This window comes from Rhodococcus sp. DMF-1 (assembly GCF_021441945.1).
In the GTDB taxonomy this organism is placed as follows: domain Bacteria; phylum Actinomycetota; class Actinomycetes; order Mycobacteriales; family Mycobacteriaceae; genus Rhodococcus; species Rhodococcus ruber.
The window spans coordinates 3431493-3546835 of record NZ_CP090442.1 but is presented as its reverse complement, the minus strand read 5'-3'; the positions used below and the strand labels follow the sequence as shown (position 1 = coordinate 3546835).

At 69.3% G+C, this 115343-nt stretch carries 102 protein-coding genes, 1 tRNA gene, 6 pseudogenes and 1 riboswitch (2 of these 110 cut by a window edge); of the genes and pseudogenes, 60 read left to right on the top strand and 49 right to left on the bottom strand.

All coding sequences use genetic code 11. The features are described 5' to 3' along the window. Positions 1-646 carry the 5' portion of a glutamine synthetase family protein gene (locus LZP97_RS16060; RefSeq protein WP_203011104.1) on the bottom strand. It extends 662 nt beyond the left edge of the window, so 646 of the gene's 1308 nt are visible here — the first part of the coding sequence; the start codon lies at positions 644-646; the stop codon falls past the left edge of the window. Positions 647-957: 311 nt separating this feature from the next. Between LZP97_RS16060 and LZP97_RS16055 the strand changes: the two genes are divergently transcribed. Beyond that, a complete protein-coding gene (locus tag LZP97_RS16055; RefSeq protein ID WP_191902491.1) occupies positions 958-2229 on the top strand; it encodes an NADH:flavin oxidoreductase in 1272 nt (423 codons plus the stop codon). Between the two features lie 88 nt (positions 2230-2317). On the opposite strand, the gene LZP97_RS16050 is transcribed toward LZP97_RS16055, so the two are convergent. After that, positions 2318-3334: an agmatine deiminase family protein gene (locus LZP97_RS16050; RefSeq protein ID WP_017679887.1), complete on the bottom strand. Its 1017-nt coding sequence runs from the start codon at positions 3332-3334 to the stop codon at positions 2318-2320. Continuing rightward, positions 3331-4296 carry a nitrilase-related carbon-nitrogen hydrolase gene (locus tag LZP97_RS16045; protein WP_017679888.1) on the bottom strand — a complete coding sequence of 322 codons (966 nt, stop codon included), beginning with the start codon at positions 4294-4296 and terminating at the stop codon, positions 3331-3333. The genes LZP97_RS16050 and LZP97_RS16045 overlap by 4 nt, the downstream gene beginning before the upstream one ends. Positions 4297-4403: 107 nt before the next feature. Here LZP97_RS16045 and LZP97_RS16040 point away from each other — a divergent pair, with 107 nt between their 5' ends. Then, positions 4404-5015 carry a TetR/AcrR family transcriptional regulator C-terminal domain-containing protein gene (locus LZP97_RS16040; RefSeq protein WP_017679889.1) on the top strand — a complete coding sequence of 204 codons (612 nt, stop codon included), beginning with the start codon at positions 4404-4406 and terminating at the stop codon, positions 5013-5015. 35 nt (positions 5016-5050) lie between these two features. Here the strand turns inward: LZP97_RS16040 and LZP97_RS16035 are convergent, their stop codons facing one another. The 4 genes from LZP97_RS16035 to LZP97_RS16020 all read right to left on the bottom strand — a co-directional run bounded on the left by LZP97_RS16035 (position 5051) and on the right by LZP97_RS16020 (position 10720). Further along, positions 5051-6592: an APC family permease gene (locus LZP97_RS16035; RefSeq protein WP_304563469.1), complete on the bottom strand. Its 1542-nt coding sequence runs from the start codon at positions 6590-6592 to the stop codon at positions 5051-5053. Positions 6593-6644: 52 nt separating this feature from the next. Then, positions 6645-7535 carry a universal stress protein gene (locus tag LZP97_RS16030; RefSeq protein ID WP_017679891.1) on the bottom strand — a complete coding sequence of 297 codons (891 nt, stop codon included), beginning with the start codon at positions 7533-7535 and terminating at the stop codon, positions 6645-6647. 78 nt (positions 7536-7613) lie between these two features. Then, entirely contained in the window at positions 7614-9041 is a 1428-nt protein-coding gene (locus tag LZP97_RS16025; protein WP_040270176.1) for a gamma-aminobutyraldehyde dehydrogenase, read from the bottom strand. A 266-nt stretch (positions 9042-9307) separates the two neighbouring features. After that, positions 9308-10720, bottom strand: a complete 1413-nt coding sequence (locus LZP97_RS16020; RefSeq protein ID WP_048773312.1) for a flavin monoamine oxidase family protein — start codon at positions 10718-10720, stop codon at positions 9308-9310. 173 nt (positions 10721-10893) lie between these two features. Here LZP97_RS16020 and LZP97_RS16015 point away from each other — a divergent pair, with 173 nt between their 5' ends. Beyond that, on the top strand, positions 10894-11514 hold the full coding sequence (locus tag LZP97_RS16015) for a TetR family transcriptional regulator (protein WP_234574814.1): 621 nt from the start codon (positions 10894-10896) through the stop codon (positions 11512-11514). An 84-nt stretch (positions 11515-11598) separates the two neighbouring features. Here the strand turns inward: LZP97_RS16015 and LZP97_RS16010 are convergent, their stop codons facing one another. Together LZP97_RS16010 and gabT are read right to left on the bottom strand one after the other, a co-directional pair. Beyond that, the gene (locus tag LZP97_RS16010; RefSeq protein ID WP_234574813.1) at positions 11599-13044 is read right to left on the bottom strand and encodes an NAD-dependent succinate-semialdehyde dehydrogenase; all 1446 of its coding nucleotides are present in this window, start codon (positions 13042-13044) and stop codon (positions 11599-11601) included. Beyond that, a complete protein-coding gene (gene gabT, locus LZP97_RS16005; RefSeq protein ID WP_234574811.1) occupies positions 13041-14429 on the bottom strand; it encodes a 4-aminobutyrate--2-oxoglutarate transaminase in 1389 nt (462 codons plus the stop codon). The genes LZP97_RS16010 and gabT overlap by 4 nt, the downstream gene beginning before the upstream one ends. Before the next feature lie 134 nt (positions 14430-14563). Between gabT and LZP97_RS16000 the strand changes: the two genes are divergently transcribed. From LZP97_RS16000 to LZP97_RS15990, 3 genes are all read left to right on the top strand, one after another. After that, positions 14564-16066, top strand: a complete 1503-nt coding sequence (locus tag LZP97_RS16000) for a PucR family transcriptional regulator (protein ID WP_124258866.1) — start codon at positions 14564-14566, stop codon at positions 16064-16066. Between the two features lie 434 nt (positions 16067-16500). Beyond that, positions 16501-17010 carry a helix-turn-helix domain-containing protein gene (locus tag LZP97_RS15995; RefSeq protein ID WP_108754953.1) on the top strand — a complete coding sequence of 170 codons (510 nt, stop codon included), beginning with the start codon at positions 16501-16503 and terminating at the stop codon, positions 17008-17010. A gap of 155 nt (positions 17011-17165) precedes the next feature. Next, entirely contained in the window at positions 17166-17705 is a 540-nt protein-coding gene (locus LZP97_RS15990) for an RES family NAD+ phosphorylase (RefSeq protein ID WP_326491661.1), read from the top strand. Positions 17706-18033: 328 nt separating this feature from the next. On the opposite strand, the gene LZP97_RS15985 is transcribed toward LZP97_RS15990, so the two are convergent. Beyond that, entirely contained in the window at positions 18034-21069 is a 3036-nt protein-coding gene (locus LZP97_RS15985; protein WP_234574809.1) for an NAD-glutamate dehydrogenase domain-containing protein, read from the bottom strand. A gap of 122 nt (positions 21070-21191) precedes the next feature. After that, entirely contained in the window at positions 21192-22151 is a 960-nt protein-coding gene (locus LZP97_RS15980; protein ID WP_234574807.1) for an intradiol ring-cleavage dioxygenase, read from the bottom strand. A gap of 211 nt (positions 22152-22362) precedes the next feature. Between LZP97_RS15980 and LZP97_RS15975 the strand changes: the two genes are divergently transcribed. After that, entirely contained in the window at positions 22363-22560 is a 198-nt protein-coding gene (locus LZP97_RS15975; RefSeq protein WP_006935226.1) for a DUF4177 domain-containing protein, read from the top strand. A gap of 10 nt (positions 22561-22570) precedes the next feature. On the opposite strand, the gene LZP97_RS15970 is transcribed toward LZP97_RS15975, so the two are convergent. Continuing rightward, entirely contained in the window at positions 22571-23176 is a 606-nt protein-coding gene (locus tag LZP97_RS15970; RefSeq protein ID WP_234574805.1) for a TetR/AcrR family transcriptional regulator, read from the bottom strand. A 189-nt stretch (positions 23177-23365) separates the two neighbouring features. On the opposite strand from LZP97_RS15970, the gene LZP97_RS15965 reads away from it, so the two are divergent. The 7 genes from LZP97_RS15965 (at position 23366) to LZP97_RS15935 (ending at position 32468) form a co-directional block, all read left to right on the top strand. Next, positions 23366-24730: a flavin-containing monooxygenase gene (locus tag LZP97_RS15965; RefSeq protein ID WP_017679903.1), complete on the top strand. Its 1365-nt coding sequence runs from the start codon at positions 23366-23368 to the stop codon at positions 24728-24730. Next, positions 24727-25650: an alpha/beta hydrolase gene (locus tag LZP97_RS15960; RefSeq protein ID WP_064065702.1), complete on the top strand. Its 924-nt coding sequence runs from the start codon at positions 24727-24729 to the stop codon at positions 25648-25650. The genes LZP97_RS15965 and LZP97_RS15960 overlap by 4 nt, the downstream gene beginning before the upstream one ends. Before the next feature lie 4 nt (positions 25651-25654). Then, positions 25655-27253, top strand: coding sequence for a fatty-acid--CoA ligase FadD1 (gene fadD1, locus LZP97_RS15955; RefSeq protein ID WP_064065703.1), 1599 nt, complete (start codon positions 25655-25657; stop codon positions 27251-27253). Positions 27254-27312: 59 nt separating this feature from the next. Next, complete coding sequence (locus LZP97_RS15950) at positions 27313-28746, top strand: aldehyde dehydrogenase family protein (protein ID WP_267966406.1); 1434 nt, start codon at positions 27313-27315, stop codon at positions 28744-28746. 46 nt (positions 28747-28792) lie between these two features. After that, a complete protein-coding gene (locus LZP97_RS15945) occupies positions 28793-29908 on the top strand; it encodes an NDMA-dependent alcohol dehydrogenase (RefSeq protein WP_010596031.1) in 1116 nt (371 codons plus the stop codon). A 19-nt stretch (positions 29909-29927) separates the two neighbouring features. After that, a complete protein-coding gene (locus LZP97_RS15940) occupies positions 29928-30977 on the top strand; it encodes a TIGR03617 family F420-dependent LLM class oxidoreductase (protein ID WP_203011097.1) in 1050 nt (349 codons plus the stop codon). Positions 30978-31088: 111 nt separating this feature from the next. Then, entirely contained in the window at positions 31089-32468 is a 1380-nt protein-coding gene (locus LZP97_RS15935; protein WP_119700064.1) for a hypothetical protein, read from the top strand. Positions 32469-32477: 9 nt separating this feature from the next. Here LZP97_RS15935 and LZP97_RS15930 read toward each other — a convergent pair whose 3' ends face one another. Next, positions 32478-32810, bottom strand: coding sequence for a hypothetical protein (locus LZP97_RS15930; protein ID WP_010596027.1), 333 nt, complete (start codon positions 32808-32810; stop codon positions 32478-32480). A 190-nt stretch (positions 32811-33000) separates the two neighbouring features. Here LZP97_RS15930 and LZP97_RS15925 point away from each other — a divergent pair, with 190 nt between their 5' ends. The 5 genes from LZP97_RS15925 (at position 33001) to LZP97_RS15905 (ending at position 37970) form a co-directional block, all read left to right on the top strand. Beyond that, the gene (locus LZP97_RS15925; protein WP_010596026.1) at positions 33001-33240 is read left to right on the top strand and encodes a hypothetical protein; all 240 of its coding nucleotides are present in this window, start codon (positions 33001-33003) and stop codon (positions 33238-33240) included. 101 nt (positions 33241-33341) lie between these two features. After that, positions 33342-34382: a HoxN/HupN/NixA family nickel/cobalt transporter gene (locus LZP97_RS15920; RefSeq protein WP_010596025.1), complete on the top strand. Its 1041-nt coding sequence runs from the start codon at positions 33342-33344 to the stop codon at positions 34380-34382. Between the two features lie 82 nt (positions 34383-34464). Next, complete coding sequence (locus tag LZP97_RS15915; RefSeq protein ID WP_017679911.1) at positions 34465-35781, top strand: MFS transporter; 1317 nt, start codon at positions 34465-34467, stop codon at positions 35779-35781. After that, a complete protein-coding gene (locus LZP97_RS15910) occupies positions 35774-36439 on the top strand; it encodes an ArsR/SmtB family transcription factor (RefSeq protein ID WP_010596023.1) in 666 nt (221 codons plus the stop codon). The genes LZP97_RS15915 and LZP97_RS15910 overlap by 8 nt, the downstream gene beginning before the upstream one ends. A gap of 118 nt (positions 36440-36557) precedes the next feature. After that, entirely contained in the window at positions 36558-37970 is a 1413-nt protein-coding gene (locus LZP97_RS15905; protein WP_010596022.1) for an alkaline phosphatase PhoX, read from the top strand. Here the strand turns inward: LZP97_RS15905 and LZP97_RS15900 are convergent. From LZP97_RS15900 to LZP97_RS15870, 7 genes are all read right to left on the bottom strand, one after another. Next, complete coding sequence (locus tag LZP97_RS15900) at positions 37917-38378, bottom strand: TIGR03668 family PPOX class F420-dependent oxidoreductase (RefSeq protein WP_040270206.1); 462 nt, start codon at positions 38376-38378, stop codon at positions 37917-37919. The genes LZP97_RS15905 and LZP97_RS15900 overlap by 54 nt on opposite strands. A gap of 28 nt (positions 38379-38406) precedes the next feature. Beyond that, positions 38407-38673, bottom strand: a complete 267-nt coding sequence (locus tag LZP97_RS15895) for a hypothetical protein (protein ID WP_010596020.1) — start codon at positions 38671-38673, stop codon at positions 38407-38409. Between the two features lie 83 nt (positions 38674-38756). Further along, entirely contained in the window at positions 38757-40577 is a 1821-nt protein-coding gene (gene ftsH / locus LZP97_RS15890; protein ID WP_010596019.1) for an ATP-dependent zinc metalloprotease FtsH, read from the bottom strand. Positions 40578-40869: 292 nt separating this feature from the next. Beyond that, positions 40870-41244 (bottom strand): hypothetical protein, encoded by a 375-nt coding sequence (locus LZP97_RS15885; RefSeq protein ID WP_228287096.1) that lies wholly within the window; start codon positions 41242-41244, stop codon positions 40870-40872. Positions 41245-41582: 338 nt separating this feature from the next. Continuing rightward, positions 41583-42950 carry an MFS transporter gene (locus tag LZP97_RS15880; RefSeq protein ID WP_234574801.1) on the bottom strand — a complete coding sequence of 456 codons (1368 nt, stop codon included), beginning with the start codon at positions 42948-42950 and terminating at the stop codon, positions 41583-41585. A gap of 145 nt (positions 42951-43095) precedes the next feature. Then, positions 43096-44148, bottom strand: coding sequence for a 3-keto-5-aminohexanoate cleavage protein (locus LZP97_RS15875; protein WP_234574800.1), 1053 nt, complete (start codon positions 44146-44148; stop codon positions 43096-43098). A 49-nt stretch (positions 44149-44197) separates the two neighbouring features. Next, on the bottom strand, positions 44198-45094 hold the full coding sequence (locus LZP97_RS15870; RefSeq protein WP_234574798.1) for a TauD/TfdA dioxygenase family protein: 897 nt from the start codon (positions 45092-45094) through the stop codon (positions 44198-44200). Positions 45095-45826: 732 nt separating this feature from the next. On the opposite strand from LZP97_RS15870, the gene LZP97_RS15865 reads away from it, so the two are divergent. The 10 genes from LZP97_RS15865 to LZP97_RS27395 all read left to right on the top strand — a co-directional run bounded on the left by LZP97_RS15865 (position 45827) and on the right by LZP97_RS27395 (position 56122). Beyond that, positions 45827-46972 (top strand): acyl-CoA dehydrogenase family protein, encoded by a 1146-nt coding sequence (locus LZP97_RS15865; protein WP_054371221.1) that lies wholly within the window; start codon positions 45827-45829, stop codon positions 46970-46972. A gap of 94 nt (positions 46973-47066) precedes the next feature. Further along, complete coding sequence (locus tag LZP97_RS15860; RefSeq protein ID WP_234574796.1) at positions 47067-48587, top strand: long-chain-fatty-acid--CoA ligase; 1521 nt, start codon at positions 47067-47069, stop codon at positions 48585-48587. After that, positions 48584-50293: a PHA/PHB synthase family protein gene (locus LZP97_RS15855; protein ID WP_234574794.1), complete on the top strand. Its 1710-nt coding sequence runs from the start codon at positions 48584-48586 to the stop codon at positions 50291-50293. Before LZP97_RS15860 ends, LZP97_RS15855 begins: the two co-directional genes overlap by 4 nt. A 20-nt stretch (positions 50294-50313) precedes the next feature. Further along, the gene (locus LZP97_RS15850) at positions 50314-50766 is read left to right on the top strand and encodes a MaoC family dehydratase (protein WP_003934628.1); all 453 of its coding nucleotides are present in this window, start codon (positions 50314-50316) and stop codon (positions 50764-50766) included. After that, entirely contained in the window at positions 50763-51587 is an 825-nt protein-coding gene (locus LZP97_RS15845) for an alpha/beta fold hydrolase (protein ID WP_234574793.1), read from the top strand. Before LZP97_RS15850 ends, LZP97_RS15845 begins: the two co-directional genes overlap by 4 nt. 186 nt (positions 51588-51773) lie before the next feature. After that, on the top strand, positions 51774-52808 hold the full coding sequence (locus LZP97_RS15840) for an AraC family transcriptional regulator (RefSeq protein WP_054371217.1): 1035 nt from the start codon (positions 51774-51776) through the stop codon (positions 52806-52808). A gap of 455 nt (positions 52809-53263) precedes the next feature. After that, complete coding sequence (locus LZP97_RS15835) at positions 53264-54421, top strand: YeiH family protein (protein WP_234574792.1); 1158 nt, start codon at positions 53264-53266, stop codon at positions 54419-54421. Between the two features lie 472 nt (positions 54422-54893). Next, complete coding sequence (locus LZP97_RS27405; RefSeq protein ID WP_326491660.1) at positions 54894-55223, top strand: hypothetical protein; 330 nt, start codon at positions 54894-54896, stop codon at positions 55221-55223. 1 nt (position 55224) lies between these two features. Next, positions 55225-55647: a hypothetical protein gene (locus LZP97_RS27400; RefSeq protein WP_326491659.1), complete on the top strand. Its 423-nt coding sequence runs from the start codon at positions 55225-55227 to the stop codon at positions 55645-55647. Further along, positions 55625-56122, top strand: coding sequence for a hypothetical protein (locus tag LZP97_RS27395; protein ID WP_326491658.1), 498 nt, complete (start codon positions 55625-55627; stop codon positions 56120-56122). Before LZP97_RS27400 ends, LZP97_RS27395 begins: the two co-directional genes overlap by 23 nt. A 432-nt stretch (positions 56123-56554) precedes the next feature. On the opposite strand, the gene LZP97_RS15825 is transcribed toward LZP97_RS27395, so the two are convergent. After that, a complete protein-coding gene (locus tag LZP97_RS15825; protein WP_234574790.1) occupies positions 56555-57106 on the bottom strand; it encodes a cold-shock protein in 552 nt (183 codons plus the stop codon). 211 nt (positions 57107-57317) lie between these two features. Between LZP97_RS15825 and LZP97_RS27290 the strand changes: the two genes are divergently transcribed. From LZP97_RS27290 to LZP97_RS15810, 4 genes are all read left to right on the top strand, one after another. Then, positions 57318-58013 carry a tyrosine-type recombinase/integrase gene (locus LZP97_RS27290; RefSeq protein ID WP_267966264.1) on the top strand — a complete coding sequence of 232 codons (696 nt, stop codon included), beginning with the start codon at positions 57318-57320 and terminating at the stop codon, positions 58011-58013. Then, a complete protein-coding gene (locus LZP97_RS27285; protein ID WP_267966263.1) occupies positions 57992-58387 on the top strand; it encodes a site-specific integrase in 396 nt (131 codons plus the stop codon). The genes LZP97_RS27290 and LZP97_RS27285 overlap by 22 nt, the downstream gene beginning before the upstream one ends. Positions 58388-58569: 182 nt before the next feature. Further along, complete coding sequence (locus tag LZP97_RS15815; RefSeq protein WP_234574789.1) at positions 58570-59238, top strand: hypothetical protein; 669 nt, start codon at positions 58570-58572, stop codon at positions 59236-59238. Positions 59239-59253: 15 nt separating this feature from the next. Further along, positions 59254-60711 (top strand): tyrosine-type recombinase/integrase, encoded by a 1458-nt coding sequence (locus tag LZP97_RS15810; protein ID WP_234574787.1) that lies wholly within the window; start codon positions 59254-59256, stop codon positions 60709-60711. A gap of 50 nt (positions 60712-60761) precedes the next feature. On the opposite strand, the pseudogene LZP97_RS15805 reads toward LZP97_RS15810, so the two are convergent. From LZP97_RS15805 to LZP97_RS15770, 8 genes and pseudogenes are all read right to left on the bottom strand, one after another. Next, positions 60762-61028: pseudogene (locus LZP97_RS15805) on the bottom strand (ISL3 family transposase); the annotation flags it as partial. A 338-nt stretch (positions 61029-61366) separates the two neighbouring features. Then, positions 61367-62167 (bottom strand): transposase family protein, encoded by an 801-nt coding sequence (locus LZP97_RS15800; RefSeq protein WP_442792845.1) that lies wholly within the window; start codon positions 62165-62167, stop codon positions 61367-61369. 32 nt (positions 62168-62199) lie between these two features. Further along, the gene (locus LZP97_RS15795) at positions 62200-62340 is read right to left on the bottom strand and encodes a hypothetical protein (protein WP_234574783.1); all 141 of its coding nucleotides are present in this window, start codon (positions 62338-62340) and stop codon (positions 62200-62202) included. A gap of 4 nt (positions 62341-62344) precedes the next feature. After that, positions 62345-63911 (bottom strand): annotated as a pseudogene (locus LZP97_RS15790) (IS1634 family transposase). A 539-nt stretch (positions 63912-64450) separates the two neighbouring features. Then, complete coding sequence (locus LZP97_RS15785; protein WP_234574781.1) at positions 64451-65020, bottom strand: universal stress protein; 570 nt, start codon at positions 65018-65020, stop codon at positions 64451-64453. 10 nt (positions 65021-65030) lie between these two features. After that, the gene (locus LZP97_RS15780) at positions 65031-65396 is read right to left on the bottom strand and encodes a fluoride efflux transporter FluC (protein WP_234574779.1); all 366 of its coding nucleotides are present in this window, start codon (positions 65394-65396) and stop codon (positions 65031-65033) included. Continuing rightward, positions 65393-65911, bottom strand: coding sequence for a fluoride efflux transporter FluC (locus tag LZP97_RS15775; RefSeq protein ID WP_234574778.1), 519 nt, complete (start codon positions 65909-65911; stop codon positions 65393-65395). The genes LZP97_RS15780 and LZP97_RS15775 overlap by 4 nt, the downstream gene beginning before the upstream one ends. 20 nt (positions 65912-65931) lie before the next feature. After that, a riboswitch (Fluoride riboswitch) is annotated at positions 65932-66019 on the bottom strand. Positions 66020-66264: 245 nt separating this feature from the next. Next, positions 66265-66882: a TetR/AcrR family transcriptional regulator gene (locus tag LZP97_RS15770; RefSeq protein ID WP_003934622.1), complete on the bottom strand. Its 618-nt coding sequence runs from the start codon at positions 66880-66882 to the stop codon at positions 66265-66267. Between the two features lie 90 nt (positions 66883-66972). Between LZP97_RS15770 and LZP97_RS15765 the strand changes: the two genes are divergently transcribed. After that, complete coding sequence (locus LZP97_RS15765; RefSeq protein ID WP_234574776.1) at positions 66973-67794, top strand: oxygenase MpaB family protein; 822 nt, start codon at positions 66973-66975, stop codon at positions 67792-67794. On the opposite strand, the gene LZP97_RS15760 is transcribed toward LZP97_RS15765, so the two are convergent. Further along, complete coding sequence (locus LZP97_RS15760) at positions 67745-69022, bottom strand: esterase/lipase family protein (RefSeq protein WP_234574775.1); 1278 nt, start codon at positions 69020-69022, stop codon at positions 67745-67747. The genes LZP97_RS15765 and LZP97_RS15760 overlap by 50 nt on opposite strands. 218 nt (positions 69023-69240) lie before the next feature. On the opposite strand from LZP97_RS15760, the gene LZP97_RS15755 reads away from it, so the two are divergent. From LZP97_RS15755 to LZP97_RS15735, 5 genes and pseudogenes are all read left to right on the top strand, one after another. Further along, positions 69241-69314: transfer RNA gene (locus LZP97_RS15755), tRNA-Gly, on the top strand. A gap of 137 nt (positions 69315-69451) precedes the next feature. Beyond that, on the top strand, positions 69452-70582 hold the full coding sequence (locus LZP97_RS15750) for a DUF262 domain-containing protein (protein ID WP_234574774.1): 1131 nt from the start codon (positions 69452-69454) through the stop codon (positions 70580-70582). After that, the gene (locus LZP97_RS15745; RefSeq protein WP_267966262.1) at positions 70579-71229 is read left to right on the top strand and encodes an MAE_28990/MAE_18760 family HEPN-like nuclease; all 651 of its coding nucleotides are present in this window, start codon (positions 70579-70581) and stop codon (positions 71227-71229) included. Before LZP97_RS15750 ends, LZP97_RS15745 begins: the two co-directional genes overlap by 4 nt. Before the next feature lie 142 nt (positions 71230-71371). Beyond that, positions 71372-71539: pseudogene (locus LZP97_RS15740) on the top strand (IS1634 family transposase); the annotation flags it as partial. A gap of 201 nt (positions 71540-71740) precedes the next feature. Then, positions 71741-72289, top strand: a pseudogene (locus tag LZP97_RS15735) (IS1634 family transposase); the annotation flags it as partial. Positions 72290-72309: 20 nt separating this feature from the next. Here the strand turns inward: LZP97_RS15735 and LZP97_RS15730 are convergent. Beyond that, positions 72310-73877: pseudogene (locus LZP97_RS15730) on the bottom strand (IS1634 family transposase). A gap of 65 nt (positions 73878-73942) precedes the next feature. Here LZP97_RS15730 and LZP97_RS15725 point away from each other — a divergent pair. The 4 genes and pseudogenes from LZP97_RS15725 to LZP97_RS15705 all read left to right on the top strand — a co-directional run bounded on the left by LZP97_RS15725 (position 73943) and on the right by LZP97_RS15705 (position 79306). After that, a pseudogene (locus LZP97_RS15725) lies at positions 73943-75087 on the top strand (IS1634 family transposase). A 661-nt stretch (positions 75088-75748) separates the two neighbouring features. Continuing rightward, positions 75749-78007 carry an NADP-dependent isocitrate dehydrogenase gene (locus LZP97_RS15715; RefSeq protein ID WP_234574764.1) on the top strand — a complete coding sequence of 753 codons (2259 nt, stop codon included), beginning with the start codon at positions 75749-75751 and terminating at the stop codon, positions 78005-78007. A gap of 547 nt (positions 78008-78554) precedes the next feature. Next, a complete protein-coding gene (locus tag LZP97_RS15710) occupies positions 78555-78857 on the top strand; it encodes a hypothetical protein (protein ID WP_234574763.1) in 303 nt (100 codons plus the stop codon). After that, positions 78857-79306, top strand: a complete 450-nt coding sequence (locus LZP97_RS15705; RefSeq protein WP_234574761.1) for a hypothetical protein — start codon at positions 78857-78859, stop codon at positions 79304-79306. Before LZP97_RS15710 ends, LZP97_RS15705 begins: the two co-directional genes overlap by 1 nt. A gap of 310 nt (positions 79307-79616) precedes the next feature. Here LZP97_RS15705 and LZP97_RS15700 read toward each other — a convergent pair whose 3' ends face one another. Then, positions 79617-81158 (bottom strand): SulP family inorganic anion transporter, encoded by a 1542-nt coding sequence (locus LZP97_RS15700; protein WP_234574759.1) that lies wholly within the window; start codon positions 81156-81158, stop codon positions 79617-79619. Positions 81159-81358: 200 nt separating this feature from the next. Between LZP97_RS15700 and LZP97_RS15695 the strand changes: the two genes are divergently transcribed. After that, positions 81359-81736 carry a MerR family transcriptional regulator gene (locus LZP97_RS15695; RefSeq protein ID WP_234575075.1) on the top strand — a complete coding sequence of 126 codons (378 nt, stop codon included), beginning with the start codon at positions 81359-81361 and terminating at the stop codon, positions 81734-81736. A 52-nt stretch (positions 81737-81788) separates the two neighbouring features. Here the strand turns inward: LZP97_RS15695 and LZP97_RS15690 are convergent, their stop codons facing one another. Further along, the gene (locus LZP97_RS15690; protein ID WP_234574758.1) at positions 81789-82952 is read right to left on the bottom strand and encodes an alpha/beta fold hydrolase; all 1164 of its coding nucleotides are present in this window, start codon (positions 82950-82952) and stop codon (positions 81789-81791) included. A gap of 98 nt (positions 82953-83050) precedes the next feature. Between LZP97_RS15690 and dcd the strand changes: the two genes are divergently transcribed. Beyond that, positions 83051-83641: a dCTP deaminase gene (dcd, locus tag LZP97_RS15685; protein ID WP_003934612.1), complete on the top strand. Its 591-nt coding sequence runs from the start codon at positions 83051-83053 to the stop codon at positions 83639-83641. Between the two features lie 32 nt (positions 83642-83673). Here dcd and LZP97_RS15680 read toward each other — a convergent pair whose 3' ends face one another. After that, complete coding sequence (locus LZP97_RS15680; protein ID WP_003934611.1) at positions 83674-83928, bottom strand: hypothetical protein; 255 nt, start codon at positions 83926-83928, stop codon at positions 83674-83676. Positions 83929-84047: 119 nt separating this feature from the next. Here LZP97_RS15680 and LZP97_RS15675 point away from each other — a divergent pair, with 119 nt between their 5' ends. The 10 genes from LZP97_RS15675 to LZP97_RS15630 all read left to right on the top strand — a co-directional run bounded on the left by LZP97_RS15675 (position 84048) and on the right by LZP97_RS15630 (position 95041). Beyond that, on the top strand, positions 84048-84797 hold the full coding sequence (locus LZP97_RS15675) for a DUF5995 family protein (protein ID WP_234574756.1): 750 nt from the start codon (positions 84048-84050) through the stop codon (positions 84795-84797). Between the two features lie 160 nt (positions 84798-84957). Further along, positions 84958-85983: a patatin-like phospholipase family protein gene (locus LZP97_RS15670; protein WP_234574754.1), complete on the top strand. Its 1026-nt coding sequence runs from the start codon at positions 84958-84960 to the stop codon at positions 85981-85983. A 4-nt stretch (positions 85984-85987) separates the two neighbouring features. Beyond that, positions 85988-86419 carry a PPOX class F420-dependent oxidoreductase gene (locus LZP97_RS15665; RefSeq protein ID WP_054374457.1) on the top strand — a complete coding sequence of 144 codons (432 nt, stop codon included), beginning with the start codon at positions 85988-85990 and terminating at the stop codon, positions 86417-86419. Positions 86420-86439: 20 nt separating this feature from the next. Beyond that, positions 86440-87315, top strand: a complete 876-nt coding sequence (locus LZP97_RS15660; protein ID WP_017679929.1) for an alpha/beta fold hydrolase — start codon at positions 86440-86442, stop codon at positions 87313-87315. Between the two features lie 147 nt (positions 87316-87462). Continuing rightward, positions 87463-89007, top strand: a complete 1545-nt coding sequence (locus tag LZP97_RS15655) for an ABC transporter substrate-binding protein (RefSeq protein ID WP_210063012.1) — start codon at positions 87463-87465, stop codon at positions 89005-89007. Between the two features lie 50 nt (positions 89008-89057). Then, positions 89058-90581: an ABC transporter substrate-binding protein gene (locus tag LZP97_RS15650; RefSeq protein WP_102031481.1), complete on the top strand. Its 1524-nt coding sequence runs from the start codon at positions 89058-89060 to the stop codon at positions 90579-90581. Positions 90582-90619: 38 nt separating this feature from the next. Then, positions 90620-92155 carry an ABC transporter substrate-binding protein gene (locus LZP97_RS15645; protein WP_040270226.1) on the top strand — a complete coding sequence of 512 codons (1536 nt, stop codon included), beginning with the start codon at positions 90620-90622 and terminating at the stop codon, positions 92153-92155. Positions 92156-92208: 53 nt separating this feature from the next. Then, positions 92209-93156, top strand: a complete 948-nt coding sequence (locus LZP97_RS15640; protein WP_026137578.1) for an ABC transporter permease — start codon at positions 92209-92211, stop codon at positions 93154-93156. Next, positions 93153-94058, top strand: a complete 906-nt coding sequence (locus LZP97_RS15635; RefSeq protein WP_017679934.1) for an ABC transporter permease — start codon at positions 93153-93155, stop codon at positions 94056-94058. Before LZP97_RS15640 ends, LZP97_RS15635 begins: the two co-directional genes overlap by 4 nt. Then, positions 94055-95041 (top strand): ABC transporter ATP-binding protein, encoded by a 987-nt coding sequence (locus tag LZP97_RS15630; RefSeq protein WP_210063011.1) that lies wholly within the window; start codon positions 94055-94057, stop codon positions 95039-95041. Before LZP97_RS15635 ends, LZP97_RS15630 begins: the two co-directional genes overlap by 4 nt. A gap of 35 nt (positions 95042-95076) precedes the next feature. Here LZP97_RS15630 and LZP97_RS15625 read toward each other — a convergent pair whose 3' ends face one another. Further along, complete coding sequence (locus LZP97_RS15625; RefSeq protein WP_234574752.1) at positions 95077-96240, bottom strand: RNA-guided endonuclease InsQ/TnpB family protein; 1164 nt, start codon at positions 96238-96240, stop codon at positions 95077-95079. Positions 96241-96377: 137 nt separating this feature from the next. Between LZP97_RS15625 and LZP97_RS15620 the strand changes: the two genes are divergently transcribed. Further along, positions 96378-97367: an ABC transporter ATP-binding protein gene (locus LZP97_RS15620; protein ID WP_040270232.1), complete on the top strand. Its 990-nt coding sequence runs from the start codon at positions 96378-96380 to the stop codon at positions 97365-97367. A 9-nt stretch (positions 97368-97376) separates the two neighbouring features. Here the strand turns inward: LZP97_RS15620 and LZP97_RS15615 are convergent, their stop codons facing one another. The 3 genes from LZP97_RS15615 to LZP97_RS15605 form a co-directional block, all read right to left on the bottom strand. Continuing rightward, on the bottom strand, positions 97377-98435 hold the full coding sequence (locus LZP97_RS15615; protein WP_040270234.1) for a bifunctional alpha/beta hydrolase/OsmC family protein: 1059 nt from the start codon (positions 98433-98435) through the stop codon (positions 97377-97379). Positions 98436-98514: 79 nt separating this feature from the next. Continuing rightward, entirely contained in the window at positions 98515-99345 is an 831-nt protein-coding gene (locus LZP97_RS15610) for an SDR family NAD(P)-dependent oxidoreductase (protein ID WP_210063009.1), read from the bottom strand. Positions 99346-99358: 13 nt separating this feature from the next. Then, positions 99359-99838, bottom strand: a complete 480-nt coding sequence (locus LZP97_RS15605) for a nuclear transport factor 2 family protein (protein WP_210063008.1) — start codon at positions 99836-99838, stop codon at positions 99359-99361. Between the two features lie 171 nt (positions 99839-100009). Here LZP97_RS15605 and LZP97_RS15600 point away from each other — a divergent pair, with 171 nt between their 5' ends. The 3 genes from LZP97_RS15600 (at position 100010) to LZP97_RS15590 (ending at position 102396) form a co-directional block, all read left to right on the top strand. Continuing rightward, complete coding sequence (locus tag LZP97_RS15600) at positions 100010-101266, top strand: lipase family protein (RefSeq protein ID WP_017679941.1); 1257 nt, start codon at positions 100010-100012, stop codon at positions 101264-101266. Between the two features lie 87 nt (positions 101267-101353). Next, a complete protein-coding gene (locus LZP97_RS15595) occupies positions 101354-101839 on the top strand; it encodes a nucleoside deaminase (RefSeq protein ID WP_017679942.1) in 486 nt (161 codons plus the stop codon). Between the two features lie 140 nt (positions 101840-101979). Beyond that, positions 101980-102396 (top strand): hypothetical protein, encoded by a 417-nt coding sequence (locus LZP97_RS15590; protein ID WP_010593415.1) that lies wholly within the window; start codon positions 101980-101982, stop codon positions 102394-102396. 168 nt (positions 102397-102564) lie between these two features. Here the strand turns inward: LZP97_RS15590 and LZP97_RS15585 are convergent, their stop codons facing one another. The 3 genes from LZP97_RS15585 to LZP97_RS15575 form a co-directional block, all read right to left on the bottom strand. Next, positions 102565-103398, bottom strand: a complete 834-nt coding sequence (locus LZP97_RS15585) for an alpha/beta fold hydrolase (RefSeq protein WP_010593414.1) — start codon at positions 103396-103398, stop codon at positions 102565-102567. After that, positions 103395-104516: an extradiol ring-cleavage dioxygenase class III protein subunit B gene (locus LZP97_RS15580; RefSeq protein ID WP_010593413.1), complete on the bottom strand. Its 1122-nt coding sequence runs from the start codon at positions 104514-104516 to the stop codon at positions 103395-103397. The genes LZP97_RS15585 and LZP97_RS15580 overlap by 4 nt, the downstream gene beginning before the upstream one ends. Positions 104517-104609: 93 nt before the next feature. Next, entirely contained in the window at positions 104610-105377 is a 768-nt protein-coding gene (locus tag LZP97_RS15575; RefSeq protein ID WP_064065718.1) for a FadR/GntR family transcriptional regulator, read from the bottom strand. Positions 105378-105635: 258 nt separating this feature from the next. Between LZP97_RS15575 and LZP97_RS15570 the strand changes: the two genes are divergently transcribed. Continuing rightward, complete coding sequence (locus LZP97_RS15570) at positions 105636-106670, top strand: amidohydrolase family protein (protein WP_099528047.1); 1035 nt, start codon at positions 105636-105638, stop codon at positions 106668-106670. A gap of 254 nt (positions 106671-106924) precedes the next feature. On the opposite strand, the gene LZP97_RS15565 is transcribed toward LZP97_RS15570, so the two are convergent. The 8 genes from LZP97_RS15565 to LZP97_RS15530 all read right to left on the bottom strand — a co-directional run. Then, on the bottom strand, positions 106925-108703 hold the full coding sequence (locus tag LZP97_RS15565; protein WP_234574751.1) for an AMP-binding protein: 1779 nt from the start codon (positions 108701-108703) through the stop codon (positions 106925-106927). Positions 108704-108769: 66 nt separating this feature from the next. Beyond that, a complete protein-coding gene (locus LZP97_RS15560) occupies positions 108770-109567 on the bottom strand; it encodes an SDR family NAD(P)-dependent oxidoreductase (RefSeq protein ID WP_010593409.1) in 798 nt (265 codons plus the stop codon). Continuing rightward, positions 109564-110124 (bottom strand): aromatic-ring-hydroxylating dioxygenase subunit beta, encoded by a 561-nt coding sequence (locus tag LZP97_RS15555; RefSeq protein ID WP_010593408.1) that lies wholly within the window; start codon positions 110122-110124, stop codon positions 109564-109566. Before LZP97_RS15555 ends, LZP97_RS15560 begins: the two co-directional genes overlap by 4 nt. Further along, positions 110121-111401 carry an aromatic ring-hydroxylating oxygenase subunit alpha gene (locus tag LZP97_RS15550; protein WP_010593407.1) on the bottom strand — a complete coding sequence of 427 codons (1281 nt, stop codon included), beginning with the start codon at positions 111399-111401 and terminating at the stop codon, positions 110121-110123. Before LZP97_RS15550 ends, LZP97_RS15555 begins: the two co-directional genes overlap by 4 nt. Before the next feature lie 78 nt (positions 111402-111479). Next, a complete protein-coding gene (locus tag LZP97_RS15545) occupies positions 111480-112598 on the bottom strand; it encodes an NDMA-dependent alcohol dehydrogenase (protein WP_064065720.1) in 1119 nt (372 codons plus the stop codon). A gap of 39 nt (positions 112599-112637) precedes the next feature. Next, positions 112638-114113, bottom strand: coding sequence for an aldehyde dehydrogenase (locus LZP97_RS15540; protein ID WP_010593405.1), 1476 nt, complete (start codon positions 114111-114113; stop codon positions 112638-112640). A 77-nt stretch (positions 114114-114190) separates the two neighbouring features. Then, positions 114191-114511 (bottom strand): 2Fe-2S iron-sulfur cluster-binding protein, encoded by a 321-nt coding sequence (locus LZP97_RS15535; protein ID WP_010593404.1) that lies wholly within the window; start codon positions 114509-114511, stop codon positions 114191-114193. A 40-nt stretch (positions 114512-114551) separates the two neighbouring features. Beyond that, positions 114552-115343, bottom strand: partial view of an NAD(P)/FAD-dependent oxidoreductase gene (locus LZP97_RS15530; RefSeq protein ID WP_010593403.1) — the 3' portion only. It continues 447 nt past the right edge of the window; only the last 792 of its 1239 coding nucleotides appear in the window; its start codon lies beyond the right edge, outside the window; it ends in the stop codon at positions 114552-114554.

The window sequence follows — 115343 nt, the reverse complement described above, 5'->3', positions numbered from 1 at the left end:
ACGCGCGCATCCCGTGGGCGCGCGCGGTGCGACCGATCAGGATGCGCGCGAGAACGAGGTCGTCGGCCGAGCCGACCGGGTCGGTGGGGGACAGGGACAGTTCGAACTGCTGCGCGCCCGCCTCGGCGTGGATCTGCTCGATCCCCAGTCCGGCGCCTGCGGCGGCACGCAGCAGGTCGGCGACGAACTCGTCCTGCCCGAGGACGGCGCCGAGTCCGTACGCGGCCCACTCGCCGTGCCCGCCGACGAGCGTGAACTCCACCTCGTGCCCGATCCGGGCCTGCACCCCGATCCCGGCGAGAGCGTCGACGACGCGTTCGAGCACCCCGCGGGTGCACAGCGACGACCGTGTCCCGTTCTGGTCGTACAGGCCGGCAGGAGCCCATCGGATCCCGTCGCCGATACGCCGGAGCCGGTCGCGGTCGATCCGCAGCCGCAGATCACCCGTCACCGACAGCGACGGTGTGAACGCCAGGTGGTCGTCGACGCAGAACACCGCCCAGCTCGGCGACGCCCCCGCACCGACCTCGATGAACCACGAAAGCATGTGCGCGGGAAAAGTTTTGGCGCGCGAGATCCCGGTCGAGTCGACGATCGAACCGACGATCCGATCCGCCGCCCCGGTATCGAGCCGTTCCTCCGTCACAGGAAACCTCCCGCACGCGCCGTGGGCCGTCCCGAGGACACAGTAGAGGGGGGACGGGTCACGGGGGCCGTCTTCGCCGACACCGGACAGCGCCGGCGACGACCGTCGCGGTCGGTGCTCGGAGACGCAGTGGATGTCGCCCCGCGGTGGAAGGGCGGCCCTCTTCGTCGCGCACCGTCGCCGGGGTCCGCCGTCCGGACGAGCGCCGAGCCCGTGCGGTGTCCGCTGAGAGGGACGCTCGTTGACACGGCCACGGCTGCCTGCGGAATGTAAGTGGGGTCACATCCACTCAGTCGGGAGGGCTGCTCGCCATGACCGTTTCGGAAACCTCGACCGGGTCGGCCACCGCGCCCCGGGATCCGTTCGCCCCCGCGACGTTGGGCCCTGTCCGGCTCCGCAACCGCATCGTCAAGGCCGCGACATCGGAGGGGCGTTCACCCGAAGGTCTGGTCACCGACGACCTGATCGACTTCCACCTCGGCTTCGTCCGCGGTGGGGTGGGCATGACGACGGTCGCGTACTGCTGTGTGGCTCCCGAGGGCGCCAGCGCGCCCGGTCAGATACTGATGAACCGGCAGGCGCTTCCCGGCCTGCGGAAGCTGACGGATGCCGTCCACGAGGCCGGTGGCGCAATCTCCGCTCAACTCGGCCACGCCGGTGTGGTGGCCTCGAAGAAGATCACAGGCGTCACCGCGATGGCACCGAGCCGGGTGATCAACCCTTCGTCTTTCGAGTACTGCCGCGAAATCGATCGAGCCGAGATCCAGAAGGTCGTCGATCAATTCGGTGAGGCGTCCGCCGTCGCGGCCGAGGCCGGGTTCGATGCGATCGAACTGCACTTCGGCCATCTGTATCTGCCGAGCTCGTTTCTCAGTCCGCTTCTGAACCGCAGGAAGGACGAGTACGGGGGCAGCATCGACAATCGCTCCCGCTTCGTCCGTGAGATCGCCCACCGGGTGCGGGAGGTGGTCGGCACGCGAGTGGCTGTCACCGCGAAAATGAGCATGGACGACGGGATCCGCGGCAGCATCTGGCTCACCGAGTCCCTTCGCACAGCGCAATTGCTCGACCAGGACCGCAACCTCGATGCGCTCGAGCTGACGCAGGGCTCGTCCTTCTTCAAGCAGATGTACCTGTTCCGCGGCGACGTGCCTGTCGACGAGTTCGCGTCGGTCATGAAGGAACCCTTCAGGACGGGTGTGCGCCTGTTCGGCAAACGGGCGCTGGGTTCGTATCCCTACGAGGATCTGTACATGCTCGAGTCCGCTCGCCAGTTCGTTCCCGTCATGGAGCACACCGCGTTGATCCTCCTGGGCGGGATCAACAACTACGACCACATCACCACCGGAATGCGGGAGGGGTTCGACTTCGTCGCCATGGGGCGCGCGCTGCTGCGGGAGCCGGATCTGATCGAGCGCATCCGCGCGGACCACACGGTGACCGGACGGTGCAACCACAACAACAAGTGCATGTACACCGTCTACGGCCGTACCCACTGTGTGCTCGTCCCCGATGAGCGCCCGGGGAACGTGGCGATCACGGGTCCGACGCCCTTCACCGCGTCCCGTACGGCCGCACGGTAGCGAACCACCGACCCGGCCCGGGAATCTGCTCCGGGCGCTGTTCAACGGACGGGCCGGCGGTGCCGGCGCGGCGGCACCGCCGGACCCGTCACCGCGGTTGGTGCTGGGTGATGCAGTGGATGCCGCCCCCGCGGCGGAAGAGCGGCCGGGCGTCCACTCCCACGACGCGCCGGCCCGGATACGCGGCCGCCAGGATCTCCGCGGCCTCGTCGTCGGCGGGGTCGCCGAAGCGGCAGGCGATCACCCCGCCGTTGACGACGTAGTGGTTGATGTAGCTGTAGTCCACCCAGCCCTCGTCGTCGCGCACCGTGGCCGGGGCCGGCACCCGGACGATGCACCACGGCTCGCCGCGGACGTCGGTCGTGTGCTGCAGCCGGTCGACGATCTGGGCGGTGACGTGGAAGTCCGGGTGGTCCCGGTCGCGCTGGTCGTGGACGAGGACCACACCCGGGGACGCGATCGCGGCGACGATGTCGACGTGCCCGCGGGTGCCGTAGCGTTCCTGGTCCCGCGTCAGCCCGCGCGGCAGCCAGATCGCGCAGGTCGCGCCGAGGGTGCGCCGCAGTTCCGCTTCGACCGCGGCCTTGTCCAGGTGCGGGTTGCGCCCGGGGTCGAGCTGGACGGTCTCGGTGAGCAGGACGGTGCCGAGACCGTCGACCTGGATGCCGCCGCCCTCGTTGACCAGCATCGAGGCGACGCGCTCGACGCCGGCGCGCTCGAGCACGAACGACGCGATCCGGGCGTCGTGGTCCCAGCGGGCCCAGTCCTGGGCGCCCCACCCGTTGAACACCCAGTCGACTCCGCCGCGGCGGCCGTCGTCGTCGAGGACGAAGGTCGGCCCGATGTCGCGCATCCAGGCGTCGTTCAGCGGAGCCTCGATCAGTTCGACGTCGCGGGACAGGTATCGGCGCGCCGCGTCGACCTGGCCGGGATCGGCCACCACCGTGACGGGTTCGAACTCGGCGACGGCATGCGCGACCGCGGCCCACGTGGCGCGGGCCTCGTGGTGCTCCTCCGCGGTGTCGCCCAGCGAGTATCCCTCGGTGGGGAAGGCCATCCACGTGCGCTCGTGCGGTTCGCCCTCCGCGGGCATGCGCCAGCTCATCGCGTGGCCCCGAAGGGGGCGTGCGCATCCACCGGCGCGGTCAGCGAGCCGTAGGTGTCCGGGCGGCGCGTGGTCAGGAACGGGAACAGCGACAACCAGTCCCGGCGCTGCGCGAGGTCGAGATCGGCTACCAGCACGGCGGATTCGTCGCGCGGTGCCTGCACCAGGATGCGGCCGTACGGATCGGAGACGAACGAGGAGCCGTAGAAGGTCACGGCTCCCTCGCAGCCGTACCGGTTCGGCACGATCATGAACGTGCCGTTGGCGATGCCGTTTCCGACGATCACCTGCTGCCACAGCGGACGGGTGTCGAACTCGGGATGGTCGGGTTCGGAACCGATCGCCGTCGGGTAGACGAGGATCTCGGCCCCGGCGAGCGAGTACGCGCGCGCCACCTCCGGGAACCACTCGTCCCAGCAGGTCGGCATGCCGATGCGGGCGCCGTCGAGGCCGTCGGGGGTGTGGACGGGATACGGGTCGGTGGCCGGTCCGCCCCGGAAGTAGGTGTCCTCGTGATATCCGGCGGTCACGGGGATGTGCAGCTTCCGGGTGCGGGCCACCGGCTCGCCGGCCGGGGAGACGAGGACGGCGGTGTTGTAGCCGAGTCCGTCGGAGCCGTCGGCGCGTTCGTAGAGGGAAGCGTGCACGAACACGCCGTGGGCGGAGGCGGCGGCCGCGGCGAAGGCGACGGTCGGGCCGGTCCGCAGGTCTTCGGCGGTCCGGGCGGCGTCGGTGCCGCCGGGTGTGTCGGCCGGGTAGCGGCTGAGGGTGAGTTCGGGCAGGAACACGACGCGTGCGCCCAGGCCGGCGGCGGTGGCGATGCCCTCGGTGAGTTCGGCGCGCAACGCCCGTTCGTCGTCGTGCCAGCGGTGCTGGACCAGTCCGACGCGCAGCGGCGGCCGATCGGGGGTGTCCACTCGGCACAGCGAGTCGGGCGGCGTGGTGGCGGTGATGGTGAGCATGGGGTCCTCGGGAATCGGTCCGGGGGATAAAACGAATGTGATTCGTTAAGTATGGTGGACGAGCGCGTTCCGGGCAAGAGCCCACGACGATTTCGAGGAGTGTCCGTATGCCACGACCGCCCACGCGGCTGCTCTCGCCCGAGATCATCACGGACGCCGCCATCCGGATGGTGGACACCGCGGGCGACTTCACCATGCCCGGACTGGCCGAACGGCTGAAGGTGCGGCCGTCGTCGCTGTACAACCACGTGTCCGGGCGCGCCGAGATCGTCGAGGCCATGCGGGCCCGCATCATGTCCACCATCGCCGTGGGCGCCCCGGCCGGCGACTGGTCCGAGACCGTCGCCGCCCTCGCCCGCGAGTACCGTCGCGCCTACGCCGCGCATCCGCGGCTGATCCCGCTGTTCACCGCGCAGACCGTGCAGTCGCCGGTCGCGTTCGGGCTGTACAACGCTCTGGCACAGGCATTCACCGATGCCGGGTTCACCCCGGCGCAGGTGCTGCATGCCGTCACGACGGTGGACAGCTTCGTTCTCGGCTCGGCGCTCGACCTCGCCGCGCCCGAGGTGGTGTGGGCGAACGTCCCCGAGACCGGGGACGCGATGCGCGCCGCGCTGCAGACCGCGGGCCCCAATCCGCAACGGGCCGATGCCGCCTTCGAATTCGGCCTGCGCGCACTGGTGGCCGGCCTGGTCGCACAGACGCCGGCCGGGCGCTGAGCGGCCCGGCCGGCGGTGATCGGTGCGGTCCGAGGTCAACCGCGGTCGGTGGAGAGCACGTCCGTCTCACCGGTGAGCGCGGCGGTGCTGCGCGTGAGGGTCTCCCCGCGGAAGAACTGCGGGTTGCGGGCCCGCATCACCAGCATCAGGACCGCACCGAGCAGCAGGATCCCGAAGCCGAGGAAGAACACCAGTCCGATGCCGCCGATCTCGGCGCCGCTGCCGTTGTCGGGATTCATGCTCTCGCCCACGGAGATCGCGAAGACGGCGGCGAGCATGATCCCGCCCGAGAGGGGGAAGGCGAAGCGGAACACGGCGTTGCGAGCGCTGGTGAACAGCCGTCCCCGGAAGTACCAGACGCACGCGAACGCGGTGATCCCGTAGTACCAGCAGATCATGATCCCCAGCGCCGCAATGGTGTCGAGCAGGGTCCGTTCCGACAGGAACGTCACGCCGGCGTAGAACACCGCGGTGACGACCCCCGCGACGACCGTCGCGTACGAGGGCACCAGGAAGCGGGGGTGCACCGCCGCCAGCCGGCGCGGGAACGCGCCGTAGGCGCCCATGGCGAGCATCGTCCGCGCCGCGGGCAGGAAGGTGGTCTGCAGGCTCGCCACCGACGAGACGAAGATCGCGAGGAAGAGCAGCAGGCCGCCCCACTGACCCAGGACGGGATCGGCGAGGGCGCCGAAGATGTTCTCGGAGTTGTCGGGATTGCCCAGCCCGAGACCCGTCGTACCGACGCCGGCGTACATCATCGCCGCGACCGACACCAGCAGGTAGGTCAGCAGGATCGTGGCCACGCACAGCAACCCGGCCCGGCCCGGGGTCTTCTTCGGGTCGCGGGACTCCTCCCCGAGGGTCAGGCACGTGTCCCATCCCCAGAACGCGAAGATCGAGCCGGTCACGCCGATCACGAAGGCGCCGAGTGCGAGTCCGTGGAACGGGTCGAACCAGGAGGCGTCGAGCGAGAGCCCGGCGGGCGCGTCGCCCGCGCCGACGTGCACGAGCGCGGCGACCGCGAACGCGAGCAGAAGCACCATCTGGAAGCCGACGAGCGCGTACTGGACGCGCTCGCTGGTGGTGATGCCGCGGCTCGCGATCCACGTCGCGATCGCGATGAACACCAGGGTCGTGCCGACGTTGACGAGCTTGTTCCCGGGCAGATCCGCGAGCGCGGCGTCTCCGGTGATCCGCGCCAGGAACAGGTAGAAGAACTGGACGGCGATCGCGGCCAGGTTGGACAGCACGATGATCGTCGCGATCACCATGCCCCAGCCGCACATCCACCCCACGTACGGGCCGAAGGCTTTCGTCGACCACGTGAACGACGCTCCGCAGTCCGGTGATTCGGAGTTGAGTTCGCGGTAGGCGTACGCGGTGAGGAACATCGGGACGAACCCGGCGATGAAGATCGCCGGCATCTTCAGTCCCACGGCCGCGACGATCAGGCCGATGCTCGCGGTCAGCGTGTAACCCGGCGCGACGGACGAGATGCCCAGGACGGCACCGCCGAAGGTGCCGATCCGGCCGGCGGCCAGGCCCTTCGAGACGACACCGTCGGTGGGTGCGGCCATCGGGGGGACCTCCCGGATCTCGGTGGTGGGAAGCGAATTCGTCATGACGGGTCTACTCACTGTTCTCGAACTCGTGCTTGGGAACGACGATCATGGGCACCGGAACGACCCGCAGCATCTTCGCTGCCGTCGAACCCAGGAAGAGCCGGTGCGGTTGGGCGAGCCGGCTGGAGCCGACCATCACGACGTCGCCGTCGTGCCATTCGAGCTTCGCCACCGCCGATTCGACGGTGTCCCCGTCCGCGACGAGCGACCGGACCGGGTAGTCGCCGGGAAGCTCGGCGCGGGCGGTGTCCAGAAGGGTGCGCGCGTGGGCCCGCGCCGACTCGAGGGCGAGTTCGTGCGACTTGCGCGCGTCGCGGCCGAGACCGTGCGGATCGAGGGCGACGAGCGAGACGAGCCGCAGCGGCGTGCGCATCCGCTCGCAGGCGCGGACCGCGGTCCTGAGCAGGACGTCCGCTCCGGTGCGGGTGCCGAGTGCGCACGTGACCTCGTGGACGCGGGGCGCGGCCGAGTGTCGGAATCCGCGCGGTGCCAGGGCCAGCGGCACGGGCGCGGAATGCAGCAGCTCGGACGACACCGTGCCGATGGAGTGCCGGCCGAGGAGCCCGTCGCCCGCGGCCCCGAGAACGACGGCGCGCGCACCGAGCCGGGCGACCTCGTCGAGCAGGCCCTGCGCGAAGGATTCGTGGAAGCTCAGGTGCGTGTGCGCCCGCACGTCGTCGGGCACCGTGGCCGCCGCCTGGGCGAGCCATGCTTCGCCCGTGCCGGCGAGGACGTCCTCGTACCCGGGTTCGGCGGGCACCCGGGAGGGCACCGGGCGGTCCGGGGGCAGGACCATACAGATGTCGAGTTCGGCGCCCAGGCTGCGGGCGAGCTGGACGCCGAGCGCCAGCCCGTCCGCGCCGCTGGGGGTGGCGAGGTATCCGACAACCAGTCTCATGGGATTCCGATCCGGTAGGGGAAGCCGGCGGGAGGGTGCCGCCGGCTTCCGGCAACGGCGCGGTCGGGCCGCGGCAGGTCAGTCGTGGGTGCTCATCACGTGCTTGATGCGGGTGTAGTCCTCGACGCTGTAGGCGGAGAGGTCCTTGCCGTAGCCGGACTGCTTGAACCCGCCGTGCGGCATCTCCGCGACGAGCGGGATGTGGCAGTTGATCCACACCGCGCCGAAGTCGAGCGTGGCGGACAGCCGCTGGGTGCGCCCGTGGTCGCGGGTCCACACGCTCGCGGCGAGCCCGTAGCGGACGTCGTTGGCCAGCGCGACGGCCTCGTCCTCGGTGGCGAAGGACTGCACCGTCAGGACCGGGCCGAACGTCTCGTCCTGCACGATGGGGTCGTGCTGGCCCACGCCGGTGACGATCGTCGGTTCGAAGAAGAAGCCCTTCTCACCGGCGCGCCGGCCGCCGGTGACGATCGTCGCCGAGGCGGGCAGGGCGGCGATCTTGTCGGTGACGCGCTGGAAGTGCGCGGCGTTGTTGAGCGGGCCGTAGAAGGCGTCCGGGTCGTCGGGGCGGCCTGGACGCAGCTGCTCGGCTTGCCGCGCCAGCGCGTCGACGAGGTCGTCGTGGATCGACTCGTGGACCAGTACCCGGGTGGCGGCCGTGCAGTCCTGGCCGCCGTTGAAGAAGGCGGCCGCCGCGACGGCTTCGGCGGTCTTCGGCACGTCGGCGTCGTCGAAGACCAGGACGGGGGCCTTGCCGCCGAGTTCGAGGTGCGCGCGCTTGAGCTGCCGGGCCGCGGAGACCGCCACCTCGGTGCCTGCGCGGACCGAACCGGTGATCGACACCAGGCCGAGCGCGGGATGCTCGACGAGGGCGGCCCCGGTGGCGGCGTTGCCGAGCACGACGTTGAAGACGCCGTCGGGCAGGATGCCCCGGGTCAGGCGGGCGAGCACCAGCGTGCTGTCGGGGGTGGTGTCGCTGGGCTTGAGGACGATGGTGTTGCCGGCCGCGAGCGCGGGTCCGATCTTCCACAGCGCCATCATCAGCGGGTAGTTCCAGGGCGTGACCTGACCGACCACGCCGATCGGCTCGCGCCGCACGTAGGAGGTGTGGCCCTCCATGTACTCGCCGGCCGCCTTGCCCTCGAGCATGCGGGCCGCGCCGGCGAAGAAGCGCAGCTGGTCCGCACCGACCTTGACCTCCTCGTCGGCGATCATGGACTTCGGCTGGCCGGTGTTGCGGCACTCCGCCTCGACGAGTTCGTCGCAGTGCTCCTCGAGGGCGTCGGCGAGCTTCAGCAGCGCCGTCTGGCGTTCCTTGGGGGTGGTCCTGCCCCAGGTGCGGAACGCGCGCTGCGCGGCCGCCACCGCGGCGTCGACGTCGGCGGCGGTCGACACCGGGATCGAGCCCACGAGGGATTCGTCGACCGGGTCGATCAGCGGCAGGGATTCGGTGGCCGTCGAGGGCACGAATGCGCCGTCGATGTAGTTCTCGCGGAGAGCGGTCATGGCTGGGTTCCTCTCGGAGCCTGCCCGGCCGGGGCAGGGACTCTGGTGATCAGTGTGGGCCGCACCGACGGTGCCGGGCCAGGGATCCGGCGGCCGGATCGGGTGCGAAAGGTTCGGAGGGCGGCGGCGCTGCCGGAGGGCGGCGCCGCCGGGACCGGAATGCTCACCTCGTCGTGAGCGGGTCGGACGCCGAGACGGGCGCCGAGCGAGCGTGAAAACTGTTGTGAAACCGGATCTTCGGATCTGCTGGGGGAAGCGCGGGGCGGTCAGTGCGCCGGGGCGCCGGCCGCCGCGGTCGCGCGGGAGCCGAGGGCGTCGAGAATGCGCCGGGCCGTGTCCTCGCCCATGCGCACGGCGCCGTCGACGTGCTGGTAGCCCTCGGCGGCCAGGTCGGACGACGAGAAGAGGATCGGTCCGACGGGTGTGAGCTGGTCCTTGCCGTAGCGGTGCAGGCCGCCGAGATCGTAGCTCGCCGCGTAGGCCCCGCGGGTCCACTCCTCGGAGCCCCAGTCGGATTCGTAGTAGACCACCGGGTTCAGGGCCTTCTCGCCGAGATATCCGGCCATGGACGAGAGGATCGCGGCCTTGCGTTCCGCGGCGGAGAGTTCGAAGACGGCGTCGGCCTTCTCGTCCGCCACGAACGCCACCAGGGTGCCCCGCGGATCCTCGAAATTGGTGTTGTCGTAGATCTCCTGGACGAGCGCCCCGGCGCCGAAGCACGTGCCGGACAGGCCCTCCTCGCGCCAGAACGGCGTGTCGTACACGGCGTGCACCTTGATGACGAGCCCGAGGGACTGGTGCTGGTGCATCTGGTGCTGGCGGCGCGGCAGCGGCGGGACGTAGGAGATGCGGGAGTACAGGTTCGGCGGCACGGCCAGCACGGCGAACCGGGCGTCGACGGTGACCCCGTCGGCCACCGCGCGCACGCGCCCCGGCGCCCCGGCCTCCGCGCCCTCGGACCAGTGCAGGGTCCGCACCGGATTTCCGAGAAACACGTCGTTGCCGAGCCTTTCGGCCAGCCGCTCCGACACCTGCTGCATACCGCCGACGACGCGCTTGTCGAGGATGAAGTCCTCGTCCACGAGGTTGCTGAACGAACCCGCGGATGCCGCCATGAGGATCGCCTGCAGCGCGGAGAACGCGTGGGCCGGCTTGGTGAGCATGCCCCCGGCGATGAACAACCCGATGTTGGCGCACGCTTCCTCGTCGTCCGAGTTGGCCCGGAGCCAGTGGTGGAAGGAGACGGTGTCGAGTTCCCGCGCCCGCGGATGCGCCCACGGCTCGTGGGGGCCGATCTCGGCGGTGAGCGCGTCGAGCAGCGCGATCAGCTTGTCCATCTCGGCGCGGGTGTGCTCGGAGGTCGGGAACGTGTCGCCGCGGTACCGGACGGGCCGGCCCTCGGCGTCGAGGTAGATGTTCTCGCCGTCGCGGTAGCGGGCGAAGGTGCGCAGACCCAGTTCGTCGAGGAGGGCGATCAGGGCGGTCTGGTCGGGGGACACCCACTGACCGCCGATCTCGAGCATCGCTCCGTCGATCGTGTCGGTCCAGGTGCGGCCGCCGACGCGGTCGCGGGCTTCGAGGACGGCGACCCGCAGGCCCGCCTGTCGCAGGCGGTAGGCGGCGGTCAGGCCGGACGGTCCCGCCCCGACGACGACGACGTCACGCTCGATGGATTGCATGGGATTCCCCTTCGAGAAAATGAACGACATTCATATGTGTCGCATCACACTGTAACCTCATCGAGGCGCGAGGAGAAGACCCTCGCGGCAATTCGTGGCCGGAAATCGTGAGACGGAGGGGGAGCGGCGTGGGAGAGGGGACGCACCGGCGCGCCGGCCGGCCGTCGACGAAAGTGCTGTCTCGGCAAGCGATCACCGACACCGCACTCGACGTGATCGAACACGGCGGCTACGACGCCTTCACCGTCGCCAAGCTCGCCCGCGCCCTCGGGGTGGCCCCGTCCGCCCTGTACAACCACGTGCGCTCGAAGCAGGACGTCCTGCTGTGGGTGCAGGAAGATCTCATGACCAAGGTCGACGTCAGCGGGTTCGGCACCGAGCCGTGGGCCGTGGCGACACGGCGCTGGGCCCTGTCCTACCGGGACGTGTTCGCCCGGCACGCGCCGCTGGTCCCGGTGATCGCCGTGATGCCCGTCGCGGGCGCGCCCCGCACCCTCGCGGTCTACGAGGCGGTGGCCGCGGGCTTCGCCGAGGCCGGGTGGCCGATCGGGACCATCGTGCCGGTCGTCGTCGCGCTGGAGTCGTTCATCTTCGGCTCCGCGCTCGACGCCAACGCCCCGGCCGACATCTTCGACACCGCCGACCTCGCCGGCGTCAGCCCGGTGTTCACCGCGGCGATCGACGCGTTCGCCGGCTCGGGCGGCGACTACACCCCGGACGCCGGTTTCGACGCCGGCCTCGACGCGATGATCGCCGGACTCGAGGCGCGCCTGGATCGGCTCCGGAATGACTGAGTCCCAATAGGATACGGCTCGGCCCGGGAGCGCGACGTGCCGCGCTCCCGGACCGAGCCGGTATTCGGATTCCTGATGGTCCCGCTACAGGGCGATGTACTTGGTGTCGAGGTACTCCTCGATGCCCTCGGCCGCGCCCTCGCGGCCGAAACCGGACTCCTTGACGCCGCCGAAGGGGGCGGCGACGTCGGAGATGATGCCGCGGTTGACCCCGACCATGCCGGTCTTCAGTGCGCCCGCCACGCGCATCGCGCGGTCCAGGTCGCGGGTGTAGAAGTAGGCGGCCAGGCCGTACTCGGTGTCGTTGGCGGCGGCGACGGCCTCGTCCTCGGTGTCGAAGACGGTGATCGCCGCGACCGGGCCGAAGATCTCCTCGCGCAGCAGCCGCGCGTCGGCCGGCACCTCGTCGAGCACGGTCGGCGGGTAGAACGTGCCGGGCCCGTCGGGGATCTGCCCGCCGGTGCGGACCCGGGCGCCGCGCTCGACGGCGTCGCGCACCAGCGCGTCGACCGTGGCGCGCTGCCGGGCGGTGATGAGCGGGCCGAGGTCGGTGCCGTCGTCGAGGCCGTGGCCGCTGCGCAGCGCCGCGATGCGGGCGGTGAGCTTGTCGGTGAACTCGACCGCGACACGGCGGGCGACGTGGAAGCGGTTGGCGGCGGTGCAGGCCTCGCCGCCGTTGCGCATCTTCGCGGCCATCGCGCCGTCGACGGCGGCGTCGAGATCGGCGTCGTCGAACACCAGGAACGGGGCGTTGCCGCCGAGTTCCATCGAGGTGCGCAGCAGCCGGTCGGCGGACTGGCGGACCAGCAGCTTGCCGACGCCGGTGGAACCGGTGAAGGTGATCTTGCGCAGCCGCGCGTCGGCGAGCAGCGGCCCGGTGAGCGCCGCGGCGTCGGTGGCGGGCAGGATCGACAGCACCCCGGCCGGCAGGCCGGCGTCGGCGAAGACCTGCCCGAGCAGCAGCATCGTCAGCGGGGTCTCGGCGGCCGGCTTGACCAGGATCGGGCAGCCCGCGGCCAGGGCCGGGCCGATCTTGCGGGTGGCCATCGCCAGCGGGAAGTTCCACGGGGTGATCGCCAGGACGGGCCCGACCGGTTCCTTGGTGACGAGGATGCGCCCGTTCCCGGCGGGGGCGGTGGCGGTGCGGCCGCCGATGCGCACGGCCTCCTCGGCGAACCAGCGCAGGAACTCCGAGCCGTAGTTCACCTCGCCGCGGGCCTCGGCGACGGTCTTGCCCATCTCGAGGGTGATGACGCGGGCGAAGTCGTCGGCGCGGGCGTGGACGAGTTCGAAGGCGGTGCGCAGGATCTCGCTCCGCACGCGCGGCGGGGTCGCCGCCCACTCGGCCTGCGCGGCGACGGCGAGGTCGAGGGCGCGCAGCCCGTCGTCGGCGGAGGCGTCGGCGACGTCGGCGAGCACCGCGCCGGTGGCCGGGTCCTCGACGGGGAACGTCGCGCCGGTGGACGAGTCGGTGAGCTTGCCGCCCAGCCAGAGGCGGGTCGGGACGCCCGCGGGAAGGGTGTGGGTCATCGGGTGACTCCTGCCAGGGTCGGGCGCACGCCCGCGACGTCGCGGACGGCGGCAGCGAGAACGTCGAGGCCGTCGGTGAGCAGCTCGTCGGAGATCACCAGCGGCGGCAGCAGGCGGACGACGTTGCCGTAGGTGCCGCAGGTGAGCACGATGACGCCCTGCTCGAGCGCCTTCGCGGCGATCGCCTTGGTGGCCTCCGGGTTCGGCTCGCGGGTGCCGGGCCGGACGAACTCGACGGCGAGCATCGCGCCGCGGCCGCGGACCTCGCCGACGATGTCGACGTCCGCGGCGAGCGCCCGCAACCGATCGGTGGCGATCTGCTCGATGCGCCGGGCGCGGCCGCACAGGTCCAGCTGCTCGATCCGGTCCAGGGTGGCGAGCGCCGCGGCGCACGCGACGGGGTTGCCGCCGTAGGTGCCGCCGAGACCGCCGCCGTGGACGGCGTCGATCAGTTCGGCGCGGCCGGTCACCGCGGCGAGCGGCATGCCGCCGGCGATGCCCTTGGCGAGGGTCATCAGGTCCGGGACGATGTTCTCGTCGTTGCCGGCGAACCAGTCACCGGTGCGCGCGAAGCCGGTCTGCACCTCGTCGGCGACGAAGACGATGCCGTTGGCCTTCGCCCAGTCGACGAGGGTGGGCAGGAAACCCTTGGCCGGCACGATGAATCCGCCCTCGCCCTGGATGGGCTCGAGCACGATCGCGGCGACGTTGTGCGCGCCGATCTGCTTGTCGATCTGCGAGATCGCGCGGTGGGCGGCCTGCTCGCCGGTGACCTCGGTGCCGTCGTAGTTGCGGCCCTCCCGGAACGGGTAGGACGCCGGCACACGGTGGATGTCCGGGGCGAACGGGCCGAAGCCCTCCTTGTAGGGCTGGTTCTTCGCGGTCAGCGCCATCGTCAGGTTGGTGCGGCCGTGGTAGGCGTGGTCGAAGACCACCACGGCGCTGCGACCGGTGGCGACGCGGGCGATCTTCACCGCGTTCTCGACGGCCTCGGCGCCGCTGTTGAACAGCACCGTGCGCTTGGTGTGGTCGCCGGGGGTCAGGGCCGCGAGCTTCTCGGCGACGGCGATGTAGCCCTCGTAGGGGGTGACCATGAAGCAGGTGTGCGTGAAGTGCGCGACCTGCTCCTGCACCGCCGCCACGACCGCCGGGTCCGAGGCGCCGACGCTGGTGACCGCGATACCGGAACCCAGGTCGATCAGGGCGTTGCCGTCGACGTCGACGACGATCCCGCCGTCGACGTCCGCGGCGTAGACCGGCACGGAGGACGCCACACCCGCCCCGACCGCCGTGCGGCGACGCTCGGTCAGTGCCGCCGAGCGCGGGCCGGGCAGCGCGGTGACCAGGCGACGCTGCTGTGGAAGACGGTATTCGATGCTCGTCATGGGGGACTTCCTCGGGCTCGGCGGCGTAGAGACGATTCGAGTATGGGAGCGGCGGCGGACCCGAGACAGGGCCGATCCGTACAACTCGGCGAATCGCACCGTGCCATTTCGTCGAGGCGTCCTACGATGGCCCCATGAGCGTCGGCATCGCCTGGCTACTGCGGCAACCGGGACTGGGATTGACCCTGCGCGGTGGCCGAGCCGGGATGGACCGGAAGATCGGCTTCGTCCAGCCCACCGAACTGCTGGACCCGCGGCCGTGGCTCTCCGGCGGGGAACTCGTCCTCACCATCGGCCTGGGATTGGAGCCGGCGGCGGGCGGCGACTACGTGCGCCGCCTCGCGGAGGCGGGCGTCGCCGCCCTCGGCTTCGGCACCGGGCTGTCGCACGAGCGGATTCCGCAGTCGGTCCTCGAGGCGGCCGACGCGGTGGGGCTGGCTCTGCTCGAGGTGCCGTACACGACGCCGTTCGCCGCCGTGAGCCGTGCCGTCACCGCCCGGCTCGCCGAGCAGCAGTACGAGCTCGTGCGGCGCGCCGCCGACACCCAGGTGCGCATCACCCGTGCCGTGCTGCGTGGCGGTGTGCCGGCCGTCGTGCGCGAACTGGCCGTCGCCACTCACACCGCCGTCGCCTACCTGGACGAGCGCACCGGGGAGGTGGCCGCCCACCCCGAGGCCGCGGCGGAGCTGGCGGAGCAGATCCCGGAGTTGCGCCGGGACGGCGCCGGCTCGGTCACCACGAGCCGGCCCGGCCGGACGCTGACGGTGCAGCCGGTCACGCACGCCGGCGTCGTCAGCGGATACCTGGCCGTGCAGGCCGACCGGCCGCTCGAGAACGTCGAACTCGTCCTGATCGGCCACGCCGTCTCCCTCGTCACCCTCGAGCTGGACAAGCCGCGGCGGCTGCGGGCGGAACGGAACGCGCTGGGCGCAAAGGTGTTCGGTCTCCTCGTCGCCGGTGCCCTCGACTCCGGCGACGCCTCGGAGTATCTCGCCGACGCGGTCGGCACCCGCAACCGAATCCGGATCCTGCAACTGCACACCCCGACCCCGGCCGACGTGCGGCGCGTGCTCGACGCCGGTCTCGGTGCCCGGCAACGTCCGCTGTACGCGCGCAGCGACGACGAGACGCTCACCGTGCTGCTGCGCGGCGAGGACACGCTGTCCGACGTGGCGGCGCTGCTGGCGGACCTGTCCCCGCCGCAGACCCGCACCCTCCGCGGCGGCCTCAGCGCCGCGCACCGGCTCACCGACACCCGCCGCGCCGTCGAACAGGCCGAGCATGCCGTCGCCGCCGCGGACGCGGCCCACCGCCTCGTGGAATTCGACGCCACCCACGGCACCGCCCTGCTCGCGTCCCCGGCGGTGCGGGCCGTTCTCGAATCCGTGGCCGCGTCGACGGTGTCCGCTCTCGCCGACTACGACCGCGGCCGCGGGACCAGGCTCGTCGCGTCGCTGCGGGCCTTCCTCGAGGCGAACGGGCAATGGGAGGCGGCGGCCGCGGCCCTGGAGGTGCACCGGCACACCCTGCGCAGCCGGATCGCCAAGGCGGAGCAGGTGCTCGGCGTGGACCTCGGTGATGCCCGCGTCCGGGCAGAGCTGCTGCTCGCCTTGCTGATCGGGGAACCGGCGCCTTAGATCACCGGCCTCATCGTGAAAGGAAGAGCCGTGACCAGGCAGTTCGTGCGTGTACCTGAAAGTGCCGGCGCAGCGCGGCGAGGAGTGTCATGGTGCCTCGACAAGTTCGGGTGGTCCGCCGATCCCGAATCCGACCCCAGGGAAACTCCAGGGAAGTCGATGCGCATCCACATCGTCGAGCCGAGGCAGTCCCCTCCTTCGCTTTCTTTTCTTGTTTATCTTGTTCAGAGGCGTAGCCTGGGGATATGAGCACGAAGCGGACCGGTCGTACGAACATCGGGTCGGCCTCGACCGCGCGCACGAAGGACAGGGGTCGGGCGGCCGGGACGAAGTCCCGCACGTCGACCCCGCGGACGACGCCGCCCGCGTCCGGCGCTGCAGGTACCACGACTTCGGCGCCGGGTGCAGCGGGCTTTTCCGCGGTGTTGAAGGACGTGCTCGGCAGTGTGCCGGAGGCGGAGCGGGAGAGTTTCGTGCTCGGCGTGGTCGGGGACGAGGGTGAGGGGCTGGACGCAGGGTTGTGGGGGCGGGGTCCGTCCCCGGCCGAGCGTAGACACGCCGCATTGGAGAACCTGCGCCGGCAGTATCGGGCCCGTCGCGCGGTGGTGGCGGAGTCCCTGACCCGACCGGAGGCCGCGGAGCTGCTCGAGGTGTCCGAGCAGGCGGTCCTCGATCGTCTCAAGGCGGGGGATTTGATCGGGGTGAAGAAGGGCCGGGAGTGGCGACTGCCGTCGTGGCAGTTCGACGCCGACACCGAGCAGGGCTTCGTGCCCGGCCTGGCCCGGGTGAGTCGGGTGTTTCCCGGGGGTGCGGTGTCTTTGACCGAATGGGCCCTGAACGTGAACCCCGACCTCGACGGCGCGACCCCGGCCGAAGCGCTCGCCGCCGGGCGCATCGACGACGTCGTGCGGGCGGCCGAAGCCGGCACCGCAGCCGCGTGGTAGCCCCACTTCCCGCACCGACGCGACCGCTGCATGGCGGACGAGCATGGGTCTGGCGGTGGCGCGAACCGAGCCCCGGCCACCCGTGGCGCTGGTGCCGCATCTACCACCCGTCCCCGCACACCCCGAACGGAACCACCCACCGGCACTTCGGGCCGTTGCACCGACTGGACCCGCATCTGCCGGCCCCCGACGGTGCGCCGCGGACGTGTCCGGACGGGCGGTCGGTGCTGTACGTCGCCGGCAACTTGGCCACGGCGCTCGGCGAGGTCTTCGGGGATTTCCCTGCGGCGGCGGTGTGCCCGCGCTACCGGGTGGCGCTGCTGCGACCGACCGCCCCGGTCACCGTGCTCGACCTGCGCGGGCAGGGCGCGGCGATGCGCATCGGTGCGCTGCCGTCGCTGGCCACCGGCGACTATCCGCGCCCGCGCACCCAGCAGTGGGCGCGGGCGATCTACGAGGATCAGCCCGTGGCTCGACGGCGTATCCACGGTGTCTACTATGACGCCGCGCATTCCAACGGTCCTGCGTTGGCGTTGTGGAACACCGAGGACCGGCTCGAGGTACCGGCCGACTCGCGCGGCGCGGTACAGGACTTCGCGCTGGCGGAGCCGCGGATGTGGCCGCGCGTGGTCGATGCTGCGGTGAGTCTGGGCATGCGCGCCGACCTGGTCGCCCACTGCCCCACCTGCTCGTAGTGGGGACCATCCAGGAGAGGCTGTGGCAGAAGGAGTTTCATCCTCCTGCGTGTACGGCCTGCCCGCCGCGCGGGTGTTCTCGACCCGCTGTACGCTCCGAATGGCCCTCTCCTCCCTGCCCCACCTGAGTGGGGTCGCGGATTCTGTCCGTAGGGGATGAGGCGAGGCGATGCGACGAACCGCGGCGCGGCTTGCGGTGGCGTATCGGGCCCCGGGACACCGACCGCGCGGCACATCCCGGTGCCGGGGCCGGGTCCCGGGAACGCAACGCATCATCCACGACATGCGTCATGCCGCACGCAAGAGCCGATCCATAAGAGACACCCGCTCAGCGGTCGAGCAGGCGCAGCTCCCCGGCGATCACGGCCAGCCGGGCGGTGTCCACCGCGTCCTCACCGCGGAGCCGGTCGAGGAGCCGCACGAGCCGGTGCGCGCGATCGGGCAGGTCCGCGGCACGGCCGTCGAGCGCGGTGACGACGAGCGCGTCGAGCCGGTCGGCGATCTCGTCGCGCAGAGCCGCCGCACCCATGGCCTCCCAGTACGGGCCGCGCACCCGGGTCACGAAACCGTCCAGGAGCCGGCGAATGTGGAGGAGGTCGGCCAGTTCGTCGCGGGCCGCGGCGACACGGGCGGGGTCGATGCCCAGGCGCAGCGCCACCGCGGCGTTCGCGAAGGCGCCGCGGCAGTCCTCGGCCGAGGGCCGGTCGCCCAGGGCGGCGGCGACGGGCGCGGCGAAGACCGCGACGAGAGCCTCCGGTGTGTCCGCGTCGGTGCACGCACCCGCGAGCACGTCGCGGAGCGTCCGGCGGGCGGTGTGGCGCAGCAACCACGCCATCTCGGCCTCGACGACGCGCGCGAGCGCGCTCAGTTCCGCCACCGTGGTGCGCGCGTCGGCGCCCGCCGCGAGGATCCGGGCCCGGATGTCCTCGGTGTGCAGCACCCGGCTGACCACCACGTAGGCGAGCGCCGAGTCCTCGGTGGCGGCGCCGAACCGTTCCTCGAACCGGTACAGGGCGCCGGGGCCGAGCCGGTTGACGAGTTCGTCCGCGAGCGACGCGACGACGATCTCCCGGCGCAGGGGATGCTCGGCCACGCCGCTCGCGGCGCGGGCCCGGATCTCGGCGGGGAAGTAGCTCTCGGCCCACGGGGCGCAGGCCGGGGAGTCCGGCAGCGACGACGCGGCCAGCTCGCTCGCGACGACGTTCTTCGACTGCGCCAGGAGCACCGCCAGCTCCGGGCGCAGCAGGCCCGTGCCCGCTCGCCGCCGCTCCCGGATCTCGTCCGTGGTGGGCAGGCTGTCGTCGCTGCGGGGGATCCGGCCGGCCCGCGCCAGGTCCTCGATCAGGCGTTCGTGCTGGGTGAGCAGCGCCGGGGCGTCGTGCTCGCCGGCTCCCAGGGCGAGCACCTGATCGCGGGAGGCCGTGAGCACCGCCGCGGCCACGTCGTCGGTCACCGCGGCGAGCAGGGTCTCCCGCCGCCCGGGCGCCAGCGTCCCGGCCGCCACCGCGCGGTCGACCGCGATCTTGATGTTGACCTCCCGGTCCGAGGTGGCGACGCCGGCGGCGTTGTCGACGAAATCGCCGTCGCAGCGGCCGCCGCAGCGCGCGTACTCGATGCGGGCGGCGCGGGTGAAGCCCAGGTTGCCGCCCTCCCCGACGACGCGGGCCCGTACCTCGCGGGCGTCGACCCGGACCCGGTCGTTGGCGGGATCGGCGGCGTCGCCGTGTGTTTCGCCGGAGGCCTTCACGTACGTGCCGACACCGCCGTTCCACAGCAGGTCCACAGGCGCGCGCAGGACGGCCTTGATCAGCTCGTCGGGTGTCAGCGTCTCGGCGTCGATCCCGAGGGCCGCGCGGGCAGGGGCGGACAGCGGCACGGACTTGGCGGTGCGCGGCCACACGCCGCCGCCCGCGGAGATCACCGCGGGGTCGTAGTCGGCCCAGGACGAGCGCGGCAGCGCGAACAGCCGCGCACGCTCGCGGTGGGCGGCGGCGGGGTCCGGGTCGGGGTCGAGGAAGATGTGCCGGTGGTCGAACGCGGCGACGAGGCGGATGCGGTCGCTGAGCAGCATGCCGTTGCCGAAGACGTCACCCGACATGTCGCCGATGCCCGCGACGGTGAAGGTCTGCGTGTCGACGTCGTGTCCGAGCTCGGCGAAGCGGTGCCGCACGGCCACCCACGCGCCGCGGGCGGTGATGCCCATCGCCTTGTGGTCGTAGCCGGCCGACCCGCCCGAGGCGAAGGCGTCGCCGAGCCAGTAACCGTATTCGGCGGCCACGGCATTGGCGGTGTCGGACATGCGGGCGGTGCCCTTGTCGGCGGCGACCACCAGGTAGGCGTCCGCGCCGTCGTAGGCGACGGTGTCGGGCGGGGTGACGGGCGAGCCGTCGACGATGTTGTCGACGACGTCGAGCAGGCCGCGCACGAACGTGGTGTAGGCGGTGGTGAGGTCCGCGCCGGAGCCGGGCCGGAGCACGAACGCGCCCTTCGCGCCGCCGGGGACGATGGGCGCGTTCTTGACGGCCTGGGTCGCCATCAGCCCGAGGACCTCGGTGCGGTAGTCCTCCGGGCGTTCGGAGAATCGCAGTCCGCCGCGCGCGACGAGCTCGGCCCGCACATGCACACCCTCGACGTCACGGGAGTGGACGTAGATCTCCCGCACCGGCACGATCGCTGCGCCGACGCTCAGCGCGGACGGATCGAGCTTGAACGACGCGTACGATCTGCTGCCCCCACGCTGGAACCAGTTGGTGCGCAGCGTCGCGTCGACGAACGAGCGCAGCCCCCGCAGGGTCCGGTCCAGATCGAACGTCGCGGCGCGATCGATGTGGCCGGCCACCGCCGCGCCCGCGGCGGCCACGGCGCCGTCCCGGTCGGGCAGCCCGGGCCGGAACCGGGCGTCGAACAGCGCGGCGAGGTCCGCCGCGAAGCGGGGGGTGGCGGTCAGGCAGCCGAGCATGTACGCCGGCGACAGGCCGATCCCGGCCTGGGCCAGGAACCGGACGGCCGCCCGCACGAGATCGACCCACCTCCACGAGATTCCCTCCTGCAGAACGAGAATAGAGAAGTCGTCGATCTCGGTGCGGCCCTCGGTGCCCGCGACGAACGCGTCCGCGATCAGCTCGAGCACCCCGGGATCCGGAGCGACGGTTGCGGCCGGTGCGATCGTGAAGTGGTGCGTCCCCGGCTCGTCCAGCGGCCGGTGATCGCTGACGTGGAGGCCGAAGCGCCGCAGGACGTCGACGACGTCGGTGAGGGTGAACCGGTGGTCCGGCCAGGTCGCGACACAGCCGAGCGGAGTGCCGTCGGCAGGATCGAGGAAACGCAGGGTCGTCGTGTGCTGGGACAGGGAGGGGGCGCTCACGGGGGGTCCTTTCCGGGGCGGCGGCGATGGGGCGAGTCTGCCGCCGTCGCACCCCCACAGGGCAGGGCCGAAATGGAGCGGACGAAGCGTAAGGGCACGCCGAATCGGCGCGGGCGGTCCCGTCACTGCCCGGCCGGCGGACCTGCCGGGCGGCCCCCTGCCGGGCCACCACCCATCCCGCCCTGCGGCGGCATGTCGGACTGGACGTTCGCCGATTTCTCGGCGACACCGATCGTGATGTCGACGGCGTAGCCGGTGTCGATGCTGCCGCTGACGGTCGCGAGTTCGGCGTCCCAGCCGTCGCCGAAGACGTTGTCGGAATCGAGACCGACCTGCGCGAGGTTGCGGGTGCTCTGCGAATAACCTTCGGCCTGCGCGTACACCGTCTCGCACACGTCCTGGGGGAGGGCGATCTGCGACGTCAGCCGGGCGTTGTCACCGGCGACGGCGACCTCGAGGGAGTCGTAGACCTCGAAGTGGATGTGCGGCCAGCGTCCCGAATAGCAGGCCGGGAAGATCGAGGTGAACGAGACGGTGCCGTCGGCCCCGGCCACCTGCACGCCGCGCAGGTAGTTCTGCTCGGTGACACCCTCGCTGTAGAGCGAGTAGTTGCCGTCGCGGTCGCAGTGCCACAGGTAGACCGCCATGCCCGCACCGGCGGCGCAGTCGGCCGCCAGATCCTGCAGGTGCAGCGTGACGGTCGTCGGCACGCCCTCGGCGGTGCCGGTGTAGCTGCCGAAGCTGGTGGTGAGGTCGCGCCGCACGATTCCCGACTCGATCAGGACGTTGGGCCCGTTCGATCCGTCGCCGGGATACGGTCCGGCGGTCTCCTGCGGTGCGGCCGCCACGCACTCGCCCGTGGCCGACGCGGTCGTGCTCGACGCCGTGGTGGCGGAGGCGGCCGCCGAGGTGGACGTCGACCCACCCGTCGAGCACGCGGCGAGGGCGGCGGTGCCGGCCGCGCCGAAGACGGCCAGCATCCGCCGGCGCGACAGCATCGTCCTCATGTCGTGGGCCAGGCCCAGGTCGTGCTCGTGGAGGTCGGGGTCGGTGGGAACGCGACGCGCCCGGCGTGAACTCATTGCGGTGTCCTCTCGGCTCGGTTCGGTGAGGTTCACGCTACGAAGCGATGCTGGGGAAACCGTGGACGGACGCTGGGAACCTGCTGGCAGCCGGGTTCGGGCGGATTCGTCCTTCGGTCGTCGAGCGCGGCTCGCGCCGGGGTGGGCGCGGGTAGGATGCGAAAGGTCGGCGCCCCTGCCGATTCCCGATCGCCACGACATGAGGGATGCGATGTACTCGTACAAGGTCGTCGAGGTCCGCGAGAAGATGCTCGGCGGGAAGATGTCCGGTGACAAGCTCGAGGATCTGCTCAACGAGCATGCCCGGCAGGGGTGGCGCCTGAAGGCCATCACGTCCGCCGAGATCAAGGGCCGCGTCGGCCCGGGCGGGGTCGAGGGATTGCTCGTCACCTTCGAACGCGAGGGCTGACGGGCGCCGATCAGCGCGGCGCGGCGGGCGACAGGCCGGCGAGCACGTAGCGCCGCACGTAGCGCAGCACGGCGTCGTCGTCGTCGGGGTCGAGGGTGTTGCCGGGCACCGTCGCGAGGCTGATGAGCGAGCGCGCCACCCACTCGGCGGCCTCGACGGGCTCGGCGTCGTCGCGGACCTCCCCGCGTTCGATCGCCGCGACCACGAACTCTAGCCAGAACGCCGCGAGGTCGGGAACGAGTTCGCGGACCCCCGCGCCGGCGCACGCCGCGAACTCCTCGGGCTCGGCGGCGCGCAGCCGGAGCGGCAGCGCCCCCGGATCGTCGTAGGTGGCCCGGCCGATCCGGACGCCGGCCGCGAGTTGCTCGACGAAGGTGCCGTACCCGGCGAGGGCCGTCCTGGCTGCGGTCCAGTACGCGTCGTCGAGCCGGACGATCACGCTGCCGACCAGGCTCGCCTTGTCCGGGAAGTGCCGGTACAGCCAGGCCCGGGACACCTCGGCCACCTCGGCCACCTCCGCCATCGTCGTCGCCCGGATTCCCTTGGCGCGCAGGACTTCTTCGGTCGCGGCGAGCAGCCGCTCGCGGACGCTTCCGGGTGTCGTCTCGGTGGGCACGCGCTGTTCCTCTCGGCTCGCGGACCGCCGGCCCGCGAGCCGACCCTACGCGCAGTAGACACTTTCCGAAAAGTGTCTACACCCGCGGTGAACATGTTCTACATTGGGGTCGTCGTCACCGGACGCGTTCGCGCCGGCGATCGGACCGGCTCACCGGGGGGCCGGAACCTGCACACGAGGAGCTGCGACATGCCGGCACCGACCACCGCCGTCATCGGCGCGGGAATCAGCGGTCTGACCGCAGGAAAGATGCTCGGCGACTACGGCGTGCCCTACACGTGCTTCGAGTCGTCGGACCGGATCGGCGGCAACTGGGCGTTCGGCAACCCCAACGGTCACAGCAGCGCCTACCGCTCCCTGCACATCGACACATCGAAGCACCAGCTGTCGTTCAAGGACTTCCCGATGCCGGAGTCCTTCCCCGACTTCCCGCACCACACCCAGATCAAGCAGTACCTCGACGGATACGCCGCGGCGTTCGACCTCGAGTCCCGGATCGAGTTCCGCAACGGCGTCGTGCACGCCCGCCGGGGCGACGACGGCCGGTGGGAACTCGACACCGAGGACGGGCGCACCCGGTACTTCGACTACCTCGTCGTGGCGAACGGGCACCACTGGGACCCGCGGATCCCGGACTTCCCGGGAGAGTTCACCGGCACGTCGCTGCACTCCCACCACTACATCGATCCGCGCACGCCGATCGACTTCTCCGACAAGCGCATCCTCGTCGTCGGGATCGGCAACAGCGCCGCCGACATCGCGGTGGAGCTGTCGTCGAAGGCACTCGGCAACGAGGTCACCCTCTCCACCCGTTCGAGCGCGTGGATCGTGCCGAAGTACATCGCCGGGCGGCCCGCCGACAAGTACTACCGGACCAGTCCGCACCTGCCGCTGTCGTGGCAGCGCAAACTCGCCCAGCTCGGCCAGCCACTCCTCGCCGGCCGGCCCGAGCGGTACGGACTGCCCACGCCCAACCACAAGTTCTTCGAAGCGCACCCCACCCAGTCGGTGGAACTGCCGCTGCGTCTCGGCTCCGGCGACGTCGTCGCCAAACCCGACATCCGGTTGCTCGACGGCGCGACGGTGCACTTCGCCGACGGCACCTCCTCGGACTTCGACGTCGTCGTCTACGCCACCGGGTACAACATCACCTTCCCGTTCTTCGACGAAGACTTCATCGCCGCACCCGGCAACCACATCCGGCTCTACAAGCGGATTTTCGCGCCCGGCATCGACAACCTCGCGTTCGTCGGCTTCGCGCAGGCCACCCCGACCCTGTTCCCCTTCGTCGAGTGCCAGGCGCGGCTCGTCGCGGCCCACGTGATCGGCCGGTACCGGCCGCCGCCGCCCGACGAGATGGAACGAGTGATCGACGCCGATCAGCGCAAGTACACCGGGCACATGCTCGACCGGCCCCGGCACACCCAGCAGGTCGACTACTTCCTCTACGAGCACGACCTGCGGGTGCACGAGCTGCCCGACGGACTGAAACGTGCTGCGGCCCAGAACTCCCCACGCCCGGTGGGCAACGTCCCGGAAGGGGCACGCCGATGACGCCCCGGAACCTGACCTTCCGCTCCGGCGACGCCGACTGCGACGCCTGGCACTTCCCCGGCCGCGGCGACGCGTTCACCGGCGACGACGGACGGCCGGCGGTGGTGATGGCGCACGGCCTCGGCGGCACCAAGGATTCCGGACTCCGCGAGTTCGCCGATCGCCTGGCCGACGCCGGCCTCGACGTCGTCGCCTTCGACTACCGCGGGTTCGGCGCCTCCGGCGGCACGCCGCGGCAACGGGTCGACCTGCGCGGCCAGGCCGACGACTACCGGGCAGCCCTCGACGCGGCCGCGGCGCTCGACGGTGTCGACCGGAATCGACTGGTGCTCTGGGGAGTATCGCTCTCCGGTGGGCATGTGCTCACCGTCGGCGCCCACCGCTCCGACGTCGCCGCCGTCGTCGCCGTCACCCCGCTGGTCGACGGACCGGCCGCGGGACGGCTGGCCGGCCGGCACCACTCCGCACGGACGATGATGCGGTCCGCGGCCACCGGCGCTCGCAGCCGGGTCTCGACGCGGACCGGCCGCGGACCCGTCACCATCCCGGTCGTCGGCCGGCCCGGGGAGACCGCGGCACTCACCCTCGACGGCTACTTCGAGGACTACACCGTCCTGGCCGGACCGACGTGGCGCAACGAGATCGACGCCCGCATCGCACTCGAACTCGGCACCTACCGTCCCGGCAAGGACGCCGCCGGGCTGCGCTGCCCGCTGCTCGTCCAGATCGCCGACTTCGACCGCAGTGCGCCGCCGCGCGCCGCCGCGCTCGCCGCCGAGCGGGGCCGCGCCGAGGTCCGCCACTACCCGTGCGACCACTTCGGCGTCTGGCCGGGGCACGAATGGTTCGACGCTGCTGTCGCGCACCAGATCTCGTTCCTGTCCCGGCACCTGACCACCGACCCCACGACGACGAGGTGAGACCGTGGCAGACACCGTCCAGCAGGCACTGCGCGCGCGACTCGGCCAGACCGGCACCGCCGTGGTGTACGGCGACCGCGCCTGGACGTGGCAGGAGCACCTCGGTCGTGCGTCCGCCCAGGCCGCCGCGCTGCTCACCCTCGCGGACCCGAACCGCCCGATGCACGTGGGAACCGTGCTCGGCAACACCCCCGACATGCTCGAGGCCGTCGCCGCGGCCGGACTCGGCGGATACGTCCTGTGCGGCATCAACACCACCCGTCGCGGCGACGGTCTGGCCCGCGACATCTCGCGCGCCGACTGCCAGATCGTCGTCACCGATCGGCAGCACCGGCCGCTGCTCGACGGCCTCGACCTACCCGGGGTGCGGATCCTCGACACGTCGACGCCCGAGTGGGCGGATCTGCTCGCCGGCGCCGGCGAGCTGCGCCCGCACCGCGAGGCCGAGGCGATGGACACGTTCATGATGATCTTCACCTCCGGCACGAGCGGCGACCCGAAACCGGTCCGCGTCGCGCACCTGATGGTGCTGTTCGCCGGCCAGAACCTCATCGGGCGGTTCGGCATCACCGACCGGGATGTGTGCTACCTGTCGATGCCGCTGTTCCACTCCAACGCCGTGCTCGCCGGGTGGAGCGTCGGCGTCGGCAGCGGCGCGGCGATGGCCCCGGCCACGTTCTCGGCGTCCCGGTTCCTCGGCGACGTCCGCCGCTACGGCGCGACGTACATGAACTACGTGGGCAAACCTCTCGCCTACGTGCTCGCCACCCCGGAGCGGCCCGAGGACCGGGACAACCCGCTGCGGGTGGCGTTCGGCAACGAGGCCACGGACCGCGACATCGAGGAGTTCGCGCGTCGGTTCGACTGCACCGTGTGGGACGGCTTCGGATCCACCGAGAACGCCGTCATCGTCACCCGCGAACCGGGCACCCCGCGCGGCTCGATCGGCCGGGGTCTCGAGGGCGTCGCCGTGTACGACTCCGCCACCGTCACCGAATGCCCCGCCGCGGAGTTCGACGACACCGGCGCCCTGCTCAACGCCGACGAGGCGATCGGCGAACTCGTCAACACCCACGGCGCCGGGTTCTTCTCCGGGTACTACAACGACCCGCAGGCCACCGACGAGCGGCTGCGGCACGGCATGTTCTGGTCCGGCGATCTCGCCTACAAGGACGCCGACGGCTGGATCTATCTGGCCGGCCGCACCGCCGACTGGATGCGGGTCGACGGCGAGAACCTGACCGCCGCCCCGATCGAGCGGATCCTGCAGCGGCTCCCGGCGCTGAGCCGCGTCGCCGTCTACGCCGTGCCCGACGCGCACGTGGGCGATCAGGTGATGGCCGCGCTCGTCCTGCGGGACGGCGCCGAGCTGACCCCCGACCGGTTCGAGGAGTTCCTCGCCGCGCAACCCGATCTGTCGCCGAAGGCCTGGCCCCGCCACGTGCGCATCGCCCCCGACCTGCCGGTGACCGCCACCAACAAGATCCTCAAACGCGAACTGGTCCGGCAGGGGCCGACCCCGGGTGACGGGGTGCTGTGGACCCGGCGGGACCGACGTGCCCCCGGCACGGGGGAGGGGTGCGCGTACGTCGCCACCGACTGAGCGGGTAGCGGTCTCGCTCAACGGGACTGCGCCGGGGACCGGCCGGCACCGCCCATAGCATCCGCGCCATGACCGCAACCATCGGCACCGACGTGCACGCGCTGCTCGAGAACCAGCAGAGGGAGTTTCGCGCACGACGGACCAGCTCCGCGGCGCAGCGCCGCGCCCGGATCCAGCGGGTGATCGACATGCTCGTCGCCCGCCGCGGGCGGATCGTCGAGGCGATCGACGCCGACTTCGGTGGCCGCCACCCGGGGTACTCCACCGTCAACGACGTGCTCGGCTCGCTGACCGCGCTGAAGTACTCGCGTGACCACCTCGAGGAGTGGATGCAGCCCGAGCACCGGTCGGTCTTCGCCCCGTACGACCAGCTGGGCGCCACCGCCTCGGTGCAGTACCAGCCGAAGGGGTCGGTGGCGATCATCGGAACCTGGAACGCGCCGGTGTTCACCCTCCTGAGCCCGCTCGCCGGGGTGCTGGCCGCCGGGAACCGGGCTGTGCTCAAGCCGTCCGAACTCGTCCCCCGCACCGCACAGGTGCTGGCCGAGGCGGCCGCCGAGTTCCTCGACCCCGCCGACGTCGCGGTCGTCACCGGCGGTCCCGACGTGGCGCAGGCCCTGACGGCACTGCCGTTCGACCACATCGTGTTCACCGGCGGCCAGGCCGCGGGCCGCTCGGTGCTGGAGAACGCCGCCCGCAACCTGGTGCCCGTCACGCTCGAGCTCGGCGGCAAGTCCCCGACGATCGTCGGGCGTTCGGCCGACCTCGCCGCCGCCGCGTACCGGATCGCGGTCGGCAAGGCCACCAACGCCGGTCAGCTGTGCGTCAACCCGGACACCGTGTACGTCCCGTCGGAGAGCCTCGAGCCGTTTGTCGCCGCGGTCCGCGCGTCGTATCTCGAACTGCTGCCCACCGCCGCCGGCAACGCCGACGCCACGGCCGTCGTCACCGAGCGGCACGCGGCACGCATCGACGGCTACATCCGCGACGCCGAACAGCGGGGGGCACGCATCGAGACCGTGCCGGCGGAACCGATCGACGCGACCGACCGGCGCCGCCCCCTGCGGCTGGTCGTCGACCCGCCGGCGGACGCGGCGATCTCGCAGGAGGAGATCTTCGGACCGGCCATGGTCGTGCGCACCTACGACGACCTCGCGGACGTGATCGCGCAGCTCAACGCCGGGCCGAAACCGCTGGCCCTGTACTACTTCGGGAAGGACGACGACGAGCAGCGCACCGTCGTCGAATCCACCACCTCCGGGGGCGTGACGATCAACGACGTGATGATGCATCCGGGCATGCTCGACGCGCCGTTCGGCGGGATCGGTGCCTCCGGCACGGGGCATTACAACGGCCGCGAGGGCTTCCTCGAATTCAGCCACGCCCGAACGGTGTTCGTCGCCCCCGACCAGGATCCGCGCCGCGAGTGGGGGATGCTGCCGCCGTACGGCGACGGCTACCGCGCCGCGATGGACGCCCAGGTCACCCCCTGACGGTGCACCGAACCCGGCCACCGTCCCACCCATCCGAAGGAACCCGATGAGAACCCGTGGCGCGATCATCCGCCAGGCACCCGGCACGTACGAGATCGCCGACCTCGAACTGGACGAGCCGCGGCGCGGCGAACTGACGGTGCAGATGGTGGCGGCGGGCCTGTGCCACTCCGACGACCACATCGCCACCGGCGACCACGCGGTCGGCAGTTACCCGATCTGCGGCGGCCACGAAGGCGCCGGCGTCGTCGTGCAGGTCGGGCCCGAGACGTCCGGCTGGAGCGAAGGCGACCACGTCGTGTTCTCGTTCCTCGCCGCGTGCGGCCGGTGCCGGTGGTGCGCCAAGGGACTGCAGAACCTGTGCGACCGGGGTGCGGCGATCATGACCGGCAGCCGGCCCGACGACCCGGCGAGTTTCCGGCTCAGTCTCGACGGGGCGCCGGTCGCACAGACCTGCGGCCTGTCCACCTTCAGCGAATACACCACGGTGAGCGTCGATTCGGCGATCAAGGTCGACAAGGACCTGCCGCTGGACAAGCTGTGCCTGCTCGGCTGCGGGGTGGGCACCGGCTGGGGCGCGGCGGTCAACTCCGCCGAGGTGTATCCGGGGCAGACCGTGATCGTGCAGGGCGTCGGCGGCATCGGCATCAACGCCGTCCAGGGCGCCGCCCACGCCGGCGCGGCCCGGATCATCGCCGTCGACCCGGTGCCGTTCAAGCGGGAGAGCGCGCTGCGGTTCGGTGCGACGCACGCCGTCGCCGACATGGCCGAGGCGACGGAGATCGCCCGCTCCTGCACCGACGGTCAGGGCGCCGACGCCGCGATCGTCACCGTGGGCGTGACGACCGGCGAGCACATCGCGCAGGCGTTCGCCGCGATCCGCAAGGCCGGCACGTGCGTGGTCACCGGTCTCGGCGCGATGAGCGACGTGGGAATCCCCGTCAGCCCGATGGAGCTGGTGCTGTACCAGAAGCGGCTGCAGGGTTCGCTGTTCGGCGCCTCGGCCCCGACCGCCGACATCCCGTGGATGATCGAGCTGTACACCTCGGGCAAGCTGAAGCTCGACGAACTGGTCACCGCCACCTACAAGCTCGACGACATCGCGCAGGGCTTCACCGACATGCACGAGGGACGGAACCTGCGCGGGATCGTCGTCTTCTGATCGACACGGAGGTCCCGAGATGGAAGTGGTGGCATCACTGCCGGCGGACACGCCGCTGAGCCGGGTGGCCGAGCGGGTTCGCCGGATCGAGGCCCTCGGATACGACACCGTGCACGTGTCGGAGACGGTGCGCGATCCGTTCGCGGTGTGCGCCCTGGCGCTCGAGCACACCTCGCGGCTGACGGTGCGGACCAGCATGGTCGTGGCGTTCGCCCGCAGCCCGATGGTCACCGCCTACTCCGCCTGGGAGCTGGCCCGCTTCTCCGGGGGCCGCTTCCAGCTCGGGATCGCGACGCAGGTCCGCGGCAACATCGTGGGCCGCTTCTCGATGCCGTGGAGCGATCCCGCCGCGCAGCTGCGTGACTACCTCGACTCCCTGCGGGCGATCTTCGACGCGTTTTCCACCGACAATCCGTTGTCGCACAGCGGAACCCACTACACGTTCGACCGGTTGCAGCCGTACTTCCGGCCCGGCCCGCTCGATGTCGCGGCCCCGCAGTTGTGGACCGGTGGGGTCAACCGCCGCATGTGCGTGCTCGCCGGGGAGCGCTCCGACGGCTTCGTCACCCACCCCACGAATTCGCATCCGCTGTTCCTGCGCGAGCGGGTCCTGCCGGCACTGCGGGAGGGCGCCGCCCGCGCCGGCCGGGGCGACGGCGGTCCCCGCGTCGTGGTGGTCCCCAAACCGATCACCGGACGCGACGACGCCGCCGTCGCCGCCGCCACCGACGCCGCACGCTCGGAGTTCGCGTTCCTGTACTCGACCCCCGCCTACCGGCGCACCCTGGAGATGCACGGTCTCGCCGGTCTCGGCGAGCGGCTCGGTGCGCTCGCCCGGGACCGGCGCTGGGCGGAGATGGCCCCGCTGATGAGCGACGACGTCCTGCACGCCCTCGTGCCGTGCGGCACCTACGCGCAGCTGCCGGAGGTCCTCGGCTCCTGGTACGGCGGGCTGTGCGACGGCCTGGCGATCGACCCGCCGGCGGAACCGTCGGGCGACGACGGTTTCGCGCGCCTGCTCGATCGTCTCCGCGCGTTGCCGGAACGCCGCGCGGCCGAGGATCGGTGAGACGGACGCGGCAACTGCCGACCGGCGCGCCGGTGCCGAAATCGTGTACTTCCGGCAGCGCCGCGATGGACAATGACGGCCAGGGACCCGGATCCGGGGAGGGGATCGTCGATGACCGAGAACGACGGTGCGGCTCCGGGTGGGCCGCCGAGTCGGCAGCCGGCGGCCGGGTCGCGCGTCGCGGACGGACGCTATGTTCTGGTCGATCGGCACGGAACGGTCGACGGCCTGCAGTGCTGGCGCGGACACGACACCGTCATGAACCGCACCGTCGCGCTGACCGTCGCCCCGCGACCGGCGGGCGACGACGGTGCCTTCTTCCACGCGCTGTGTGCGCGCACGGCCTCGGCCGCGTTCGGACGGGTGGGAGCGGCGGCCCGTGTCTTCGATGTCGCCGACCACTCCGCTTGCTGCGTGGTCGTGTCCGAATGGACGCCAGGCCGGTCGCTGCCCGACGTCGCCGGGGACCGTCCCGATCCGGCCGCCGCGGCGCGCATCATGCTTCGTCTGGCCGAGACGGTGCGTGCCGCGCACCGGCAGTCGACGATCCTGGGCCTCGACGATCCGGTGCGCATCCGGGTCGACGAGTCCGGCGCCGCGGTCCTGGCCTTCCCCGCGACGCTGCCCGGCGCGGACGAGACGACCGACGTCGCCGGTCTCGGCGCGGCCCTGAGGTGCATGCTCGGAGACCGGGGTGGTGCACCGGCGATGCGGGCACTGGCCGACGAGGCGGTCGACGGAAGTGTGTGCACTGCAGCAGTGTTCGCCGAGCGGCTGGGACGGCTGCTGCCGGGGGCGCCGCCGCACCGTCCGGAACCGGTGGCCGAGACCGCGGCACCCGCACGGGAGCCGGAGCCGCCCCCGGCCACCGCCCGTCGCAGTGCGGCGGTGCCGGCCGTGGTGGCGCTGGTGGGCGTGGCGTGTCTCGCGGCGGTCGGCTGGGTGGCCGGCACCGCGCTGAGCGGACCGCGTGCCGAGTCGGCATCGCCGGCGACGCTTCCGGTGGTCGCCGCCGCGTCGCCCCCGACGGAGGGCGGGACCGCCGGCCCCGTCGTCCCCCGCGCGGTGCGTGCCCATGCGCAGGAGGGCGCGGCGGACAACGCCGTGACGGCCGACCTGGCGGTCGACGGGAACCCGAACACGGCGTGGAGCACCGAACTGTATCCGCGTCAGCTCCCCGCGGGACGGGCCGGACTGGGTCTGACAGTCGCGTTCGCGCAACCGGTGCGGCTCGATGAGGTGTGGATCGACAGTCTCAGCGCCGGTTCGCGCGTCGAGATCCGGACGGCCCCGGCCGGGGGCGGTCCCCTCCACCTGTCCCAGGTGGTCGGCACCGCCACGCTCGACGAGGGCATCACGCGCATCCCGGTGGCGGCGACGGCGGCACCGATGTCGGAGGTGCTGGTGTGGATCACCCGGCTCGGACCGGCCGGGGACCGCTTCCGCACGTCGCTGTCCGAGGCGGGATTCACGGCCTTCGACGGCCCGTGAGCCCGGCGGTCAGTCGCGGGCGCAGACGTGCCCGATCAGCACGTGCGGCCCGTACAGGACGCGCGCCCGGCCCAGCAGGGCCGCGTGCACCTGCTCTTCGGTCACGCCGGTCGGCAGGGACAGCACCAGGGGATCGAGGCGGCGATCCGGATCGGTGGGGTCCTCGACGAGGCCGGTCCAGTCGAACGTTCCGCCGTCGCGTCTGCGGGCCGCTTCGATCCGGGCGGCGTGGACCTGGCCGCTCCGCTCGAGCACGCCGTCCGTGGGGTTCTCTCCCACCAGCCGATCCAGATGCTCGTCCGACCACCTGTGCACACCGAAGCTCTGCCGTCCCGGATCCATCTCCCCACGCCTCCCCGCGGTGCATTACCGGTAGCTCGGCGGTGATTATCCCACTCGGGCAAGGATCGCACAGGTGATTCCGCGGGTCGATCCGGTCGAACCGGCGCGGGCCGAATCCGTGGCGCCGGCTCTCCCGGTCCACCACGATGGGGGCACACCCCGCGCGTCGACTCGAAGGACGGTCCCGCCCATGAGTACTCCCGAGCTGGCCCGGCAGGCCTCGCAGTTGCGTGCGGATCTGCACGGGTTCGACCGGCGGATCCAGGAGCTCAGCGAGGAGTTCGGACGCATCGACCGGCATTCCCACGGCGACTCCGCCGAAGCCGCGCTCCTCGAGATCCTCGACCTCCTCGCCGACGCGCGACTCGACCTGCGCAGCGTCGATCGGCACCTGGAGACGACGGTCCGGCACGCGGAAAGCCTGCGCTGACCCACCTCGATCGCCCGCGGCGGGTGTGCCCGTGCACTCGCGGTCGGCCCACGCCGGCATCGCGGTGAGTTACGACAGACGACCGGAGAAGGGAGACCGGGATGCCGCAACCGGGTTCGCCGCCGTGGCACTACGTGCGCTCGGACGTCCGCACCCACGCCCCCGCCCGGGTGCGTGTCGCCGCCACGGTGGCCGCGGTCGTCCTGGTCCACGCGCTCGGTTTCGGGCTGCTCGGTCTGGCCCGTCTCACGGCCGGCGACGCGCTCACCCTCGGGGTGGCCCTGTCGGCCTACGGTCTGGGCGCCCGACACGCACTCGACGCGGACCACATCGCGGGCATCGACAACGCGATCCGCAAGTTCGTCGCCGAGGGGCGCCGCCCAGTAGGGGTGGGGCTGGCGTTCAGTCTCGGCCACAGCAGCGTCGTGCTGCTGGCGACGTCGGCGGTCGTCGCCGGGATCGGGTCGACCACCGGTCTGCTGGCGGGCGAGGGTGCGACCGCCACCGCCCTGGGGACCTTCGGTGCCGCCGTGGCGGGCGGCTTCCTGCTGCTCGTCGCCGGGGTCAACGCGGTTGCGTTGCGCGGCACGCTCGCCGCCCGACGTTGCGGTACCGACGAGGTGCACTCGTCCGCGGCGGCGCGGGTCCTGTCGGCGCCGCTGCGACGGGTGCGTCATCCCCGCCACGTCTACGTCCTGGGCTTCCTGTTCGGTCTCGGTTTCGACACCGCCTCGTCGGTGGGTCTGATCGCGCTCGCGGTGACGGCGAGCCTCTCGGGCGCCGCCACCTGGCTGGTGCTGTGCCTGCCGCTGTGCTTCGCGGCCGGGATGACCGCCGTCGACGGGGTCAACGGGATCGCCATGGTGCGGATGTACGGATCGGCGCAGATCCCCAGCCGCGATCGGCAGATGTTCAACGTCGTCGTCACCGCCGTGTCCGTGGTCGCCGCCGGTGTGCTCGGCGCGATCATCACGCTGTCCGCGGTCGACGAACTGCTGCCGGGGTATCAGCCCGTCGCGTCCTGGGCCGCGGGCGTGGACCTCGCGCACGCGGGGTGGTGGCTCGCGGCGGGGTTCGCCGCGATCTGGGTTGCGGCCGCGGTGACGCTGTGGGCACGCCGGGGCTCCGCGGTCGTGAGCTGACCGCGGCGGACACTCCGGGACATTCCATAATTCCGTAGAATGTCGTATCGTACGGTCATACGACAGGTCCCGGAAGGCGCTCATGAACACCCCCACGCCACCCACCGCCCCGCCCGACAAGCAGATCGGACTGGGCCTGCGCCGCAACCTCGCCCAGTTCACCCTGCTGGTGGTCGTCAACGCGCTCGTCGGCGGCATGCTCGGTCAGGAACGCACCGTGCTGCCGCTGCTCGCCGAGGAGGAATTCGGCATCCGCGCCTACACCGCCGGGCTGTCGTTCATCCTCGTCTTCGGCCTGTCGAAGGCGATCACCAACTACTTCGCCGGCACCTTCTCCGACCGGTACGGGCGCAAACCGGTGCTCGTCGCCGGGTGGCTGGTCGCCCTCCCGGTGCCGCTGCTGCTCATCTGGGCACCCTCGTGGGGCTGGGTGATCTTCGCCAACGTGCTGCTCGGCATCAGCCAGGGACTGACCTGGTCCACCACCGTGGTGATGAAGATCGACCTCGTCGGCCCGGCCCGGCGGGGATTCGCGATGGGACTGAACGAGGCCGCCGGGTATGCCGCCGTCGCCGCGACCGCGCTGGCCACCGGATATCTGGCCGAGGCCTACGGGCTGCGGCCCGCGCCCTTCCTGCTCGGCATCGCCTTCGCGGCTCTCGGTCTGGGACTGTCCACCCTCGCCGTGAAGGAGACCCGCGAATACGCGCGTCTCGAGGCCGTCGGCCACGTCGCCCGCGCCGACGGACGCCACGACCACCTGCACGACAAGCTCACCGACCGGCAGGTGCTCGTCCAGACCAGCTTCAAGGAACCGGCCCTGTCCTCGGCCAGCCAGGCCGGGCTGGTCAACAACCTCAACGACGGCCTCGCCTGGGGGCTGTTCCCGATCCTGTTCGCCGCGGCCGGCCTGTCCGTCGGCCGGATCGGCATCCTCGCGGCGCTGTACCCGGCCGTGTGGGGAGTCGGCCAGCTGGCCACCGGTGCACTGTCGGACCGGTGGGGCCGCAAGTGGATGATCGTCGCCGGCATGTGGCTGCAGGCGCTCGCCCTGGCCGTGATCGCCGTCTCGGACTCCTTCCTGCCGTGGGCGATCGCCGCGGCCGCGCTCGGCGCGGGCACCGCGCTGGTCTACCCGACCCTGCTCGCCTCGATCGGCGACGTCGCCCATCCCGCCTGGCGGGCCCGGGCCGTGGGCGTGTACCGGCTCTGGCGCGACGGCGGCTTCGCGGCCGGCGCCCTGCTGGCCGGTGTCGTCGCCGACGCGTTCGGCATCCACGCCGCCGTGTGGGTCGTGGCCGCGCTGACCGCCCTGTCCGGACTGGTCGTCGCGGTGCGCATGTACGAAACGCATCCCCGGCCCACCCGCGCCCCACAGGAAGGACCCACCCGTGGCTGACCGAGCCGCCAAGGACGCGCTGTACACCGAGTTCGCCGCCGTCGGCAAGGTGCTCGGCAATCCCGCACGTCTGGAACTGCTCGACCTGCTCGCGCAGGGACCGCGCAGCGTCGACGAGCTCGCCGCCGCCGCCGGGCTCGGCGTGAGCACCTGTTCGGCGCACCTGCAGACCCTGCGCGCGGCCGGGCTGGTGCGGTCCCGCCGCGACGGCAAACGGATCTTCTACTCGCTCGCCGGGGACGACGTCGCCGAACTGTGGGACACCCTGCGTCGCGTGGCCCAGCGGCACCGCCCGCACACCGAGCTCGCCCGGCGCGCCTACCTCGGCCCGGACGACACCGCCGCCGTCGACACCGAGGAACTTCTGCACCGCCTCGAGACAGGCGAGGTGGTCCTGCTCGACGTGCGCCCCGCCGCCGAGTACGCCGCTGGGCACCTGCCCGGCGCACTGCACGTGCCGCTGGACGAGCTGACCGAGCGGCTCGCCGACCTGCCGGCGGACCGGGAGATCGTCGCCTACTGCCGCGGCCGGTACTGCGTGCTCGCCCACGACGCCGTCCGGCTGCTGCGCACCCACGGTGTGCCGGCCCGGCGCGCCGCCGACGGTGTGCTCGAGTGGCGACTCGCCGGGCTGCCCGTCGACTCCGACGTCGCCTGACCGCCCCCGCGACGTTCGCCTCCGGTTCGATTCGCGGTCACCCGCCGGCCACGGAACCGGGCTTTCCGGCACCTACGGTCCGGAGGACCCGACCGCATCGATGGAGGTATCGAGAACAGTGACGACGGCACCACTGAACCGCCGGGGATTCCTCGGGCGCACCGCACTGGCCGGCCTCGGCGTGGCCCTCGCCGGCAGCGTCGAGGCGCTCGTCCGCCCCGGACTCGCGTCCGCAGTCCCCGGCGGGGCGATCGGCTACGGCCCGCTCGTCCCGGATCCCCAGCGCATTCTCGCTCTGCCCGTAGGGTTCTCGTACACCGTGGTGTCGCGCTCCGGGGAGACGACCCTCGACGACGGCACGCCCGTCCCCAGCGATCCCGACGCCAACGGTGTGTTCGCGCACGGCAACGGTTCCACGATCGTGACCAACCACGAGATCGGCAAGGACGAGCCGTTCGGCGTGCCCGTCGTCGACGGCCTGACCTACGACCCCGGCGCGCGCGGCGGCACCACCACCGTCACCGTGAGCCCGAACGGGCAGCGCACCGGCCAGTACGTCAGCCTCGCCGGCACCGTGAACAACTGCGCCGGCGGCATCACCCCGTGGGGCACGTGGCTGACGTGCGAGGAGACCGAGGACCGGGCCGGCTCGAAGGGATTCACGCTCGATCACGGCTACGTGTTCGAGGTCGACCCCGCGAGCCAGGACGCCAACCGCGGCAAGAGCCCGGTGCCGCTGAAGTTCCTCGGCCGGTACGCGCACGAGGCGGTCGCCGTGGACCCGGCCACCGGCGCGATCTACCTCACCGAGGACGCCGACGAGCCCAACGGCCTGTTCTACCGGTGGACGCCCCCGCAGGGTTTCCGGGGCGGGCCGGGTGCCCTGCGTGAACTCGCCCAGTCGCCCGGCGGCGACACCGCGGGCAGCCTGCAGGCGATGGCCTGCTTCGACGGCGGCGCGCACGTGCCCGACCTGTCGCAGGCCACCGAGCCGGGGGTGCGCTACACCGTGCGGTGGGTCGACGTCCCCGACCGCGACGCCGCCACCACACCGGTGCGCGAGCAGTTCGCCGCCGACCAGGTGACCCGCAGCCGCAAGCTCGAGGGCCAGTGGTGGGGCGACGGCGGCGCCTACTTCGTCGCCAGCTACGCCCGCACGAGCGACGGCAGCATCGCCGAACACGACGGCCAGGTGTGGTTCTTCGATCCGGCCTCGCAGACGGTCACGCTGAAGACGCTGTTCGGGGTCAACCCCGACCCGTCCGTCGACACCGGCAACTACGACGGTCCCGACAACATCACCGTCTCGCCGTACGGCGGGGTGATACTCGCCGAGGACGGCGACGGCATCAGCCACCTCATCGGCGTCACCGCCGAGGGGAAGCCGTTCACGATCGCACGCAACGAACTCAACGACAGCGAGTTCTGCGGGCCCGCCTTCAGCGCCGACGGCAGGACCCTGTTCGTCAACATCCAGTCACCCGGCCTGACCCTCGCGATCACCGGGCCGTGGCGTCGCCCGATCGGCTGAGCCGCCGCCCGCGGACCACGACCGCCAGCGCAGCCCGTCGATCCGGAGCACCGGTCCCGACGGGCGCGCCGCGCGGTACTGCGCGTACTTGACGGCCAGCGCCGCGAGACCGGCCGAGCCGAGCTCCGAGCGCGGATCGTGGACGGTGGCCGTGCCGTCGAGACGGACCCACCACAGCCGGGACCAGTCGTCGTCGTAGTGGTCGACGAGCACCGCCACCCGCGGGTCGTTCTCGATGTTGCGCAGGCGCCGCAACCGTCTCGTCGTCTTCGGCTTGTCGTCGACGCAGGTGTAGAGCGCGTCGCCGACGAGCGCGAACACGATCGGCACGAGGTGCGGCCGCCCGTCCGGTCCGGTCGTGGCCAGCCGGGCGACGCGGGCCGTGGTGACGAGAGCACGGGCGTCCACCTCGTTTACGGTAGGCGCATGCCGGCGGTCATCTCCTCGGCCCGGGCATGCCCCGGTCGGGCCCGAACCGCGAGCCCGTGAGCCCCGGGGGCACCGGCCGCCAGTTGTACAGGTTCTGCGGCGGCGGAGATTCCAGGTCGGCGCAGGCCTCCCGCGCCCAGGCCTCCGCCTCCGGGCCCGGCCCGAAATCGATGCCGAGCGACGGATCGTGGGTGCCGATCACCCACCGGTGACCGTCGGGGGTCGCATGGATGCGGTAGCGCCGGATCGTCGCGGGGTCGGGGAGAGGTGCCATGCAGACCGGTTTCCCCACCGCGCGGCAAATCATGTCGGCGCGGCAAATCATGTCGGCACAGTGCGATCCGGCCCGCGCGCCGCTCAGGTGGTGCCGAGGCGCTGCGGCCGGGCGCCGTCCGCCTCCGCCCGCAGCACGTCGAGTACGACCTCGCCGTCGACGGTCTCCTCCTCGACGAGGATCGCGGCCAGCCGGTCCAGCGCCGCCCGGTGCTGCGTCAGGAGCGCGACGGCCCGTTCCTCGGCGGCCCGCAGCAGCCGGGCGACCTCGCGGTCCACGAGCTGCTGGGTGTGTTCCGAGTAGGGCCGCACGAGGCTGCGCTCACTGGTGTCGGCATGCAGGTAGTTGGGGTCGCCCGACCCGTACCCCACCGGGCCGAACGCTTCGGACAGCCCGAATTCCCGCACCATGCGCACGGCGATGCGGGTCGCGCCGCTCAGGTCGTCGGCGGCACCGGTCGACCCCTCCCCGAACACGACGAGCTCCGCGGCCCGCCCCCCGACCCGGACGGTGAGCAGGTCGTTGAGATATCCCTCGCTGTAGAGGTGGCGTTCGACCTCGGGTAGCTGCTGGGTCGATCCCAGGGCCATGCCCGCGGGCAGGATCGTCACCTTCGCCACCGGGTCGGCGTGCGGGCACAGGGCCGCGAGCAACGCGTGGCCCGATTCGTGGACCGCCACCGAGGTCCGTTCGTCGGGGAGCAGGGCATTGGCGCTCTCGCGGCGTCCGAGCAGCAGGCGGTCACGCGCGGACGACAAGTCGTCGGCGCAGATGACGGTGCGGTCGTCCCGGACGGCATTGATGGCGGCCTCGTTGACCAGGTTCGCCAGATCCGCACCCGAGAAGCCCGGGGTGGCCCGGGCGAGCACGCTCAGATCGACGTCGGGTCCGAAGTGTTTGCCCTGCAGGTGCACCGCCAGGATCGCGGCCCGTTCCGACTGGGTGGGCAGGGGGATCACCACCGTGCGGTCGAACCGGCCCGGCCGCAGCAGGGCCGGATCGAGCGCCTCCGGGCGGTTCGTCGCCGCCAGCACCACGATGCCGACGCTCTGGTCGAAGCCGTCCATCTCGGCCAGCAACTGATTGAGCGTCTGTTCCCGCTCGTCGTTCCCGGCGTAGGTCCCGACGCCGCGCTTGCTGCCGATGGCGTCGATCTCGTCGATGAAGATGATCGACGGCGGGCTCTTGCGGGCCTGCTCGAACAGGTCCCGCACCCGGGAGGCACCGACCCCGACGAACATCTCCACGAACTCCGAGCCCGTGACGGACAGGAAGCGCACCTCCGCCTCGCCGGCCACCGCGCGGGCCAGCAGTGTCTTGCCGGTGCCCGGCGGGCCGATCATCAGCACCCCGCGGGGGCCCTTCGCGCCGGCGGCCGCGTACTTCTCCGGATCCCGCAGGAAGTCGACGACCTCGCTGACCTCCTGCTTGACGCCGTCGTACCCGGCGACGTCCGCGAAGCGCGTGGTCGGCCGGTTCGCCTCGATCACGCGGGCCTTCGAGCGGCCGAACGCGCCCATGCCCCCGATGCCGCCGCCGCTGAAGGCGCGCTGTGCCCGGCGGCCGACCCACAGCAACAGCCCCGCGAACACGACGAAGGGCAGCATGCTGAGCAGAATCGCGGCCCACGGGCTGTCGTCGGTCTGTTCCGCGCTGACCTGGACCTGCTTCGCCCGCAGCTTCGCGTCGAGCCCGGCGAGGTTCAGTGCGGTCGGCAGCTGGGTGACGAATTCCGTGTCGTCCGAGAGGGTTCCGTAGGCCGATCCGCGGTCGTCGATCGTCACCTGCTGGACGGTGCCCGCGTCGACCCGGTCCACGAAGTCGCTGTAGGACAGGGTGCTCGACGTCGGGGTCTGCAGCGCCAGGGCGACCACCAGACCACCGAGCAGGACGGCGACGGCCACCAGCTGCCACCACAGGCCCGACGACGGCGCCGGCGGAGGCGGCGGGTCCGGGGGCGGCCCCGATCGCGCCGACCTCGAGAGATGAACGGAGAAGAATCTCGTTCGCGTGATCATCCGGCGCTCCCCTGACCTGTCCGTGTCGGGTCCACGGTATCCGGCCGCGCCGAGGTCCTCACTCGGGTCGCCGGGATCGGCGAGTGGTACGAAGAGGCGCTCGATGCGACGCATCGGTTCGGCCTGCGGCGCTTCCCGCCTCCCTTCGACGGGGGCGCTGTCGTCGTAGGCCGTTGAGTCAGGAATTCACCAGCTGGTGGACGCGCTGGAACGACACGCCCAGCACCTCCCCGATGTCGCGGAGGGTTGCACCGCGTGCTTGAAGCGCTCGGGCCGCGGCGACCTGCGCCGAGGCTGCGCGGGCGCGTGCTTCCTCCGCGGCGTGCTGGGCCGCGTGGAACTCACGAACCGCGGCCGCCAGGTCTTCGGGCAATTCGATCTCGATCTCGATTTCGTCGACCGGCGATCCCGTCATGATGTGTACAAGGTCGGCCGCCATCTCCTTGACCTCGCGCAGGTGGCGGGCCTGGGTGGTGCGGTCCACTTCGGGCACGTGGACCGACCACCATCCGTCGTCGCGGGTCACTTGCGCGGTGTACTTCACTTCTTCCACCAGTTCTTTCCGAGCTTGACGGCGGACTCGGCGGCGGTGCGGAGGCGCTTCAAGATGTCCCTACGCTTCGTCACCAGGGTAGTCAATTCAGACTAGACGCTTCAAGTCAAGATCGACTAGACAAAGATGGCGGTGTGCTGGGCTCCACGTTCCATCGAGCAGGACGGCGACGGCCGCCAGCTGCCACCATGGGCCCGACGTCGGAACGGCGACCGTGGCGGCGAACCCCAGGGGGTTCGCCGCCACGGTCCGGGATCAGCCCTCGAGGGGGGCCGGTCGGGGCTGCGGAGCCTTGGCGCGCTCGCCGACGAGATCCGCCGCGACGGGGTGGAGAGTGGTCACTGCCCGGTTCCGGTCCGTTGCGCGGGGGCGGCGGACAGGGTGGCGAGCTTTCGGACGCCGGCGGGGTAGACGCGCTTGCCGACCAGCAGCACCGCGACCGCGCCCAGGTAGACGAGCGGCGCCAGCTGCAGAGCCTCGGCGAGACCGATCCGGTCCGCGAGGACGCCGACCACGAACGGGCCCGCGGCGAGTCCGAGGAGGCTGTTGGCCAGGGTGGTGGTGCCGAACGCGGACGCCCGCACGGTGGGGTGGGTCAGGTTGGCAACCATGGCGGTGACCGCGCCGGTGGAGCCGGCGGAGAAGAACGCCCCCAGTCCGAGCAGCACCAGCTGCGCGGTGCCGACCGGCAGCTGGAACCCGATGATCAGCAGTACTCCGGCGGCGAGGCTGATCGCGATCGCGACCGTCCACTTGCGGGCGGGGTCGATGCGGGCGACCCGGTCGGCGAAGATGCCGCACACGATCATGCCGGCGCCGATCAGCAGCACGAAGATCGCTGCCGTCGCGGCGGCCTTGTCCGCGGCCAGCCCGTAGGAGCGGCCGAAGTAGCTCGGCAGCCACGCCATCAGTGCGGCGGCGGTGAACATCTGCAGCCCGCCGCCGATGTACGCGCACAGCACCGCAGGGTTGGTGAACAGGCTCGAGATCGGGGCACGTGCCGCGCTGCCCGGCGCGGCGGTCGCGGCGGCGTCGGTGGTGTTCGCCTCGTCGTCATCGACCGCGTGGCGGGCGAGCTTGCGCTCGCTGACCAGCGCCCAGAACAGCGCGACCAGGACCAGCCCGAAGATCGCCATCGACGCGAAGGACCAGCGCCAGGACAGCTGCACGGCGATGACCCCACCGAATGCGACGCCGATCACCGACCCGAACGAACCGCCGGCCATGAACGCACCCGAGAGCGAGGCCCGCAGCCGCGGTGCGAACACGCTGAGCACGACCGCGATACCGACGCTGCCGTAGGCGGCCTCACCGACCCCGACCAGGAACCTGGCGCCGAGCATCTGCTCGTAGGAGCCCGCCACCGCGCACAGCAGGGTCGCCACGCTCCACAACGCGGCCATCACGACGAGGCTGCGCACCCGGCCCCATCTGTCGGCCAGCATCGACAGCGGCAGGGTGAGCAACCCGACCATCAACGCGACCACGCTGTTCAGCGATGCGAGATGCGAATCCGAGAGCGCCCATTCGGCTTTCAGGAACGGAAACACCGCGCTGAGGACCTGCCGGGACATGTAGTCCGAAAGCAGCAGTCCGAAGGTGAGCGCGAACACGAGCCACGGGTAGAACCGGGACCGCCCGCTGCGGCGCGACGGCGCCGAGACAGCCGCGGACTGCTCCGGCGCGGTGGTGATGACAGACGACATGATCTTCCTAAGTCGAGGTGAGGGGACGAGCGCGAAGGTCGAGGTGGAACCGATGATGGTGACGGTGGGTGGGAAGGGGTTTCGCGCATCCGGGGGCGCGGCACCGGGTTGCGGCGTCGCGCCCACCGGGCACGCGGATGCCGCGTCAGGCGTGCTGGGTGAAGCCGCGCTGACCGGGGCGGCGGTTGGGCGCGAAGCCGATCTTGGCGAGGGTCTCCTCGGCGCCGGTGTAGTGCTCGTCGAGGCGGTAGATCTCGCGGGCCTCCTTCCCGGTGGCGACCTCACGACCGAGTTCGTTCGCGATGCGGACGAGCTGTTCGACCTGGGCGACGGAGGTCATCTTCTCGCCCTTGCGACCCCACAGGGTGTCCTCGGTGCCGCAGCGGGCGTGCAGGCCCATCGCGATGGCCATGGTGTTGACGGGCAGCACGCTGCGCATCAGGGTTTCCAGGGTGAGCACTGCGCCGTCGGGAGTGCGGCGGATGAACTCCATCATGTTGTACGGGTTGGGGCCGTCGAAGCCGCCGCCGATACCGACCCAGGTCACCATCAGCGGGCCGGTGTAGACGCCGCGGCGGATCAACCGCTCGACGGTCTCGAGCTGTGCGATGTTGGCGAGCTGGAAGTGCGGCTGGATACCGTTGGCCTGCAGCCGGCGCAGGTGCTCCTCGACCCAGGCCGGCCCGGCCGGGACGGTCATCTCCCGGTACGCCTCGTACACCTCGGGGCGCTCGAAGGAGGTGCCGGCGATGTCGTCGGCCGTCATCAGCTCGACGATGTTCATCTGGTTGGTGTTGATGGCGATGGTGACCTGGTCGGGCTTGGGGTCGAGTTCGGCGAGCATGTGGCGGGTGTCGTCGGAGAGCCACTTCGCGTCCGCGCCCTCGCCTTCGGGGGCGAACGAGATCGAGCCGCCGACCTGCAGGATCATCTCGGGCACCGCCTCGCGCAGCCGTGCCAGCAGTTCGTTGAACTTCGAGAGCCGCTTGGAGCCCTTGCCGTCGAGTTCACGGACGTGGATGTGCAGCACGGTGGCGCCGGCGTTGTAGCAGTCCACCGCCTTCTGCACGTGCTCGTCCATGGTCAGTGGCAGATCCTCGGCGAAGTCGTCGATGTCCCACTCGGGGCCGTAGGGGGCGACGGTGATGACCAGCTTTTCCTGGTTCTCGGGGAACAGGGCGTCGTCGTGGAAGTGCATGGTGCTGCTCCGATCGGAGTTGTCGTGAGGGTGGGAGGGTGAGAGGGGCTCAGAAGGTGGGGTCGCCGATGATGCCGGCGCGTTCCATCTTGCGGACGGCGGGCCAATAGTCCTGCACCGCATAGTGTTGCGTGGACCGGTTGTCCCAGATGGCGACGCTGCCGGGTGTCCAGCGCCATCGCACCTGGTATTCCGGGATCGTGGCCTGGCTGATCAGGTAGCGCAGCAGATCTCCGGCGCCGGGGGCGTAGTCGATCCCGAAACGGACGTTGTCGGGGGTGTGGTAGTTGACGATGTGGGTGGTGAAGGAGTTGACGAACAGGATCTTCTCGCCGGTTTCCGGATGGGTGCGCACCACCGGGTGCTCGGCGTCGGGGAACCGCCCGTGGAGCGCGTGGCGTGCTTCGACAGGCATGTTCGCGCCGAAGCTGGCCTCGATGCTGTGCCGGGCGCGCAGTCCCTCGATCCGGTCCTTCACCGACTGCGGCAGCCGCGCGTAGGCCTGCACCATGTTCACCCAGATGGTGTCGCCGCCGACCGGCGGGATCTCCACGGCGCGCAGCACCGAACCCATCGGAGGGTTCACCCGCCACGTGGCGTCGCAGTGGTAGGCGTTCTCGTAGTGCTCGGGCGGACTGTCGAGGTCCTTGTAGATCCGCACCAGTCCGGGATGGTCGGGGTCGCTGCCGGCCACCGGGTGATCCTCGAGCGGGGCGAACCGCTCGGCCAGGGCGACGTGCTCGGCACGGGTGATGTCCTGGTCGCGGAAGAACAGCACCTTGTGCTCGAGCAGCAGGGCCCGCAGCTCGGCGAACAGCGCGTCGTCGCGGGACACCTCCCCCAGGTTCACGTCGAACAGCTCCGCGCCGATCGTGGCGGTCAACGGCTCGACCCGGAGCGGGGTCACCGTTCGGGCCCGCCGGGGCGTCTCGCTCGTGACAGACATTTCTTTGTCTCCTAGAAGAATTGGGGTGGAGTACGGTGTCGGGTGGCCGCCGATATCGATGGGCGCCGCCATCGCGTCCGGGCCGGCCGGTGGATCGCTCATGGAAACGAACGATGTGTGCCCCGCGGATCTCTCTCGTCGGTCCCGGACCCTGCGCGCCTGACGGCTACTTGATCGAAAAATCCTGAGGTGTAACGGTATTCACGCTCAAGCGGTTGCGTCGGTTCGGGTTGTGGGGTCGGTCACCGGCCTGCTCCTCTTGTGATGGACCTAACATTACCCGCACATTCCCGGTATTACTTCTCTTGGTGGGACATCAACTATTCACTTCGAGACGTCGGGTTCGATTGCGTCCGGATCGACGGGTCTGAGATGCCGACATCGCTTCCCTGGCACTGTGGAGGGCGTAGTACGGGGCGGTGTCGGTCGATCGCGCCGATGGGGTTCTGTGCCGGCAGGGTGCGCGTCGGAGTCGTGCGGCATACAGTGCCATCGGCGCAGGACTGCACCTGTCCCGATCTGAACAGTTCGCCGACCCGATCGGATAAGTGCGACGAGGGCGGTTCGGCTACTGTGAAGTCGCAACCCCGAAGACCCGCATGGGTTCTCGATCGAATCCCGCACTCGACGGGGCCGCATCACCAGCCCCGGGATCGTCGATGTCGCCGGCAGGCGCAGCTACCTGCCCGGCGTGCTCGGACGCCACCGTCGCCACCCCCACCAGGAAGACCGATGACCAGGACCATCTACGCCGCCGACCACCTCGCCTTTCGTGACACGGTCCGTGATTTCACGCAACGCCATTTGATTCCGGAGCACGAGCGGATCATCGAGCAGCGGTTCATCGACCGCGAGATCTGGATCGAGGCGGGCAAGCTCGGCCTACTCGGTTTGGAGGTACCCGAACAGTACGGAGGCAGCGCGGCAGGGGACTACCGGTTCAACGCGGTGGTGGGGGAGGAACTCTCGCGGGTGAGTGCGGCGATCGCGTCGAGTTTCGGAATCCACTACGACATCGTGGCGCCGTATCTGGTGGAGCTGACCACCGAAGAACAGAAGCAGCGGTGGCTGCCGGGGTTCTGTACCGGTGAACTGGTCGCGGCAATCGCGATGACCGAACCTGCCGCGGGATCGGACCTGGCCGGGCTGAAGACCACGGCCCGCCGCGACGGGGACGACTGGATCCTCAACGGTTCCAAGACGTTTATCACCAACGGTTACCACGCCGACCTGGTGATCGTGGCAGCGAAGACGAGCCCGGAGAAGAAGGCCAAGGGCATCACCCTGTTTGCGGTCGAGACCGGTATGGCGGGCTTCGAACGGGGCCGCAAGCTGGACAAGGTCGGTCAACCCGAGTCCGACACTGCCGAGTTGTTCTTCACCGACGTCCGGGTCCCCGCGGCGAACGTGATCGGCGAGGTCGACAGCGGGTTCGCGCACATGATGCGAATGCTGCCGCAGGAGCGGATCTGCGCGGCGGTATCGAATCTCGCGCACGCCGAGGCGATCCTGGGCGAGACTCTGGACTATGCCCGGGAGCGCAGGGCGTTCGGCCAGGCGATCGGTTCGTTCCAGTACAACAAGTTCCTGTTCGCCGAACTGGTCACCACGCTCGAGGTGGCACAGGCATTCGTCGATCGGTGCGTGCAGGCGCATACGGAAGGCCGGCTGACCGCGGTGGACGCCGCGAAGGCCAAGTGGTGGAGCTCGCAGGTACAGAACCAGATTCTGGACAGTTGCGTGCAACTGCACGGCGGCTACGGGTTCATGAACGAATACCGGGTTGCCCGGGCGTGGAAGGACGCGCGGGTCACCAAGATCTGGGCCGGGTCCAACGAGATCATGAAGGAGATCATCGGACGGGATCTCGGGCTGTGAGCATCAACGCGCCGACCACTAGTGCGAACGAACCCAGGGGGCGGTTCGCACAGCTGACAACGACCCTCCTCGAATCACACCGGAGACCCACCACATGACCAACCTCAGTGACAACCTCGTCTTCTCGGCGCGCAACTATCCCGACAAGACCGCGCTGCGGTGCGGCGAGGACACGCTGTCGTTCGCGGAGTTCGACGCGGCCGCCGCACGGGTAGCCACCCTGCTCGAACGGGCTGGGATCGCACCCGGTGACCGGGTCGCGGTGATGCTGCCCAACACCGCGGCGTTCGCGATCGTGTTCTACGGCATTCTGCGTCGCGGGGCGGTCGCGGTGCCGATGAACCCGCTGCTGAAGGCCCGCGAGATCGAGTTCTTCCTGACGAACACCGCCGCGGCGGCGCTGTTCGCGACCCCGGTGTTCGCCGAGGAGGCCCGCGCTGCGGCCGATGTGGCCGACGCCCGGTTGTGGCTGGTGGACGACGACGCCCTCGCCCGGCTGATCGCCGACCTGCCTGCGCAGGCCGCCCCGGTGACGCGGGCGGGTGAGGACACCGCGGTGATCCTGCACACCTCGGGTACCACCGGCAAGCCCAAGGGCGCCGAACTCACCCACGCCGGACTGGCCGGCAATGCCGAGGTGACCGCCCGCACCCTGATCCAGGTCGGAGCCGACGACGTGGTGATGGGCGCACTGCCGCTGTTCCACGTCTTCGGACTCACGTGCGGGCTCAACGCCTCGGTCCTCGTGGGCGCCATGCTCACCCTGGTGCCGCGCTTCGACCCACGGACCGCGCTCGAGGTGATCGCCCGCGACCGGGTCACCGTGTTCGAGGGCGTGCCGACGATGTACGCCGCGATGCTGGGTGTCGCAGAGGAATTCGACGCGGCGGCGACGGCGAGCCTGCGAGTGTGCGTGTCCGGCGGTGCATCGTTGCCGGTGGCGGTTCTCGAGGACTTCGAGCGGACCTTCGACGCGGTGATCCTGGAAGGGTACGGGTTGTCGGAAACCTCGCCGGTCGCCTCGTTCAATCACCCGGACCGCGTCCGCAAGACGGGCTCGATCGGCACCCCGTTCGAGGGGGTGCGGATGCGCGTGGTGGACGGCTCCGGTGTCGAGGTACCGGCCGACCGACCCGGCGAGATCCAGATCGCGGGACCGAACGTGATGAAGGGCTACTGGAACCTGCCCGAGGCGACCGCGGCCGCGATCGACGCGGCCGGTTGGTTCGCCACCGGCGACATCGGCCGCATGGACACCGACGGCTACTTCTACATCGTGGACCGAAAGAAGGACCTGATCATCCGCGGTGGGTTCAACGTCTACCCCCGCGAGATCGAGGAGGTTGTCTACGAGCATCCTGCCGTGGCGGCGGCCGCGGTGGTCGGCATCCCGCACGACACCCTCGGCGAGGAGATCGGCGCCGCGGTCACGCTCAGAGTCGGCATGAGCGCCGACCCCGTCGAGATCGTGAAATTCGTCAGACAGCGCGTCGCCGCCTACAAGTATCCGCGCCACGTCTGGATCCTCGACTCCCTGCCCCAGGGCCCCACCGGCAAGATCCTGCGTCGCGACATCACCATCCCCACATTCGAAAGCAGCAGCAACCGAGCATGACCACCACCGTCACCACCACCGAGCCCGTGCACCGTTCCGACGAACCCGCCGCGCCGGTGGACCTGCTGCTGGCCGGCTCGGCCCGCGGTCTGGCCCGCCGGATGCTGCCCGATCGAGGCTGGGCCCGGCTCGCGGGCGGGCTGGCCGCGCGCCCCGGCACGCTCGCGCACCGCGGCGGAACCCTGGCCAGGGAGCTCGCCGCCGTCGCCGCCGGCCGCGCCGACCGCGCACCCGCCAAGGGCGACAAGCGATTCACCGACCCGGCATGGCAGCACAACCCGTGGTTGCGTCGCAGCATGCAGGCCTACCTCGCCACCGCCGACACCGCCTATGCCCTGCTCGCCGACGCCGGCCTGGACTGGCGCGACACCGAACGGATGCGGTTCGTGCTCGACAACCTCGTCGAGGGTCTCGCGCCGAGCAACAATCCGGTACTCAACCCGCTCGGATGGAAGGCGCTCATCGACACCGGCGGACTGTCCGCGCTGCGCGGGGCGCGTGCATTCGCCTGCGACATGGCCACCAAGCCGCGGGTGCCCGCCATGGTCGAACCCGGTGCCTACACCCTCGGCGAGACCGTCGCGGTCACACCCGGGGCGGTGGTGCTGCGGACCCCGGTACTCGAGCTGATCCAGTATGCGCCGCACACCGCCACCGTGCACGAGGTGCCGCTGTTGATGGTGCCCCCGGTGATCAACAAGTACTACATCACCGACATCGCCCCAGGCCGCAGCATGATCGAGTACTTCGTCGCCCAGGGCCAGCAGGTGTTCACCATCTCCTGGCGCAACCCCCATGCCGAACACCGGGACTGGGACCTCGACACGTACGTCACGGCGATCGTCGATGCGATGGACGCCGTCCAGGCGATCACCGGGACCGGCCGCACGCACCTGCAAGGCAGCTGTTCGGGCGGGATCCTGGCCGCGACGACCGCCGCGTACCTGGCCGCTACCGGACACGGCGACCGGGTTGCCGGGCTGACCCTGGCGGTGACCGTGCTCGACCAGGCGCGGGCCGGGTTCGCCGCCGCCGCCCTCGACGAACGCACCGCCGCGACTGCGATCGAACGCTCGCAGTCGAGGGGCTACCTGGACGGGGACGAGCTGGCCGAGGTGTTCGCCTGGCTGCGCCCGACCGACCTGGTGTGGCGCTACTGGGTCAACAATTACCTGCAGGGCCGCCCGCCCGCGCCGTTCGACGTGCTGCACTGGAACGCCGACACCACCCGCATGGCCGCCGGCCTGCACCGCGACCTGGTCCGCATCGGCGTCACCAACGCGCTGGCCGCCCCCGGCACGATGGAGCTGTCGGGTACCCCGATCGACCTCGGCGCGGTCACCGCCGACGCATATGTGATCGGCGGTATCGCCGACCACATATCGCCGTGGCAGGGCTGCTACCGCAGCGCCGCCCTGCTCGGCGGTGCCGACACCCGGTTCGTGCTCTCCACCAGCGGGCACGTCGCCGCGCTGGTCAATCCACCCGGAAATCCCAAGGCGTCCTTCCGGGTCGGGCCCGTCGACGCGGACACCCCGGAGCAGTGGCTCGACCGCGCGGAGGTCACCCGAGACTCCTGGTGGCCCGACTACGCCGCCTGGCTCGCCGCACGCAGCGGCCCCACCGTTCCTGCACCCGCCGCCGTCGGCGGTGCCACCCACTCCCCGCTCGACGCCGCACCCGGCACCTACGTCCACCACAGCTGACCCACCCAGGAGGCCACATCATGACCACCACACTCGACAACCCGCGGGCGCTGCTCGATCTGGTCGGGCGCGAGCTCGGCCGCACCGACTGGCGCGAGATCACCCAGGAACAGGTGGGCCGGTTCGCCGACGCCACCGGAGACCACCAATGGATCCACACCGAGCCCGACCGGGCCGCGGCCGGACCGTTCGGCACCACCATCGCTCACGGCTACCTCACCCTGTCGCTGACACCGATCGTGCTCGCCGAGGTACTCACCTTCGACGACCTCGGTATGGCAGTGAACTACGGGACGAACAAGGTCCGGTTTCCTGCACCGGTCCCGGTCGCATCGGAACTGCGCGCCACGGTCACCCTCACTGCTGCGGCGGAGAAGCCCGCCGGCATCGAGGCAGTGTTCACCCTCACCTACGAGATCCGGGGCGGGGTGCGGCCGGTGTGCGTCGCCGAGGTCGTCATCGTGTACCGATGACCGACGACGCTCGTACCACGCGGCACGAGATCGCCGTGGGCCGGCAACGCATCCGGGTCCACGTCCGGCACGGGTTCGGAGTGCCGCTGGTGCTGTGCAACGGGATCGGCGCCGGGCTCGAGGTGCTCGACCCCTTCGTCGCCGCCCTCGATCCGGCCGCCACGATCGTCCGGTTCGACGTCCCCGGCGCCGGGGCGTCGCCGCCCTCGTTCGCGCCCTACGGGTTCGGTTACCTCGCGCGGCTCCTGGGGCAGGTGCTCGACCGGCTCGGCATCGGCACGGTGGACGTGCTCGGCTTGTCCTGGGGCGGGGCACTGGCCCAGCAGTTCGCCTTCCAGAACCCGCGCCGGTGCCGGCGTCTCGTGCTCGTCGCCACTGCCACCGGAGCGCTCATGGTGCCGGGGCACCCCCGGGTGCTTGCCAAGATGCTCACCGGTCGCCGGTTCACCGACCCCGGCCGTGCCGCGGCGCTCGCCGGCCGGATCTACGGCGGCACCGCGGCAGACCACAGCCACGACATCGCTGCCCTCTTCGGCGCCCAGGCCCAGACCGGATCGGCGATCGGCTACCTGCACCAGTTGCTCGCCGGCGCCGTATGGACCAGCCTGCCGCTGCTTCCCGCCATCCGCCAACCCACCCTGATCGTCGCCGGCACCGACGATCCCATCGTCCCGATCGCCAACGCCCACATCCTGCACCGACTGCTGCCGCACGCCACCCTGCACCGGCACGCCGGCGGGCACATCGAACTGATCACCGACGCGGCCGGACTCGCCCCGGTCATCGAGGCATTCCTCCGCGAACCCGGACGACGGCCATGACGATCGTCGACGCATGCCACCGTCCGCCCGGGCTGCGGACGATCCACCGATGCGCCCGGTGCTCGTGGTTCTCGATGCTCCCGACGACAATTTCGATCACTACCTGCCCGGGCGTGTCGCGACCCGCCCGGGCGTATCTTGAGGTGACCTAGGTTGTTCCCTCTGGGACGGGATGTGGGGTCGGACATGAAGCCGTTGGCCCGCTACGCCGCCATCACCGGGTATGCCGACCTGTGCGCGTCGCTGGGAATGGACCCCACGCCGTTGCTGCGCAGCGTCGGGCTCGATCCCACCGGTTTGGGGTTGCCGGACCGGTGGATCCCCGCCGTCGCGATCGCGCGTCTGCTGGAACGTTCGGCGGCCGCGGCCCGCTGCCCCGACTTCGGGCTGCGGCTCGTCGAGCGACGGCGCTTCGCCAGCCTCGGCCCGGTGAGTCTGGTCCTCCGGGAGGAACCCGACGTCCGCAGCGCGCTGAAGTTCCTGATGCGCTATCAGCACATGTACAACGAGGCCCTGCGGATGCGGTTGGTCGAGGCCGAGGACGTGGCGACCATCCGGGTGACACTCGAGTTGGGCGAGCCCGCCGACACCCGGCAGGCCATGGAACTGGTGATGGGGGTCCTGCACGGGCTGTTGCGCGATTTCCGCGGTGGCCGCTGGCAGCCACTGGCGGTCTGCTTCACCCACCTCGCCCCCGAGAACACCAGCACCCACCTCGAGGTGTTCGGGCCCATGGTCAAGTTCGACCAGGAGTTCACCGGAATCGTCCTCTACACAAGCGATCTCGACGCGCCCAACGCCATGTCGGGTCCCTCCATCGGTCCGTATGCGCGCCGGTACCTCGACACCCTGGACACCCGGCCGGAGGCGATGCTCGTCACCCGGGTGCGCGAGCTGATCGAACTGCTGCTGCCCACCGGGCGATGTTCGGTCGAACAGGTCGCCCGCAGCCTCGGGGTGGACCGGCGCACCGTGCACCGTCACCTCGCCGAGGCCGGGCAGAACTACACCGCGGTGCTCAATGCCACCCGCGTGGACCTGGCCGAACACCTCGTCGCCGGTCGGCGCTACTCGCTCACCGAGGTTGCGGACCTGCTCGGTTTCTCCTCCCCGAGCAACTTCTCCCGCTGGTTCAGCAACGAATTCGGCTGCAGCCCGAGGAAATGGCGTGCCGAACACCGGATCGATGCCGGCGTCGGAGCCGGGGGCGTGCCGGTATGAGACCGAGCTCCCGGATCGACGGTTGCGCGTGTCTTCCCGAGGCACTTCGGACCGGCGACGTGTCCCCACTCTGATCCGCACCGTCTCCTGACCTCACACCGATCCCACCGGCGGTGTGTGGCGTCGTCGATCGGCGTGGTCCGGACGTCGGGGTTCGGGAACTGCGCACGTCGCGTCCCATATGGAACAGATCGTGTCCCGACGCGAACAGTATGCCGTGCCGAATCCGGATACCGTGAGGTACGTCGCATTCGGGGTCCTGCAAGGGCAGCTCTCGGCGCGGTTGCTCGACGTGGCCCGCTCGATCGCGGCGCCGTTCATCGCAGCCGCCGGTCGTCGCGATGGGTCCGTAACGAACCGGCAGATCTCGCTCACCGAGCGAGAACGACGAACCGGCCACAGGCCGAAGACCCCGGCCGGGCCGAGTTCTCGTGCCGATACGTGGAAGAAAGAGAGTGTGCAGCGTGCAGGGTGCTATCGCGGCCGCGGAGACCGACCGCAGAGATCCCGACCACGACACGTCGGCCGGGCCGGCCACGCGCCCGGTTGCCGGGCCGGGACGCAACGGCGGCCGCGGCACGGGCATCACCCGGCACGTCTCGCTCGAACGCGCGCGTGCATCGCTACCCGGGTTGGTGTTGTCTGCCGCGGCGGCGGCAGTGGCCGTGGTCGCGGCACGCTTGCTCGGCGGGATCAGCCCGCTGCTGATCGCGATCCTGCTCGGCGCAGCGGTCGCGAATGTGAGGACCCTGCCGGCGGTATTCGAACCGGGTGTGACCGTCGCATCGCGGCGGCTGCTCCGCATCGGAGTCGCGCTGCTCGGTCTGCAACTGCTGCTGTCGAACGTGCTGGCACTGGGGTGGGGGACACTCGCTGTGGTCGCTGCCGTGGTGGGTCTCGGCATCGCCGGGTCGATGGTGCTCGGGAGGTTGCTCGGGATCGGCTGGACGCAACGGCTGCTGATCGCCTGCAGTTTCTCGATCTGCGGTGCCGCCGCCGCGGCCGCGGTCGACGGTGTGGTGAACGCGCGCAAACGGGAACTGGTGACCACGGTCGCGCTGGTCGTCGTCTTCGGCACCGTGATGATTCCGGCTCTTCCCGCGGCTGCGGCCGCCCTGGGCCTGGACTCGACTCAGGCAGGGATGTGGGCCGGCGCCGCGATCCACGAGGTGGCGCAGGTGGTCGCGGCCGGCGGCGCGCTCGACGCGGGCTCGTCGGCCGCGGCGGTGGGCGGCGGCGCCCTGGCCATTGCGGTGACGGTCAAGCTGGCCCGAGTGGCGCTGCTGGCGCCGGTGGTCGCCTGGATCGGGGTGGCGTCACGACGCCGCACCGCCACGCCCACCCAGACGAAGCGACCGCCCCTGGTACCGCTGTTCCTGATCGGATTCCTCGCGTGCGTGGCGGTGCGGGCCACCGGGGTTCTCGGACCGGCGTGGCTCGACGCCGCGCGCGTGACCCAGACCGCGCTGCTCACCGCCGCGATGTTCGCCCTCGGCACCGGGGTCCGGCTGTCCGTGTTGCGTGGTGTCGGGTGGCGGCCTTTCGCTCTCGCCGCCGGCTCCACGATCCTCGTCGTCGCGATCGCACTCACCGGAGTTCTGCTGGTCGGCTAGGCCGTGCATCTGCACGCGGGCATGCGCCGAGTCCGACCGACGACGAAGGGCCCCGGCTGCGCGCGGTGCGTCGGCCGGGGCCCTTCTGGAGAGCCGATGACGGGAATCGAACCCGCGTATTCAGCTTGGGAAGGTATTTCGGGGTTGAAACGTGTGTTCGAGCGGACTGCGCCGACCTCGCTGGAGTCTCTGTAACACCGCAGCTCAGAGGCGCGAATTGGTCCGGATCGGTTCGTTTCGGTTCGGCGTCGGCGCGGATCGGTTCGCCGTAGGTCGCGGCGTCTGCGCGGCGTCTCGCGTCGGTAGCTGAACCGCGACGGGACCGGGTAACGTCGTCCTCGTTCGGCCCGACGAGCGCCTGCGGCGCGGGACTGAATGAACGGATTCCCGGAAACGGGGCTCATGGGCTGGTGGCCCACACGACACCGCGCGGAGCGCGACCGAGTGACCAGAACCAGACTCAGGAGCAACAATGACCATTTCCCCGAGTTTCGACGTTTCCCAGCCCATCGGCTATATCAACGGCATCGCCGTCATGCCGTTCTTCGGCGCGGAGCGCGGCTACAACACTGAAGGTGACGTCCTCGTCAACGCCACCGCGGACGGCGTGGATCTGAACACGATCTGGCGAGAGCAGATGGCCGCTCTCGCGATCTTCAACGAGGAACGCACCGCGCTCGCGAAGCTGCTCAGCTACCCCACGACCCTCTCCGCGGATGCCGTGCCGCAGTCGCTGGGCGGCAGCTCCTTCGAGGCGAGCATCCGAGTTCGGTGTCTCTCAGAGCAACCGTGTGCCGAGTGACGTGCTCAAGCTCGGTTATACCTTCGAGGACCACGACCTCGCCAGCCGCTATACGTGGAAGTTCCTTCGTGACAGCACCGCGGATCAGGTGGCTGGGATCTTCGCGGACGTGCTCGCCGCAGACAACAAGCTCGTCAACACAACGATCCTCAATCGCCTGTTCGACCCTGCGCCGGAAGTCAACGAGTTCGGTGCGACGTGCTACGGGCTGTACACCGGCGACGACGGCATCACCCCACTGCCCTACCTCGGGAAGTCCTTCTCTTCGACCACGACGCACTACCTCGCGTCGGGTGCGTCCGTGATCCTCAGTTCGGACGTGGAGGCCGCGATCAAGGCCGTGACCACGAAGGGCTACGGGCGCCAGCCCGGCTCGAAGTTGCTGCTGCTCATAAACCCTGTTGCTGCTGCTCGTCAACCCTGAGGACGGCAAACAGGTTCAGTCCTGGCGCGCGGGTGAGGAGTCCCGGCCTAAAGAAGGCTCGGAGGCTGCTGGCCCCATCGCGAAGCACAGCTTCATCCCGTCTGCGTCCGCTCCCGCCTATCTCATGCCCGAGAACATCGTCGGCGAGGTCGCTCCGGGCCAGTATGGCGGTCTGCCGGTCGTCGGCAGCTACGGACCGGCGTGGGTGATCGAGTCGGAGCACATCCCAGCAGGCTACTTCACCGTCGTCGCCACAAGTGGCGCGGATTCCTCGAGCAACGTCATCGGTGTCCACCAGCACAAGGTTCCCGCATATCAGGGTCTGCGGATCATCCCCGGCAACCAGTCCCGCTACCCGCTCATCGACTCGTATGCGTCCAGGTCCTTCGCGGTCGGCGTCCGGCATCGCGGCGCAGCACTCGTCACACAGGTCACGACGAACTTGGAGTACACGCCGCCGTCGTTTGATTGGTAAGCAGCACTGCCCCTCAGGGAGATGAGTCAGGTGATTTTCGCATCCAGGGGCGCACACCAAGCCGAAGCAACGAAGGCACGGCAGGTCCAAGCGCGGGAGCGTGCAAAAGCTCAGCGTCGCAACACCCGCGGACAGTTCGCACCCGTCCGCGCCACACCGACTCCCGTGTCTCGCTCATGGCCGCGGGCTGGCGGAAGGACCGCACGTTGACTTGTCCGTGCCCTTCCGAGCGTCGTACGGATCGGTTGACTTGTGACGACAAGGGGCGTCTGCTCCGTGCTTGTAGTTCGCGGGGCAGGCGTTGCCAATAGCACCCTCAAGTGGATTTCTCCGGTTCACTACTCGGGGGTGCTGTTGTAGGTTCTGGCCCACTTTCCGTGACGGTCGTACACCAGCGGCCCAGGAGAGTGCAGTGGTTGAAGTTCTGAGTAGTCACCGTTGCTCAACGCGGGTGGCGCAGTATCGGTAGCCGTCCTGGTTGGTGACCTGTTGCCAGTCGAGAATGACGGTGGCACCAACTTCTAATGTCCGGAATCCTTCGGCGGCAATGTGACTGAAATGCGCCCAGCACCCGCCAGGGGTCTGAGAAGAATCGATCACTCCCCACCCTTCTTCGTCGTTCCAGATTCGTACGGTGCCGGATGTCTGTCCGCCGGACTTGGGCGTGGGCGGAGCCTGCTCGGATGACTCGATTGTTATTTTCTCGGCGGTGCCGTCTGCGCGCATCATCCACAGTCCGGATCGGAACGGCCGTCCTCGTCGGGCAACAGGTTGTCGCTCTGCTGGCCATGCTCGGGTGCATTCGTAGGTGTAGCCCGATTCCGACCGATCGAGCTGATGCCATTCGAATTCGACGTGATCGCCTTGGCGCAGTGCGGGAAACCCGTCAACCGCTACCGCTGCGAACCGGACGAGGCAGCCACCAGGGACATCGTCACCGTCGATCACACCTTGCATACGCTTGAGATCCCAGCTGCGGACCACTCCTCGACTCGTCACTGGCTCAGTATCTCCCACATCCCGTATTACCGAACGTTCCTGGTGGTGTCAGTGACCGAGCAAGATTCGCTTGCGGAGCAGGTCGAAGCCGGCTCGGCCGTACATCTGTCGTTTGAACATCTTAAAAGTTACGTGGAATCTGGCCGTGGGGACGAGCATGTCTCCTCGGTGTTGACCACGGAACTGAGGAGATGGCTTGAGCGGCACGGTGGTGTTGGAGGAGAAGTGGCCGGTGCCGGGCCGGCACGTGCAGGCGGCCGGGTGGCTGCGGGTGTGGACCGATCTCGGGCGGGCGCCTCGGACGATCGACGCCTACGCCCGAGGGCTGGCCGAGTACCTGCAGATGTGCGAACGGGAGGGCGTCGACCCGCTCACCGCCAGCCGGGCGCATGTCGGCGTCTATGTGCGGGAGCTGACCGAACGGCCCAGTCGTCGAGGCACGAACGTGGTGGCGATCGACTCCGGCTCCGGTCTGGCGAATGCCACTATTCAACAACGGCTGGTTCCGGTGCGGCTGTTCTACGACCACCTCATGGAAGAGGGCTTATGCGAGTCCAATCCCGTTGGCCGGGGACGTTTCTCACCCGGGCGGCGCGGCGGCGGACATCAGCGCGGGTTAGTGCCCCGGTTGACGAAGCTGCCCTGGATTCCCACCGAGCAGCAGTGGGCGGACATCCTGGCCCTCGTCGCCGTGGAGCCTGTCCGCAATCGAGTGATGCTCGCTCTGGCCTACGATGCCGCGCTGCGCCGTGAGGAGTTGTGCGCGCTGCGCACCGACGATCTCGACCCGGCCCACCGCACCCTGCGGATCCGGGCGGAGACGACGAAGAATCGGCTCGAGCGGGTAGTGCCGTACTCGGCTGCGACGGGGTGCTGCTGTCGGACTATCTGACGCACCGGGCGAGCCTGAGCAGGGCACGCGGACCACTGTTCCTGTCGGAGTCCCGCCGTAATCACGTCCAACCGCTGAGCCAGTGGACCTGGTCGAAGGTGGTGCGACGGATCGCGTTGGCCGCCGATGTTCCGCGGTTCTCCACGCACACCACCCGGCATCTGTGTCTGACCGATCTGGCCCGGATGGGGTGGGAGCTGCACACGATTGCGACCTTCGCCGGGCATCGTCACACGGACTCGACGCTGCGCTATATCCACCTGTCCGGGCGGGATCTGGCCGACAAGCTCGGCCGCGGCATGGACCACATCCACGCCCGGCGCATCGCGATGCTCACCGGTGTGGACGCCGCGGCCGCAGGAATGCCACGGTGACCGCGCCACTGTCGGAGACACCCCAACGATTCCTCGAAACACGTTGGTGTTCACCGATCGTCGCACCTCGCTTCGATACCGCAGTCGAGGTCCGAGTCGAGGAGACACGGGCCATCGGTGAACTCGGCGTGCGCAACCTGCGGCGGCTGCAGTCCCACGATCCGACCGCGCCGGGATAGCGTGTGATCAGGAGACTGCTGCGACCGCTGGAGACGGTCAACGCCGGGCTGCATTCGCCCGCCACCGCGCATCGGCGACGCGCCATGGCCGATGCGGGCGCGGTGCTGCTGATGCGCTGCGCCGAGACGAAGCGGACCTTCTGGGGCTGGACCACGCAGGAATGGGTCGATCTGCTCGGCCGGGATCTGGCCGAGTTCCGCCGGAACGCACCCGCCTGGGCCGGCGACGAGGCCCGCCCCTATCTCGCCGCGCACGCCTACCTGCTGGGCTCGTTCACCGAGTTCGACCGGCTCGGCAGCTTCCAACGACTGACCTTGTCGTGGCGAATCTTCGGGCGTGACCGAGTCAGCGGCGAGATCACCCGGGTCCGTAAGGTGCTCGCCCAGTGGGGGTATCGGCTCGGCCGCGACGACGACACCCTGCTGCCGATGGTGCTCAGTCAACTGTTCCTGCTCGACGGCAGCCCGCACCTCGAGGATCTCGGCACCGACCTGTTCGATCGTGTCCGCCGTGACGGACTGCTCGGCGGGGCCCGGCTCAACACCGTCCATGCCGTGCAGCGGGCCGTGAGTTCACTGGAATTCTGTGACCCACCGCCCGCGACGACCAGTCGTGGCACTGCTCGAATCGGCGGCAATGCGCAGATCTGGCAGCAATGGGTCGACCGCTGACACGCGACCTCGACATTGACACCGCGGGCACGCGGGAACGTCCGGTCCCGACTGCTCAAGGTCGGTCGTTGGATCGCGGCCGAGCATCCCGATGCCGCCGACCCGGCCGCGTGGACCCGGCAGACCTGCGCGGCCTGGGTCGCCGCGGTGGACCGGATGAACGTCGGCGACTACGTGCACCGCACCACCGGACTCGAAAAGCGTCTCGGCAAGCCGCTTGCGGCCTCGACCAAGGACGGTCACCTGTCGGCGATCCGGAGATTCTTCGCCGACTGTCAGGAATGGAAATGGCTGCCGCGTCGCTTCGATCCGGGGCGCGCACTGGCCACCCCGCGCAGCATCACCGCGCTGCTCGGCCCGGACCCGCGGGTGATCGCCGACGAGAGCTGGGCCAAGTTGCTGTGGGCGGGGCTGAATCTGTCGCAGGCCGATCTCCCCAAGACGCAGTCCGGGCATTTCTACCCGTTCGAACTGGTCCATGCGATCACGCTGACCTGGCTGTTCTCCGGGCTGCGCAGCGACGAGATCGCCCGCCTGCGGGTCGGCTGCATCCGCTGGCAGCACGACGCTACCCCCATCGACGGCGACTCCGATCAAGTGCTGGTGCGTGATGTGGTCTGTCTGCTCGATGTTCCAGTGCACAAGACCGGAACTGCGTTCACCAAGCCGGTCGATCCGATCCTCGGCCAGGCCCTCGATGTCTGGCAGGCGATGCGCCCCTCGCAACCGCAATGTCACGACCGCCGCACCGGCGAGCGCGTCGACGTGTTGTTCGCCTTCCGAGCCCGCCGGGTGTCCTCGTCCTACATCAGCAACACGGTCATCCCGATGCTCTGCCACAAGGCGGGTGTTCCGACCGCCGACGTCCGGGGGAACATCACCAGCCACCGGGCCCGATCCACGATCGCCAGCCAGCTCTACAACGCCAAGGAGCCGATGACTCTGTTCGAGTTGCAGGCATGGCTCGGTCACCGCTCTCCGCAATCGACCCAGTACTACGCGAAGATCACCCCGACCGCGCTGACGCGGGCCTACACCGACGCCGGCTACTTCTCCCGCAACGTCCGCACCATCGAGGACCTCATCGACCGTGACGCTGTCACCTCCGGCAACATCGGAAATGAAAAGCCATGGCAGTACTACGATCTCGGGCACGGATACTGCACCTACACGTTCTTCGAGCAATGCTCCCACCGGATGGCGTGCGCCCGCTGCGACTTCTACGCCCCCAAGGCATCCGGTAAGGGGCAACTACTGGAGGCCAAGGACAATCTCCAGCGCATGCTCGCCGAGATCCCCCTCAGCGACGACGAGCGCGCTGCCGTCGACGACGGCCAGGTCGCTCTCGACAATCTCCTGGAGCGACTGGTCGACGTTCCCACGCCGACCGGCATGACGCCACGTGAGATCGGTGTTCCGGCGACCGCGACGCTGCTACCGATCGTCCCGATAGACCAGCGCACACGAGAATAACCTTGACATCTCAGATTCCACAGAATGATGCGGTTGACGTGGCCTTCGACGGCGCCGGAACTGTATGGCAGAGTCAGGCCGTTGCGCACCGCATCGTGATCGGCTTCGAGGCCCCGGACAAAGCGATGCAGGTGCGGAAGGTCATCGGCGCGGACGGCGGCCATCCACGCGTGGAGGTTTTCCCCGCGGCGTTCGGTGAGCATCTGCGCGAAGGCGGTGACATGAATGGCGGTGGCCTCGAGATGTCGACAGCTGGCCAAGACCTGTTTGAGTCCGATCTTGTCTTCATCGGTGAGATCGTCGGGATGGCGCAGCATCCAGGAGGTGATCTGCCGGACCTTCGGCACCGATCCTCGAACTGGAGCAGCCCCGGCCTGACGCAGCGGACGAAGATAGGTCCGGACGGTGGTGTAGCTGCCGCGATACCCCCTTGTCCGGAGTTCCTCGTAGAGCTCGGCAGCGGAGGTCTGTCCCTCATTGAACCGGGCATGGAGGTACTCGGTGAACCCGTCCAACAGCCGGGGACGACCGGCCGTCGGAGCCCCGAGCAGCTCGTCGGCATTAGCGGCCCGGTAGAAGCGGCGCACGGTGTTGCGTGCCAGACCGAGCTCTCGGCAGATCGCCGCGATGGAGAGCCCTGTCGCTTTGAGGTCCGCTACCTGCGCGAAGCGACGCTCCGTACGTTCAGCCCGGCCCGAGCTCGTGTGGGAGACACCGAGTATCTCACCGACGATCTCCCGTTGTTTCTCATGAGATGTGCACGCAGCGCCCGCCTCCGGTTTGAGCGCAGAGCGCAGGCAGTGGTGATGCGCGGCAACAGTTCTCTCGACGGTTTCGGCCAGGTTGTGCCACAGATGCCAGCAGTCCGCGACTTCGATCGCCGCGGGTGCGCCGGTGCGGGCGGCCTCGGCGTAGGCGCCGCGCGATCGCGGCAGATGGCCGCGGTTGCGGGACGCGTGGCCAGCCATGCGGCCACGGTGTCGGCGCGCCGATCGGGCAGGACATCGACGGGACGGTGGGTGCTCATGTCCACCAGGACGGTGCCGTAGCGATGCCGTTTGCGCAGGGCGAAGTCGTCAATCCCGAGCACCTCGACCGGGCGTTCCGGCGGATCCGGTAGGACGCGGACCAGCCGCAGTGAAGTCGAACGACCCACGTGCATTCCCAGGGTTGCCGCCAAGCGTGCTCCGGCGCGGCCGGCCAGCGCCAACCCGATGCGCTCGAGAATCCCGGTCAGTTGCGGGGTGCGCCGGACCTTCGTCGAGGTCAGACCGTCGATCTGTTCGGCGAAGGTCCGTCGGCTGCACTCCGCGTTCGGGCACAGAAACCGACGCACTCGCAAGATCAGACAACTGGGCCGGTTACCGACCGCGGCGTCGGCGAGAGTGCGGTCGTATCGACTGTGGACCCGCCGCGACACACTCCCGCACTCCGGACACGATGCGGACTGGGCCAGCGGAAATACCCGGATTCAGATCCCTCCCGCGGTTACGTCGACGGAATCGAGTACCCGACCTTGCGCAGGTCGCCTTCCTTCTCCGCTTCGAAGTACAGGGTTGTCACGTCGTACAAAATCAGGGACAAGTCCCCGCTGGTGGCGGCACGGGCGAAGCATCGCCCGAGTTGCACCAGATTAGTGTGCCAACCCTGACCGGGGATTCGCGATGCCGAGGGAATCGAGGATGTGCACGGCGTCGTCGGTGAGCGGATCGAAGGCGGTGTGCTCGTGGCCGGCGATCGTGATGGTGACTTCCTGCAGGGGACGCAGGGTCCGCACGATCTTCCGGATCGACATCCCGGTCGCGTCCTGCAGGTAGCGTGAGATCGCCAACGCGGCGAACACGATGGTCAGGTGCGCCTCGATGGAATCGCGGGTGTGGCTGAAGATCGGGCGGGCCCGTAGGTCGGTCTTCGACATCCGAAACGACTGCTCGACATGCCACAGATCGTGATACTTCGCCATGACTTCCTGTGGATTCATCAGCGAGACAGGCAGGTTCGTCACGTAGCCTTTCAGCCCGATCAGGGAACGAGCCCGGGCCAGAGCATCGGTATCGAGGGATTTGCCCTTCGCGGTGCTCTTGACGAACCGCGGTGCTCTAGCAGCACGGGTGCCGTCGACGACCTCCCGGGCCCGGGTTTCCTGCGCGTTCAGAGTCTGGTTGTCCCGCAGGGCACGCTTGGTCGAGTACGCCCAGATCGCCCGCCACGCCGTCGTGTCGGCCGGCTCCCACACCGGCTCGCTGCGACGGGTAAGGTCGTTGACCGTGCTCTTGGCGTGCCGTGGGGTGACGGTGTCGATGACCTGCCCGTCGGTGAATACGTCCCCGTTCCAGTGGAAATGACTGGCCAGATCCGCCGGCGCCTTCGTCACCCGCGATCCGACGATGAACTTCAGTCCGGCGGCATCGAGATCCTTGAGATTCGTCGCCGACAACATCCCGGCGTCGGCGGCGATGACCATTTCCACCCCTCGATATTGTGGCGGGCCTGGAACTGTCGCACGATCGGTACGATCGTGCGGGTCTCGGCGTGGTTTCCTTCGAAACATCCGATCTCCAAGGGGAATCCGGTGCGGTCGACGAGCAGCCCGACGACGATCTGCGGGTCGACCCGCCGCTCCTTGGAGTAGCCGACCTTACGGAGCTCGTCTTCCTCTCCGCTTCGAAATACAAGGTCGTGACGTCGTAGAGCAGCAGGTTCAGATCCCCCGTGGTGGCGGCATGCTCGAAGCAGCGTCGTGCGATGTCGTCGCGGTACCCGTGGGCGATGCATCGTTGCAGGGTCCGCACGAAGGTGTTGCGGTGGGCCGGGGCGATCCCGATCTCCCGCAGCACTCTGCCCGCATCCGCAACCGACGTCGGCTCGACGAGCCGGGCTGCCACGAGCTGGAAGAACGCGTCGTGGTCGACCGCATCGAAGCCGAGACGTCGCCAGGCCGCAGCGATGACCTCGATCAGCCAGCGGGAGCGTTTCCCGGTGATTGTCGGTGCAGAGCTGGTGGTGCCCAGGTCGAGGTCGAGCTCTTGCTGGCCGGCGAGCAGTTTGGTTCGAGCGGTTTCGAGCAGGGCGGCGAGTTCGCTGTCGGTGTGGGCCGATCCGAGGTGCTCGAGGACCTTGTCGCGGCGGCCCTGCTTGGCCGCGATCTGCACCGCGGTTGCTCCCGAGGCGGTGCGGACTTTGCGGATGTAGGCGGCCACGGGGCGGAGTCTACCGAGCCGTTAGTGTGCCACTTTCCGGCAACGCACCGCCGCTACCTGCACAAATGTCCGCGACTACCCCGGAAACCGACTTACCTGGTGCAACTCAGGTCGTACGCGGACTCGCTCAGCGCGGGCGAGTGGGACAGTGTTTGTTCTCGTCGGTGTCGGGCTGTTCTGGGCTGTCCCGAACTATTCAGCCGCCGTCGGAACCGGACGGGCAAATCGAACAGGTCGAGCAGTTCCCGGCACAACCGAGCGTGTCGGTCTCTTCAGCCCAGAGCCTTGGACTTTCCGCGCCAGGCGTCATCGAGCTCGACTGTAAGGACGCCGATGCGGCCTACCCCTTCCGCTACGACGGACTGAAACTCATCCTTCCGTCAGGCGACCAGTATCTGTTGTTGCCGGTCGAATGGAGCCGCGATACCGGAGTCGCCTTCCTCCTACCGCGGTCGGAGGCGATCCGCATCGACTTCTTCCCGGCGGAAGTCGCGCCGCCGCCCCACGGTGTGGCTGAGCGCCCGCGCCACGACCCGATGTCAGTCGGGCTTGCGGCCGGTACCGGAACCGGTACCGAGCCGGGCGACCGTGTTGTGCGGCACCAGCAACACCGGGCGGTGACTGTGGTGGACCAGGCGAGCCGAGACCGACTCACCGAGCAACCGGTCGATGCGGGCCATCAGGTCCCGCCGGGGCGTGCCGATGAGGATCATCGCCGCGTCGTGGGCGTCGGCGAGCGCGATCAGCACCTTCGCCGGATCCCCGGCACGACCGTGATACGTCCAGTTTCCGGCCGAGGTGGCCAGCACCGCGCACGCCTGCTCACGCTCGCGGTCCAAGGCCTCGCAGATCCGGGCCTCCCAGTCGTCCGAATCCGGATCGATCGGCAGATCCTCGGTGTCGACGACGTGCGCGACGTGCAGATACGCTCTCAGGCCGGCGCCGAGCTCGATCGCGAACTCCAGGGCCCGGCGGCTGGCCGCGTGCCGGTCGAACCCGACCACCAGGGCGGTCGAGGCCCGCGTCGGTGCGGCGGGGCCGTCGATGCGCCGCGGAACCCGCCAGTCCCACACCTGCGCCTCGGATTTCCGCTCGGAACGTTTGCTCATCACGGCCTCCTCACAGCGCGGCCAGCGCCAGCCCCGCGGCACCGGCGGCGACCGTCGTTCCCAGTGTGCCCAGAGCGTTGGCCAGCGTGGCGGCGTATCGCTGCTGCTGGATCAGCCGCACCGTCTCGAACGAGGCGGTGCTGAACGTGGTGTACCCGCCGCAGAACCCCACCCCGGTGATCGTGACGAGTGATGCAGACGCATCGTGGAACATCACCGCCCCGACCAGCACCCCGAGCAGCAACGAGCCGGTGACGTTGATCGCCACCGTCGCCCACGGGAAAGTCGATGCGAGCCGCGCCCGGATCGCCCCGTCGAGCACGAAGCGCGTCACCGCGCCACCGCTGCCGGCCAGCGCCACCCACAACGTGATCATCGCCCCGACCTCCTGTCCCGCGCCGCGCCCAGCGCGACCCCGACGGCGATTCCGGTCGCGGTGGCAACCAGACCGGCCAGCACGGTGCCGACCGCATAGGAAAGCGCACTCACTGCGTGCCCCCCGTGGAGCAGCAGATCGGTGTCCACGGCGAGGGTGCTGTAGGTGGTGAACGATCCCAAGGCGCCGGTCCCGGCGCCGAGACGGGCGGGGCGCCGCCACGAGGTGTCGGGGCCGAGCCGGGTGAGCGCCTCGAGCAGCACCCCGAGCAGCAGCGCCCCGACCACGTTGATCACGAAGGTGGTCACCGGCCATGCGCCGGGCGCGGTCGGAAACAGTTCTTCGAGCCCATAGCGGGCCGTGGTGCCGACCAGCCCTCCGACAGCGACCGCGGTCACCGCGGCCGGACGAAGATGAAGCGCCCGCCTGGGTGCGGCATCGGTAGTGGCGGCGACCGCGGAGGGTGCATCGGAATCGAGCGGCAACCTCGGGTGTGAATCGGTGGGCTCGGCCATCCGAAAAGACTCCTTCCTCGCAGGGGGAAGGAACCATCAGCCCCGTGGGCGGGGCGGTTCAGGCCACCGAGACGGTGACCTCGGCGGAGATCCATCGCCGCGTCCGATCGTACAACCTCGAACGGTCCCATCGTCGGGCGACAGCCGCGGGGAGCATGTTGCCCGAATTCATGATCGTGCACGCACAGTTCACCGGCCCGACGGCGGCCGAGGCCGGGCCACGAACACATCGGTGAAGCACTTCGCCTCGTCGCTCGGGGCGGGACTACCGCACATACCCTGGCATCACGGCCATGTCTCGGTCGACCGGGGCACGAAAGCAGATGCCTCCCGCACGAGTGGGCGGGGCCGCGTCAGCGTGCCTGCGACGACATCGTGAGCAGGAAGTCGGTGCACGCCTCGATCACCTCGTCCTCGCCGAGCGGGCTGTCGCCCTCGAGCCACGCGGTGAGGACCTGGGCGAGGCCGCCGACGACGAAGTGGGCGGCGAGGTCGAGCCGCGGCGTGGAGCTCACCTCGAAGAAGTCCACCGCCTGCGCCGTCACCAGGCCCGCGAACATGCGTGACGACTCGAGTCGTCGGCTCACCAGATGCGGGTTGGCCTGGCTGACGGAGAAGACGAGCCGGCCCAGGCGCGGATCCTCGGCGACCTCGTGGACGATGTTCGCCACGCCGGCGCGGACCACCGCCCGCTCGTCGCGCGGCGCCTCCGTCACCGCCCGCAGGGTGCTTTCGGCGATGCGCTGGATGACGTGGTCGTACACGGCGACGGTGAGTTCGTCGCGGTCGGCGAAGTTCTCGTAGAAGTAGCGTGAGGCCAGGCCGGTCCGCTTGCACACGCCGCGGACGGAGAGCGTGTGATCGCCCTCGGGTCCGCCGAGGATGTCGAGCCCGGCCTCGATGAGCTGCGCCCGTCGTTCCGCCTGCCGCTGTTCTCCCCCGCGTCCTCCGTAGAGCCGTCCTGTCACCATCCGTCCATCTTCGCAGGAGACCTCTTTACCCCGATCATATATGTGAGTACAGTCGTGCTCACATTCCGGAAGGGCGAAGGGATCGACGTTGTGACCACCCTCGAGAAGCCCGCGGAGTTCGACGACGTCATGGATGGGATCGGCCTCATGGCCGGCGCGGCGAACGTCATCATGCAGCTGTCCCACCCCGGCGTCGGGTACGGCGTCGTCGAGAGCCGCGTCGCCTCCGGCCGACTGTTCGACCACCCGATCAAGCGCACCCGCACAACCCTCACCTACCTGGCCGTCGCGGCCACCGGCACCGAAGAGGAGAAGAAGCTCTACCGCAACGCCGTCAACTCCGCCCACCGGCACGTCCGCTCCACCGAGACCAGCCCGGTCGAGTACAACGCGTTCGACCCCGAACTGCAGTTGTGGGTGGCCGCATGCATCTACCGCGGATTCGAGGACGTGCACAACGCGCTCTACGGGCCGATCCCCGCCGAGGCCGTCGACTGGTACTACCGCAAGGGCGCCGCCTTCGGCACCACCTTGCAGGTCAGGCCCGACCTGTGGCCCGCGGACCGCGAGGCGTTCGAGGAGTACTGGAACGACGCGCTCGCCGCGGTCGACATCGACGACGTCGTGCGCGAGCACCTCTACGCCATCGCAACCATGCGTTTCCTGCCCCGCCCGGTGTCGCTGCTGTTCGGCCGGCTCAACCTGTTCCTCACCACCGGCTTCCTGCCCCCGGTGTTCCGCGACCGCATGCGGCTGCCGTGGAGCCCGCGCGACCAGCGCCGCTTCGACCGGCTCATGCGCACCCTCGGTGCGGTCAACTCGCGGGTCCCGGTGGCGCTGCGTGAAGCGCCCTACCGGCTGCTCATGGCCGATCTGCGCCGGCGGATCCGGACGGGTCGTCCCCTGGTCTAGATCCTTCGGGCCCGGTGCGCAGCCACATCAGCAGCTGCCGGTAGACCTCGTCGTCGTTGAGCAACGTCAGATGATGCGCCGGCGCCCGGTGCATGCCGTCCTCCGTGCGGAAGCCGATGCGCCGGGTCCGGCCGTTCCCCGACGCACTCGGCACGAGGACGAGCCCGTCCCCGAGCAACCGCCCCAGCGGATGCCGCGGACTGCGGGTCAGGGTCGCCGTCACGAAGCAGTGCATCGCCCCGTCGAGCAGCGGCACCTCCCGGCACACGGCGCGGCGCAGATCGTCCGCGTTGCGACCGGACCAGTCCTCGTCGACGACCGCGCCCCGGTTCAGGTCGCGAATGCCGGCGCTGCGCCGTCGCAGCAGCGTCCCGAACGGCTTCGCCTCCGGGATCGCGACGAGCGCCGCGCTCGCATAGTGCACCGCCTGCTCGAGCGGCGCGCCCAGATGCGGGGACCCGAGCGAAACGACCTGCCGCACAAGACGAGTCCACGCCTTCTCGGTGCCGTAGAAGCAGGCGCTGCGCGCGACGAGTCCACCCATCGAGTGACCGACGAGCGCGATCTGTTCGACCTCGCGTGGCCACACCCGCACGAGCGTGTCGAGCAGCTCCGCAAGCTCGCGACCGTTGGTGGAGATGTGCCGGCCGGTGTTGTAGCGCACGAACACCGATGCGCATCCGAGATCGTCGACGAGCCGTTCGCCGTAGGTGCGGCGACCGCCGAACCGCCACGTCGCCTCGGTCTCCATCAATCCGTGCACGAACACCACCACGCGGCCGGCCGCGTGCGGGAACGCGCGGGCGAGGGCCTCGGCCGTGAGCGGCACGGCGCGCCCGTCCACCCGCACCGACATCGGCAGCGCCAGCGGCGATCCCTCCGACTCGAGGACGTCCCCGATCAGCCCGTCGACCGCGGCGATCGCCATCGCGCCGCGAACGGTCTCCGACGGCACCCGGTCCCCGGTGGACTCCGCGAGCCCGAACTCGGCCAGCTTCCCCGTCGCCGACGCGGCCTCTCGGATGACGGAATAGACCCCGTCGGTGATCGCGTCGTGCGCGGCCTTGACCGCCAGTGCCGGTGTCCCGACTCCCAGCGCGACCGCCCCGAACACCCGGTCGGAGATGCGGCGGTGCACCGCCTGCACGCCGCCGGTCGCCGCACCCACCTCGTCGAGCAGCAACCGAGCCAGCTCCGACGCCTCGGACCGTTCCCCCGTGGCCTTCATGCCTTCAGTGTGGGGGAACGACGCGCCGCTGTCGTCTCGTCCGAGCGGGAGGATCCGGCGGCGAACGGGTGGTTTCGGACGTCGCCACTCGGCGTTTGCCGCAACCACGGCCCGCTGGACGCGGGACCATCCCGGTCGGTGTGACAACGGCCGCGCGGAGTCTGCTACAGTGTGCGACGAGCTTGGGACGAAGCCGAGAAACGGCAAAAGCCCAGCGTGCCGATGTAGTTCAATGGTAGAACATCAGCTTCCCAAGCTGAATACGCGGGTTCGATTCCCGTCATCGGCTCCAGCATTTCAACAGGTAGAGGGCGTTCCCAATCGCGGGAGCGCCCTTCTTCATTCCCGGAGACGCCGCGATCGACGGCGGAAACTCGATCAAAGTACGATGTGCGAACCAGCCACCCCTCTTGCAAGAAGGCGGTCCAAGTGAGTGAGCGAACTCTCCAACAAGAGATCGAGTCCGCGCGTCAGACCATCCGCGCCGATGCCCTCTCCATGTCGGTCGGCGAGATCGCAAGTATCTACCGCGACGAAGAGCTTGTCATCCGGCCGGAATTCCAACGGTTGTTCCGCTGGGAGGATGACCAGAAGTCACGCCTCGTGGAGAGCATCCTGCTTGGAATCCCTATTCCGTCAATCTTCGTACTCCAGCGGGACAACGGCGTTTGGGAAGTGATCGACGGACTCCAACGAATCAGCACCATCCTTGAATTCATGGGCGAGCTTCGCAAAGAGGATGGTGAAGGCGACGAACTCTGCGAACCGAGCGTACTCGTGGCAACTCAATATCTCCACCAACTCGAAGGCGTCGGATACGACGACACCAACGAAAAGGCAGAGCGCACGCTTACGCCCGGGCAACGGCTTGCATTCAAAAGAGCCAAGATTGACGTCAAGGTTCTGCTCCCCGAGAGCGATGAACGGGCAAAATTCGAGCTTTTCGACCGCCTCAATACGGGCGGAAGTCCGCTTTCTGCACAGGAAATTCGAAATGCACAGCTAATCATGCGGGATTCATCACTCTACGAATGGCTGGAATCTCTTAGGGTAGACCCGAATTTCCAAGAAGTCATCACCATTAGCGATCGCCTATACGACGAAGCCTACGATATGGAACTCGTCTGCCGATTCTTCGCATTACATCGAAGTTCAAACGAGGAACTGAAACGAATTGGGAACATCGACTCCTTTCTGTCAACTAAGATCTTCGACACAATCGACGACCCCCGTTTTGACCGCGAAGCGGAAGCAGAAAAGTTCCGTCGAACATACAAACTCCTAGCAGAAACAATGGGCGAGGACTCATTCAAACGCGTGGACAACGGCCGATTTATGGGTGCATTCTCAGTCTCAGCTTTCGAGTCCATTTCAACTGGAATCGGCGAAAATGTCACTGAATGGACGGCCCTCGAAAGCCAGAGTCCCGGTTCAGTCCGTCAGCGGATCGTCGAGTGGTGGAGGAACTCAGACTTCCGAGGCGGTTCCGGGAGTGGCATCCGTGCGTCTACAAGGCTCCCGAAGACACTGCCCGCCGCCCGCAACTTCTTTGCAAAATGAGCGCGTCTATCCGAACCGCGGAACAGCTATTCGAGCGCATATCTGAAGACCTATCTTGGCGGCAACGGGAAATATTCCTTTTTAATTCAAGAATGAAGGGCGATGAGTTTGAGCGCACATTGCTGCGTTCGTCCGTTGCACTTCTTTATGCTCACTGGGAAGGGTTCGTCAAGAATGCGTGCAGCTACTATCTGAGCTATCTAGCCTCAAAGCGATTGTCCATCCAACAATTGCGGCCCGAACTCGCTGCACTTGCGTTGCGCCGACGAATATTTGAGGTCAGCGACACCCGCAAGGTCCAAATACAAGCAGAGTTCGTCCGCGACATGCGAGAGCGGTCCGCAGAGCGCGCTCGGATACCGACAAGTGGCAATGCGGTACGCACGGAATCCAATTTATCTTCCAAGGTGCTGACCGAAATCCTCACCTCGGTGGGATGCGACGCTTCGAGATACGAAGAGTTCGCCGACCTGATCGACGATCAACTGGTCGATGCGCGCAACAAGATCGCTCACGGCGACGAAAGCTACATTCGCCGACCGGAATGGGACGACCTATCTAAGCAGGTACTCTGGATCATGGATGACATCGCGACTCAGTTAGTGAATGCGGCAGTGCTCGAAACTTATTATGCCTGGAGGGCATAACGGCGTCTGGCCAAAATTCCCGCCGCCCGAGTTAGGGAATTACCGACGGATAGATCGATGTCCGGCTCCGTGACCTGCATGTTCTCCGTTCCCGTCGGGTGGATTGGGGTACTAATCAGGTAGCGTCCCGGCCGTGACATAGGTGCGGACCGCGTCCGGAGCAGTCGCGGTCCAGGTCGCCCGCAAAAACCGCGGCCGGGTCGAGATCATCGAACACGTCGGGTCGGCGCACACCGATGCCGAACTCGGTGTGCTGCTCGCCCGAGCCCGCCGCATCGTCGACGGCGAGCAGGGCGTACTCGACCTCGAGGGTCTCCACCCGCATCGCCCGGGTCGACAAGGTCGCCTGAGTTGCACCAGGTAAGTCGGTTTCCGGGGTAGTCGCGGACATTTGTCCTGACCTGAGTTGCACCAGGTAAGTCGGTTTCCGGGGTAGTCGCGGACATTTGTGCAGGTAGCGGCGGTGCGTTGCCGGAAAGTGGCACACTAACGGCTCGGTAGACTCCGCCCCGTGGCCGCCTACATCCGCAAAGTCCGCACCGCCTCGGGAGCAACCGCGGTGCAGATCGCGGCCAAGCAGGGCCGCCGCGACAAGGTCCTCGAGCACCTCGGATCGGCCCACACCGACAGCGAACTCGCCGCCCTGCTCGAAACCGCTCGAACCAAACTGCTCGCCGGCCAGCAAGAGCTCGACCTCGACCTGGGCACCACCAGCTCTGCACCGACAATCACCGGGAAACGCTCCCGCTGGCTGATCGAGGTCATCGCTGCGGCCTGGCGACGTCTCGGCTTCGATGCGGTCGACCACGACGCGTTCTTCCAGCTCGTGGCAGCCCGGCTCGTCGAGCCGACGTCGGTTGCGGATGCGGGCAGAGTGCTGCGGGAGATCGGGATCGCCCCGGCCCACCGCAACACCTTCGTGCGGACCCTGCAACGATGCATCGCCCACGGGTACCGCGACGACATCGCACGACGCTGCTTCGAGCATGCCGCCACCACGGGGGATCTGAACCTGCTGCTCTACGACGTCACGACCTTGTATTTCGAAGCGGAGAGGAAGACGACCCGAGTTGCACCAGATTAGTGTGCCAACCCTGACCGGGGATTCGCGATGCCGAGGGAATCGAGGATGTGCACGGCGTCGTCGGTGAGCGGATCGAAGGCGGTGTGCTCGTGGCCGGCGATCGTGATGGTGACTTCCTGCAGGGGACGCAGGGTCCGCACGATCTTCCGGATCGACATCCCGGTCGCGTCCTGCAGGTAGCGTGAGATCGCCAACGCGGCGAACACGATGGTCAGGTGCGCCTCGATGGAATCGCGGGTGTGGCTGAAGATCGGGCGGGCCCGTAGGTCGGTCTTCGACATCCGAAACGACTGCTCGACATGCCACAGATCGTGATACTTCGCCATGACTTCCTGTGGATTCATCAGCGAGACAGGCAGGTTCGTCACGTAGCCTTTCAGCCCGATCAGGGAACGAGCCCGGGCCAGAGCATCGGTATCGAGGGATTTGCCCTTCGCGGTGCTCTTGACGAACCGCGGTGCTCTAGCAGCACGGGTGCCGTCGACGACCTCCCGGGCCCGGGTTTCCTGCGCGTTCAGAGTCTGGTTGTCCCGCAGGGCACGCTTGGTCGAGTACGCCCAGATCGCCCGCCACGCCGTCGTGTCGGCCGGCTCCCACACCGGCTCGCTGCGACGGGTAAGGTCGTTGACCGTGCTCTTGGCGTGCCGTGGGGTGACGGTGTCGATGACCTGCCCGTCGGTGAATACGTCCCCGTTCCAGTGGAAATGACTGGCCAGATCCGCCGGCGCCTTCGTCACCCGCGATCCGACGATGAACTTCAGTCCGGCGGCATCGAGATCCTTGAGATTCGTCGCCGACAACATCCCGGCGTCGGCGGCGATGACCATTTCCACCCCCTCGATATTGTGGCGGGCCTGGAACTGTCGCACGATCGGTACGATCGTGCGGGTCTCGGCGTGGTTTCCTTCGAAACATCCGATCTCCAAGGGGAATCCGGTGCGGTCGACGAGCAGCCCGACGACGATCTGCGGGTCGACCCGCCGCTCCTTGGAGTAGCCGACCTTACGGAGCTCGTCTTCCTCTCCGCTTCGAAATACAAGGTCGTGACGTCGTAGAGCAGCAGGTTCAGATCCCCCGTGGTGGCGGCATGCTCGAAGCAGCGTCGTGCGATGTCGTCGCGGTACCCGTGGGCGATGCATCGTTGCAGGGTCCGCACGAAGGTGTTGCGGTGGGCCGGGGCGATCCCGATCTCCCGCAGCACTCTGCCCGCATCCGCAACCGACGTCGGCTCGACGAGCCGGGCTGCCACGAGCTGGAAGAACGCGTCGTGGTCGACCGCATCGAAGCCGAGACGTCGCCAGGCCGCAGCGATGACCTCGATCAGCCAGCGGGAGCGTTTCCCGGTGATTGTCGGTGCAGAGCTGGTGGTGCCCAGGTCGAGGTCGAGCTCTTGCTGGCCGGCGAGCAGTTTGGTTCGAGCGGTTTCGAGCAGGGCGGCGAGTTCGCTGTCGGTGTGGGCCGATCCGAGGTGCTCGAGGACCTTGTCGCGGCGGCCCTGCTTGGCCGCGATCTGCACCGCGGTTGCTCCCGAGGCGGTGCGGACTTTGCGGATGTAGGCGGCCACGGGGCGGAGTCTACCGAGCCGTTAGTGTGCCACTTTCCGGCAACGCACCGCCGCTACCTGCACAAATGTCCGCGACTACCCCGGAAACCGACTTACCTGGTGCAACTCAGGTTCGAGCATGCCGCCACCACGGGGGATCTGAACCTGCTGCTCTACGACGTCACGACCTTGTATTTCGAAGCGGAGAGGAAGACGAGCTCCGTAAGGTCGGCTACTCCAAGGAGCGGCGGGTCGACCCGCAGATCGTCGTCGGGCTGCTCGTCGACCGCACCGGATTCCCCTTGGAGATCGGATGTTTCGAAGGAAACCACGCCGAGACCCGCACGATCGTACCGATCGTGCGACAGTTCCAGGCCCGCCACAATATCGAGGGGGTGGAAATGGTCATCGCCGCCGACGCCGGGATGTTGTCGGCGACGAATCTCAAGGATCTCGATGCCGCCGGACTGAAGTTCATCGTCGGATCGCGGGTGACGAAGGCGCCGGCGGATCTGGCCAGTCATTTCCACTGGAACGGGGACGTATTCACCGACGGGCAGGTCATCGACACCGTCACCCCACGGCACGCCAAGAGCACGGTCAACGACCTTACCCGTCGCAGCGAGCCGGTGTGGGAGCCGGCCGACACGACGGCGTGGCGGGCGATCTGGGCGTACTCGACCAAGCGTGCCCTGCGGGACAACCAGACTCTGAACGCGCAGGAAACCCGGGCCCGGGAGGTCGTCGACGGCACCCGTGCTGCTAGAGCACCGCGGTTCGTCAAGAGCACCGCGAAGGGCAAATCCTCGATACCGATGCTCTGGCCCGGGCTCGTTCCCTGATCGGGCTGAAAGGCTACGTGACGAACCTGCCTGTCTCGCTGATGAATCCACAGGAAGTCATGGCGAAGTATCACGATCTGTGGCATGTCGAGCAGTCGTTTCGGATGTCGAAGACCGACCTACGGGCCCGCCCGATCTTCAGCCACACCCGCGATTCCATCGAGGCGCACCTGACCATCGTGTTCGCCGCGTTGGCGATCTCACGCTACCTGCAGGACGCGACCGGGATGTCGATCCGGAAGATCGTGCGGACCCTGCGTCCCCTGCAGGAAGTCACCATCACGATCGCCGGCCACGAGCACACCGCCTTCGATCCGCTCACCGACGACGCCGTGCACATCCTCGATTCCCTCGGCATCGCGAATCCCCGGTCAGGGTTGGCACACTAATCTGGTGCAACTCGGGACTGTCCCACTCGCCCGCGCTGAGCGAGTCCGCGTACGACTCGCCGATTTGCTGATTGGTGCGGCGGAGCCGGATCGCCGCGACGGTCAACGCAGTCCTGCCCCATGCACAGGCCCGGTAGAGCGACAAAACTATTGGGTGGTGTAACGACGACGATGCTGATCAGGCGATGCCGACGAGGCGGGTCGGGCCGAGGATGAGACGACCGTAATCCTTACCGTCACAACGGATCATCGAATCGTTCGACGTCGGGAGGGTCGGCAACGCGCGGAGGAGTCGACCGGTGCGGCAAGCGCGATGATCACACCGAACACACTGAGACAAAGGGCGCTTTCGGAAATTCGACAGGGGAGGGGTACCGCCGCCGACCGGACTATCCACAGCCGGGTTTGAGCCGGACGGCCGTCGGCGGTCACGGTGGGGCGTGCACCCGGGGGTGCGCCGACTCGCGTTCGCGTCACGGGAGAGCAGGCGCACGATCGGGTGCTTGCCGTCAGCGGGCTGTCGGAGCCTGTTAGCGGAGTTCGCGCTACTGGCGGGTAAATATGGTTCTTGTGTTCTCGCACGTAGCCTGATACTCGATGCAATACCGCACGCAAAGCACTTCGTGAAGCGGACCGAACTGACGTGGGAGACGAGACAAGAATGAGCGCCGATAAGCAGTCGACCATCATCTACACGTTGACCGACGAGGCACCGTTGCTCGCGACCTACGCCTTCCTGCCGATCGTGCGTACCTTCGCTGGTGCCGCGGGCATCGAGATCGAGTCCAGCGACATCTCGGTGCCGGCGCGGATCCTGGCCGAGTTCCCCGACCGCCTCACGGAAGAGCAGCGCGTCGCGGACAACCTTGCCGAGCTGGGTCGTCTGACGCAACTGGCCGAGACCAACATCATCAAACTGCCTAACATCAGCGCGTCTGTGCCGCAGCTCCTGGCCGCCATCAAGGAACTGCAGGGCAAGGGCTACCAGGTCCCGGATTTCCCGGACGCCCCGAAGACGGAAGAGGAGCGTGCCATCCGGGAGCGCTACGGCAAGATTCTCGGCAGTGCGGTCAACCCGGTCCTGCGTGAGGGCAACTCCGATCGGCGCGCACCCCGGGCGGTGAAGGAGTACGCCCGTAAGCACCCGCACAGCATGGGCGAGTGGTCGATGGCCTCACGCAGCCACGTCGCGCACATGCGGCACGGCGACTTCTACCACGGCGAGAAGTCGATGACGCTGGACCGGCCGCGCAAGGTCCGGATGGAGCTGGTGACCGAGGGCGGCGAGACGATCGTCCTCAAGCCCGAGGTGGACCTGGGTGAGGGCGACATCATGGACAGCATGTTCATGAGCAAGACGGCGTTGCTCGACTTCTACGAGGAGCAGATGGAGGATGCGCGCAAGACGGGCGTGATGTTCTCCCTCCACGTCAAGGCGACGATGATGAAGGTCTCGCACCCCATCGTCTTCGGCCACGCGGTGAAGACCTTTTACAAGGACGCCTTCGCCAAGCATCAGAAGCTGTTCGACGAACTGGGCGTCAACGTCAACAATGGTCTCGGCGACCTGTACGACAAGATCGAGACGCTGCCCAGCACGCAGCGCGACGAAATCAATCAGGACCTGCACAACTGCCATGAGCACCGTCCCGAGTTGGCCATGGTCGATTCCGCCCGCGGCATCTCGAACTTCCATTCACCCAGCGACGTCATCGTGGATGCCTCGATGCCCGCGATGATCCGCTCAGGCGGCAAGATGTACGGCGCCGACGGAAGACCCAAGGACGTGAAAGCGGTCATGCCGGAGTCTACTTTCGCGCGCATCTACCAGGAGATCATCAACTTCTGTAAGACCAACGGCGCGTTCGACCCGACGACCATGGGTACCGTCCCCAACGTCGGGCTTATGGCGCAGAAGGCCGAGGAGTACGGCTCGCATGACAAGACTTTCGAGATTCCGGAGCAGGGCGAAGCCAACTTCGTCGATGTCGACACCGGTGAGGTGCTGCTCACCCAGCATGTCGAGGCGGGTGACATCTGGCGCATGTGCACTGTCAAGGACGCGCCGGTCCGCGACTGGGTCAAGCTCGCGGTCACCCGGGCACGCAACTCCGGTATGCCGGTCCTGTTCTGGCTCGACCCGTACCGCCCTCACGAGAACGAGTTGATCAAGAAGGTCGAGCTGTACCTGCAGGATCATGACACCGAGGGCCTCGACATCCAGATCATGTCGCAGGTGCGCTCGATGCGGTACACGCTGGAGCGGCTGATCCGCGGGATGGACACTATCGCCGCGACCGGCAACATCCTGCGTGACTACCTCACCGACCTGTTCCCGATCCTCGAACTCGGTACGAGCGCCAAGATGCTGTCGATTGTGCCGCTGATGGCGGGCGGCGGCCTGTACGAGACGGGCGCCGGCGGGTCGGCGCCCAAGCACGTCAAGCAGTTGGTGGAGGAGAACCACCTGCGCTGGGATTCGCTCGGTGAGTTCCTGGCGTTGGCCGTAAGCCTGGAGGACCTCGGCATCAAGACTGGCAACGAGCGCGCCAAGATCCTGGCAAACACGCTCGATGCAGCGACCGGCAAGCTGCTGGAGACGAACAAGAGCCCGTCGCGCAAGACCGGCGAGCTCGACAACCGGGGCAGCCAGTTCTACCTCGCGATGTACTGGGCGCAGGAACTTGCCGCGCAGACCGAGGACCCGGAACTCGCAGAACAGTTCGCCCCGCTGGCCGAGGCGCTGGCCAGGGACGAGGACACGATCGTGCGGGAGCTGATCGAGGTGCAGGGCGCGCCGGTTGACATCGGCGGCTACTACAAGCCGGACCGGGACAAGACCGTGGCCGTGATGCGGCCGAGTCAGACCTTGAACACCGCGCTGGCGGCCGTCAACCCTGAGTCCGGAACCGCACCGTGACAGGTACACCTGCGTCCTTGTGAGTAAGGTCCGCCACTCCACGGCCGGTGCGACCGCGGGTCGTCGAGCAGACCGAAGTATGCACGGGCAGAGGGGAGGTCGACTGGCCCCCAAAACGGAGGGCCGGTCGACCTGCTCGCGTAGTACGCGGACGACGGCCGGCATTGGTACGAAATCACACCGATGAGAACTGAGTTGACGAAGTTTGTCGATCATCAGATCGGTTGTGCCAAGGACCGGTGCTCAAATTGCCGATCCTAATCCTCTCGGGACGGTCACCGACGTCGCGGCCGTCCCGGGGCGGGGTCCCGGCTGGTTGTTCCGGTGACAGCACCCCGCCTGACCCCGTGTCCACCCGAGGGGTCAACCCACGGTGCTCGGCGTCGGTGGCGGCGTGGTTGCCGTGTGGTGGGGTTGGTCGGTTGTGCGAACTGGGGGTGAGGACACGCCCCCCGTCCGGCTTGACGGATGCGGTCGATAGCGCAGTTCCGGCGCGGCCGCCCCCGCCACTTTGTAATACAATTTCTGCGCATCTGTAGTACGGGTGGTGGAACCCGACGACTTCCGACCCGAGGACGTGGACCTTGACCAGGGGCATTACGGCAAACACCAGCTGACCCGCCTCCGGGTTTACCAGGCGCTGCACGACCCCGACCGAGTTGTGTTCACCGACCCGCAGGGCAGCGTCTCCGGCATGACCCTCGAAGTTCTCGGCTATTCCGACAGCGGGGGCCGTGTCCTACGCGTCGTCATCGTCGAGGAACCCGAAGACGGATCCTTGTGGGTGGCTACCGCGTTCCCGCTCCGAAAGAGACCTTTGCTCCGTCAGTACACCGAAAGGAACCAGTGATGACGAAGACTCCACCTGCCGAACTCATCGCCCGGATCGCCGCCGAAGCCGACGCGCAGGGTGAGGACTACGACATCCCGGCCACCGCGAAGATCTCCCATCGCAATCCTCGCGCGAAGGTCCTCCAGATCCGGCTCAACGAGGACGAGTACACGCGCCTGGAAACCCTCGCCGCGGAGAAGGAACTGCCCGTCTCCACCGTCGCCCGCGCCTACCTGCTGAGGGCCCTGAAGAGCTGCGAGCCCGACCCCGGTGTCGAGGTCACTGCCGAGCAGCTCGAGATTCTGGCGCAGGTCCCGGAAGGGCTGTTCGATGTGCTCTCCGACATGCAACACGCCGCCCTTGCCGGAGCGGTCCCCGCCTCCTCCGGTACCGCCCGCAGGACGAGGATTCCCACGGCGGGCACGGCCCAGGGCAAAGCCAAGAACAAAACCAAGACTTCCCGGTAGGTGGACTTGTCCGACGCTCACTCCCGCACCGCAGCGCGGCTTTTCCTGCGCCTTCGCCCAAACATCCGTGTCGTCGAGCAGACGGTCCTGGCGGGATCAAAGTGAGCACCCGGTAGCGCGTGCGTGCGCCACGACTGACAGTCGACGCCGATCGACCAAGCGCCCGGCCGCCTGCGGGATCGAGTGTCCAGCGGCCCGCAGCGTGGCAATGCGCTGGCGTTCGAGCAGGCTCAGATACCGGGGAGGGGAGCGTGATGGGTGGTGTCGGTGGGGGCCGCGGATCGGGCGAGGACGCTCTGCCCAGCGGTGGTCAGTGGCCGTCGCCGAGCCGGCCGGAGAGCCGGTCGAGGCGGTCGAGGCTGGAGCCGTCGAGGCCGACGATCTCCACGTGCTTGCCCTTCGCCGCGTACTTGTGCCGGATCGCGTCGAGGGTGGCCACGGTGGACGCGTCCCAGATGTCGGCGCCGGTGAGGTCGATGACGACGTGGCGGGGGTCGCCGACGTAGTCGAACTGGTAGATCAGGTCGTTCGACGAGGCGAAGAACAGCTCGCCGTGCACCTTGTAGACGCGGGTGTCGACCGTGCCGTCGTGATCGGTATCGACCTCGGAGACCTTCTCGATGCTGATCATGTGGGCGACGCGGCGGGCGAAGAGCACCATGGCGGTGAGCACGCCGAGGATCACCCCGATCGCGAGGTTGTGGGTCGCGACGGTGGCAACCACGGTCACCAGCATCACCAGGGTTTCGCTGCGCGGCATCAGCTTCAGGGTGCGGGGGTGAATGCTGTGCCAGTCGAGGGTGGCGACCGACACCATGATCATCACCGCGACCAGGGCGGCCATCGGGATCAGCGCGACGACGTCGCCGAGCGCGACGACGAGGATCAGCAGGAACACCCCGGCCAGGAAGGTGGAGATGCGGGTGCGGGCCCCGGAGACCTTGACGTTGATCATGGTCTGCCCGATCATCGCGCAGCCACCCATGCCGCCGAAGAACCCGGTGACGAGGTTGGCCACGCCCTGTCCCCAGCCCTCGCGGGTCTTGTTCGAGTGGGTGTCGGTGATGTCGTCGACCAGCTTGGCGGTCATGAGCGACTCGAGCAGGCCGACCAGCGCCATCGCCAGCGCGTAGGGGGCGATGATCGACAGCGTCTCGGTGGTGAGCGGCACGTCGGGGACGAAGAGCATCGGGAGCGACTCGGGCAGCTCACCCTCATCGCCGACGTTCGGCACCTCCCACCCGAAGACGAGCACGGCGGCGGTGAGTGCCACGATCGCCACCAGCGGCGCCGGCACCACCGAGGTGAGCTTCGGCAGCAGGAACATCACCGCCAGCCCCGCCGCGACCAGGGGATAGACCAGCCAGGGCACGTCGATCAGGTGCGGCAACTGCGCGGTGAAGATCAAGATCGCCAGGGCGTTGACGAAGCCGACCATGACACTGCGCGGGATGAACCGCATCAGCTTGGCCACCCCCAGCACCGAGAGCGCCACCTGGAAGATGCCGCCCAGGATGACGGTGGCGACGAGATAGTCGAAGCCGTGCTCACGGGCCACCGGCGCGACGACCAACGCGATCGCGGCGGTGGCAGCGGAGATCATCGCCGGCCGTCCGCCGACGATCGAGATGGTGACCGTCATGGTGAACGAGGCGAACAACCCCACCCGCGGGTCCACCCCGGCGATGATGGAGAACGAGATCGCCTCCGGGATCAGCGCCAGTGCGACGACCAATCCCGCGAGGATCTCGGTCTTCAGGCGGTTCGGGGAGCGCAGCGCGCCGCGCACCGAGAGGGCGGGATCGGCGTCCGCTTCGGGAACGGCCGGGGCGCTGCCGGCAGGAGTGGTCACAGTCGGGTCTTCTTTCCAGCGGTGGGATGGGAACCGGGCGAGGCACCCGTGCGCGGACGGGACGGCGTCGTCGCGTCCGCGGGACCCGCGGAACTCTACCCTCCGGTGAGGGTAGAGTTCGAATCGAGGGTCGGACGGCTCGCTACGGTGGAGGCGGACCGGGAGGAAAGGGTGCGGCTGTGACCATCGATTCGGGGCATATGCAGATCGGACAGGTGGCCTCGCGCACCGAACTGTCGATCAAGACCATCCGCCACTACGACGAGGTGGGCCTGGTTACCCCGTCCGCCCGCAGCAGCGGCGGGTTCCGGCTCTACACCGACGACGACGTGCGGCGACTGCTGGTGATCCGGCGGATGAAGCCGCTCGGATTCACCCTCGAGGAGATGCGCGAGTTGCTCGCCGCTCTCGATCGGATCGCCGACGCCGCGACGTCCGGGCAGGCGGCCGACGACGCCCGCGGCGTGCTGGCGGAGTTCCACCGGCGCGCCGAGGACAGTTGCGCGCGTCTGCGCACCCAGCTCGCGTATGCGGAGGAACTGACCACCATCCTGGGCGAGCACGCCACCGGCACCTGACCCTCTCGGCGCCGACGATCCACTGCGGCGCGGATGTCGACCGCGGCGTCGGTCACCGCCCGCTCGCCTGCACCGGCCGGGTGTCCCGTTCGGCGAGCCGATCGACGAACGGCACGATCTTCGTGGCGACAGCGGCGTTGTAGGCCTGCGGTTGCTGGATCGGGTCGGCGTGCCCGGTGCCGGCCAACCGGACCACCAGCAGCGATCCCCTCGAACCGCCGACCCGCTCGAACAGCACCCGCTGGCTGTAGTCCACGTCGACGACGTCGTCGTCGGTGCCGCGCCCGGGCCGCACGAAGACCACCGCCGGACCGCGACTGTCCCCGCGACGTGACGCCAGCGCCCCCAGATCGTCGAGCGCACCCGAGGCGACGATGGCCTCGAACTGGGACTCGATCAGCCCGGTACTGGCCACGTCGGGGGCGAAGATCTTGTCCTCGAGCACTTCGGTGACCGCGTCGACCAGCCCACCGGGATCGACGGTGGGGAAGCCGTGCGGATGCGGAACGACGTAGCGGTCCTTGCGGGCGGCGGTCTCGACCACTAATCGAAGGGTGCGGCTCTCCCGCGCGCCGGGCACCCACCCCACCCAGCGCAGCAGGTCCTCACCGGCGTCGCGCTTGTCGGCCCGCACCGCGTGCAGATCGACGGGCGTGCAGTCCAGGATCACCGCCAGCAGATCCAGGCCCGGGTCGGCGACGACGTGCCCGGCCACCTCGAGGGCGATGATGCCGCCCATGCTGTGCCCGGTCAGCACGACGCGTTCCACCCCGGCCTGCTCCGCGTGGTCGACGATCATCCGGCTGATCACCGCGGTGTCGAGACCGGTGTTGTCGTACTGCACCGCCCACACCTGCCCGAGCGCGGCCAGCGCCGGGAGGGCTACGGCGGTGTCGGTGGCATCGAGATTGCCGAGTCCGACCATGCTCACCACCGCGGTGGCACGATCGGCCGGATCCGTCGCGTCGAAGATCGGATGCAGGTGCGGCCGGGTATGGGCCAGCCGGTCGCGTTCGGGGACGACGTCGTGGATCCAGTACTGTCCGCCCAGGATCGAGACCGGGACCGCCAGCAGCGCCAGCCACGCGAGACCGCGGCGTGCGCGCCCAAACCGCCGCCAGCTGTGCCCGAGCCGGGTGGAGCGCAGGCACTCTTTGCGACGCTCGTTGCTCCAGTCCGTCACCGGGCACGGCGCGAGGGACCGATCGTGCACCATGTGTGATCGAGCTTAGTCGCCGAGCCCGGCCGCCTGCCCCCGTCGCCGGGGGACTCGAGCCGCGGGGCCGCCCGGGGCGGGTTGTTAGTCTCTACCCCGTGCTGCTCTCCGATCGCGACATCCGCGCCGAGGTCGCCTCCGGGCGTCTCGGCATCGACCCCTTCGACGTCGCGATGGTGCAGCCGTCGAGCGTGGACGTGCGGCTCGACAGCCTGTTCCGGGTCTTCAACAACACCCGCTACACGCACATCGACCCTGCGTTGCGACAGGACGAACTCACTTCGCTCGTGCAGGCCCCGCCCGGGGAACCGTTCGTCCTGCACCCGGGGGAATTCGTGCTCGGGTCGACGATGGAGACGTGCAGCCTGCCCGACGATCTCGCCGGTCGTCTCGAGGGCAAGTCGTCGCTCGGCCGGCTCGGACTGTTGACCCATTCCACGGCCGGATTCATCGACCCGGGCTTCAGCGGGCACATCACCCTCGAGCTCTCCAACGTCGCCAACCTGCCGATCACGCTGTGGCCGGGGATGAAGATCGGGCAGTTGTGCCTGTTCCGGCTGACCAGCCCCGCCGAGCACCCCTACGGCAGCGCCGCCGTCGGCTCCAAGTACCAGGGCCAGCGCGGTCCGACGCCGTCGAAGGCGTATCTCAACTTCGTGCGCGAGCATCCCGACGCCCGGCCGAGCTGACCGGGCGCCCCCGCCGCGCCGGCTCGTGCCGTTCAGCCGCCGAGATTCGCGACCGTCGCCTCGAGCGTCGTGGCGTGGAGTTCGAGATCGGTGTCGTTGTAGTCCCGGTCCTTCGGCAACTGCCCGCGCAGCTCGTCGCGGGTGACGATCACCAGCGCGCGGTTCTCGTCGCTCAGCTCGTCCGCGGCGACGACCTGCGGCCGGCCGCCCTGCAGGATCAGCGTCGCACCGTCGAGCGACGACTCGAGCAGCGTGCGCAGCGTGTCCGCGGTGACGTGCGTGTTCACGGGCTTGGCTCCTCCGGTCGTGGTCTTCACTGCCCGAGGTGTACCCGTCCGGTTGCGATTCAATCGCAACGACCGTCCTTGTGCCCGATTCCGCACCCGGCCTGCCACACTGGGGAACCATGCGCGCCACGAACGTGGACGAGGTGCTCACGATCCTCGACGGGATCGTGGCCGGCGCCCGCAGCGCCGAGGACCCGCGCGGGTACTTCGCGGCGCTGTACCGGCAGGTGACGCTCGAGGTCCGCACCCGCATCGTGGACGGCTGGTTCGACGACGGCCCGCGGATGAGCCGGTTCGACGCCCTGTTCGCCAACCGCTACTTCGACGCCTACCTCGCGGATGCGGCAGCGGCCCGGTGCTGGCGTGTCGCGTTCGACGCCGTCCGCTCGGGGCAGGCCGTGATCCTGCAGAACCTGCTGCTCGGCATCAACGCCCACATCAATCTCGACCTCGCTGTGGTGACCGGACAGACCTTCCAGGGCGCCGCGCTCGCCGGCTTCCACGACGACTTCGTCCGCATCAACGACATCCTCTCCTCGTTGATCCCCCGGGTGCGCGCCACAATCGGGCAGTTCTCACCGCTGCTGGGTCTGCTCGGCGACTTCGGGGACAGTTCGGACCGCATGCTCGACTTCAGCCTCGACCGCGCCCGGGACAACGCGTGGAACGCGGCGACGCTGATCGCCGCTCTTCCACCGCAGCAGCGGCCGCTCATGGAGACCCAGCTCGACAACTCCGCCGCAGTTCTCGGCCAGTTGATTGCCAGACCCGAAGAACCGCTCGCCACCTGGATCCGGATGATCCGGCGCACGGAGAGCAAGCACGCGCCGTCCCGCATCATCGCCGCCCTCGACAGCATCGTGGCCTGAGCGGGGACACGTTGCGATTACCGCCGACGCTCCGTGATGTGCGGCATAGGGTGGGAGCACGGGGAGCCAGACTCCTTTCCCGGATGCTGCAGGAGGGGGCGGCCATGGACGGGTGCGAACGGATCGTCCCGAGCGGCGGACGCGACCTCGGGGGTGGGCGATGACCGCGGGTCCCGCCGACCTCGTCCTCGCCGGTGGCGGGGTGAAAGGCATCGGACTGGCCGGCGCCGTCGTCGCGCTCGCCGACGCCGGGTACCGGCTCAACCGGGTCTCGGGAACGTCGGCGGGCGCGGTGGTCGGCGCCGTCGTCGCGGCAGGATCGAAGGCCGGGTGGACGGGCGAGCAGATGCGCGACGCCGTCTTCGGCCTCGAGTACGACAAGTTCCTCGACTCCGGTCCGGTCGAACGGATTCCCCTGCTGGGCCCCGCGATCGGGGTGCTGCGCGGATCGGGCATCTATCGCGGCGACTACGCCCACGCCTGGATCCGGGACACACTGAAGGATCTGGGCATCAGTACGTTCGGGGATCTGCGCATCGCCGACGAGCAGATCCCCGAGGAACGACGGTACCGCCTGGTGGTCACGGTCACGGACATCACGCGGGGGCTGCTGGTCCGGCTGCCGTGGGACTACCGCTCGGTCTACGGGCTCGACCCGGACGAGCAACCGGTAGCCGACGCCGTGCGCGCGTCCATGTCGATCCCCTTCTACTTCCGGCCTGCGACACTCACGGCCACATCCGGGTTGCGGTCGACGCTGGTCGACGGCGGGTTGCTGTCGAACTTCCCCATCGACTCGCTCGACCGGATCGACACCGACCAGCCCCGCTGGCCCACGTTCGGTGTCACCGTGTTGCCGAACCTGCCCGCCGGCAACGACAAGGTCCTGCCACCGCTGCGGCTGCTGCGTCCGTTCTCGGCGCTCGGCGACTCCCCGGAGCTGATCGAGGGCATCGTCACCACCGTCCTCGTCGGCCGCGACCAGGCGCATCTCAACCAGCCGTGGGTGAGCGCCCGCACGATCCGCGTCGACTCCACCGAGGTCGGCGTCCTGGACTTCGACATCGACAAGTCGGAGATCGAGGCGCAGTTCGCCAAGGGGTACGAGGCAGCGCAGGGGTTCCTGTCCACCTGGAACTGGGTGGAGTACGTCAAACGCTACCGATCCCACGGAAAGCGATGGTGATGTCGTGACTGCCGACGGACTCGAAAAACTGTTCGCCATTTCGAAGATCGGTGCCCTCGTCACTCTGAAGAGGGACGGGCGGCCGCAGCTGTCCAACATCGTCTACCACTACGACCCGGGCGCCCGGACCTTCGCGGTCTCCGTCACCGACGGCCGAGCCAAGACCGCGAACGTGCGCCGCGACCCGCGCGTGAGCCTGTACGTCAGCGCCGCCGACGGCTGGGCGTACGCGGTCGCCGAGGGCACGGCCGAGCTGTCGCCCGTCGCGGCGGATCCGCACGATGCCACCGTCGAGGACCTCGTCGCGCTGTACCGGACGGTGCAGGGCGAACATCCGGATTGGGACGAGTTCCGGGCCGCGATGGTCGCCGATCGCCGGCTCGTGCTGCGGATGCAGGTGGAACGGTTCTACGGTATGGCCGGGCCGACCGGCTGATCCGGACGAAGGGGGAGACGATGCCGCGCGCGTCGACGACAGGGTTCGCAACCACCACCGAGGGGGAACGGTTCCTCCGCGCCTACGATGCCGTGCTGGCGAAATGGCCGGCAGACGTCCGTCCGGTGACGGTCGAATCGGACTTCGGCACAACGCATGTCACTGTCTGCGGCAGCGACGACGCGCCGCCGGTCGTCCTGCTGCCCGGCGGGGGAGCGACGTCGACGGTGTGGTTCGCCAACGCCGCCGCGCTCGCCGGCCGGTACCGGGTGCTGGCCGTGGATCCGATCGGTGACGTGGGTCGGAGCGTCGCGCACGGAAGGCCCGTGCGCGACGTGGACGACCTGCGGTCGTGGCTCGACGGCGTCGCCGCGGCGCTCGGCCTGTCCTCGTTCCACCTGGCCGGCCACTCGTACGGGGCCATGGTCGCGCTCGCCTACGCACTCGAACGCCCCGAGCGGATCCGCAACATGGTGTTGCTCGATCCGAATTCGTGCTTCGCCCGGATGCGCGCCGGATACCTGGCTCGCGCGGTCCCGCTGCTGCTGCGGCCCAGCGGAGACCGCCAGCGACGATTCCTGCGCTGGGAGACCGGCGGCCGGTCACTCGACGAGGACTGGCTCGAGCTCGTCGCCCTCGGTGCCGAGCACTTCCCGGCGGGCAAGCTCGTCGTCCCGAAACGTCCCGCCCGCCGCGCCCTCGCCGGACTCGCCGTGGACACGACGGTCGTCCTCGCGGCCGGCAGCAAGGTCCACGACAGTGCGACGGTGGCGGCCACGGTCGAGGCCGCGAGTCCGCGGCTGCGCCCGGTGCTCGTCGAGGGCGCGACGCACCACACGATGCCCATGGTCCCGGCCGCGGAGGTGAACGCCGCCGTTCTCGGCGCGCTCGGCTGACCACCGGCTGCCGCACGGTCTCGTTCAGTGGGAACGGCGATGTGCGGCACGTCACAAGCCCCTACGTTCGGTCGGCAACAGGGCCGTGCGCATCGGCGTCCGTCCTGAAATCGATTGTGCGCGCGAGCGCTTCGAGGAAGGGGCGAGATGCCGGTCGCAACGGGCAGGTTTTCCATCCGGCGGTGGACGGCCGCCCTCGGAACGTGCGCGGTGCTCGTGACCGCGTGCGGCTCCGAGGTGTCCGAGAATTCGGGCGTCGCCGACCCCGCGATCCCGCTGCGCTACGCGACGGTCTTCGGCGCGTCCTCCTTCGACCCGCACAAGACGAAGATCACCAGTGACGCCACGATGCTCAACCTGGTCTACGACCGGCTCGTGCACCGCGACGTCGACGCGCAACCCGTCCCCGGCCTGGCCGAATCGTGGGAGCTGACGGACGAGTCCCTCACCCTGCACCTGCGCGAGGGGGTGAGCTTCGCCGACGGTTCCCCCGTGGACGCGGCCGCCGTCCAGGCCAACCTGAACCGCGCGCTCGAACCGGACTCGGTGACGGCACCGATGCTCGCCGGGGTCACCGGCATCACGACTCCCGACGAGCGCACCGTCGTGCTCGCCCTGGACCGGCCCGGCGCGCAACTCGTCCTCGCGCTGTCCGACCTGCCGGGAATGATCGTCGACCCCGACGCATTCGGGACACCGGAGAAGGACGCCGCGCTGGCCCTCGCCCCGGCCGGTGCCGGCCGTTACACGGTCACCCGCGCGCAGCCGGGCGCCGAGTACGAGTTCACCGCGCGGCCCGGCTACTGGGATCCCGACGCGGTCCGCGCCGACAGCGTGGTGTGGACGGTGATGACCGACCCGCAGGCCCGCCTCGCCGGCGTCACCTCCGGAGACCTCCACGCCGCCATCACGACCCCGCTGACCATCGATGCCGCCGAGCAGCAGGGCCTGCGGGTCGAGACGGCGCTGCGGCTCGACCACATGGCCGTCAACCTCAACCGCTCGCGCGGGGAGTTCGGCAAGCTCGAGGTGCGGCAGGCGCTGGCGCACGCGATCGACCGGCAGGCCATCGCCGACACGGCGATGGAAGGTCACGCCGAGGCCGCGACGCAGAACTTCCCGAAGGACTACTTCGCCTACGAGCCCGACCTGGCCGGCGCCTACCCGTACGACCCGGACAGGGCACGACAGCTCCTGGCGCAGGCAGGACTGCCGAACGGGTTCTCCTTCACCGCCATCCTGCTCAACCTGCCCGAGAACGTGCAGGTCGCGCAGATCGTGCAGCAACAGCTCGCCGAGGTCGGCATCGACATGCAGCTGAAGCCGATGCCGCCGTCCGAAGCCTCCCCGACGTTCAACCGCGGGGACGCCGACGCCCTCGTCACCACCTTCACCGGCCGGTCCGATCCCGCCCTGCTGTTCTCCTCGCTGTACGGGGCGCAGTCGCCGCAGAACCCTTCCCGCAGCACGGCCCCCGGATTCCAGGAGGCTCTGGATGCGGCCAACCGCGAGTCCGAACTGCAGGCGCGTGCCGACAAGCTCGGCGACGTGTCGAAACTGGTGAGCGACAACGCGCTCGCGATCCCGCTGGTGTTCTTCGAGCTCGGCTCCACCCTGACCGATCAGGTCGTGGGCTACGAACCCACCCTGCTCGTCGACGAGTGGCGCGGCGTCGGCGTCGCCGCCCCGTGAACCCGTCGACGACCCGAATCACCCCGAGGACTGTCATGTTTCGCAGATCGATGAAGGCCGCCCTGTCCGTGCTCGCCGTCGCCGTCGCGGTGGCCGGGTGCGGCAGCTCCGCGGCGACGGACGCCGCGCAGACCGCCGACCCGAACGCGACGTTGCGCTACGCCACCACCTACGGCGCGTCGTCGTTCGACCCGCACAAGACGAGAATCACCAGCGACTCGATCATGCTCAATTTGGTCTACGACCGGCTGGTGCACCGTGACCGGGACGCGAACCCGATTCCCGGCCTGGCCGAGTCGTGGGAGTTCGCCGACGACGGCTCCACCCTGACGCTGCGCCTGCGGCAGGGCGTGACGTTCTCCGACGGCACCCCGTTCGACGCGGCCGCGGTGGTGGCCAACCTCGAACGCGCGATGCAGCCCGACTCGATCACCGCCGCCATGCTCGCCGGTGTCGCCGCGGTCGAGGCCCCCGACCCGCAGACCGTGGTGCTGCGGCTCGACGGACCAGGTGGGCAGCTCGTGCTGACCCTCTCCGATCTGCCCGGAATGATGGTCGATCCCAACGCGTTCGGCACCCCCGACAAGGACGCCGCCCTGGTGCTGACTCCCGCCGGCACCGGCCGCTACACCGTCGCGCAGGCACAGCCCGGTGCGCAGTACGAGTTCGTCGCCCGGGACGGCTACTGGGATCCGGACGCGGTGCAGGCCCGCGCCTTCGAGTGGATCGTGATGACCGATCCGCAGACCCGGGTGAGCGCGGTGGCCTCCGGTCAGCTCGACGCCGCGATCGCCACGCCGCTGTCCGTCGACCCGGCCGAGCAGCAGGGCCTCGAGTCGCACGTGCAGACCACCCTCAACAACTACGTGCTCAACCTCAACCGGACCCGCAGCGAATTCGGCCGCCTCGAGGTGCGGCAGGCCCTCGCCCACGCCGTCGACCGGGAGGCCGTGGTCGAAACCGCCCTCGAGGGGCACGGCGAGGCGGCCAGCCAGAACTTCCCCACGGGGTACTTCGCGCACAACGCCGCCCTCGACGGCCAGTACGCCTTCGACCCCGAACGCGCGAAGGCCCTGCTCGCGCAGGCCGGCGTGCCGAACGGGTTCTCGTTCGTCGCCGGTGCGTCGAACCTGCCGGAGAACCAGCTCATCGCGCAGATCATGCAGGAACAGCTCGCGCGGGTGGGCATCACGATGGAGATCCGGTCGATGACGCCGACCGACCTCAATCCCGCGTTCAACCGCGGCGAACTCGACGCCATCCTCACCACCCTGACCGGGCGCGCCGAACCGTCGCTGCTGCTGACCTCGTACTACGGGCAGGACTCGCCGCAGAACCCGTCGCACGACGACATCCCCGGCTTCCGGGCGGCGATGGAGGCGGCCAACCGGGCCACCGACCCCGACGAACGTGCCGCCCTGCTCGGGGAGGTCAACGCCGTGGTGATGGACCACGCCGCGATGCTGCCCGTCGCGTTCGCCGAACTCGGCGCGATCACCTCCGGCACCGTCGTCGGCTACGAGCCGAGCCGGGTGCTCGACGAGTGGCGCGGAGTGGGAGTGGCCGCGCCGTAACGCCCGTCTCCATCCCCCGCCGAGAAACGGAGAACATCATGGCTCGTCGCACGAGACTCGCCCTGGGCGCCGCGCTGGCCGTCGCGCTCCTCGCCGGGTGCGGTTCCGCCGGCACCGCGCCGTCCGACGTCGTCGATCCGCAGGCGACGCTGCGGTACGCGACCACCTACGGGGCGTCGTCGTTCGACCCGCACAAGACCCGGGTCGCGCAGGACAACATCATGCTGACCCAGGTGTACGACCGGTTGGTGCACCGCGACCGGGACGCGAATCCGATTCCGGGACTGGCCGAGTCGTGGGAGTTCTCCGACGACGGGCGCACCCTCACCTTCCGTCTGCGGGAGGGCCTGCAGTTCCAGGACGGCACCCCGCTGGACGCACAGGCGGTCCGGGCCAATCTCGAACGCGCCCAGGAGCCGGACTCGATCACCACGACGATGCTCGCTCCGGTCGAGGCGATCGAGACCCCCGATCCCACCACGGTGGTGCTGCGGTTGAACGGGCCCGGCACGCAACTCGTCCTGACGCTGTCCGATCTGCCGGGAATGATGGTCAGCCCGAATGCCTTCGGCACGCCGGACAAGGACGCCGCCCTGGTGCTGCGGCCGGTCGGTGCGGGCCGGTACACCGTGGCCGACGCGCAGCCCGGCGCGTCGTACGACTTCGCGGCCTGGGACGGTTACTGGGATCCGGCATCGGTGACCGCCGAGCGTTTCGAATGGGAAGTCGTCACCGACCCGCAGACCCGCATCAACGCGCTGGCGTCGGGCGAACTCGACATCGCGATGGCCACCCCGCTCTCGATCGACCCCGCTGCCGCCCAGGGGCTGAACTCGCAGGTGCAGACGAGCCTGAACCACTACGTCCTGCACTTCAACCGCACCCGCAGCGAATTCGGCAAGGTGGACGTGCGCCGGGCGCTGAGCACCGCGATCGACCGGCAGGCCCTCGTCGGCTCCGCCCTCGAAGGTCACGGCGAGGCGGCCAGCCAGAACTTCCCGCAGGGCTACTTCGCCTACAACCCGGAGCTGGCCGACCGCTACGCCTACGACGAGCGGGCCGCCCGCGAGACACTCGCGGCGGCCGGACTGCCGGACGGGTTCACCTTCACCGCCGGGGTGATGAACCTGCCCGAGAACGAGCGGATCGCGCAGATCGTCCAGCAGCAACTCGACGCGATCGGCGTCACCATGCAGATCCGGCTGCTCAGCCCCGCCGAGATGTCGCCGGTCTTCAACCGCGGTGAGCTCGACGCCGTGCTGACCACCTTCTCCGGACGGGCCGATCCGTCGCTGCTGCTGACCACGTACTTCGCCCCGGACTCGCCGCAGAACCCGTCGCACGACGTCACCCCCGGTTTCGCCGAGGCCCTGGCCGCCGCGAACGCCGAACCGGACCAGCAGGCCCGCGGACAGCTCCTCGGCGAGGTCTCCGCCACGGTCGTGGACCAGGCACTGATGATCCCCCTGGCCTTCTCCGACCTCGGCGCCACCCTCACCGACCGGGTCGTCGGCTACCAGCCGTACCGCGCACTGGACGAATGGGGAGGGATCGGCCTCACCGCCGCCGAATGACCGCGGCGGCACCGCCCCGAGCGACACCTCGACAGATGTAAAGGACCGGCAGGATGCTTCGATTGATCGGGCAACGGCTGCTCGCGGTGCTACCGCTGCTGCTGATCGCCACCGCCATCACCTTCGGCCTGATCTTCCTGATCCCCGGCGATCCCGCACACCGGATCGCCGGTGAGACCGCGACACCCGAACAGATCGAACTGGTGCGCACCGAACTCGGGCTCGACCAGCCCGTCGTCGTGCAGTACGCCGACTTCCTCGGCGGACTGGTGCGGGGTGATCTGGGCACCAGCTTCACCTACAAGGCGCCCGTGCTCGAGATGATCGTCGACCGGCTGCCGGTCACCGTGTCCCTGACCCTGGTGGCGGTGCTCGTCGCGCTGGCCGTCGGCATCCCGGCCGGCATCGTCGGCGGCAGCCGGCCGGGCAGCTGGCAGGACCGCGCCACCAGCGTCGGCTCCACCCTGGGCGTCGCGACCCCGAACTTCGTCCTCGGCCTCATCCTGGTCCTCGTCTTCGCGCTGCAACTGAGGGTGCTGCCCGCCACCGGCTACACCCCGCTCGCCAAGGGCGTGTGGCCGTGGCTCAGTCACCTGTTGCTGCCGGCGATCGCGCTGGGCCTCGCCGCCGCCGCCGAGATCGCCCGCCAGTTGCGCAGTTCCATGATCGAGGTGATGCAGCAGGACTTCGTGCGCACCGCCACCGCCAAGGGACTCGGGCGGCGCTCGGTCCTGTGGAAGCACGCCCTGAAGAACGCGTTCATCCCCACCGCGACCGTGCTCGGCATGCAGATCGCGTTCCTGCTCGGCGGCACGGCCGTCATCGAGTCGGTGTTCGGGCTCAAGGGACTCGGCGACTTCGCCGTGCAGGCGGTGCTGTCCGGCGACCTGCCCGCCATCCAGGGCGTCGTCATCTTCGGTGTCTTCGCCACCGTCGTGATGAGCCTGCTCGTCGACATCTCGTACGGGTACCTCAACCCTCGGACCAGGAGCGCGGCATGAGCGACACCCTCACCCCCTCGCAGCCCGTCGTGGAGGCGGCGCCGGCCGCCGTCGAATCGCCGCGCCGCCGGTTCCTGCGCCGGTTCCGGGGCCGGCGGGCCGCCGTCGCCGCGGCGGTGTTCCTGGCCCTGATCACCGTGCTCGGGCTCGCCGCCCCGTTGATCGCCCCGCACGACCCGCTGGTGCAGGAACTCACGGCCCGCCGGCTGCCGCCGCTGTCCGACGGCTACCTGCTCGGCACCGACAACCTCGGCCGGGACACCCTGTCGCGGTTGCTGTACGGCGCCCGCGTCGCGGTCACCGCCGCGGCGATCTCGGTGACGGTCGGCCTGCTCATCGGCGTGATCCCCGCCCTCGTGGCCGGGTTCCTCGGCGGCCGCTGGGACGCGCTGCTCTCCCGCATCGCCGACGCGTTCCTCAGCTTCCCGCCGTTGCTGCTGGCGATGGCGATCGTCGGCGTCATGGGACCCGACCTCACCAACGCCATGTTCGCGATCGGAATCGTGTTCGGCCCGAGGTTCTTCCGCGTCGTGCGCGGCGCGGTGATCGCGGTGCGGGAGAACACCTTCATCGAGGCGTCCCGCAGCATCGGCACCCCCACCGCGCGGATCGTGCGCCAGCACATCCTCCCGCACACCCTCTCCCCGCTCATCGTGCAGATCAGCCTCGCGTGCGGCTTCGCGATGCTCGCCGAATCCTCGCTCAGCTTCCTCGGACTCGGCGTGCAACCACCGGACCCGAGCTGGGGGCGGATGCTGGCCGAGGGCCGCGAGGCGTGGAACTACACCGCCTGGCCCGTGCTGATCCCCGCCGTCGCGATCATCCTCGCCGTGCTCGCCTGCAACACCCTCGGCGACGGGATCCGCGATTCGGTGGGCCGCGAGAATCGGAGCGAGAAGTGACCGAACCCCTGTTGAGCGTCGACGGTCTCGGCGTCGAGTTCGCCACCGCGTCCGGCTGGACGCCGGTGCTGCAGGACGTCTCCTTCGACGTCGCGGCCGGGCAACTCGTCGGCCTCGTCGGCGAATCCGGCTCCGGCAAGTCCGTCACCTGCTCGTCGGTGCTGCGGCTGCTGCCGCCCCGGCAGTCCCGCACCGTCGCCGGTCACATCCGCTTCCAGGGCCGCGACCTGCTGAACATGCCGTCGCGCGAACTGGAAGCGGTGCGCGGCAACGACATCGCCATGATCTTCCAGGAGCCGATGACGAGCCTGAACCCGGTGTTCACGGTCGGCGACCAGATCGCCGAAGTGGTACGGCGGCACCGCCGCGTCAACCGGAAGGCGGCGACGGCCCGCGCGGTCGAGGTGCTCGACCTCGTCGGCATCCCCGACGCCGCCCGCCGGATCCGGCAGTACCCGCACGAGTTCTCCGGCGGCATGCGGCAGCGGGTGATGATCGCGATGGCGCTGGCGTGCGAACCGAAGCTGCTCATCGCCGACGAACCCACCACCGCGCTCGACGTCACCATCCAGGCGCAGGTGCTCGACCTGATCCGCGAGATGGCCGGCCGGTTCGGGATGGGCGTGCTGTTCGTGACCCACGACCTCGGGGTGGTCGCCGACCTGTGCACCGAGGTCGTCGTGATGTACGCGGGGCAGGTCGTCGAACGAGCACGGACCGAGCCGCTGTACGCGACGCCCCGCCACCCGTACACCGCGGGCCTGCTGCGTTCGGTGCCCGACGTCGGCGGGCGCAGCGAACTGCACACCATCGCCGGCTCGCCGCCGCCGCCCGGCTCGATCCCCGTCGGCTGCCGGTTCGCGCCGCGCTGCCCCCACCGCGCCGACGAGTGCGCCGGCGACGTGCCGCTGCTCGCCGTGGGCGACGACCGGACGGCGCGCTGCGCCCGGGTGACCGACCTGATCCTGGAGGGGACCGCTTAACGTCTCTCCTTCCCTGAAGGCAGGAGATTCCCGACTCAGACCGCAACCGCACCACCACCGGGAGGGAGGTGATCCGCTTGACTCACGTCGTCGACACCGGTGTGGCCACGCTCCGCCACAGCCAGAATCACTCTGGCAGCGTTCCGGTCCCGGCACGCGGTATGCCCGCACGCCCAGCACCGGAAGATACGTTCCTCGAGTCCGAGGCGTTGCTTGGCTCTCGCGAAACACCTCGAACACGTCATGGTCGTGTACGCGGGCCGCACCAGCACCACCTTCCGGCCGGCCCGCCTGCCCCGCTCGATCAACTCCCGTTTCACCGTCGCGACCGCGGCATCGGCGGCCGTGCGCGCCATCGTCGACCTCGACAGGAACCGGGGTCGGAAATCCTCCACCGCGACCAGATGATGCGCCTCGACCACGGCCCGGGCCCAGATCCGGCCGTCGTGCCGGCTGCGCCGGGCCGCTTTCTTCTGCACCTTCGCGGCCCGGGTGCGGGCCCGGCGATAGCCCCTCGAGGGTGGGTGCCCCGTGCCTCGGCGGCGCCGCGCCATCGTCCGCTGCGCTCTCGCCACCTGCGCCGCACACCGTCTCCGGTGCCCGTGCTGCGGCAGGTCGAACCGCTCCTCGGTGGCCGTCGCGGTGCGGGCCACGCCCCAGTCGATCCCGACCGCGCTGTTCGGGTCGGCGGCCGGGATCGGCTCGGCCTCGCGGGTCACCACGAACGAGGCATACCAGTGCCCCAGGCAATCGCGGGTGATGCGCACACTCGACGGCTCCGACGGCAGTGCCCGCGACCACACCACCGGCACACTCACGCCTTTGGGCAGCACCAACCGGCCGTCGCGGATCCGGAACCCGCGGCGGGTGTACTCGAGCGAGGGCAGGGTCTTCCTCCGCGCCTTGAACCGCGGCCGGCCCCGGCCCTCGACCGTGAACGACGCGTCCAACGCCTGCGCGTAGGTACGCAGCATCTGCTGCTGGGCGACCTGGGAGCCGTCCCGCAACCACGACGAGCGGGCCCGCGCCTCGGTCAACTGCTTGGCCAGCTTCCCGAACGTCGGCCGGCGACCGGCCTTGTGTTGGTGCACCGCCTCGTTCCACAGGAACCGGCAGCGATGCCACTCCTGCATCAGGGCATGTTCGGCGATGGTGCCCGGCCGCAACCGGTAGTTGTAGCGCACCACCTCGACCCCCATGCCGGCACGCTAACCGACCCCACCGACAGGTTCGCCCGACCCCACCGACAGGTTCGCCCGACCCCACCGCTCCCCCCGAAAGGAGGACGGCGCTTCCTCTCCCTCGTGAACGAGGCAGTATCCGCGCCGAACATCAGATGACCATCGTCGAGAAGGACAGGAACGCACCGCTGCTGAGCGTGCGGGGTCTGCGGGTCGAGTTCCCGGTGCGGGGGCGCGCGTTCGCGAAGAAGCGCACGATCCGCGCGGTGGACGAGGTGGGGTTCGACATCCGGGCCGGCGAAACCTTCGCCCTGGTCGGAGAATCCGGCTCCGGGAAGTCCACCACCGCGCGCGGCATCCTGCGGCTGGTGGACGTCGCCGCCGGGTCGGTGGTACTCGACGGTGTCGACGTCACCGCCCTGGGAAAGTCGGAGCTGCGCACCGCGCGCCGCGACATGCAGATGGTGTTCCAGGACCCGTACTCGTCGCTGGATCCGTCGCGCACGGTCGGCGACGCCGTCGCCGAACCGCTCGAGGTGCACACCGACCTCGACGCCGCTGCCCGCCGCCGCAAGGTCGAGCAGCTGCTCGAACAGGTGGGGCTGCGGCCCGAACACGCCGAGCGCTACCCGTACGAGTTCTCGGGCGGGCAGCGCCAGCGCATCGCCATCGCCCGGGCCATCGCGGTGGAGCCGAAACTGGTCGTCGCCGACGAGGCGGTGAGCGCCCTCGACGTCTCCACCCAGAACCAGGTGATCGCGCTGCTCGAGGAGCTCTCCGCCGAGCTGGGCATCGCGTACCTGTTCATCGCGCACGACCTCGCGGTGGTCCGGCACATCGCCCACACCACGGCGGTGATGTACCTGGGCCGGATCGTCGAGTGGGGTCCGTCGGAGCGGCTGTTCACCGAGCCGGCGCACCCGTACACGCAGGCGCTGCTGTCGGCGGTGCCCGTGCCGGATCCGGCACGGCAGCGCCGCCGCGAACGGATCCGGCTCACGGGCGAGCTGCCCGACCCGGCGAATCCGCCCGCCGGGTGCGCATTCAGTTCCCGCTGCCCGAAGGTGCTGCCGGTGTGCCGGGAACGCCGTCCCGAGATCACCGAGGTGCCCGGGGGCGGGCAGGTGGCCTGCCACCTGGCGTGACGGGCGAGTTCAGGACGGCGCGTCGTCGGTCCGATCACCGGCTGCCAGGGCGGTGTCCACCACGATCTCCGAGTGCAGGGTCCGGTGCACCGGACAGCGGTCGGCGATCTCGAGCAGGCGCTGCCGCTGTTGCTCGTCGAGATCACCGGCGAGCCGGATCACGCGTTCGATCCTGTCGAGCCGCCCCGTCCGGGTCTCGCAGTCCTCACAGTCAGCGGCGTGGATCCGGCTGTGGCGCAGGGAAACCGACACGTTCTCGAGCGGCCACTGCTTGCGGTCGGCGTACATGCGCAACGTCATCGACGTGCAGGCACCGAGGGAGGCGAGCAGCAGGTCGTACGGTGACGGCCCGGTGTCGTCCCCCACGGGTGTAGGTTCGTCGGCGGTCATCAGGTGCCGGCCCATGGCGATGCGCTGCCCGAACCGGGTGGCCCCGTTCCACGAGACTTCGACGACGCCCTCGGCCGGGGGCGGCCCGGGCCGCGGGTGCTCGTCGAGGTACCTGCCCACCCAGACCGCCAGCGTCGAGGCGACGAACCGGGCGTCGGACTTCCGGGTGAGCAGGTGGTCGGCGCCGTCGACGGACAGGAAGGACTTGGGGTGACGGGCCGCCTCGAAGATCTGCCGGGCGTTGTCGATGTCGACGGTGTCGTCGTCGGGGGAGTGCATCACCAGCAGCGCGGCACCGAGCTTGTCGATCTGCTCGGTCGCCGCAGGGGCGCCGATCGTGACCACGGCTCGCGCCTCGGGCACGTGCTCGGTCGCCGCGAGGACGGCCGCGCCCCCGAAGGAGTGGCCGATCAGGACGCTGGGAGCGGCGTAGTGGTCGCGTAGGTGATTCGCGGCGTGCACGAGAGCGGCGACCTCGGACTCCGAGGCGGTGCCCTGGCAGCCGACGCGCAGGACGCCGAGGCCGTGCTCGGTGAGGGTCTCCGAGATCCGCGACGCTGCCGTGCCGGAGCGGTGGGCGAACAGTGCGAACGCGCGCGGCGGGCCTCCCGGCAGATCCAGCACCGCCGTCGATTCCGTGCCGCCGGAGCCGGCGACGGGGATCTTCTCGCTGTGCATGGTGCCCGCCCTCTCGCCCTTTCCCGGAGGCTATCTCGTTCCCGGGAGGGACCACAGAGGATTCGGCGCCCTCCGCGGATCAGTACAGCGGGCCGCCGCCGAACGCCCCCCGGTGCGAATCCGGTTGATTGCCTTCGACGTCGACGACCCCGTAGTCGAGGGCGGTCTCGGCGGTGATCAGGGTGTGCCCGCTGCGCTTGTTCACCTTCGGGTCGTTCGCGAGCGCGACGATCACCCGTCCGACGAATTCGGGGGTCTCGGCGTTGGCGAGGGAGAAGCCCTCGAAGTTGTCGATGCCGCGGGCGAGCATGGCCTCGTTCTTGACCAGCCCCGGCCACACCGACAGGGCGGTCACACCGGTCCCGCGCAGGTCCACGGCCATGTCGGCGGCCATCTTGTCCAGCCCCGCCTTCGAGATGCCGTACAGCACCGAGTGTAGGTAGCCGCGCGTGCCGAACGAGGAGATGTTGACGATCGTTCCGCTGCCGCGCGGCACCATGAGCTTCGCCGCCTCGACGGACGCGACGTAGTGCGCACGCAGCCCGAGGCCGACGAGCGAGTCCCAGTCCGAGAGTGGGCGCTGCCAGAACGGCTCGGAGAAACCCGCGAAACCGGGCGGCCCGGCCCACACGTTGTTCACCAGCAGGTCCAGCCGGCCGCCCTGCTCGTCGGCGATGCGCCGGAACAGCGCCTGGATCTGCTCGTCGTCGGTGTGGTCGCACTGCACGGCGATGCCGGTCCCGCCGCGGGCGGTGACCTCGGCGGCGGTGCGGTCCAGTGGGCCGTCGGTGCCGACCGGGCCGCGGGCGGTGACGTAGACGGTCCAGCCGTCGGAGCCGAGTGTGCACGCAACGCCCTTGCCGACGCTGCGGCTCGCGCCGGTGACGAGGGCTACCTTGCGTTCGGTCATGTCTTCGGGCATGTCACTGCGCCACTTTCACGTCGTCGGTCAGTGGGCGTTCGATGGACCAGTGCACCCGCACGTGGCACCGGGCGATCTTCCATTGTCCGTCCTCGACGACGTAGTCGTCGTCGTAGTCGAGTGCGCTGACCCGCTCGGTGCGGGCCCGCAGGTCAACCTGCCGGAACCGCAGCGTCCACGCCCCGGTGGCGGTGCCCTCGCCGGTGATCTCGATGCTCGGGTGCATGCCGTGGTGCATGTCGAGGATGACGTACCGGTCGTCAAGGCGCTCGAGGGCGAGGCGGGCGTAGACCTCGACGAGACCGTCGGCGTCGTCGAAGCTGCCCAGCGCGGGGCCGTAGTAGATGTCGGCACCCTCGGCGACGAAGCAGGCGCGCATGCCCTCCGGGTCCTTGGCGTCGCACGCACGGAAGTACCGGTGCTTGAGCATCCGGATCTCCTCGAGCGCCTCGAGCCGGGCCAGTCGCTCTTCGACGGTCATGGTCGCGTCCCTTCCGTCCTGCGGATACAGCGGCGACCCGGACCCTAGCCGCGGCGGGAGAATGCCGGCGGCGCTCGTCCCGCTCATCGGGCCGCAGCACCGGAACGATCGTAGAACTCGTTTCAGAAACCTCGTCGCGGCGCCTTCCTTCGGAGTACATATGTGTGCAGAATGCTCGGCATGCCGACGCCCACCGCCCGCCTGTTCACCGCCGCCCTGACGATGCTGCTGGCGCCACTCGTCGCAGGGTCCGTCGCGGCCGCCGCTCCCACGGGGTCCGCATCGGGCCACGACGCGTTCTACCTCCCACCCGATCCGCTGCCCGGCGGCGCGGCCGGCGACGTCCTGCGCGCCGAGCCCGTCGTCGCACCGGCGCTCGACGCTCTCGCCACCCGGGTGATGTACCGCAGCGAGAACGCCACGGGCGGCCCGATCGCGGTCACCGGCACGGTATTCGTGCCGTCGCGGCCCTGGGCCGGCGACGGTCCGCGCCCGACGGTCGTCCTCGGTCCGGGCACGCAGGGCATGGGCGACCAGTGCGCGCCGTCGAAGTTGACGAACCACCTCCAGGAGTACGAATACCTGCACATCGTGCCGCTGCTCGCGCGGGGCTACGCCGTCGCGATGACCGACTACGAGGGCCTCGGCACGCCCGGTGGGCATCCCTACCTGAACCGCGTCTCTCAGGGGCACGCCATGCTCGACATGGCCCGTGCGGCGCTGCAACTGACCGACCGCGGTATCGACGAGGACACCCGCATCGGCTTCTGGGGCTACTCGCAGGGCGGCATGTCGTCGGCGGCGGCCGCGGAGCTGGCCGACACCTACGCCCCCGAACTGCCCGTCGTCGCCGCGGTCGCGGGTTCCCCGCCCGCGTCGCTCGCCGACCTCGCCGTCGCCGGCGACGGATCGCTGCTCTCCGGCGGGATCGGCTGGGTCGTCAACGGCTTCGCGGCCGCCTATCCGCAGGTGCGGGAGGAACTGCTCGAAGTGTTCAATCCCGCCGGACGCGACATTCTCGCGCGCGCCGAGACGTACTGCGTCTACGACGCGCCCCGCATGAACCCGTTCTTCCCCACGGCCTGGTACACGGTCGACGGCCGGCCCATCGCCGACCACCTGGCCGCCGAACCGTGGGCCTCGCTCGTGCGCGAGCAGGAACTCGGCAACATCGCCCCTACGATCCCGACATTCGTCGCGCAGAACGCGACGGACGACTTCGTCCAGGTGAGCGGCGTCGACACGATGGTCGGGAAATGGTGTGCCGGAGGCACATCCGTCACCTATCGGCGCTACGCCATTCCGCCGGTGCTGCCTGGGACCGGCGCGGGTCACGGGATCGGTCTGCTTCCCGCCGCCGTGGAGGGGATGGACTGGATGGACCGGCGGTTCGCCGGCATGCCCGACGAGGACACCTGCGCGGGCTGAGACCGGCCTGCCGGCCGCGGTGACATGATGCGGTCGGCGACCGCGGTGACATGATGCGGTCGGCGACCGCGACACCGGGAGGACCACGTGATCGACGAATCGGAGATGACGCACTTGCGACGGTGCGTCGAGCTGGCACGGGAGGCGCTCGACGCCGGCGACGAACCGTTCGGCTCGGTGCTGGTGTCGGCCGACGGCACGCGGCTCGCGGAGGACCGCAACCGGGTCGCGGGCGGCGACCGGACCAGGCATCCCGAGTTCGAACTGGCCCGCTGGGCCGCCGCACATATGAGCGAGGCCGAGCGCGCCGGCGCGACGGTGTACACCTCCGGTGAGCACTGCCCGATGTGCGCGGCCGCGCACGGCTGGGTCGGGCTCGGACGCGTCGTGTACGTGGCGTCCTCGGCGCAACTCGCCCGCTGGCTCGAGGAGCTGGGTGTGCCGCCGGCGCCCGTCCGGTCTCTGCCGATCCGGGAGGTCGCGCCCGGGGTGACGGTCGAGGGTCCGGTGCCGGAACTCGTCGACGAGGTGCGTGCGCTGCACCGGCGATGCCACGGCGTGACTGCTTCGTGACCCACTGCGTCACGGTGAGATGACGGACGACCGCAGTCGATCACGGGTTGTGATCGACTGCGGCGCTTTGCAGTTCCTGTACCCGTTCCTGGGTCGACCATTGAACCGGTCGGGCTGGTCGACGGTCGAAAGGAACGCCCATGAAGGGCTCGAAGCTCGGACGCGCGGCGGTCGCCCTCGCGGCGCCGCTCGCATTGATGACGGGCCTCGCGCCCACGGCATCAGCAGTGGATCCCTACCCGTACGGCAGCTGGAGCGTGAGCGTGCGGGAGAACACGATCACGGTCAAGTTCATCTACTACCGGGCTCCCGAGGCGGACTACCCGCACTACTGCAACGCGGTGATCGACGGAATCCCCGACGTGCGAGTGGCCGAGATCTACTACGCCGACTACGAAACCGTGAAGTTCGAGAACGTGCCCGACGGCGACTACACGGTCGACGCGGACTGTCAGGACGACGACCACGTGTACCGGAGCGTCGGGTCGATCGACGTCTCGATCCCCGGCCCGGCGCAGACCCGGTTCGTCGGCAGCCACCACTTCTCCTTCGGCTGAGTCCTGACCGCTCACCGGAGCGGGAGGTGTCATAGACAACGGCGGCCCGACTCCACGCGAGTCGGGCCGCGGTTCCCGCTGTCCGGCGTCCCGAAGTCCCTCGCGTGGTCGCTGCCAACGGACGCAGCCGACAACGAACTCTGTGCTCCGCACAGTGGGTGACGGCGCTCAGCCCCGCAGGAAGTCCGCGACGAGTTCGTTGAATTCCGCGGCCCGCTCGATCTGCGTCCAGTGCCCGCAACGAGCGAAGACGTGCAGGTCCGCGTCCTGCAGCAGGTGCAGCATGGTCCACGAGACCTCCGGCGGCACGACCTTGTCCTCCCTTCCGTGAATCAGGAGCGAGGGCGTGCGGATCGACCGCACTTGCTCCTCGGTGATACCGAGTTCGTTGCCTTTGTGCCGGGGGTCGAGGAACATCGCGCGATAGGCGTCGAAGGTTTCCAGGCTCGCCTCGTAGCGAATGCGGACCAGCTCGTCGGTGATGATGGACGGGTTCACCGCAAAGTAGTCGAGCAGCAGCGCCCGCATGTTCTCCAGGGAGGGTTCGTAGGCGCGCAGAGCCTTCAGCCCGTCGGTCACGGTCATCCCGACGCCGGGCGAACCCATGAGGACCATTCGGGAGATCCGTTCCGGATGGCGTTCGGCGAGGTCGAGCGCCATCCGTCCGCCCAGGGAGTTGCCTACGAGCGACACCCGATCGAGTTCCAGCACGTCGAGCAGGCCGAGGATGTGGTCGCTCCAAGTGCGAAGTGAGTAGACGATGTCCCCGGGACGCGAGGTGGCCCCGTATCCCACGGTGTCCGGTGCGATCACTCGGAAGTGCTCGGCCAGCCCGGGAATCGTGTGCTGCCAGTTCGCCCAGCCCGACACCCCGGGGCCGGATCCATGAAGCAGCACAACGGGATCGCCGCTGCCGGCCTCGAGGTAGAACGTATCGATGGGCTCGGCGGTAACACCGGGCACGGCGACTCGGCGGCCCTGGGCGAGGTCGGTGGTGGTCATCGTGGTTCCTGTCCCGCCCGGCCACCGGCACCGCCGGCGTAGGCATCGTCGGGCTTGCCGGAGAACACGGCGAAGCACTTGTTGGAGTTGAATACGTCGGTGGTGACGAGGGTGGACCATGTAAGGGGCAGCCCGAGTTCGTGCATTGCGCCGAGCAGGCAGTACCAGTTGAGCATCTCGTGCTGGCCGGACTCGACGATCTCGGCGCCGCTCACTGCACGCCAGGTGTCGACGTCCCCGTGCACGAAGGCGTCGTAGAGCCGCTCGTCGACCGGGGTGTCCGGGCGGAGATGCCAGAGCTTGTCGGTGAGGAAGGCATGCGACCAGCTCGACGAGGCCACCAGGGCGACCCGCTTGTCGGTCGCGGCGAACGCGCGCGCCACGGCGGCGCCGAGGTCGAAGCAACGGTTCGGGGTCGGGCCGACCGGGTCGAGCTGTTCGTCGGCGATGTCGGCGAATCGAGCGAGGCCGCCCTTGCGGGCAATCGCGTGCTGGCCATAGCAATTGACGGTGATCGGCACGATCGGATAGGGGAGTTTCGATCCCGCGTTCTCGTAGTCGAGAAAGATCTGTGTGTTGAGGATGGCGTGCGGGAAGTGAGCCTCGGCGCGCTTGCGGTACGAGTAGGCCATGTCGAAGCCGTCCTCGATCAAGGCATTTGCCAGATTCCTCGCGGCGTGCGGGTCGCCGTGCAGGGTGATGGTGAAGTCGTCGGGTAGCCCCCAGGCATTGGGGCTGCCACGCTCGTTCATCACCTCGAACGCCGGGACCTCGAGGTCGTCGTAGGCCAGCACGCAGAACGGCGGCACCACCTCTTCGCGGAAGTTCTCGTACTGGTCGTCACCCCATACCACCACGAGATCCGGTTCGAACTCGTCGAGTGCGGCCCTGCACCGGGCGAGGTGCTCGACCAGCTCGGCGCGATGCGCGGCTGCGGCGGCTGTGCCGCCGTCGGCGTCCCATTCGCGGCGCATCCGGGCCGGCCAGTTCGCCGGATCCTTCAGGTCTTCCGGGATGTCCGGGTCGGTCAGGGTCCACCGCAGTAGCCCAGCCATGTGCTCGTCGGTGCCGGCGAGCAGGGGATAGTGAGTGATCCCCAACCCGAGGAATTCTGCCATGACTCCTCCTCATGCATTCGGCATCGCTGCCGAGACAAAACATTACGGAATCATGCATGCATAATTCAAGGGCTGGAGCGCAATCGTTGGCAACTATTCCGGCGCCACCGGTGAACGAGTCGGATCCACCGCCCGCACCAGGTCCTGACGGTGCAGGTCCAGGCACTTGTCCAGCGCCTCGCGGTCGCCGCCGCGGATCGCGGCCACGATCTCGGCGTGCACGGCGATGCTGTGCTGGTACATCTCCTCGTGATCGGGTAGCAGTTCGACGCGCGTGGCCGCACCTCCGATGATCGCGGCGATCGCCTCGTACATGCCCGCCAGCACGGGGATCCGGGCGGCCCGCGCGATCGCCAGGTGCAGCCTCAGGTTTGCATCCAGGAAATCGCGCGGCGTACTCGCCGACTGCATCGACTCCAGTGCCCATTCCATGTCACGGATGTCCGTCGGGCCCGCCCGCTCTACGGCAACCCTGGTCAGGACGTCCTCCAAGTGCATGCGGGCCTCGAACAGATCCAGTGGATCCGTTCCTGTTCCGGAGAACCACAGGTCGAGCGCTCCGAGCCGGACCTGCGGCGGCCGGCTCGCAACGAACACCCCGCCGCCGGGCCCGGGCTTGACCACCACGAGCCCGCGGTCGCGCAGGATCCGCAACGCCTCGTTGATCACCGTCGGGCTGACCCTGAAGCGCTCCATGAGGTCCGTACGTCGGCCGAGGGAGGTCCCCACCGGGGTGTGCGCGGCGAGCAGCTCGTTCTCCACTTCGACCGCGACCTGTTGTGCCCGCGACAGCGACCGCTGGGCCTGCCCCTTGTCGTGGCCGTCCACTGTCCGCGGGTGATTCCTAGTCGATGACGTCATCAGGTTCGACCTCTTCTCAGGGCTGTGAGCTGCGTATATACCGGAGACGCCGGCGCGGGGCCGTAGTCCGACCACAATCGTATCTGCAGGATTGGCGAGAATCGCACGGTACGAGCCTCCGGGTACGGGGTGTAGCGGGCGGGCCGGTTCGGGAAGGTGGACCGACGTAATCATCTTGAATCCTGTAGTCATGATTTGTTACGGTGTCGACCACACCGTCGGAACATCGACCCCGCGGGCGTCGTCGAGGGAGCCAGCATGAGCACGCACGTGAACGGCGACGCCGGATTGCCGCTTCCTCTCGGGGCGATCGACGTTCACACCCACGCGATCGGTACCCGGCTTCCGGACCTGTCCGGCCGACCGGGACGCTGGCCGTCCATCGAACTCCTCGATCCCCGACGCGCCCAGCTCCTGCTCGGCGGTCGTCCCTACCGCGAGATCGACCACCGGTGCTGGTCCGCCCAGCGCCGACTCGTCGACATGGACGCCGAGGGGATTGCAGCACAGGTCGTCTCGCCAATTCCTGTCACGTTGTGTCACGACCAGCCCGCCGACGGCGCACGGATCCTGGCTGCGGCGCAGAACGATGCCTTCGCCGCACTGGTCGCCGAGGCACCGGGGCGGCTGTATGCCCTCGGTGCCGTTCCCTTGCAGGACCCCGACGCCGCGGTCGCCGAGCTCTCCCGCTGCATCGACGAACTGGGTTTCCTCGGTGTCGAGATCGGCACTCGTGTCGGCACGCGGGAGCTGGCCGACCCCGCATTCGACGAGTTCTTCGCCGCTGCGGCCGAGCGCTCGGCACTGGTGCTGGTGCACCCGGTGGACACGACGCTCGACCCGCGGCTGTCGAAGTTGGGCCTGGAGTTCGGGCTGGGGATGCCCATGGAGACAACGACCGCCGCGGCGGCACTGCTCACGGGGCGGACCCGTACTCCGGGCGTGCGCCTGTGCCTGGCCCACGGCGGTGGCGCCCTGCCTGCGATCTTGCCCCGACTCGACCGAGGCGCCGTTCTCTCCGGCACGCCCGGACCGGCGCCGAGTGTGCGGGCCCGGGACCTGTGGTGCGATTCCCTCACCTACGACGCGGCGGCACTCGGCCAGGCCGTCGCCCGATTCGGCGGCGAGCACGTCCTGCTGGGCACCGACTACCCGTTCGCCGCGCGCGAGACACCACCCGGAGCCGTCCTCGGCGCCTGCTCCGACGACCTCGCGGCCGCGATCCGCCGCGACAACGCCGCCGAGCTCATTGCCACGGTTCGCCCGCTCACCGGACCGGCAAACGCCCGCTGACGACGAACTCCCGATATCGGGGTACACAGCAGGCACACTTCCACCCAGCGCCGGCGGAAGCTGCGTCGCGGCGAGACCGTGACCACGTACTGCTGTCCGGCCATCCACCGCCTGCCACGCGTGGGCACGCCTTGGTCGTTCGTGAACCAGGAGCTATCACAATGGGATTCGGTCCCGGAGACCTGCGACGGAACCAGGACTCGTTCAGGTGCGTTCGCGCACCCCGGGGCGCTTGCAGCCCCGGGGGACGTGACTCAGGACCGCAATTCGGGGAACTGGTCGTCGCGCCATTCACCGGCACCGGCGACGCCGGATTCCTCGCGGCCACGCAGTTCCACGCGGCGGATCTTGCCGGAGATGGTCTTCGGCAGGTCGGCGAACTCCAGGCGGCGTACGCGCTGGTACGGCGCGAGGTTCGCGCGGGCGTGCCGCAGAATCGCCAGTGCCGTCGCCCGCGTCGGCTCGTGACCCGGCGCGAGGCTGACATAGGCCTTGGGCACGGCCAGCCGGACTTCGTCGGGGGCCGGCACGACCGCGGCCTCGGCGACCGCCGGATGCTCGATCAGCACGCTTTCCAGCTCGAACGGCGAGATCTTGTAGTCACTGGCCTTGAACACATCGTCCGTGCGCCCGACATAGAAGATGTAGCCGTCGGCGTCCCGGGAAGCGACGTCGCCGGTGTGGTAGAAGCCCCCTGCCATCGCCTCGGCGTTGCGTTCGGGATCGCCCAGGTAGCCGGTCATCAGGCTCATCGGTCGCGCTGTCAGATCGACGCAGAGCTCACCCTCTCCGACTCCGTCGACCCGCGCGCCGGACAGCGGATCGACCAGCACGACCGGAACACCGGGCAACGGCAGCCCCATCGATCCGGGCTTGACCGGCATACCGGGTACGTTCCCGACAGCCAGTGGCAGCTCGGTCTGGCCGAACCCGTCGCGGATCGTCAATCCCCATTGCCGCCGCACCTGATCCATGACTTCGGGGTTCAGCGGTTCTCCCGCGGAAAGCAGCTCACGCAGCTGCCCGGGGCCGCCGGAGAGGTCGGCGTTGATCAGCATTCGCCACACCGTCGGTGGAGCACAGAACGTGCTCACGCCGGCCCGGCGGATCTGTCCGAGCAACGCGGCGGCATCGAAGCGGGAATAGTTGTAGACGAAGATCGTCGCTTCGGCGATCCACGGGGCGAAGAAGCAACTCCAGGCGTGCTTCGCCCAGCCCGGCGAACTGATGTTCAGGTGGACGTCCCCGGGTGCGGCTCCGACCCAGAACGAGGTCGCGAGGTGCCCGAGGGGGTAGGACACCTGCGTGTGCTCGACGAGTTTCGGCCGGCTCGTGGTGCCGGAGGTGAAATACAGCAGCTGGGGGTCGTGCGGAGCGGTACCGGGGTGCGTTGCACGGGGAACGTCGAGCGCGTACGCGCTGGCGAAGCGCACCCAGCCGGCCGGCGCGTCATGCCCGCCGCCGACCACGAAACGCGTGTACTCACCCTCGATCTCGTCGAACTTGGCGGTGTCGGCGACGTTGGCGACGACGTGCCGGGCACCGCCCCGGCCGATGCGATCGGCCAGATCCACCGGGCCCAGCGCGGTGGTCGTGGGCATGATGACCGCACCGAGCTTCATGACCGCGAGCATGGCCTCCCAGAGTTCGACCTGGTTGTTCAGCATGAGGACGACTCTGTCGGCCCGGGCCACCCCGTGGGCGGCCAGATGGGCGGCGACCTGATCGGACCGGCGTGCGAGCTCGTCGAAGGTGTACTTCGCCTCGGCGCCGTTCTCCTCCACGATCCACAGGGCCACCCGGTCGTTGCCCCGTGCGATCGCGTCGAACCAGTCCACGGCCCAGTTGAACCGCTCCCCGAGATCCGGCCAGGTGAACTCGTCGACCGCCTTGCGGTAGTCGCGGCCGAGATCCTGGAGCAGATCGCGGGCCGACCGGTAGAGTTCGGTTGCTGTGCCGGGGGTCGACAGTGGTTCGGGAGCAGAAGCATCCGTGACACGAGATGTGTCGTCGACGTGGGATACGCCGGTCATGGCTCACCTTTCGGGGTAGGGACGCTGGGTGCGGGTCGGTCTGTGCCGCGGCGGAGCGGAGAGGTTTCAGCCCATGCTGCTGCCGCCGTTCACACTGATCACCTGGCCGGTGACGAAGCCGGATTCCGGGCGAAGGAGATAGGCGACGGCGCCGGCGACTTCGTCGGGAACGGCAGGGCGTCCCATCGGAATGAGCCGCACCGCGTCCTCGACGACCGGCCGCAGAACCTCGGGGAGGCGGTTCGCTTCGATCGCGGCGGCCAGCTCCGCGGTCAGGGTGTAGGCCGGCGCCACGGTGTTCACGGTGATGCCTGCGGGCGCGAACTCGCGCGCCAATCCGACGGCGAACGCGTGCACCCCGCCCTTTGCGGCGTTGTAGACCGCGTGGGCGGTGAGCCCGTTGCGCACGGACTCGGCGCCGATGTTGACGATGCGTCCCCCGCCGTTGTCGACGAGATGGGGGAGCAACGCCATGCTGGCCCGCAGCGTGGTCCACAGGTTGTTGTCGATGGTCGACTTCAGCGTCTGCTCGGTGTGCTGGAGCGTCGGCGCGATGACGCCCCCGCCGGCGTTGTTGACGAGTCCGTACACCGGGCCGAACGCGTCCGTGGCCGCGGTGAGCATCGCGTCCGCGGCGCCCGGGAGCGCCAGATCACCGACGAATCCGGTGGGCTCGGGAACGCCGGGGGGTGCGCTCAGCGCCCCGAGCCCGCGATGGAGTTCGTCCTCGTCCCGGGCAGCGACGAGCAACGACGCGCCGTCGGCGAGCAACCTGCGGGTGATCGCGAGACCGATGCCGGTCGCTCCTCCCGTGACGACCACGGTGCGGCCCCGCAACGGTGCCCCGTCCAGTTCGGCGTTCACAGGATGATCGCGACGTCGGACACCTGGCGCAGGCTTCCCATGCGCAGCACGCACCGCTTCGACGCGATCCGCAGGTGCCCGTCGACGACGCGCAGTCGATAGTGGTAGCGGCCGGCGTAGGTGTAGGAGCGTTCGCCGCGGAAGCGCCAGACGACGAACTCGGCGACCACCGGAAGCTCGGCTGCACCGCCGGTGCCGTCGACGACCGGGCGCAGCCGCACGTTGGACACCTGGTGGCTGGTGGCCGAGTGCGGGTATTCCCGGTGTGCCCGGCGGGAATTGAGTCGCTCCACGCGGCAGGACAGACGCAGGTGGTCGTCGTCGACGAGCACCAGGTCCCGGGCCGGGTCGGCGTCGGGGGTGTCGTTGCAGGGCACGACGTAGCGGCAGTCGTCGGTGTAGAGGGTGATCCAGGTGTCGAGGTCCCAGTCGTCGAGCAGTTCGGCCTCGAGGTAGAGCAGGTCCTCGACTCGGCTGCGGGTGACCTGCCGAAGGTCGCCGACCTGCGGGGAGGGCGCCGGCGCGGCCTTCGGGGTCTCGGGTGCGGTGGTGGTCATCGGGCCTCTCCGATCATCTGCTCGTTCCAGCGTCGCCAGAAGGCACGCATCTGCTCTTCGTCATTGGCCTCGGGCGTGCGCGCCATGCCGCGTGAGATGTCGTTCCACTCCACTCCGCCGCTGTGGAAGCCTTGCTGGCAGGACTCAAGGGCTTCGATGTCGTCCGGGGTGGCGAAGCCACCGGGCCCCAGGAAGGTGAGGAAGCTGTCGAGACGGCGCTGCCGCAGCTGGGATTGCTCCTGACTCGGAGCGAGCTCCCAGGCGGTGATCTCCATCCGGTCCGCGGAGACAGGCATGAAGGTGCGTACGGTGACAGCCATGATGTCGTTGATCACCAGGTTCGGGTAGATCAACAGGTTGCGGTTGACGTCGGCCATGCGCGCGGCGCGCTCTTCGCCGTGCTTGGCCACGAGTTCGGCGCGCAGCCGGCCGATCTCCTCGCGCGCGCCCTCACCGAACAGCGGCTCCCACTTCGCCACCGGTCGGCCCCACGGTGCGGTGTATTCGAGTACCGCGTGCCCGTTGCCGAGCGCCTTCGCCGTGCCCTGGACCCCACCTGCGAGGTCGGTGCCCAGCGCTACCAGGTACTTGAAGTAGGTGTCGTGGGTGCTGACCGCGTGGTAGCCGTCGATGCTGTTCTCCGCCAGGAGTTTCCAGTTGGCATTGATCGCGTACTCGTTGGTTCCGGAGATGATTTCCGCGTCCTCGACCGCGTCGACGACGAGGTCGAGGTACTCCGTGGCGCCCGCCAGGTAGTCGACCAGGGGCACGATGTCGGGATCGTAGGAGAGGAAGACGAAGCCGCGGTAGCTGGCGACCTTGGCGGCGGGCCGGAGCCCGAGTTTGCCGAAGTCGAGGTCGTCGCCGTAGGCCTGGCGGTCCGGGATGCCCACCAGTTCGCCGTCGGTGTTGAACGACCAGGCATGGTAGAAGCACGAGAAGATCTTGGCGTTGCCGCGTTCGGCGCGGCAGACCATGGCGCCGCGGTGGGTGCAGGTGTTGTGGAAGACGTTCACCTGCCCCGATCGTCCGCGGACCATGAAGACCTGGCGTCCGCCGACGGGGCGGCGCACGTAGTCGCCCTTCTTGCGGATTTCCGACTCGTGGCCGACGTAGAGCCAGCTGTGCGCGAAGACCCGCTCGAGTTCCATCGCATGAATCTCCGGTGAGGTCATGGTGGAGCGGTGGACACGGAAGCTGTGTGCTTCACGATCGTCCTCGACGAACGGTCCGTGGGGTGTCGGTAGCTGGGTGGTCGGGTCGTCTGTGACGGTCATCGGTGCCTCTCTGGGATTGGGCCGAGGTTGGTGCGGGGAGGGGATCCGAGGGGCCGGATCGGCGCAGTCGTGCGGTCGCTAGAACCGGATGACACCGCGGATGTTGGTGCCTGCACGCATGTCGTCGTATCCCTGGTTGATGTCGTCGAGGGCGTACTCGGTGGTGATCAACTCGTCGAGCTTCAGATAGCCGGCCTGGTAGAGGTCGAGCAGCTTGGGGATGTCTGCGCGCGGGCTCGACGAGCCGAACAGCGAACCCACGATCTTCTTCTCATAGAGGATCAATTCGAGGATCGGTACCGGGATGCCGACGGCGGTGGCGTTTCCGAGGGCAGTGACAACGACCGTGCCCTGCTTGCGGATCCCGGCGAATGCCTGCGCGATGTGGTCGCCGGTGATGACGCCGACGGTGACGATCGCGACGTCGGCGCCCTGGCCGTTGGTGAAGCTCTTCGCGGTCTCGATGGCCTCCTCGACGGTGGCGAATGCGTGGGTGGCACCCAGCGAGAGCGCCATGTCCCGCTTGAAGGCGACCGGGTCGACCACGATTACCCGTGCCGCGCCGGCGTGCACGGCACCCTGGACGGCGTTTGCGCCGATGCCGCCGACACCGAGGATCAGCACGGTGTCGCCGGGTTGCACCTTGCCGGTGTTGACCGCCGAGCCCCAGCCGGTCCCGACTGCGCAACCGAGCAGGCACGCCTTTTCCAGCGGGGTGTCCGCCGGGACTTTGATGGCGGAGTCGACGGCGACCGTCGTGTATTCGGAGAAGGTGGAGATGCCGAGCGCCTGGGCGACGGGGGTGCCGTCCTCGAGTTGCAGCCGGAAGCTCGTCGGATCTTCCCAGCGCGAGCCGACCAGGACATTGGCGCCGAGGTCGCAGAGGTTCTGGTGCCCGGTGGAGCACCAGCGGCATTTTCCGCAGGCAGGCAGGAACGAGAAGATGACCTTGTCTCCCGGTTCGAAGCCGGAGGTGTTCGGGCCGACCGACTCGACGATGCCGGCGCCCTCGTGTCCACCGCAGACCGGGTAGACAGCGACGGGGAGGTCACCGGTGGCCATGTGGTCGTCGGAGTGGCACAGCCCTGAGGCGACCATCCGGACTCGGATCTCGTTCTGTCGGGGTTCGTCGACGACGAGGTCGACGATCTCGAACTTGCCAGGGGCTTGGCGGAGAACGGCGCCGCGGCTTTTCATGAGGACTCCTCGGTTGTGGGTCGGTGTGACGGGTTCTGCTCAGGCCTGCGCGGCCGAGGCGTCGAGATAGACGGTCTTGAGGACCTGGTAGCTGTGCAGGGCCTCGGGTCCGAGTTCACGGCCGATGCCGCTGGCCTTGATTCCGCCGAAGGGGGCGACGGGGTCGTTGACGTAGCCGTTGATGCCGATGCTGCCGGTGCGCACCCGGCGGGCGACGGCCTCGCCACGCTCCGGGTCGGCGGTCCAGACACTGCCGCCCAGGCCGTAGTCCGAGGCGTTGGCGATGACAACGGCCTCGTCCTCGTCGGTGTACGGGATCACCGACAGGACCGGCCCGAAGATTTCCTCCTGGGCGATGGTGTGGTTGTTGTCGACATCGGCGAACACGGTCGGCTGCACGTACCAGCCGCGGTCGAGGCCCTCCGGCCGGCCGCCGCCGACGGTGAGCCGGGCCCCCTCGGCCTTCCCCTTGGCGATGTAGGACTCGACCCGATCGCGTTGCCGTGCCGAGACCAGCGGACCGACCTGAGTGGTCTCGGCCAGGGGGTCGCCGATCCGCAGGGAGGACACGAGTCCGCTGACGGTGTCGACGACCTCGGCGTATCGCGATCGCGGCGCCAGTACGCGGGTCGAGAGCCAGCAGATCTGGCCGTTGTTGAGAAGTGTCGAGGCGAAGAAACTCTCGATCGTCGAAGCCAGGTCGGCGTCGTCGAGGACGATCGCGGCGGACTTGCCGCCGAGCTCGAGGGTCACCGGGCGCAGCAGGCGCCCGCACGTCTCGGCGATCGTCCGGCCGGCCGCCGTCGACCCGGTGAACGAGACCTTGTCCACCTGCGGATGGGCTACCAGGTAGGCCCCGACATCGCCTCCGCCGGGCACGACGTTCAGCACGCCCGCCGGCAGTTCTGCCTCGGCGGCTGCCTCGGCCATCAGCATGGCGTCGAGGACCGTCTCCGGAGCAGGCTTGAGCACGACCGTGCACCCGGCGGCCAGGGCGGGGGCGAGCTTGAGGAAGGTGATTCCCTGCGGGACGTTCCACGGGACGATCGCGCCGACCACCCCGATCGGCTCACGGATCACCCGCGCCTGCCCGCCGAGCATGCCCTGCCGGGTCTCCTCCTGGGGGGTGTCGGCGACCAGGCCGGAGTAGTAGCGCAGCAGCAGGGCCGGGAACCCGCCCTCGAACTGCTGAGCGAGCCAGATCGGCATACCGTTCTGCGAGCTCACTCGGGTCGCGGTTTCGGGGGCGCGCTTCTCCAGTGCCACCGCGAAACGCTCGAGCGCCTCGCGGCGGCGCGCCGGATCCCAGCGGGACCAGCCCTGAGGGTCGTCGAATGCCCGGCGGGCGGCGGCAACGGCGTCGTCGATGTCCCGCTCGGTAGCCTCCGGGACGCTGCCGAGGCGTTCCTCGGTGGCCGCGGCCCGCACCTCGAGGGTGCGTGAGGACGACGGGTCGGCCCAGCCGCCGTCGATGTAGAACTGCCGATAGTCGGTGGTTCCGGTGAGTGCGGTCATTGGTGTGGTTCCTTTGTGCGGTATCTCGGGATGCGGGCAGGCAGGCGAGCAGGGTGGGCAGGGTAGGCAGCGCCGGGTCAGCCGTTGGAGTCGGGCACGATCACTCGGACGCCTTCGCATGCGGCGTTCACGATGAGCTGGCATGACAGTCGGGAGCGTTCGTCGACGTCGTCGGCGTATTCGAGTAGGTCGCGCTCCTCGTCGGTCGCCTCGCCGAACAGATCGGCGAACTCGGAGTCGACGTGTACGTGGCAGGTCGCACAGGAGCAGCTGCCGCCGCATTCGGCGACGATGCCGGGCAGGTTGTTGCGCACGGAGCCGTCCATAATGCTTTGTCCTGCAGGAACATCGACGATGTGGGTGGTTCCGTCGGGGACGAGATAGGTGATCTTCGGCATGATATTCCTCGGGTCGTACGTGGGGTTGGCGGGTGTCGTTTCAGCGGACGGCGTCGCGCAGGGCGATACCGGGGTCGGCCAGCCGAACCGGATCGACGCTGGTGCCGGCGCCGATCCACTTCTTGCCTGCCATGAAATCCGGTGAAGCGTTGGCAGACTCCACCGCCACCGGCACGCCGTCGCGTAGGTGAAACAGTGCGAATCGGCCCGTCTCCGGGTCACCGCGGCGGACGACGTCCGCTCCCGGCCGCACGACGCCGGCGATCTTCAGCTTCAGATCGAACTGGTCGGACCAGAACCATGGCGTCTCGGGCTGCGGCGACGGTGTGCCCAGGATCGCGGCTACCGCCTGCCGGGCCTGCTCCGTCGCGCTCGGGATGCTCTCGAGTCGCCCGATGCCGTCGAGTCCGGGCACACGCCGGCAGGTCACGTCTCCGATGGCGAGTATCGCGGGATCGCTTGTGCGAGCGAACTCGTCGACGACGATGCCGCCGGCCGGGCCGCGCTCGAGGTCGCAGGCTGCGGCCAACTCGTCGCACGGCAGGGCACCGATTCCGACCAGCGCCGCGGTGCAGTCGATTGTCTCGCCGCCTTCGAGCACAACGCTCTGCACCTGCCCGGCGGCGCCCTCCAGTCCGGTGACTCCGACACGGGTCCGCACTACCGTGCCCTGCTCGGTATGTCGCGCGGTGAGAATCGCCGACAGCTGGGGGCTCGCGACGCGGGCCAGCACTCGGTCCTCGCGTTCGAGAACCACGGCCTCCGCGCCCGCGGCGCGGGCCACCGCAGCGACCTCCAGTCCGATGTAGCCGCCACCGATGATGGCCAGCTT

Bases quoted from the DNA above. Each gene is read 5' to 3' on its own strand.
- LZP97_RS16055 (WP_191902491.1), top strand. From the start codon at position 958: ATGACCGTTTCGGAAACCTCGACCGGGTCGGCCACCGCGCCCCGGGAT.
- LZP97_RS16050 (WP_017679887.1), bottom strand. From the start codon at position 3,334: ATGAGCTGGCGCATGCCCGCGGAGGGCGAACCGCACGAGCGCACGTGG.
- LZP97_RS16045 (WP_017679888.1), bottom strand. From the start codon at position 4,296: ATGCTCACCATCACCGCCACCACGCCGCCCGACTCGCTGTGCCGAGTG.
- LZP97_RS16040 (WP_017679889.1), top strand. From the start codon at position 4,404: ATGCCACGACCGCCCACGCGGCTGCTCTCGCCCGAGATCATCACGGAC.
- LZP97_RS16035 (WP_304563469.1), bottom strand. From the start codon at position 6,592: ATGGCCGCACCCACCGACGGTGTCGTCTCGAAGGGCCTGGCCGCCGGC.
- LZP97_RS16030 (WP_017679891.1), bottom strand. From the start codon at position 7,535: ATGAGACTGGTTGTCGGATACCTCGCCACCCCCAGCGGCGCGGACGGG.
- LZP97_RS16025 (WP_040270176.1), bottom strand. From the start codon at position 9,041: ATGACCGCTCTCCGCGAGAACTACATCGACGGCGCATTCGTGCCCTCG.
- LZP97_RS16020 (WP_048773312.1), bottom strand. From the start codon at position 10,720: ATGCAATCCATCGAGCGTGACGTCGTCGTCGTCGGGGCGGGACCGTCC.
- LZP97_RS16010 (WP_234574813.1), bottom strand. From the start codon at position 13,044: ATGACCCACACCCTTCCCGCGGGCGTCCCGACCCGCCTCTGGCTGGGC.
- gabT (WP_234574811.1), bottom strand. From the start codon at position 14,429: ATGACGAGCATCGAATACCGTCTTCCACAGCAGCGTCGCCTGGTCACC.
- LZP97_RS16000 (WP_124258866.1), top strand. From the start codon at position 14,564: ATGAGCGTCGGCATCGCCTGGCTACTGCGGCAACCGGGACTGGGATTG.
- LZP97_RS15980 (WP_234574807.1), bottom strand. From the start codon at position 22,151: ATGAGTTCACGCCGGGCGCGTCGCGTTCCCACCGACCCCGACCTCCAC.
- LZP97_RS15975 (WP_006935226.1), top strand. From the start codon at position 22,363: ATGTACTCGTACAAGGTCGTCGAGGTCCGCGAGAAGATGCTCGGCGGG.
- LZP97_RS15965 (WP_017679903.1), top strand. From the start codon at position 23,366: ATGCCGGCACCGACCACCGCCGTCATCGGCGCGGGAATCAGCGGTCTG.
- LZP97_RS15960 (WP_064065702.1), top strand. From the start codon at position 24,727: ATGACGCCCCGGAACCTGACCTTCCGCTCCGGCGACGCCGACTGCGAC.
- LZP97_RS15945 (WP_010596031.1), top strand. From the start codon at position 28,793: ATGAGAACCCGTGGCGCGATCATCCGCCAGGCACCCGGCACGTACGAG.
- LZP97_RS15940 (WP_203011097.1), top strand. From the start codon at position 29,928: ATGGAAGTGGTGGCATCACTGCCGGCGGACACGCCGCTGAGCCGGGTG.
- LZP97_RS15935 (WP_119700064.1), top strand. From the start codon at position 31,089: ATGACCGAGAACGACGGTGCGGCTCCGGGTGGGCCGCCGAGTCGGCAG.
- LZP97_RS15930 (WP_010596027.1), bottom strand. From the start codon at position 32,810: ATGGATCCGGGACGGCAGAGCTTCGGTGTGCACAGGTGGTCGGACGAG.
- LZP97_RS15925 (WP_010596026.1), top strand. From the start codon at position 33,001: ATGAGTACTCCCGAGCTGGCCCGGCAGGCCTCGCAGTTGCGTGCGGAT.
- LZP97_RS15920 (WP_010596025.1), top strand. From the start codon at position 33,342: ATGCCGCAACCGGGTTCGCCGCCGTGGCACTACGTGCGCTCGGACGTC.
- LZP97_RS15915 (WP_017679911.1), top strand. From the start codon at position 34,465: ATGAACACCCCCACGCCACCCACCGCCCCGCCCGACAAGCAGATCGGA.
- LZP97_RS15895 (WP_010596020.1), bottom strand. From the start codon at position 38,673: ATGGCACCTCTCCCCGACCCCGCGACGATCCGGCGCTACCGCATCCAT.
- LZP97_RS15880 (WP_234574801.1), bottom strand. From the start codon at position 42,950: ATGTCGTCTGTCATCACCACCGCGCCGGAGCAGTCCGCGGCTGTCTCG.
- LZP97_RS15875 (WP_234574800.1), bottom strand. From the start codon at position 44,148: ATGCACTTCCACGACGACGCCCTGTTCCCCGAGAACCAGGAAAAGCTG.
- LZP97_RS15870 (WP_234574798.1), bottom strand. From the start codon at position 45,094: ATGTCTGTCACGAGCGAGACGCCCCGGCGGGCCCGAACGGTGACCCCG.
- LZP97_RS15865 (WP_054371221.1), top strand. From the start codon at position 45,827: ATGACCAGGACCATCTACGCCGCCGACCACCTCGCCTTTCGTGACACG.
- LZP97_RS15860 (WP_234574796.1), top strand. From the start codon at position 47,067: ATGACCAACCTCAGTGACAACCTCGTCTTCTCGGCGCGCAACTATCCC.
- LZP97_RS15855 (WP_234574794.1), top strand. From the start codon at position 48,584: ATGACCACCACCGTCACCACCACCGAGCCCGTGCACCGTTCCGACGAA.
- LZP97_RS15850 (WP_003934628.1), top strand. From the start codon at position 50,314: ATGACCACCACACTCGACAACCCGCGGGCGCTGCTCGATCTGGTCGGG.
- LZP97_RS15845 (WP_234574793.1), top strand. From the start codon at position 50,763: ATGACCGACGACGCTCGTACCACGCGGCACGAGATCGCCGTGGGCCGG.
- LZP97_RS15840 (WP_054371217.1), top strand. From the start codon at position 51,774: ATGAAGCCGTTGGCCCGCTACGCCGCCATCACCGGGTATGCCGACCTG.
- LZP97_RS27405 (WP_326491660.1), top strand. From the start codon at position 54,894: ATGACCATTTCCCCGAGTTTCGACGTTTCCCAGCCCATCGGCTATATC.
- LZP97_RS15785 (WP_234574781.1), bottom strand. From the start codon at position 65,020: ATGAGCAAACGTTCCGAGCGGAAATCCGAGGCGCAGGTGTGGGACTGG.
- LZP97_RS15780 (WP_234574779.1), bottom strand. From the start codon at position 65,396: ATGATCACGTTGTGGGTGGCGCTGGCCGGCAGCGGTGGCGCGGTGACG.
- LZP97_RS15775 (WP_234574778.1), bottom strand. From the start codon at position 65,911: ATGGCCGAGCCCACCGATTCACACCCGAGGTTGCCGCTCGATTCCGAT.
- LZP97_RS15770 (WP_003934622.1), bottom strand. From the start codon at position 66,882: ATGGTGACAGGACGGCTCTACGGAGGACGCGGGGGAGAACAGCGGCAG.
- LZP97_RS15760 (WP_234574775.1), bottom strand. From the start codon at position 69,022: ATGAAGGCCACGGGGGAACGGTCCGAGGCGTCGGAGCTGGCTCGGTTG.
- LZP97_RS15745 (WP_267966262.1), top strand. From the start codon at position 70,579: ATGAGCGCGTCTATCCGAACCGCGGAACAGCTATTCGAGCGCATATCT.
- LZP97_RS15715 (WP_234574764.1), top strand. From the start codon at position 75,749: ATGAGCGCCGATAAGCAGTCGACCATCATCTACACGTTGACCGACGAG.
- LZP97_RS15705 (WP_234574761.1), top strand. From the start codon at position 78,857: ATGACGAAGACTCCACCTGCCGAACTCATCGCCCGGATCGCCGCCGAA.
- LZP97_RS15695 (WP_234575075.1), top strand. From the start codon at position 81,359: ATGCAGATCGGACAGGTGGCCTCGCGCACCGAACTGTCGATCAAGACC.
- LZP97_RS15690 (WP_234574758.1), bottom strand. From the start codon at position 82,952: ATGGTGCACGATCGGTCCCTCGCGCCGTGCCCGGTGACGGACTGGAGC.
- LZP97_RS15675 (WP_234574756.1), top strand. From the start codon at position 84,048: ATGCGCGCCACGAACGTGGACGAGGTGCTCACGATCCTCGACGGGATC.
- LZP97_RS15670 (WP_234574754.1), top strand. From the start codon at position 84,958: ATGACCGCGGGTCCCGCCGACCTCGTCCTCGCCGGTGGCGGGGTGAAA.
- LZP97_RS15660 (WP_017679929.1), top strand. From the start codon at position 86,440: ATGCCGCGCGCGTCGACGACAGGGTTCGCAACCACCACCGAGGGGGAA.
- LZP97_RS15655 (WP_210063012.1), top strand. From the start codon at position 87,463: ATGCCGGTCGCAACGGGCAGGTTTTCCATCCGGCGGTGGACGGCCGCC.
- LZP97_RS15650 (WP_102031481.1), top strand. From the start codon at position 89,058: ATGAAGGCCGCCCTGTCCGTGCTCGCCGTCGCCGTCGCGGTGGCCGGG.
- LZP97_RS15645 (WP_040270226.1), top strand. From the start codon at position 90,620: ATGGCTCGTCGCACGAGACTCGCCCTGGGCGCCGCGCTGGCCGTCGCG.
- LZP97_RS15640 (WP_026137578.1), top strand. From the start codon at position 92,209: ATGCTTCGATTGATCGGGCAACGGCTGCTCGCGGTGCTACCGCTGCTG.
- LZP97_RS15635 (WP_017679934.1), top strand. From the start codon at position 93,153: ATGAGCGACACCCTCACCCCCTCGCAGCCCGTCGTGGAGGCGGCGCCG.
- LZP97_RS15625 (WP_234574752.1), bottom strand. From the start codon at position 96,240: ATGGGGGTCGAGGTGGTGCGCTACAACTACCGGTTGCGGCCGGGCACC.
- LZP97_RS15620 (WP_040270232.1), top strand. From the start codon at position 96,378: ATGACCATCGTCGAGAAGGACAGGAACGCACCGCTGCTGAGCGTGCGG.
- LZP97_RS15615 (WP_040270234.1), bottom strand. From the start codon at position 98,435: ATGCACAGCGAGAAGATCCCCGTCGCCGGCTCCGGCGGCACGGAATCG.
- LZP97_RS15610 (WP_210063009.1), bottom strand. From the start codon at position 99,345: ATGACCGAACGCAAGGTAGCCCTCGTCACCGGCGCGAGCCGCAGCGTC.
- LZP97_RS15605 (WP_210063008.1), bottom strand. From the start codon at position 99,838: ATGACCGTCGAAGAGCGACTGGCCCGGCTCGAGGCGCTCGAGGAGATC.
- LZP97_RS15600 (WP_017679941.1), top strand. From the start codon at position 100,010: ATGCTCGGCATGCCGACGCCCACCGCCCGCCTGTTCACCGCCGCCCTG.
- LZP97_RS15590 (WP_010593415.1), top strand. From the start codon at position 101,980: ATGAAGGGCTCGAAGCTCGGACGCGCGGCGGTCGCCCTCGCGGCGCCG.
- LZP97_RS15585 (WP_010593414.1), bottom strand. From the start codon at position 103,398: ATGACCACCACCGACCTCGCCCAGGGCCGCCGAGTCGCCGTGCCCGGT.
- LZP97_RS15580 (WP_010593413.1), bottom strand. From the start codon at position 104,516: ATGGCAGAATTCCTCGGGTTGGGGATCACTCACTATCCCCTGCTCGCC.
- LZP97_RS15575 (WP_064065718.1), bottom strand. From the start codon at position 105,377: ATGACGTCATCGACTAGGAATCACCCGCGGACAGTGGACGGCCACGAC.
- LZP97_RS15570 (WP_099528047.1), top strand. From the start codon at position 105,636: ATGAGCACGCACGTGAACGGCGACGCCGGATTGCCGCTTCCTCTCGGG.
- LZP97_RS15565 (WP_234574751.1), bottom strand. From the start codon at position 108,703: ATGACCGGCGTATCCCACGTCGACGACACATCTCGTGTCACGGATGCT.
- LZP97_RS15555 (WP_010593408.1), bottom strand. From the start codon at position 110,124: ATGACCACCACCGCACCCGAGACCCCGAAGGCCGCGCCGGCGCCCTCC.
- LZP97_RS15550 (WP_010593407.1), bottom strand. From the start codon at position 111,401: ATGACCGTCACAGACGACCCGACCACCCAGCTACCGACACCCCACGGA.
- LZP97_RS15545 (WP_064065720.1), bottom strand. From the start codon at position 112,598: ATGAAAAGCCGCGGCGCCGTTCTCCGCCAAGCCCCTGGCAAGTTCGAG.
- LZP97_RS15540 (WP_010593405.1), bottom strand. From the start codon at position 114,113: ATGACCGCACTCACCGGAACCACCGACTATCGGCAGTTCTACATCGAC.
- LZP97_RS15535 (WP_010593404.1), bottom strand. From the start codon at position 114,511: ATGCCGAAGATCACCTATCTCGTCCCCGACGGAACCACCCACATCGTC.